Origin of the sequence: Halomonas sp. C22, from assembly GCF_007655045.1 — a bacterium.
In the GTDB taxonomy this organism is placed as follows: Bacteria; Pseudomonadota; Gammaproteobacteria; order Pseudomonadales; family Halomonadaceae; genus Vreelandella; species Vreelandella hamiltonii.
Map to the genome: position 1 here is coordinate 1 of NZ_VBVC01000009.1, position 114,279 is coordinate 114,279.

The 114,279-nt window shown below is 59.0% G+C and carries 105 protein-coding genes, 4 tRNA genes and 1 rRNA gene (1 of these 110 only partly in view); 70 read left to right on the plus strand and 40 right to left on the minus strand.

Annotated elements, in window-relative coordinates:
- Window positions 1-87 (plus strand): 5S ribosomal RNA (rrf, locus tag FEU76_RS15020); the annotation flags it as partial.
- Window positions 88-176: 89 nt separating this feature from the next.
- Here the strand turns inward: rrf and FEU76_RS15025 are convergent.
- The 4 genes from FEU76_RS15025 to flgA all read right to left on the minus strand — a co-directional run bounded on the left by FEU76_RS15025 (window position 177) and on the right by flgA (window position 2,507).
- Complete coding sequence (locus FEU76_RS15025) at window positions 177-917, minus strand: SDR family NAD(P)-dependent oxidoreductase (RefSeq protein WP_144984056.1); 741 nt, start codon at window positions 915-917, stop codon at window positions 177-179.
- Between the two features lie 67 nt (window positions 918-984).
- Window positions 985-1,434 carry a flagella synthesis protein FlgN gene (locus FEU76_RS15030; RefSeq protein ID WP_039180909.1) on the minus strand — a complete coding sequence of 150 codons (450 nt, stop codon included), beginning with the start codon at window positions 1,432-1,434 and terminating at the stop codon, window positions 985-987.
- Window positions 1,435-1,442: 8 nt separating this feature from the next.
- Window positions 1,443-1,709, minus strand: a complete 267-nt coding sequence (flgM, locus tag FEU76_RS15035; RefSeq protein ID WP_096921695.1) for a flagellar biosynthesis anti-sigma factor FlgM — start codon at window positions 1,707-1,709, stop codon at window positions 1,443-1,445.
- Window positions 1,710-1,793: 84 nt separating this feature from the next.
- Window positions 1,794-2,507 carry a flagellar basal body P-ring formation chaperone FlgA gene (gene flgA / locus FEU76_RS15040; RefSeq protein WP_144984059.1) on the minus strand — a complete coding sequence of 238 codons (714 nt, stop codon included), beginning with the start codon at window positions 2,505-2,507 and terminating at the stop codon, window positions 1,794-1,796.
- A 210-nt stretch (window positions 2,508-2,717) separates the two neighbouring features.
- Here flgA and flgB point away from each other — a divergent pair, with 210 nt between their 5' ends.
- The 11 genes from flgB (at window position 2,718) to flgL (ending at window position 13,355) form a co-directional block, all read left to right on the plus strand.
- Window positions 2,718-3,149 (plus strand): flagellar basal body rod protein FlgB, encoded by a 432-nt coding sequence (gene flgB / locus FEU76_RS15045; protein WP_039180902.1) that lies wholly within the window; start codon window positions 2,718-2,720, stop codon window positions 3,147-3,149.
- A 25-nt stretch (window positions 3,150-3,174) separates the two neighbouring features.
- Window positions 3,175-3,585: a flagellar basal body rod protein FlgC gene (gene flgC, locus FEU76_RS15050; RefSeq protein WP_016915683.1), complete on the plus strand. Its 411-nt coding sequence runs from the start codon at window positions 3,175-3,177 to the stop codon at window positions 3,583-3,585.
- The gene (locus FEU76_RS15055) at window positions 3,585-4,277 is read left to right on the plus strand and encodes a flagellar hook assembly protein FlgD (RefSeq protein ID WP_096921694.1); all 693 of its coding nucleotides are present in this window, start codon (window positions 3,585-3,587) and stop codon (window positions 4,275-4,277) included. The genes flgC and FEU76_RS15055 overlap by 1 nt, the downstream gene beginning before the upstream one ends.
- A gap of 35 nt (window positions 4,278-4,312) precedes the next feature.
- Window positions 4,313-5,857 carry a flagellar hook protein FlgE gene (locus FEU76_RS15060; protein WP_096921693.1) on the plus strand — a complete coding sequence of 515 codons (1,545 nt, stop codon included), beginning with the start codon at window positions 4,313-4,315 and terminating at the stop codon, window positions 5,855-5,857.
- 30 nt (window positions 5,858-5,887) lie between these two features.
- The gene (flgF, locus tag FEU76_RS15065) at window positions 5,888-6,646 is read left to right on the plus strand and encodes a flagellar basal-body rod protein FlgF (protein WP_039180892.1); all 759 of its coding nucleotides are present in this window, start codon (window positions 5,888-5,890) and stop codon (window positions 6,644-6,646) included.
- A gap of 30 nt (window positions 6,647-6,676) precedes the next feature.
- Window positions 6,677-7,459, plus strand: a complete 783-nt coding sequence (flgG, locus tag FEU76_RS15070) for a flagellar basal-body rod protein FlgG (RefSeq protein WP_039180890.1) — start codon at window positions 6,677-6,679, stop codon at window positions 7,457-7,459.
- 38 nt (window positions 7,460-7,497) lie between these two features.
- On the plus strand, window positions 7,498-8,187 hold the full coding sequence (locus tag FEU76_RS15075) for a flagellar basal body L-ring protein FlgH (RefSeq protein WP_039180887.1): 690 nt from the start codon (window positions 7,498-7,500) through the stop codon (window positions 8,185-8,187).
- An 89-nt stretch (window positions 8,188-8,276) separates the two neighbouring features.
- Window positions 8,277-9,359: a flagellar basal body P-ring protein FlgI gene (locus FEU76_RS15080; RefSeq protein WP_167385731.1), complete on the plus strand. Its 1,083-nt coding sequence runs from the start codon at window positions 8,277-8,279 to the stop codon at window positions 9,357-9,359.
- Complete coding sequence (flgJ, locus tag FEU76_RS15085; protein ID WP_039180883.1) at window positions 9,359-10,372, plus strand: flagellar assembly peptidoglycan hydrolase FlgJ; 1,014 nt, start codon at window positions 9,359-9,361, stop codon at window positions 10,370-10,372. The genes FEU76_RS15080 and flgJ overlap by 1 nt, the downstream gene beginning before the upstream one ends.
- Window positions 10,373-10,439: 67 nt before the next feature.
- Window positions 10,440-12,098: a flagellar hook-associated protein FlgK gene (flgK, locus tag FEU76_RS15090; RefSeq protein ID WP_096921692.1), complete on the plus strand. Its 1,659-nt coding sequence runs from the start codon at window positions 10,440-10,442 to the stop codon at window positions 12,096-12,098.
- 15 nt (window positions 12,099-12,113) lie between these two features.
- Window positions 12,114-13,355, plus strand: a complete 1,242-nt coding sequence (flgL, locus tag FEU76_RS15095) for a flagellar hook-associated protein FlgL (RefSeq protein WP_096921691.1) — start codon at window positions 12,114-12,116, stop codon at window positions 13,353-13,355.
- Between the two features lie 52 nt (window positions 13,356-13,407).
- Here the strand turns inward: flgL and fliR are convergent, their stop codons facing one another.
- From fliR to fliF, 13 genes are all read right to left on the minus strand, one after another.
- The gene (gene fliR, locus FEU76_RS15100; RefSeq protein ID WP_039180874.1) at window positions 13,408-14,199 is read right to left on the minus strand and encodes a flagellar biosynthetic protein FliR; all 792 of its coding nucleotides are present in this window, start codon (window positions 14,197-14,199) and stop codon (window positions 13,408-13,410) included.
- A 3-nt stretch (window positions 14,200-14,202) separates the two neighbouring features.
- A complete protein-coding gene (fliQ, locus tag FEU76_RS15105) occupies window positions 14,203-14,472 on the minus strand; it encodes a flagellar biosynthesis protein FliQ (RefSeq protein ID WP_039180870.1) in 270 nt (89 codons plus the stop codon).
- 27 nt (window positions 14,473-14,499) lie between these two features.
- Window positions 14,500-15,222 carry a flagellar type III secretion system pore protein FliP gene (gene fliP, locus FEU76_RS15110; RefSeq protein WP_422822518.1) on the minus strand — a complete coding sequence of 241 codons (723 nt, stop codon included), beginning with the start codon at window positions 15,220-15,222 and terminating at the stop codon, window positions 14,500-14,502.
- 62 nt (window positions 15,223-15,284) lie between these two features.
- Window positions 15,285-15,722, minus strand: a complete 438-nt coding sequence (gene fliO / locus FEU76_RS15115; RefSeq protein WP_039180865.1) for a flagellar biosynthetic protein FliO — start codon at window positions 15,720-15,722, stop codon at window positions 15,285-15,287.
- Complete coding sequence (gene fliN, locus FEU76_RS15120) at window positions 15,719-16,237, minus strand: flagellar motor switch protein FliN (protein ID WP_039180862.1); 519 nt, start codon at window positions 16,235-16,237, stop codon at window positions 15,719-15,721. Before fliN ends, fliO begins: the two co-directional genes overlap by 4 nt.
- Window positions 16,234-17,289: a flagellar motor switch protein FliM gene (gene fliM, locus FEU76_RS15125; protein WP_096921687.1), complete on the minus strand. Its 1,056-nt coding sequence runs from the start codon at window positions 17,287-17,289 to the stop codon at window positions 16,234-16,236. The genes fliN and fliM overlap by 4 nt, the downstream gene beginning before the upstream one ends.
- Window positions 17,290-17,310: 21 nt before the next feature.
- A complete protein-coding gene (gene fliL, locus FEU76_RS15130) occupies window positions 17,311-17,784 on the minus strand; it encodes a flagellar basal body-associated protein FliL (protein WP_096921686.1) in 474 nt (157 codons plus the stop codon).
- A 156-nt stretch (window positions 17,785-17,940) separates the two neighbouring features.
- Window positions 17,941-20,031, minus strand: coding sequence for a flagellar hook-length control protein FliK (locus tag FEU76_RS15135; RefSeq protein ID WP_186299158.1), 2,091 nt, complete (start codon window positions 20,029-20,031; stop codon window positions 17,941-17,943).
- 20 nt (window positions 20,032-20,051) lie between these two features.
- Window positions 20,052-20,504: a flagellar export protein FliJ gene (gene fliJ, locus FEU76_RS15140; protein ID WP_096921684.1), complete on the minus strand. Its 453-nt coding sequence runs from the start codon at window positions 20,502-20,504 to the stop codon at window positions 20,052-20,054.
- Window positions 20,505-21,893 carry a flagellar protein export ATPase FliI gene (fliI, locus tag FEU76_RS15145; RefSeq protein ID WP_144984065.1) on the minus strand — a complete coding sequence of 463 codons (1,389 nt, stop codon included), beginning with the start codon at window positions 21,891-21,893 and terminating at the stop codon, window positions 20,505-20,507. It lies immediately after the preceding gene.
- 4 nt (window positions 21,894-21,897) lie between these two features.
- A complete protein-coding gene (locus tag FEU76_RS15150; RefSeq protein WP_144984068.1) occupies window positions 21,898-22,653 on the minus strand; it encodes a flagellar assembly protein FliH in 756 nt (251 codons plus the stop codon).
- Window positions 22,646-23,653: a flagellar motor switch protein FliG gene (gene fliG, locus FEU76_RS15155; RefSeq protein WP_144984071.1), complete on the minus strand. Its 1,008-nt coding sequence runs from the start codon at window positions 23,651-23,653 to the stop codon at window positions 22,646-22,648. Before fliG ends, FEU76_RS15150 begins: the two co-directional genes overlap by 8 nt.
- Entirely contained in the window at window positions 23,646-25,397 is a 1,752-nt protein-coding gene (gene fliF, locus FEU76_RS15160) for a flagellar basal-body MS-ring/collar protein FliF (protein ID WP_144984074.1), read from the minus strand. The genes fliG and fliF overlap by 8 nt, the downstream gene beginning before the upstream one ends.
- Before the next feature lie 256 nt (window positions 25,398-25,653).
- On the opposite strand from fliF, the gene fliE reads away from it, so the two are divergent.
- Window positions 25,654-25,980, plus strand: a complete 327-nt coding sequence (gene fliE, locus FEU76_RS15165) for a flagellar hook-basal body complex protein FliE (RefSeq protein ID WP_144984077.1) — start codon at window positions 25,654-25,656, stop codon at window positions 25,978-25,980.
- Between the two features lie 158 nt (window positions 25,981-26,138).
- Here the strand turns inward: fliE and FEU76_RS15170 are convergent, their stop codons facing one another.
- Window positions 26,139-26,492 (minus strand): flagellar protein FlaG, encoded by a 354-nt coding sequence (locus FEU76_RS15170; protein ID WP_144984080.1) that lies wholly within the window; start codon window positions 26,490-26,492, stop codon window positions 26,139-26,141.
- Window positions 26,493-26,745: 253 nt separating this feature from the next.
- Between FEU76_RS15170 and FEU76_RS15175 the strand changes: the two genes are divergently transcribed.
- The 27 genes from FEU76_RS15175 (at window position 26,746) to FEU76_RS15305 (ending at window position 56,117) form a co-directional block, all read left to right on the plus strand.
- The gene (locus FEU76_RS15175; protein ID WP_144984083.1) at window positions 26,746-28,437 is read left to right on the plus strand and encodes an HD domain-containing phosphohydrolase; all 1,692 of its coding nucleotides are present in this window, start codon (window positions 26,746-26,748) and stop codon (window positions 28,435-28,437) included.
- Between the two features lie 179 nt (window positions 28,438-28,616).
- Window positions 28,617-29,033, plus strand: a complete 417-nt coding sequence (gene fliS / locus FEU76_RS15180; protein ID WP_144984086.1) for a flagellar export chaperone FliS — start codon at window positions 28,617-28,619, stop codon at window positions 29,031-29,033.
- Between the two features lie 6 nt (window positions 29,034-29,039).
- On the plus strand, window positions 29,040-29,447 hold the full coding sequence (gene fliT / locus FEU76_RS15185) for a flagellar protein FliT (protein ID WP_052196442.1): 408 nt from the start codon (window positions 29,040-29,042) through the stop codon (window positions 29,445-29,447).
- Entirely contained in the window at window positions 29,444-30,691 is a 1,248-nt protein-coding gene (gene fliK / locus FEU76_RS15190) for a flagellar hook-length control protein FliK (RefSeq protein ID WP_144984089.1), read from the plus strand. Before fliT ends, fliK begins: the two co-directional genes overlap by 4 nt.
- Window positions 30,678-30,968, plus strand: coding sequence for an EscU/YscU/HrcU family type III secretion system export apparatus switch protein (locus FEU76_RS15195; RefSeq protein WP_144984092.1), 291 nt, complete (start codon window positions 30,678-30,680; stop codon window positions 30,966-30,968). The genes fliK and FEU76_RS15195 overlap by 14 nt, the downstream gene beginning before the upstream one ends.
- Before the next feature lie 106 nt (window positions 30,969-31,074).
- Window positions 31,075-31,407 carry a flagellar transcriptional regulator FlhD gene (gene flhD / locus FEU76_RS15200; protein WP_039180823.1) on the plus strand — a complete coding sequence of 111 codons (333 nt, stop codon included), beginning with the start codon at window positions 31,075-31,077 and terminating at the stop codon, window positions 31,405-31,407.
- A complete protein-coding gene (flhC, locus tag FEU76_RS15205; protein WP_039180820.1) occupies window positions 31,404-31,928 on the plus strand; it encodes a flagellar transcriptional regulator FlhC in 525 nt (174 codons plus the stop codon). The genes flhD and flhC overlap by 4 nt, the downstream gene beginning before the upstream one ends.
- A 223-nt stretch (window positions 31,929-32,151) precedes the next feature.
- Entirely contained in the window at window positions 32,152-33,021 is an 870-nt protein-coding gene (gene motA / locus FEU76_RS15210; protein WP_144984095.1) for a flagellar motor stator protein MotA, read from the plus strand.
- Window positions 33,018-33,950, plus strand: a complete 933-nt coding sequence (gene motB, locus FEU76_RS15215; RefSeq protein WP_144984098.1) for a flagellar motor protein MotB — start codon at window positions 33,018-33,020, stop codon at window positions 33,948-33,950. Before motA ends, motB begins: the two co-directional genes overlap by 4 nt.
- 43 nt (window positions 33,951-33,993) lie before the next feature.
- Complete coding sequence (gene cheA / locus FEU76_RS15220; protein ID WP_144984101.1) at window positions 33,994-36,093, plus strand: chemotaxis protein CheA; 2,100 nt, start codon at window positions 33,994-33,996, stop codon at window positions 36,091-36,093.
- A complete protein-coding gene (cheW, locus tag FEU76_RS15225) occupies window positions 36,090-36,590 on the plus strand; it encodes a chemotaxis protein CheW (RefSeq protein ID WP_144984104.1) in 501 nt (166 codons plus the stop codon). Before cheA ends, cheW begins: the two co-directional genes overlap by 4 nt.
- 126 nt (window positions 36,591-36,716) lie before the next feature.
- Complete coding sequence (locus FEU76_RS15230) at window positions 36,717-37,988, plus strand: methyl-accepting chemotaxis protein (RefSeq protein WP_260851412.1); 1,272 nt, start codon at window positions 36,717-36,719, stop codon at window positions 37,986-37,988.
- A gap of 58 nt (window positions 37,989-38,046) precedes the next feature.
- On the plus strand, window positions 38,047-40,209 hold the full coding sequence (locus FEU76_RS15235; protein ID WP_144984110.1) for a PAS domain-containing methyl-accepting chemotaxis protein: 2,163 nt from the start codon (window positions 38,047-38,049) through the stop codon (window positions 40,207-40,209).
- Entirely contained in the window at window positions 40,206-41,078 is an 873-nt protein-coding gene (locus tag FEU76_RS15240; protein WP_144984113.1) for a CheR family methyltransferase, read from the plus strand. The genes FEU76_RS15235 and FEU76_RS15240 overlap by 4 nt, the downstream gene beginning before the upstream one ends.
- 79 nt (window positions 41,079-41,157) lie before the next feature.
- Window positions 41,158-42,219 (plus strand): protein-glutamate methylesterase/protein-glutamine glutaminase, encoded by a 1,062-nt coding sequence (locus tag FEU76_RS15245; RefSeq protein ID WP_144984116.1) that lies wholly within the window; start codon window positions 41,158-41,160, stop codon window positions 42,217-42,219.
- Between the two features lie 42 nt (window positions 42,220-42,261).
- Window positions 42,262-43,944 carry a methyl-accepting chemotaxis protein gene (locus FEU76_RS15250; RefSeq protein WP_144984119.1) on the plus strand — a complete coding sequence of 561 codons (1,683 nt, stop codon included), beginning with the start codon at window positions 42,262-42,264 and terminating at the stop codon, window positions 43,942-43,944.
- A gap of 54 nt (window positions 43,945-43,998) precedes the next feature.
- On the plus strand, window positions 43,999-44,388 hold the full coding sequence (gene cheY / locus FEU76_RS15255) for a chemotaxis response regulator CheY (protein WP_016915725.1): 390 nt from the start codon (window positions 43,999-44,001) through the stop codon (window positions 44,386-44,388).
- A 42-nt stretch (window positions 44,389-44,430) separates the two neighbouring features.
- Window positions 44,431-45,126 carry a protein phosphatase CheZ gene (gene cheZ / locus FEU76_RS15260; RefSeq protein WP_144984122.1) on the plus strand — a complete coding sequence of 232 codons (696 nt, stop codon included), beginning with the start codon at window positions 44,431-44,433 and terminating at the stop codon, window positions 45,124-45,126.
- A 132-nt stretch (window positions 45,127-45,258) separates the two neighbouring features.
- Window positions 45,259-46,425, plus strand: a complete 1,167-nt coding sequence (gene flhB / locus FEU76_RS15265; protein ID WP_144984125.1) for a flagellar biosynthesis protein FlhB — start codon at window positions 45,259-45,261, stop codon at window positions 46,423-46,425.
- The gene (gene flhA, locus FEU76_RS15270) at window positions 46,422-48,506 is read left to right on the plus strand and encodes a flagellar biosynthesis protein FlhA (RefSeq protein ID WP_144984128.1); all 2,085 of its coding nucleotides are present in this window, start codon (window positions 46,422-46,424) and stop codon (window positions 48,504-48,506) included. The genes flhB and flhA overlap by 4 nt, the downstream gene beginning before the upstream one ends.
- Window positions 48,507-48,556: 50 nt before the next feature.
- A complete protein-coding gene (flhF, locus tag FEU76_RS15275; protein WP_144984131.1) occupies window positions 48,557-50,731 on the plus strand; it encodes a flagellar biosynthesis protein FlhF in 2,175 nt (724 codons plus the stop codon).
- A complete protein-coding gene (locus FEU76_RS15280) occupies window positions 50,728-51,327 on the plus strand; it encodes a hypothetical protein (RefSeq protein ID WP_144984134.1) in 600 nt (199 codons plus the stop codon). The genes flhF and FEU76_RS15280 overlap by 4 nt, the downstream gene beginning before the upstream one ends.
- A gap of 183 nt (window positions 51,328-51,510) precedes the next feature.
- A complete protein-coding gene (locus FEU76_RS15285) occupies window positions 51,511-51,822 on the plus strand; it encodes a flagellar protein FlhE (protein WP_260851410.1) in 312 nt (103 codons plus the stop codon).
- A gap of 26 nt (window positions 51,823-51,848) precedes the next feature.
- Window positions 51,849-52,553 carry an RNA polymerase sigma factor FliA gene (locus FEU76_RS15290; RefSeq protein WP_144984137.1) on the plus strand — a complete coding sequence of 235 codons (705 nt, stop codon included), beginning with the start codon at window positions 51,849-51,851 and terminating at the stop codon, window positions 52,551-52,553.
- A 39-nt stretch (window positions 52,554-52,592) separates the two neighbouring features.
- Window positions 52,593-53,408 carry a motility protein A gene (locus FEU76_RS15295; RefSeq protein WP_039180782.1) on the plus strand — a complete coding sequence of 272 codons (816 nt, stop codon included), beginning with the start codon at window positions 52,593-52,595 and terminating at the stop codon, window positions 53,406-53,408.
- A 4-nt stretch (window positions 53,409-53,412) separates the two neighbouring features.
- Window positions 53,413-54,084, plus strand: a complete 672-nt coding sequence (locus FEU76_RS15300; RefSeq protein ID WP_144984140.1) for an OmpA family protein — start codon at window positions 53,413-53,415, stop codon at window positions 54,082-54,084.
- A 23-nt stretch (window positions 54,085-54,107) separates the two neighbouring features.
- Window positions 54,108-56,117 carry a sensor domain-containing diguanylate cyclase gene (locus FEU76_RS15305; RefSeq protein ID WP_144984143.1) on the plus strand — a complete coding sequence of 670 codons (2,010 nt, stop codon included), beginning with the start codon at window positions 54,108-54,110 and terminating at the stop codon, window positions 56,115-56,117.
- Here FEU76_RS15305 and FEU76_RS15310 read toward each other — a convergent pair.
- The 3 genes from FEU76_RS15310 to uvrA all read right to left on the minus strand — a co-directional run bounded on the left by FEU76_RS15310 (window position 56,114) and on the right by uvrA (window position 60,424).
- Entirely contained in the window at window positions 56,114-56,674 is a 561-nt protein-coding gene (locus FEU76_RS15310) for a hypothetical protein (protein ID WP_096921668.1), read from the minus strand. The two genes, FEU76_RS15305 and FEU76_RS15310, sit on opposite strands and share 4 nt — an antisense overlap.
- A gap of 39 nt (window positions 56,675-56,713) precedes the next feature.
- Window positions 56,714-57,451: a Crp/Fnr family transcriptional regulator gene (locus tag FEU76_RS15315; RefSeq protein WP_039180770.1), complete on the minus strand. Its 738-nt coding sequence runs from the start codon at window positions 57,449-57,451 to the stop codon at window positions 56,714-56,716.
- Between the two features lie 129 nt (window positions 57,452-57,580).
- A complete protein-coding gene (gene uvrA, locus FEU76_RS15320) occupies window positions 57,581-60,424 on the minus strand; it encodes an excinuclease ABC subunit UvrA (protein ID WP_144984146.1) in 2,844 nt (947 codons plus the stop codon).
- A 184-nt stretch (window positions 60,425-60,608) separates the two neighbouring features.
- Here uvrA and FEU76_RS15325 point away from each other — a divergent pair, with 184 nt between their 5' ends.
- From FEU76_RS15325 to FEU76_RS15340, 4 genes are read left to right on the plus strand one after another with little or no spacing between them, the layout of a single operon-like run.
- On the plus strand, window positions 60,609-61,988 hold the full coding sequence (locus FEU76_RS15325; protein WP_144984149.1) for an MFS transporter: 1,380 nt from the start codon (window positions 60,609-60,611) through the stop codon (window positions 61,986-61,988).
- Window positions 61,989-62,029: 41 nt separating this feature from the next.
- Window positions 62,030-62,629, plus strand: a complete 600-nt coding sequence (gene ssb, locus FEU76_RS15330; protein ID WP_039180763.1) for a single-stranded DNA-binding protein — start codon at window positions 62,030-62,032, stop codon at window positions 62,627-62,629.
- A 58-nt stretch (window positions 62,630-62,687) separates the two neighbouring features.
- A complete protein-coding gene (locus FEU76_RS15335) occupies window positions 62,688-63,584 on the plus strand; it encodes a sugar nucleotide-binding protein (protein ID WP_039180760.1) in 897 nt (298 codons plus the stop codon).
- Window positions 63,581-64,306, plus strand: a complete 726-nt coding sequence (locus tag FEU76_RS15340; protein ID WP_144984152.1) for a lysophospholipid acyltransferase family protein — start codon at window positions 63,581-63,583, stop codon at window positions 64,304-64,306. Before FEU76_RS15335 ends, FEU76_RS15340 begins: the two co-directional genes overlap by 4 nt.
- A gap of 103 nt (window positions 64,307-64,409) precedes the next feature.
- Here FEU76_RS15340 and fabB read toward each other — a convergent pair whose 3' ends face one another.
- Together fabB and fabA are read right to left on the minus strand one after the other, a co-directional pair.
- On the minus strand, window positions 64,410-65,627 hold the full coding sequence (gene fabB, locus FEU76_RS15345) for a beta-ketoacyl-ACP synthase I (RefSeq protein WP_039180755.1): 1,218 nt from the start codon (window positions 65,625-65,627) through the stop codon (window positions 64,410-64,412).
- A 12-nt stretch (window positions 65,628-65,639) separates the two neighbouring features.
- Window positions 65,640-66,155, minus strand: coding sequence for a 3-hydroxyacyl-[acyl-carrier-protein] dehydratase FabA (fabA, locus tag FEU76_RS15350; protein ID WP_039180752.1), 516 nt, complete (start codon window positions 66,153-66,155; stop codon window positions 65,640-65,642).
- A gap of 277 nt (window positions 66,156-66,432) precedes the next feature.
- Between fabA and FEU76_RS15355 the strand changes: the two genes are divergently transcribed.
- Window positions 66,433-68,271 carry a putative bifunctional diguanylate cyclase/phosphodiesterase gene (locus FEU76_RS15355; protein ID WP_144984155.1) on the plus strand — a complete coding sequence of 613 codons (1,839 nt, stop codon included), beginning with the start codon at window positions 66,433-66,435 and terminating at the stop codon, window positions 68,269-68,271.
- On the opposite strand, the gene FEU76_RS15360 is transcribed toward FEU76_RS15355, so the two are convergent.
- From FEU76_RS15360 to FEU76_RS15400, 9 genes are all read right to left on the minus strand, one after another.
- Window positions 68,272-68,763 carry a DUF2878 domain-containing protein gene (locus tag FEU76_RS15360; RefSeq protein ID WP_144984220.1) on the minus strand — a complete coding sequence of 164 codons (492 nt, stop codon included), beginning with the start codon at window positions 68,761-68,763 and terminating at the stop codon, window positions 68,272-68,274. It abuts the gene before it with no gap.
- A gap of 46 nt (window positions 68,764-68,809) precedes the next feature.
- Complete coding sequence (locus tag FEU76_RS15365) at window positions 68,810-70,078, minus strand: SAM-dependent methyltransferase (protein WP_144984158.1); 1,269 nt, start codon at window positions 70,076-70,078, stop codon at window positions 68,810-68,812.
- Window positions 70,075-70,839, minus strand: coding sequence for a DUF1365 domain-containing protein (locus FEU76_RS15370; protein ID WP_039180742.1), 765 nt, complete (start codon window positions 70,837-70,839; stop codon window positions 70,075-70,077). Before FEU76_RS15370 ends, FEU76_RS15365 begins: the two co-directional genes overlap by 4 nt.
- Window positions 70,836-72,185, minus strand: coding sequence for an NAD(P)/FAD-dependent oxidoreductase (locus FEU76_RS15375; RefSeq protein ID WP_039180739.1), 1,350 nt, complete (start codon window positions 72,183-72,185; stop codon window positions 70,836-70,838). The genes FEU76_RS15370 and FEU76_RS15375 overlap by 4 nt, the downstream gene beginning before the upstream one ends.
- Window positions 72,182-72,967, minus strand: a complete 786-nt coding sequence (locus tag FEU76_RS15380) for an SDR family NAD(P)-dependent oxidoreductase (protein ID WP_039180737.1) — start codon at window positions 72,965-72,967, stop codon at window positions 72,182-72,184. The genes FEU76_RS15375 and FEU76_RS15380 overlap by 4 nt, the downstream gene beginning before the upstream one ends.
- 58 nt (window positions 72,968-73,025) lie before the next feature.
- Entirely contained in the window at window positions 73,026-73,463 is a 438-nt protein-coding gene (locus FEU76_RS15385) for a nuclear transport factor 2 family protein (RefSeq protein WP_144984161.1), read from the minus strand.
- A gap of 89 nt (window positions 73,464-73,552) precedes the next feature.
- Window positions 73,553-74,965, minus strand: coding sequence for a deoxyribodipyrimidine photo-lyase (phrB, locus tag FEU76_RS15390; protein ID WP_144984164.1), 1,413 nt, complete (start codon window positions 74,963-74,965; stop codon window positions 73,553-73,555).
- A gap of 30 nt (window positions 74,966-74,995) precedes the next feature.
- Window positions 74,996-75,916, minus strand: a complete 921-nt coding sequence (locus FEU76_RS15395) for a MerR family transcriptional regulator (protein ID WP_186299159.1) — start codon at window positions 75,914-75,916, stop codon at window positions 74,996-74,998.
- Between the two features lie 239 nt (window positions 75,917-76,155).
- The gene (locus FEU76_RS15400) at window positions 76,156-77,226 is read right to left on the minus strand and encodes an NAD(P)/FAD-dependent oxidoreductase (protein ID WP_144984167.1); all 1,071 of its coding nucleotides are present in this window, start codon (window positions 77,224-77,226) and stop codon (window positions 76,156-76,158) included.
- Between the two features lie 200 nt (window positions 77,227-77,426).
- On the opposite strand from FEU76_RS15400, the gene FEU76_RS15405 reads away from it, so the two are divergent.
- A complete protein-coding gene (locus tag FEU76_RS15405; RefSeq protein ID WP_144984170.1) occupies window positions 77,427-78,329 on the plus strand; it encodes a TIGR01777 family oxidoreductase in 903 nt (300 codons plus the stop codon).
- A gap of 30 nt (window positions 78,330-78,359) precedes the next feature.
- Here FEU76_RS15405 and rapA read toward each other — a convergent pair whose 3' ends face one another.
- Together rapA and FEU76_RS15415 are read right to left on the minus strand one after the other, a co-directional pair.
- Window positions 78,360-81,305, minus strand: a complete 2,946-nt coding sequence (gene rapA / locus FEU76_RS15410) for an RNA polymerase-associated protein RapA (protein WP_144984173.1) — start codon at window positions 81,303-81,305, stop codon at window positions 78,360-78,362.
- Between the two features lie 115 nt (window positions 81,306-81,420).
- Complete coding sequence (locus tag FEU76_RS15415; RefSeq protein WP_096923355.1) at window positions 81,421-82,224, minus strand: TlpA disulfide reductase family protein; 804 nt, start codon at window positions 82,222-82,224, stop codon at window positions 81,421-81,423.
- A gap of 67 nt (window positions 82,225-82,291) precedes the next feature.
- Here FEU76_RS15415 and FEU76_RS15420 point away from each other — a divergent pair, with 67 nt between their 5' ends.
- The 3 genes from FEU76_RS15420 to FEU76_RS15430 all read left to right on the plus strand — a co-directional run bounded on the left by FEU76_RS15420 (window position 82,292) and on the right by FEU76_RS15430 (window position 85,402).
- Window positions 82,292-82,528, plus strand: coding sequence for a hypothetical protein (locus FEU76_RS15420; RefSeq protein WP_144984176.1), 237 nt, complete (start codon window positions 82,292-82,294; stop codon window positions 82,526-82,528).
- Window positions 82,509-84,074, plus strand: a complete 1,566-nt coding sequence (locus tag FEU76_RS15425) for a phospholipase D family protein (RefSeq protein ID WP_260851411.1) — start codon at window positions 82,509-82,511, stop codon at window positions 84,072-84,074. Before FEU76_RS15420 ends, FEU76_RS15425 begins: the two co-directional genes overlap by 20 nt.
- Window positions 84,075-84,193: 119 nt before the next feature.
- The gene (locus FEU76_RS15430; protein ID WP_039180708.1) at window positions 84,194-85,402 is read left to right on the plus strand and encodes an ABC transporter substrate-binding protein; all 1,209 of its coding nucleotides are present in this window, start codon (window positions 84,194-84,196) and stop codon (window positions 85,400-85,402) included.
- Between the two features lie 111 nt (window positions 85,403-85,513).
- Here FEU76_RS15430 and FEU76_RS15435 read toward each other — a convergent pair whose 3' ends face one another.
- From FEU76_RS15435 to typA, 6 genes are all read right to left on the minus strand, one after another.
- Complete coding sequence (locus tag FEU76_RS15435; RefSeq protein ID WP_144984179.1) at window positions 85,514-86,839, minus strand: branched-chain amino acid ABC transporter permease; 1,326 nt, start codon at window positions 86,837-86,839, stop codon at window positions 85,514-85,516.
- A complete protein-coding gene (locus tag FEU76_RS15440) occupies window positions 86,836-87,843 on the minus strand; it encodes a branched-chain amino acid ABC transporter permease (protein WP_144984182.1) in 1,008 nt (335 codons plus the stop codon). The genes FEU76_RS15435 and FEU76_RS15440 overlap by 4 nt, the downstream gene beginning before the upstream one ends.
- A 16-nt stretch (window positions 87,844-87,859) precedes the next feature.
- Window positions 87,860-88,588: an ABC transporter ATP-binding protein gene (locus FEU76_RS15445; protein WP_039180702.1), complete on the minus strand. Its 729-nt coding sequence runs from the start codon at window positions 88,586-88,588 to the stop codon at window positions 87,860-87,862.
- A 100-nt stretch (window positions 88,589-88,688) separates the two neighbouring features.
- Window positions 88,689-89,459: an ABC transporter ATP-binding protein gene (locus tag FEU76_RS15450; protein WP_096923354.1), complete on the minus strand. Its 771-nt coding sequence runs from the start codon at window positions 89,457-89,459 to the stop codon at window positions 88,689-88,691.
- Window positions 89,460-89,541: 82 nt separating this feature from the next.
- Window positions 89,542-90,978 (minus strand): sodium-dependent transporter, encoded by a 1,437-nt coding sequence (locus FEU76_RS15455; RefSeq protein ID WP_144984185.1) that lies wholly within the window; start codon window positions 90,976-90,978, stop codon window positions 89,542-89,544.
- Between the two features lie 250 nt (window positions 90,979-91,228).
- Complete coding sequence (gene typA / locus FEU76_RS15460) at window positions 91,229-93,055, minus strand: translational GTPase TypA (RefSeq protein ID WP_039180695.1); 1,827 nt, start codon at window positions 93,053-93,055, stop codon at window positions 91,229-91,231.
- A 163-nt stretch (window positions 93,056-93,218) separates the two neighbouring features.
- On the opposite strand from typA, the gene FEU76_RS15465 reads away from it, so the two are divergent.
- From FEU76_RS15465 to rplD, 21 genes are all read left to right on the plus strand, one after another.
- Window positions 93,219-94,202, plus strand: a complete 984-nt coding sequence (locus FEU76_RS15465) for a biotin--[acetyl-CoA-carboxylase] ligase (protein ID WP_144984188.1) — start codon at window positions 93,219-93,221, stop codon at window positions 94,200-94,202.
- Complete coding sequence (locus FEU76_RS15470) at window positions 94,199-95,038, plus strand: type III pantothenate kinase (protein WP_039180687.1); 840 nt, start codon at window positions 94,199-94,201, stop codon at window positions 95,036-95,038. The genes FEU76_RS15465 and FEU76_RS15470 overlap by 4 nt, the downstream gene beginning before the upstream one ends.
- Before the next feature lie 150 nt (window positions 95,039-95,188).
- Window positions 95,189-95,272: transfer RNA gene (locus tag FEU76_RS15475), tRNA-Tyr, on the plus strand.
- Between the two features lie 105 nt (window positions 95,273-95,377).
- A tRNA-Gly gene (locus FEU76_RS15480) sits at window positions 95,378-95,451 on the plus strand.
- Window positions 95,452-95,465: 14 nt separating this feature from the next.
- A tRNA-Thr gene (locus FEU76_RS15485) sits at window positions 95,466-95,540 on the plus strand.
- Between the two features lie 143 nt (window positions 95,541-95,683).
- A tRNA-Trp gene (locus FEU76_RS15490) sits at window positions 95,684-95,759 on the plus strand.
- A 71-nt stretch (window positions 95,760-95,830) separates the two neighbouring features.
- A complete protein-coding gene (gene secE / locus FEU76_RS15495) occupies window positions 95,831-96,214 on the plus strand; it encodes a preprotein translocase subunit SecE (protein WP_039180685.1) in 384 nt (127 codons plus the stop codon).
- A gap of 8 nt (window positions 96,215-96,222) precedes the next feature.
- Complete coding sequence (gene nusG / locus FEU76_RS15500; RefSeq protein WP_016915764.1) at window positions 96,223-96,756, plus strand: transcription termination/antitermination protein NusG; 534 nt, start codon at window positions 96,223-96,225, stop codon at window positions 96,754-96,756.
- Between the two features lie 120 nt (window positions 96,757-96,876).
- The gene (gene rplK, locus FEU76_RS15505) at window positions 96,877-97,308 is read left to right on the plus strand and encodes a 50S ribosomal protein L11 (protein WP_016915765.1); all 432 of its coding nucleotides are present in this window, start codon (window positions 96,877-96,879) and stop codon (window positions 97,306-97,308) included.
- 2 nt (window positions 97,309-97,310) lie between these two features.
- A complete protein-coding gene (gene rplA / locus FEU76_RS15510) occupies window positions 97,311-98,003 on the plus strand; it encodes a 50S ribosomal protein L1 (RefSeq protein WP_144984191.1) in 693 nt (230 codons plus the stop codon).
- Between the two features lie 326 nt (window positions 98,004-98,329).
- Window positions 98,330-98,836, plus strand: a complete 507-nt coding sequence (gene rplJ, locus FEU76_RS15515) for a 50S ribosomal protein L10 (RefSeq protein WP_016915767.1) — start codon at window positions 98,330-98,332, stop codon at window positions 98,834-98,836.
- A gap of 102 nt (window positions 98,837-98,938) precedes the next feature.
- Window positions 98,939-99,307, plus strand: coding sequence for a 50S ribosomal protein L7/L12 (gene rplL / locus FEU76_RS15520; RefSeq protein ID WP_016915768.1), 369 nt, complete (start codon window positions 98,939-98,941; stop codon window positions 99,305-99,307).
- A 364-nt stretch (window positions 99,308-99,671) separates the two neighbouring features.
- The gene (rpoB, locus tag FEU76_RS15525; RefSeq protein ID WP_039180679.1) at window positions 99,672-103,748 is read left to right on the plus strand and encodes a DNA-directed RNA polymerase subunit beta; all 4,077 of its coding nucleotides are present in this window, start codon (window positions 99,672-99,674) and stop codon (window positions 103,746-103,748) included.
- Between the two features lie 10 nt (window positions 103,749-103,758).
- Window positions 103,759-107,973: a DNA-directed RNA polymerase subunit beta' gene (gene rpoC / locus FEU76_RS15530; RefSeq protein WP_039180677.1), complete on the plus strand. Its 4,215-nt coding sequence runs from the start codon at window positions 103,759-103,761 to the stop codon at window positions 107,971-107,973.
- 197 nt (window positions 107,974-108,170) lie between these two features.
- A complete protein-coding gene (gene rpsL, locus FEU76_RS15535; protein ID WP_009098973.1) occupies window positions 108,171-108,545 on the plus strand; it encodes a 30S ribosomal protein S12 in 375 nt (124 codons plus the stop codon).
- Between the two features lie 141 nt (window positions 108,546-108,686).
- Window positions 108,687-109,157 (plus strand): 30S ribosomal protein S7, encoded by a 471-nt coding sequence (gene rpsG, locus FEU76_RS15540; RefSeq protein ID WP_016915771.1) that lies wholly within the window; start codon window positions 108,687-108,689, stop codon window positions 109,155-109,157.
- Between the two features lie 167 nt (window positions 109,158-109,324).
- On the plus strand, window positions 109,325-111,448 hold the full coding sequence (fusA, locus tag FEU76_RS15545; protein WP_039180673.1) for an elongation factor G: 2,124 nt from the start codon (window positions 109,325-109,327) through the stop codon (window positions 111,446-111,448).
- A gap of 29 nt (window positions 111,449-111,477) precedes the next feature.
- On the plus strand, window positions 111,478-112,671 hold the full coding sequence (gene tuf / locus FEU76_RS15550; RefSeq protein WP_039180669.1) for an elongation factor Tu: 1,194 nt from the start codon (window positions 111,478-111,480) through the stop codon (window positions 112,669-112,671).
- A gap of 159 nt (window positions 112,672-112,830) precedes the next feature.
- Complete coding sequence (rpsJ, locus tag FEU76_RS15555) at window positions 112,831-113,142, plus strand: 30S ribosomal protein S10 (RefSeq protein ID WP_009098983.1); 312 nt, start codon at window positions 112,831-112,833, stop codon at window positions 113,140-113,142.
- Between the two features lie 150 nt (window positions 113,143-113,292).
- Window positions 113,293-113,931, plus strand: coding sequence for a 50S ribosomal protein L3 (rplC, locus tag FEU76_RS15560; protein ID WP_016915774.1), 639 nt, complete (start codon window positions 113,293-113,295; stop codon window positions 113,929-113,931).
- 15 nt (window positions 113,932-113,946) lie between these two features.
- Window positions 113,947-114,279, plus strand: partial view of a 50S ribosomal protein L4 gene (rplD, locus tag FEU76_RS15565; protein WP_096921646.1) — the 5' portion only. The gene runs 273 nt beyond the window's last position; only the first 333 of its 606 coding nucleotides appear in the window; the start codon lies at window positions 113,947-113,949; the stop codon falls past the right edge of the window.

Here is a 114,279-nt window from a genome sequence, read left to right on the forward strand (position 1 = left end):
TGATCCCATGCCGAACTCAGAAGTGAAACCGCTTAGCGCCGATGGTAGTGTGGGGTCTCCCCATGTGAGAGTAGGTCATCGTCAGGCACTTATATCGTAGAAAGCCCCGAGCACATTGTGTTCGGGGCTTTTTGCTGTGTGCTGATATTCAAAACCTTGATATTCAAAAACCTTAGTTACCACTCGATGGGCTCTCCTGCCCAATCCCAGAAGCTGCCGGTCTCTTCGGGCGTGCGTTGCGCCATGACTTCGAGAAGTCGATCAGCGACATACTCCGCTGTGAACAGCTTATCGCTGGGCACCCTGGCCTGAAAGGGCTTGGAGAGTAATGTGTCCGTCGTGCCCGGATGAAGACATAGTACGATGGCTTGCTTGTTGAGACGAGCAATCTCGATGGCCGCCGTTTTCATCAGCATGTTATGAGCTGCCTTGCTGGCTCGATAGCTATACCAGCCACCGTAACCGTTATCGGTAATAGACCCGACACGCGCCGAAAGGCTGGCGATGATGCAGGGGTGCTTCCCTTGCAAGCAAGGCTTGAGTGCTGCAAGCAGCATAACGGGCGTCATTGCATTGACCTGCATGACGCGCATGAACGCTTCTTCACTTAGCTGTTCGAGGCGTTTTTCGGGCTGGATATGCAGATCTGAGCCGTGGAACATGCCAATGGTGTTGACCAGCAAGTGAACTGGCCGGTCTCCTGCGGCTTCTGCCAAAGTGTGACGGCCGATGCTGGTCGTTAGATCCGCTACCACGGAGGTGATTTTGTCATGCTGCAGCCCCAGCGGTGAGCGGCTGACGGCGATGATGTGGCCAGGCTGAGAGGACGAGAGTAGACGCTGCAAGATGGCGTTGCCAATGCCGCCGTTGGCCCCTGTGACCACTGCATTGAACTGTTTGGGAAGATGAGGCAGCATGACGACTCCAGAGTTAGACGATATTGCCTAATTGAAGCGTCTTGTATAAAGGTTGTCCAGGTATGTTTTAAGCAGAGGCGTTGATTCGCCCAGGTTGAGCGCTATTACGCCCATCAGGCTTGTAGAGGGTTTTTTCAGCGATTTGCCGAATATAATCAAGCATTTCCTGGTTGTGCTTCATGCGCACAGACAACATTTGTCCGGTGAGGGCGTTCATGCGAGCCACTCGCTCACCTTTTTCCAGCATGTTTTCCCAAACAGGTAAACACTCGGCATCATGGGCTGCCTGGCGAGCACCTAGAGAGCCTTCCGGGTAGCCAAGCTTGTTCTGTACACCACGCCTCAGCACTTCGACGCGCTCCAACTCGACCAGCAGCACCTGCTTTTTATGGGCAAGTTCAGCGAGTGCATCGCCATCGATGCTGCCCTTGGTCAGCTCTTCTTGCTCATGTGTCAGCAATCCAATCAAATCGTCAAGGCGTTGGAGTTGGCTGGAAAGAAGGCGAGATAAGCTCATGACCGGGACTATAGTTCTTTCAAGTTTGCAATGAGGCCATCGGCAATGCGATCAGCACGAATTTCCATGCGCCCTTCACGAATGGCATCACGGATTTCCTGCACTTTGGCCATGTCAATGTCTTGGCTACTATCCGCGCTGAACTGACTCAGTTGCGTCGATTCGCGGGCGGAGTTGGCACTGTCCGGCGTCTTGGGGCCGGTGATTTTTTGAGTGTCTTCACGCTGCTGTGCTTGGTTGGTGCGCACCAGCGGATTAAGGTTGTCGATTTTCACGTTGTGGGCCTCATCGTCAACGTCTGGGCATCTCGGGCTGTGTAGTAACTATCGGCCTGGGCAATGAAGACTTTAGGTGCTGAATCAAAAATCCACCACTAAAATGCCTTGATCAATGACGCGTGCCGTCGCGATTTCGCGACTCCCAAAGCGTACTCGGATGATGTCGCCTCGTGCGCCGTTGGCCATGGCTTCTCCTTCACGAGAAACACGAAAACCAGACCCTTGTGCTATGACCGTGACACGCTGGCCCCGTTCAACCAGATGCGGCGCCTGTAGAAAGTGTGCCTGAAAAGAGCTACCGCTACGAATCGGTCGCTGGGCTACCTTGCCGATGATATCGGCTTGATCTGTCAGTGTCTGTGGTGCCAGATTGCTCAAGTTGCCATCCCTCTGGCTCAGCATGTCGGCAGTGATGAGTGTGCCTCGCTCGATGTCGCGTAGCGCGACAACATAGCTACCTACGACGTCGACCTGGGCTTGCATGTACCTGACTTGGCGACCATTGGTGCCACAGCGCACGCCCACCGAAACTCTGCCCACTGGTGGTTGTGCGGTATTGGCTAGAAAAGGGTCCGGCTGAACGCAAGCAGGCAGGTGTGGGGATGGTGGCGTGACGGTAATGACCGCCTCCTGCCCCAGTGCCTGGGTATGCTGATAAAGGAACATATGCACGCTCTCTTCCAACGAGAGGTCACTCGCCTGTGCCCCATGAGGAAGAGCAATGACTATTAATGCTAAGAGTGTTAATAGCTTGCGCATGGCAGCGGCAGAAACGAGAGACAGCGCATGGAGCATGAAGAGGGCCACTCAGTGTGAAAGCTCAGAGTCTACGCAGGCCGGATGCTGCATAGACTCGGCAGTGTAATGCAAAAGTACCCACCGTATCATGGGAAATGCTGGTGGAAACGCTACCTGTTCCATGCTTTAAGATGAAAGCCTCGCCTCTATTATCCATGATCAAGAATTTCCGATTTATTTTTTGCCTCACGGCGAGCGAGGGTCGGCATGATTGATCAGCTTGAATCTGCCTTTAATTTTCACCAGCAGGCACTTGGCTTGCGCCAGGCGCGGCACCAGGTCCTGGCCGCGAACATTGCCAATGCGGACACGCCGAATTACAAAGCGCGCGACATCGACTTTGCCAGCGAATTGCAGAAGGCGGTCGATAATGGCCAGGCCCAGTTGCGTCAAGGCGGAGGATTGGCACTGTCACGCACGGCGGATCGCCATTTGGCTGGCCAAGGGCCTGCTTGGCAGGGAAGTGCGAGCACTGATCTGCTCTACCGCATTCCAGATCAACCGAGTCTGGATGGCAATACGGTGGACATGGATCGTGAGCGTACACAGTTCGCTGACAATGCCGTTCGCTATCAAGCGGCTCTCACCATCATTAACAGTCGTATTCAAGGCCTGAAAAATGCGATGCAGCCTGAATAACCTGGTGATAGGAGAATACTAAGCCATGTCCATGTTTTCAGCGTTTGACATCGCTGGTTCAGCGATGAGCGCACAGGCGCAGCGCATGAACGTCACGGCCAGCAATATGGCCAATGCCGACAGCGTCGCAGGCCCGGATGGTGAGACTTACCGTGCCAAGCACGTCTTGTTCGAGACGCAGCTGCAGAGCAACCGCTACGGTATGGGCGGTGTTCGCGTGCGTGACATTGTCGAGGACGACTCACCGTTGCGTCTCGAATATCAACCCAACCATCCCGCTGCAGATGAAGACGGCTATGTGGCCAAGCCCAACGTCGAGCCGGTACACGAGATGGTCAACATGATCTCTGCATCGCGCTCCTATCAGGCGAATATTGAAGTCTTCAACACCACCAAGCAAATGATGATTCAGACACTGTCGCTGGGCGAGGGCTGATGATGAATATTGATACCAGTGTCATGAGCAGCGTGAATGGAATAGGCTCCAGCGGGCTGTCAACGCGACAGTCGCAAGAGCTGCGTGAAAGCTTTCTAACATTGCTGATCACACAGTTACAGAATCAGGACCCGCTTAACCCGTTGGAAAATGCGGAGATGACTTCACAGCTAGCGCAAATCAATACCGTGAGTGGAATAGAAGAGCTGAATTCCACACTCAACGGTATTACCGAGCAAATGGATGCTGCCAAATCTCTTCAGGCCGCCGGATTGATTGATAAAGCCGTTCTGGTCCCGGGAAATAATGTCATGGTGAGTTCTGATGCCGAAAATGGTTCTTTTGCTACCCCGTTTGGTATCGAGCTTGCCGTGCCTGCTGAAAGAGTCGAAGTGACGGTCACTAGCCAGTCAGGTGAAGTGGTTTACACCAATAATTTGGGCCGTGTGTCAGCAGGCGTGGAATCGTTCAGTTGGGGAGGTACCACCAACGCGGGTGAAGCCGTGCCAGCAGGTGCCTATCGGGTCAACTTCAGAGCCACCGATGCTGAAGGGGAGCTGCTGGATGCCAAACCGCTGAATTATGCGCTGGTTCAAGGCGTCACGCCCGGCAAGGGGGGCAGTGATGTGCGCCTGGATCTGGGAGCGATTTTTGGTCAGGTTTCCATTGATCAAGTGAAACAAATCCTCTAACCACTTTTTCTTTAACGAATTTCGAGGGATCAACAATGTCTTTTACTACCGCCGTCTCGGGGATTAACGCCCAGGCAGAAAGACTGAACGTGGCAGGTAACAATATCGCCAACTCACAAACCGTGGGTTACAAAAGCTCAAGCGTGCGCTTTGCCGACGTGTTCGCGGCTTCACAGGGGATTGGGGTGCGCGTGTCTGATTCACGCCAGGACTTCACCCAGGGCAGCATCGAGAATACCGGTCGTAACCTAGATTTGGCGGTGGCGGGAGACGGTTTCTATCGCCTGGAGCGTCCATCAGGTGAAGTGGGCTACTCGCGCAATGGCGAGTTCAGCTTGACATCCAATGGTTTCATTGTAAACGCTCAAGGCGATCGCCTGACGGGTTATGGTCTGGATCAAAACGTTGATCAAGAGGCCGTCAGAGCTGGCACCGCACTGCCGTTTCCTTTTACTGATATCCTCGTTGGCGGCGCCCCACAGGCACTGCAAGTACCTGCTGATGACCTGCCTGCGCGCCAAACATCAGAAGTTAACGGTATTTACAACTTGGATTCGCGGGCTCAGCCAGGTGAAGATCTGGTCACCAATCGGTTCCGTATTCAAGCTGGCGAGGATCAGGCTGACCTGAGCCTTAATTATCACTTTAGCAACAACTACACGACTTACGACTCGCTTGGCAACCCTCGTCAGGTTACCACTTACTACGAAAAAGTTGCGGATAATACTTGGCTTGCAACGATCGCAGTCGACGGCCAGCTTCAAAGCGCTAACGGTGGCCCATTTGACCCTGAAAGTGATACTCCGCAAGCCTTTTTGCTCAACTTCAACCAAAACGGTCAGCTTTTAACCAAAGCCGATGTCGTGGCTGTTGACGGTTTTGCAACCGAGCCCAACAGCGCATTCGATGCGTTAGCCAATTCTGCCGTGGTGGGTGTTACTGCCGTATCCGGTAGTTTCAACTATACACAAGACGGCAACGGCCCTTATATTCGTAACTCCAGTTTCTACGCTGAAGGCGATGCCGGGCGCATAACTGCCAGCTTGGATCGGATAGAAAACTTTATCTCTAATGGCAGCAACGTGCAAAGTGGTAGCGCCATCGATATCACGATTCCCGGTGTTCAGGGTGCCAATAACCCGTTCACCTTCGCTTTCAATTTTGCCGGTAGTTCGCAGTTTGCCAACACTTCCCAGCAAAATGAGCTGAATCAGGATGGTTATACCTCGGGTGCATTAGCGGGTATCACCGTGACGGAAGATGGCACTATTGTACGTAACTTTACCAATGATCAGTCGCGCCCGGCCGGGCAGATTGCCTTGGCGAGTTTCCGTAACAACGAAGGTCTCGAACCTCTGGGTAACAACCTGTGGGCGGCCACGAATAGCTCCGGCTTGGCTAACCTTGGGGTGCCTGGCTCAGGCCGTTTTGGTGCCATTCAGGCGGGTGCCGTAGAAGCGTCTAACGTCGAGCTGGCCAAGGAGCTGGTGGATACCATTATTGCGCAGCGTGCTTATCAGGCTAACTCCAACACGATCAGCACCCAGGACGAGCTCCTGCAGACCATTATTAACCTCTAATAGTGGCGTCATCGCGCTAAGGAGCACGCTGTGGATCGTATGCTTTACACCGCCATGAGTGGCGCAAAACACACCATGGACCAGCAGGCAGTGGTCAGCAACAACCTGTCTAACGTTTCCACGGCAGGGTTTCGCGCCCAGCTGCAGGCGGTACGCTCAGTGCCCGTGCAAGGCGATGGCGTGTTGCCGACCCGTGTGTCGGCCGTTACCACGACGCCGGGAACCGACTTCTCGCAAGGCCCCATCGAGCGTACCGGCCGAATGTTGGATGTCGCCATGCAAGGCAATGCCTGGATGGCGGTGTTGGCGGAGGATGGCACCGAGACGTATACCCGGCGCGGCGACCTGCAGTTGGATAGTGATGGCGTGCTGCTAAGCGTCGGCCGCCCTGTGATGGGGGATGCGGGCCCCATTGCGGTGCCTCAAGGCGCGCAGATCTCCTTTGGCGCAGATGGGACCATCAGCGCCATTCCTCAAGGCGAGGGCCCCGCAGCGATGGTGGACGTTGGTCGCATCAAGCTGGTCACGCCAGATCAACAGGCACTGATACGTGGCGACGATGGCTTGTTCAGAGCGCCGCCCAACGAGGATGGAGAGCCTGGCACCTTGCCGGCTGACGAAGACGCCCGGTTGGTCAGTGGCGCATTGGAAGGGAGTAATGTCAGTGCCGTCGATGCCATGGTGTCCATGATCGACGTTGCGCGGCGTTATGACATGCAAATGAAAATGCTGAGCACGGCCGATGAGAATGCGCAGCGTGCCAACAGCATCCTATCGATTCAAGGCTAATCGCAGCCACTCAGCCAAGGGAACAATGCCATGATCAAGTCTTTGTGGACTGCCAAAACCGGGTTGGAGTCACAGCAAACCAAGCTCGATGTCATCGCCAACAACCTGGCGAACGTCAGCACCAACGGTTTCAAGCGCTCTCGTCCGGTATTTGAAGATTTGCTGTATCAAAACATGCGCCAACCCGGTGCGCAGAACAACATTCAGGACCGACTGCCCTCGGGCATGCAGATAGGGACCGGTGTGCGTGCTGTTGCCACAGAGCGCTTGCACACACAGGGTGGCCTTGAAGAGACCGGCAATTCTCGTGACCTGGCCATCAATGGCGAGGGCTTTTTCCAGGTGTTATTGCCCGATGGCACCATTGGCTATACTCGCGACGGTAACTTTCAGTTGAATGAAAATGGCCAGATGGTCACGGCGAATGGTTACCCCCTCGAACCCGCCATCTTTATCCCTGCCAATGCACTGGCAATCACGATTGGTGAAGACGGAACCGTGAGCGTCCGTCAGCCGGGTATTGCTCAGGATGCAGACATCGGCCAGATCAACGTCGCTTCGTTCATCAACCCGACGGGTCTGGAAAGCATCGGTGGCAACCTGTATCTGGAAACCGGTGCGTCAGGTGCGCCCAACCAGAATGTACCGGGTAACAATGGCGCTGGCCGTCTGTTCCAGGGGTATGTCGAAACGTCTAACGTCAATGTCGTTGAAGAGATGGTCAATATGATTCAGACGCAGCGCGCGTATGAAATCAATAGCCGCGCCATTTCCACCAGCGATGAGATGTTGGCGCGCTTGAGCCAGCTCTAATGCTGCCGATTCGTAGAGCATAGAGATAGGGTCGCGTTATGTTAGAACTTCATGGCAGTTTGCGCCGTTTGGCGCTCGTTGGAATGGCAGTGTTCATTCTGATGGCGGCAGGGTGTGCGCAGATACCACGCGCCTCGGTAGTCGGCGAGCAAGAGCAGATCAATATCGTCGATCGTCCGCCTCCCGTTCCTAATGGCTCTATTTATCAAGCCAGACGTGGTTATCAGCCGCTGTTCGAAGATCGGCGCCCACGTACGATTGGCGACATCCTGACCATCGTGCTGGACGAGGAAGTCAGTGCCAGCAAGAGTGCGCAGTCGAATGCCAATCGTAGCGGGTCGGCTAGCCTGGATATCGCACAAATACCGGAAATCATCGATTTTCTGGAAGACTTCGGGTTCGATGTTTCGTCAGACAATATCTTTGCGGGTGGCGGTGGTTCCCAGGCCACGAACTCGTTTACCGGCACCATCACCGTTTCCGTTCTGGAAGTGATGAACAACGGTAACCTGCGGGTGCGTGGTGAGAAGCAGATCGCCATCAATCAAGGAACGGAGTTCATTCGCTTCTCTGGCGTTGTGAATCCCCGCACGATCACTGCCCAAAATACGGTGCCATCCACTCAAGTGGCGGATGCCAGAATCGAGTACGTCGGTGATGGCTACATTAATGAAGCGCAGCATATGGGTTGGCTACAGCGCTTCTTCCTCAATGTATCGCCTTTCTAGGCGTGTTGATCCGTTCGACAAAAGAGGCCTGCTGCAATATGGCGAATCTGTGGAAGGTGAGTAGTCCCATTAAAGCCCTGTCGTGCGTAATGGTATGGGTGTCTTGTTGCCTTTTGGCGCTACCCGCTCAGGCTGAGCGGGTTCGTGAGCTGGCCAACTTTGCTGGCGTTCGCGACAACCAGCTGGTGGGGTATGGCCTGGTCGTAGGCTTGGATGGCAGCGGTGACCAGACCACGCAAGCACCTTTCACTAGCCAGAGCTTGACGAACATGCTTTCCCAGCTGGGTGTCACCGTGCCTCCGGGTACCAACCTGCAGCTGCGTAATGTCGCGGCCGTCATGGTGACCGCCGACTTGCCGCCGTTCTCCAGGCCTGGCCAACGACTCGATGTCGTGGTGTCGTCCATCGCCAATGCCAGCAGCTTGCGTGGCGGTACGCTGTTGATGACGCCTTTGAAGGGTGCCGATGGCGATACCTATGCCATTGCTCAGGGCAATATGCTGGTGGGTGGGGCCGGCGCTCAGGCGGGTGGCAGTAGCGTACAGATCAATCAGCAATCTTCTGGCCGGATCCCCAATGGTGCTCTGGTCGAGCGTGAAGTGCCGCTCAACCTGGGTGGCAATGGTGGCGCGCTGGAACTGCAGCTCAACGACGCTGATTTTGGCACCGTGCAACGCATGGTCTCTGCGATCAACAGCGAGTTTGGACGTTCGGTGGCATATGCCAGAAATGGCCGGGTGATTGCGCTGGATGGCCCCATGGACGCCAACGAGCGGGTCAACTTCATGGCGCGTGTCGAAAATGTGCAAGTGACACCTACGGAAGCACCTGCCCGCGTGGTCCTGAATGCGCGGACCGGCTCTGTGGTGATGAACAGTGCGGTGACTTTGCGTCGTGCAGCGGTCGCCCATGGCAACCTCTCCATCATGATCGATACCCAGTTTGGGGTAAGCCAGCCCAATCCACTGGGCCAGGGTGAAACGGTGGTCGTGCCCGATGCGGATATCAACATCGAGCAGCAGGAGGCGTATTTGCAGATCGTCGAAGGCGCGCAGCTCAATGAAGTGGTCAATGCGCTGAATGCTCTCGGGGCGACACCACAAGACTTGATGTCGATTCTCGAGGCGCTCAAGGCCTCTGGCTCATTACGCGCCGAGCTGGAGATCATTTGATGAGCATGGGAGACATGACGAGCCAATTCGCATTGGACATGAATGGCTTTCAGCGCCTTCAGCATAACGCTCGGGTCGACCCCGAGGCGGGTGTGCAAGGTGCTGCGCAGCAGTTTGAAGCGCTGTTCATTCAAATGATGGTCAAAAGCATGCGCGATGCCACGCCAACGTCAGGCCTGATGAACAGCCGTGACATGAGTTTTTATCAGTCGATGATGGATCAGCAGTGGTCGCAGGTCATGGCGTCTCGCGGCATTGGGCTGGCGGATGCCTTGATCGACCAGTTGCAGCGTCAAGGTGCTATTGGCCAAGCGTCGGATGCCGACCAGGAGCTTCAAGCACTGATCGCTGGCATACCTCGTGGGACACCCAGAGTGCTGGATAATCCGCTTCAGCCACCAGAAGCATGGCGTGATGACAACACCGGCAATGGTCGTTTCTATCACGAGCTGGATATCGTTCGTCAGCGCGAGTCTCGTCAGGTCGAGAGCCAGGCCGCCACCCCGCGAGCGGCTCATCCGCATGAACACGTCGAGCGTTTCATGAACACGCTGGCGATGCCTGCGAAAGCGGCGAGTGCGGCCACGGGTGTCCCTGCTGAGTTGATTCTTGCCCAGGCGGCGCTGGAAACCGGTTGGGGAAGGCATGAGATAGCCACCCAGCAAGGGCGTAACAGCTTCAATGTGTTCGGCATCAAGGCGGGTAGTCACTGGCAGGGGAACACGACCAATATCGTGACCCACGAATATATCAACGGTCGACGCACACAGGTCGTCGATGCTTTTCGTGTCTATGACTCATTCGAGCATGCGTTTACCGATTATGCCCGGTTGATTGGCAATAACCCTCGGTATGCGGGTGTCGTGCAGGCAGGCTCACCAGAGCAGGCCGCACATGCACTTCAGCGCGGTGGGTATGCGACCGACCCACGTTATGCCGAGAAGTTGATCGCGGTAATGAACACCATGGGTCCCCTCGGCACATCCAGCAACTTGTTGGCGGATGCTCGCTAGCATGGCGGGGTATTCAAGTTTTTCTGCGCATTGCCGATAACCAGATATCGGCCTAAGGAATTGAACCATGAGCATGTTTTCGATCGGCTTGAGCGGCCTGAATGCTGCGCAGAATGCCTTGAATACGACCAGTAACAATATCAGTAACGTATATACACCCGGCTATAATCGAGAGTTGACCTTGTTAGGTGAGGGTCGCGTTGGCGGTGGTGTGCGCGTTAATGATATTGAGCGGCAGTTCAATACTTATGTTGCCAACCAGCTCAATGATGCGAAGACCCAGTCGAGCGCGTTGGCTACTTACTATAATCAGGTTTCCCAAATTGATAATCTGCTGGCTGACCGGGCGGCAGGTCTATCGCCCTTGATGCAGAACTTTTTCTCTTCTCTTGAGGATTTGGCCAGCTCACCTTCCGACCCAGCTGCGCGACAAGGCGTCCTGGGGGCTGCGAACACACTCAGTGCTCAGTTCCGCTCTTTTGACGGTTACTTGCAGGACATGCAGACCAACATTAATAGCCAGATACGTGATGAGGTCGTTCAAATTAATAATACGGTTGAGCAGGTGGCTTCCTTGAATCGAGAAATTTCTCTAGCTCGAGCCAGGACGGGAGAGGCTCCCAACAGCTTGCTCAATCAGCGGGACTTTCTGGTTTCAGAGTTGAATGATCGCTTGGATATTAAGCTAAATGTCCAGGACGGGAAGACGTACAACCTGAGCCTGCCCAATGGCCAACCCTTGGTGAGCGGTGTCAATGCCTTCAAACTCGAGGCTATACAAGCCGACAATGACCCTCAGCGTATCGTTGTGGGCTATCGGAATAGCAGTAATAATGTTATTCAACTGGATGAGTCTGCCATCAAGGGCGGCGCGTTGGGCGGCCTGATGGCCTTTCGCTCAGAAAGTCTGGACAAAACTCAAAATCAGATAGGGCAATTGGCTGTCTCTCTATCGGTAGCTTTCAATGAGCAGCACAAGCAAGGTCTGGATCTCGATGGCCAGCAAGGCGGCGACTTCTTTCAAGTCCGCTCCCCCCAGGTATACAGCTATTCATCCAATAGCTCGCTCGCTACTGTCAGCATCCGCTTCGATGCAGCCAATATGGATCAGCTCCGCGCGACAGATTACACCGTCAGCTTTGAGGGCGGAGAGCCAACGGTAATACGTAAAGATAGTGGCTCAATTGTAGATATTGGCAATGGTTGGGATGCCGATAGTAATACGCTCTCCTTCGGAGGCTTGTCCATGACGTTTAGTACGGTTCCACCTGATGGTGACCGCTACGAGGTGCAGCCCTTGCGTCGTGCGGCCAGTGACATGGTCGTTGGTATTACGGATCTGGATAAAATTGCTGCGGGCCAGCCTATCAATCCTGAAGCCCCTTCTGAAGACTGGGTAGCGGCAGGTTCGGGGGATAACCGTAATGCGTTAGCCTTACAGAATTTGCAGAACGACAGGATCGTGGGTGGCACGGCAACCGTTAGCGGTGCTTACGGTGTGCTGGTCAGTGATGTTGGCAACAGAACAAATATCACTCAGGTGAACCTCGATGCACGTCAAGGTTTGACAGACCAGCTACGCGCTGTGCAGCAGTCGGAGTCAGGCGTTAATCTGGATGAAGAAGCTGCCAACCTGATTCGTTTCCAGCAATTTTATCAGGCAAATGCACGCGTGATCGATACAGCAAGCACGATCATGGACACCATTTTGAACTTGCGGAACTAATAAGAGGCTTAGGCGATGCGTGTTAGTACGGTCACCATGTTCGAGCAGAGTACGGCTTCTATAAACCGTCAGCAGAACGAGTTCCTGAAAACGAGCCAGCAAATTGCCAGTGGCCGGCGTGTAGTCAATCCATCTGATGACCCGCAGGCCGCATCACGTGCCGTTGGAGTAGACCAGTCGAAGGCAATGACTCAACAGTATGCTGATGCTCGTGTGTCGGCGCGAAATGCGTTGTCGCAGACGGAAAGCATTCTAAACAGTATCAGCGATGCCGTCATAAGCGCTAAAACATTATTGGTTCAAGCATCCAGCGACACATTGAGCGATGTCGACCGAGAGTCTATTGCCAGTGAGCTAAAAGGCATCTATGAAACGCTGATTGGTCAGGCCAACGCGACGGACGGCAATGGACGCTATATTTTTGGCGGCTACAAGGATAACGCCCCGCCCTTCGTGAAGTCCGCTGATGGCAGTGTCGAATATACAGGTGACAATAACGGTCGTGAGCAGCGGGTCGATGCATCGCGGTTAATGCCGGTCACTGAAAATGGTGTGACCATTTTCCAGCAAGTGCCCAGTGGTGCCGGCTACATCGCCGAGGCCAACGTGGCGAACCAGGGTAGCGTAACCATCAATGGCCCTCAGGTGATCAACGTCAACGACCCTGATTACGGCGATAGCTTCCGTGTCAGGTTCGCAGAAAATGGCGCCGGTGAGTCTATTTACACCTTGCAGCAGTTCGATGGCGCGGCCTGGCTGGACGTTGCTGGACAGGTGGGGCAGCCCTACGATGCCAGTGGTCAACAGTTGAGCTTTGGCGGTGTCAACGTAACGCTGCGCGGTCCTTCCGAAGCAGGCGATGAAATTCTTGTCGCGCGTTCAGGGAGCGAGCAACGACCAGCAGACCTGTTCCGTACCATGGAAGCGGCCATTCGTGTTCTGGAGACGCCTGCAGAAAGCAGTAGCCAGAAGGCTGCGCTGCGCAACACGCTCAATACCTCGATGCGTGACTTGGACAATGCGTTGGACAATGTGTTGACGGTACGGGCCTCTGCAGGCGCCAGGCTGAATGAGCTGGATGTCATCGACGCGGTCGGCAGCAACCGGATGCTCAACTACGAGCAGACGCTTTCTGATCTTGTGGATCTGGACTATGCCGCGGCGATCTCCGAATATAGCCTGCGTCAGGTAGGTTTGCAGGCGGCACAGCGTGCGTTCGTCGATATCAAGGGCATGTCGCTGTTCGATTTTATGTGACCTTGTCTCGCCATGCTGCGAAACGCCCTGCCACTTGCCCAGTGGCAGGGCGTCAATTTATGGGGGCCATGGCTTCGATCAGCCCTTGAGTAAACATCACGCCTTGACTGAACAGCTGTTGTAGAAAGCTGCCTAGGTCGGTCATCAGTACCATCAGCAGCGTCAGGCCCACCAGGATAGACGTGGGGAAGCCGATGTTGAACACCGTCAGCTGTGGTGCTGAACGGTTCAGGATGCCCAACGACAAGCTAATGATGAGCAGTGGGCCTGCTAGTGGCAGTGCCAGCAGCATGCCTGACGCAAAGATGGTACCTCCATAGCGGGCAAGCAGCTCGAAGGCGCCAGGGTTCAAGGTCCCGATGCCTATGGGCAGCGTGACAAAGCTCATGATCAGAGCCTCCAGCACCATCAAGTGGCCATTGAAAGCCAGAAACATCAACAGCGTCACCGTATAGAGAATGCGCGACAACACCATGATGTTGGTGCCGCTGGAGGGGTCAAAGAAACTGGCAAAGGCCAACCCCATCTGCAAACCGATGAACTCGCCCGCCGCCTGCACCACGGCAAATATGATATGCATGACCAAGCCAATGGCCAGCCCTATCAACATCTGCTCGATGATGATGCCGACGCCTGCCCATGACATGAGCGCTACATCCGGCATCGGGGGGAGTAAAGGGGCTATCACGATGGCAATGACGGCAGCGAGTGCCACCTTGACCTGATTAGGCACGCTGGAGTGGCCCCACAGTGGGGAGGCGGTCATGAAGGCCGTAATGCGCACGAAGGGCCAGAAAAACGCGACCAGCCAGCCCTGTAGCTGGGCAAAGGTGACCTCGACCACAGGCTACATCACCATCGCGGGAATATTACTGAACAGGCGATGTGTAAAATCGGTAATCAAGCCAATGAGCCAGGGGCCTGCTACGACCAGTACGGTGAACACGGCAAGAATTTTAGGAATGAAGGTCAGCGTCATCTCGTTGATCTGCGTGGCAGCCTGAAAAAGACTGATCAGCAGGCCGACGAAGAGCGCTGCCAGCAATATTGGGCCCGCCAGGAATAACATTACCCGCATTCCTTGATAGGCAAGGCTCATTACCATCTCTGGCGTCATGCTCGTTCTCCTTACCGTCCCGCGGTGCTAAATCATGTAGAAGCTTTCTGCCAGTGAGCCGATGATCAGTTGCCAACCATCCACCAGCACGAACAGCATGAGCTTGAAGGGTAGTGAAATCGTGACCGGGGGAACCATCATCATCCCCAGCGACATGAGCGTACTGGCAACCACCAGATCAATGATCAAGAAGGGAATGAAGATCGTAAAACCAATCTGAAATGCGGTTTTCAGTTCGCTGGTCACGAAGGCGGGTAGCAAGACGCGCATGGGAAGCTCTTCGGGGCCTTGCAAGGGGCCTATGTCAGCCAAGCGTACGAACAGAGCCAGGTCAGGTTCCCGCGTTTGTGCCAGCATGAATTCTCTGAACGGAATTTGGGCCTGAAGCAAGAACTCTTCGAAATTGATGGCTTCCTGTGTCAAGGGCACCCAGGCCGTGTCGTATACCTGGCTGATGACCGGTGACATGACAAAAAAAGTCAGGAACAGGGCAATGCCCAGCAATACCTGATTCGGAGGCGTGGCCTGGGTGCCCATGGCCGTTCTCAACAGGCTCAGCACGATGATGATGCGCGTGAAGCTGGTCATCATCAATAGCATGGCAGGTAGAAATGCCAGCGAACTCAGGAAGAGCAGCGTTTGCAGCGATAGAGACCACTGTTGGCCTCCATCATCTGTCGGCTGGGAGACCAAGCCTGGCAACTGCTGTGCCTCCACGCCAGGGGAGAGCAAAGACAGCAGGCAGCCCATCAAAAGCAGGCTGAACAGCCACCCGCGTGGTGCTATGGAGCGAAACAAAGGCAGAGCATGGGTCATGGCTTGGGCTGAGAGTCGGTGGTGTGCTGAGCGCCGGAGCGCTTGAGACGATGGTTGGCCAAGGCGCTGCTGAAGCGTTGTGAAAAAGGAGAGGGCGAACTCTCGGCTATGGGGGCCGCGCGGTCTTCAGGAGCAGGCCGCTCGTGGAGCATGGATACTTTTCCACCGCTGACGGCGAGCACGAGCCAGGTATCCTCTATCTCGACGACCACCACCCGTTCGCGGCTCCCAATGGCGGTGCTACCCACCACGCGCAGATGGGCACCATGATCGTAACGGTGCTGCTGCCAGCGTTTGAGCAGCGCAGTGCACACCAGAATGATTGCCACCACCAGTGCCAGCGCTGCAGCGGTTTTTCCAAGGACCGCCATGCCGATCAGGGCATCACCGCCGCTTAACGCATCCACGGAAGTCGAAGTCGTCGCGACACTCATCGATTTAGTTTATGAATACGCTCTGACGGCGTAATGATCTCGGTAATACGGATGCCGTACTTATCCTCGATGACGACCACTTCGCCCTGCGCAATCAGATATCCGTTGATCAAAATATCCATCGGCTCACCTGCCAAACCTTCCAGCTCGATGACCGAGCCTTGGGCGAGCTCCAGCAATTGTTTGATCGTCAGCTTGGTACGGCCTAGCTCGACGGTGAGTTTGACGGGGATGTCCATGATCATTTCCAGATCACGGGTCGCGCCACTGCTGGGTTCACCGCTCAGAGGACGGAAGACATCGTCACTGGCAGGCTTTGCCTTGGGGGCTTCGGGGGCAGGCTCTTCCGTGGCCTCCGATTGCTCGGCAGCTTCTTGTTCCGCCATCGCGGCAGCCCAGGGGTCGTCATCGTCACTGGCGGCATCGGCGCTGGACGATGACTCATCTTGTGCAGACATGGCTTCCGCCCAATCGTCATCAGATACTTTTTGATCGGGTTTGTTTGGGTCTGTCATGCTTTGGGTTCCTTGGCTTTCTGTCGCGTTGAACCTTTGATAAAGTCCTTGGACGATACGTTATTCATGGCCGCATGGTCGATCATGCGCAGCACGCGCAAAGCGCGCTGCTGTCGCTGGCTACCGTATTCACACTCCATCACAGGTACACCATCGACCCGTGCTGTAATCGTGGAGGGGATGTCCATAGGCAGTACATCGCCTTTTTTCAAACCCATCACGTGAGCAATACGGCTGGGGATCTGAGCGAACTCTGCAATGAGCTCGACTTCAGATTGGCGCAGTTCGCTGGCCATGCGCCGTGACCAGGTGCCATCGCTGTCGTGGTTACTGTCATTGATCGGGTTGACTAGCAGGTCCCTGAGCGGCTCGATCATGGCGTAGGGCATGCAAATCTGGAAACTGCTCGACAAATTGCCTACTTCGATATTGAACTTGGTATTGACGACTATCTCGTTAGGCGAATTGGTAATATTGGCAAACTTGGACTGTACTTCCGAGCGCAGAAAATGCACATCCAGCGGGTAGACGACCTTCCACGCTTCTTGATAAGCATCTATGGCCAGATTCAACAACCGCTGAATGATGCGCTGCTCGGTATTGGTAAATTCACGGCCATCCGACTTCGTGACGAAACGCCCGTCGCCGCCAAACAGGTTGTCCACCACCATGAAGACCAGGTTGGGAGGGAAAACCACCAGCGCAGAACCTCGCAGTGGCTTCATCGACACGATGTTCAGGTTGGTAGGTACCGGAACGTTACGCGAGAAGTCGCTGAAGCTTTGATAGCGCACTGATTCGACCGTGATATCCGAACTGCGGCGGATCAGGTTGAAGAGCCCATTGCGGAAATAGCGAGCAAAGCGTTCGTTGATGAAGTCCAGTGCGTGCAAACGCTCCCTGATGACCCGGTGCTGGGTCGACGGGTCATAGGGGCGTATGCGCGTTTCAGCTTGCGAGTGAGATGACGTGGCCGCTGGCTCGTCATCACCGCTGACGCCTTTCAACAGGGCATCGATTTCTTCCTGGGACAGTAGATCGTCCTGCGACATGAACGGCTCCAGTACCCGGGATTATTGAACGATGAATTCGGTGAACAGCACTTCCCTGAGATCTAGGGGAGGCTGGTTCTCGGTCAAGGGCACAGACAAACGACTGATGATAGCCTGAGCAAGCGCTTCTTTACCTTCTGTAGAGGTCAGCTCACTCGCTTGCTTGCCAGACAGCAGAATCAGCAGCCGGCTGCGTACTTGCGGCATGTGCTCTTCGATGATGGCTTTGCTCTGTTCGTTGCCTACCCGCAGTGTGATGCCGGTATAGAGCAGGCGTGACCCGAAGCGATCATCGGCCAGGTTGACCGTGAAAGGTTCGATACGCGTGAAGACGGGTGGCGTCGGCGCTAGCGTTTGCTGTTGGGGCTCCCCCTCCGTTCCTCCACGCTGGTCAAGAACGAGATAGATCGCTGCAGCTGCACCCGCCGAAGAGAGCAGTACCAGTATGATCATTACCAGAAGCAGTTTTTTAGATCCGCCGCTTGATTCAGCCATTGATTTTCCCATCATGATCCCGGAAGACGCTCACTGAGCATTATGCCTGACACGAGTAATTATGAAGAAATGAACAGGCTCATCGGAGGAGCCTATCTCTTGGTTTTGCTAACTGTTGATTCACACACCATGCATTAATTTCGTGATGATATACAGCTATGCGTATAGGTCTACCCGCCCATCCGAGTATACGTTTACCAGGTTAGAAGAGCTGTTGTGGTGGTTGTGTTCGTTAGGCATGTCGCCTTCCTCAACAAGCTGCCCAGGCCTATTCTGATGTTCAAACCTCTCATCCCCAGCGCCCTGGTCACCTACGAAAGTATCACTTAAGGTAATGCCTTGCTCTGCAAGCATTTCCCTTAGCTGTGGGATAGCTTGCTCAAGGGTTTGTCGTACATGCGCATGAGCGGAAAGGAACTGGGCCTGTGTCCCTTGCTCTGTCATTCTTAGGGAGATAGAGAGTGGCCCTAGGTCAGAAGGATTTAATTTCATTTCGATACGCTGCTCCCCGCCCCGCTTGACGAAATGTAATAGTTGCTGCCCAAGCTGTGCTGCCCAGCCGGGACTTGAAATCAGAGCGGGTGACGATGCAAATTGCGCAGCCGTTGAAGGCGAAGGTAGGCTGCCTAATGTGGATGTACCTATGGGCAGTAAAGTGGTTGTTTCGCCTGATACTGCTATTGGTTTCTGGGGTTGGTCGCCCTGCGCGTAACTAGTCGAAGTTGCCATAACATGGCTATCGGAAAGCGGAACATTTTGCAGCATTGACCATGTGTTTGTGGACTCCACTGAAAGTGAGTTGGGCTGGTTTGGCGCCGTTATAAGCATTGCGGGCGAGGACGGTACGATCTGTTGCGTGTTACCTTGAGTAGCAAATAGCACATCAACGGTGTTTGTTATCGAAGGAGTTGTCTGGGCGCTGGGCCATGCATGACCAGCATAGCTTGATACTAATGATATGCGCTGGGCAATTTCATCTAGCTCAGTCAATGTATGGGTTGGCTGGGTAGAGGTATGGCCGCCCGCGGTCTGTGTTAGCAGCGTATGTGTTAATTGGCTGATCTGTTTCAGGTGCTCTGCTAGAGGATATGGGGATTGCTTACCATCGGAGATGTGTCGAGAATCCGATTCCCATAGTTGGTGCAAAGTTTGTAAGCCGGAAGTGATCTTTACCAACTCGATTGTTAGTGTTTCGTTTGTATTGCTTGATGATGGCGATAGTGCTGAAGCAGTGGGTACGATAGCAAACGCTTCATGAGTGTCTGCAGCGCCGGGAGAGCTATCGGGAAATAGACTCAGCTGGCTAAAAAGTGACACAGTAACATCTTGCGCACTTGCTGTTTTTACTGCCTCAGTATTTTCAAGTGCACCTTGAATTTGCTGGTGGGTTGGCAATGTACGGGGAGTGTGACGACTCAAAATCTCTAGGCTAGAGGTGATCGCAGTGATTGTCTCCTCTAGTGTTAGGTCGTGCGTTGTTGAGGTAGCCGTTGTCAGAGAGCTTGAAGAATCACTTTTTGGTGGTTGTGTTGATTGCCCGGATGCCGAGAAAAAAATAGTGGGCGATGATAAAAAAGCTTGGGCATTGAAAGAGTCAGGAGTATCAATGATGCCGAGAGCTTCTGGGGCGTGGTGCTCTGGCATTGTGCCGGTAGCTAGCTTGTCGACTGCTTGAAGAACAGCAGTTGCAATAGTCTCGACTGATAGGAGCATCGTACCTACCGAGACCGTATTCGCAGCTGCTTGTGTAGGCATAACAATTTGACTATGAACTTGTTTAGCTACTGTATCTTGGGCAGCAGAAAATGCCGTCGCTATATGAACCTGTCCTTTGGCGAGCGTACGTAAGCTGACAATGGAGTGTGCCAGTCTTTCTTCTGTCGATACCGAAGGAGTACTAGCCGTATAGAGGGTTGTTTCTGGTAGTACTTGATATATATTCATATCATTAAAGAGCGCAGCGTCAGAGCGACCAGATTCGCTGATGGCAGGCTCAGTAGGCTTGCTTGATTCAGTGATAGCTGTTTGTGCCTTCGAGATAACGTGGCCCAGACTTGGGTGTGGCGCTCCTCTATCGGCAAGTGCTGCTATGTCGTCAGGCGTTGGCAAACGCCCCATGCGCGACACCTCGAGCATGGTTTGATGAAACACGCCACGTTCGGTCTCTCCCGCGTTCTGCCTAATTAGGGAGGCCGAGCCAATAGTCTGGCCATTACTGGGTAAAAATAACTGAGTGATAGAATGCATGTTGGTTACCCAGGGCAGCATCAAAGTAGCTTATCAGGGCTCTGGCGAGCCATTCGGTTGGTGACCAACTCATCGTTGGCTTTTTGTTCGTGCCTGGCCTGACGGCGATGCTCTTCCAGCAAGCGGCGTGAAGCCAGTGTATCGTAAGAAGAGAGCCGACGCTGCTCTTGCTGCCAGTGTTGCTGACTTTGCTGTACCCGTTTCTGTTGTGCTGCCAGGGCTTGACGTGCTCGACTCAGTGCCGCGTCAAGAGAGGCTAGAAACTGTTGGTAATTGTACATGGTGGCCGGGTCGATGCCCTCTCTCATCGCCTGCTGCAGACGCTCGGCATACTCCACACGATAACGGCTCAGTGACGCCAGCTGCGCCTCCGTTTGCTGTTCCGTCTGGCGCTCTTGGGCCAGCAGCTTGCCTGCCTGATCGCGGGCATCGCGAGCCAGGCCGGTCAGCATGTCGATCTGATGGTTACTCATTTAGCCTCCCACCACCGTGTGCAGCGCTTGACGCGACTCTGAAAGCGTTGCGCACTCATCAATGTTCTGTTGTAAAAAACGTTCCAGGCTTGGGAAGCGGTTGACCGCTTCGTCCAGCCTGGGGTCATGCCCTGGGCTGTAGGCGCCTACGCTGATCAAGTCGCGATTGCGTTGATAGCGTGAGAAAATTTGCTTGAAGGTGCGCGCTTCCTGCTGTTGCTCGGGCGTGACGATCGCTGTCATGGCGCGGCTGATGGATGCTTCGATATCGATAGCGGGATAATGGCCTGCTTCTGCCAAGGTGCGCGACAAAACGATATGGCCATCCAGAATGGCGCGGGCAGAATCGGCAATGGGATCCTGCTGGTCGTCGCCTTCCGTCAGTACGGTGTAGAAAGCAGTAATGGAGCCGCCTCCGCGCTCTGCATTGCCTGCGCGCTCAACCAGTCCCGGGAGCTTGGCAAATACGGACGGCGGATACCCCTTGGTGGCAGGAGGTTCACCAATGGCCAGCGCGATTTCGCGTTGGGCCATGGCGTAGCGGGTGAGCGAATCCATGATCAACAGCACATTGCGGCCCGCATCGCGGAAGCTTTCGGCGATGCGGGTGGCGTAGGCAGCGCCTTGCAGGCGTTGCAGCGGGGAGGTATCCGCAGGCGCAGCGACGACGACCGCACGCCGACGGCCCTCGGGGCCCAATATGTTGTCAATGAAGTCCTGTACTTCGCGCCCACGTTCGCCAATCAGACCGACCACGATCACATCGGCCTCGGTATAGCGTGCCATCATGCCCAGCAAGACGGATTTGCCCACCCCCGAGCCCGCAAATAGCCCCATGCGCTGCCCCCTGCCGACACTCAATAGCGCGTTGATGGCGCGAATGCCTACGTCGATTTGTGCTTCAATGGGGGCTCTTGAAAGTGGGTTCAAAGGCCTGGAGCTGAGCGTCGTGCGTGGAGCTTCTTCGATATTCTCTCGGTCATCGAGGGGATTGCCATTGCCATCGAGCACCCGCCCAAGCAGCTCTTCTCCCATCGGAAAGCGTCGCGCGCTATGGCCGTTGCCATCGACCAGTGGGGTGACGCGCGCGCCAGGCATCAAGCCGGAAACTTCTTCAAGCGGCATCAGAAAGAGCTTGTCGCCTGAAAAGCCGACGACTTCTGCTTCGGCAAATTTATCGCTGTCGTTCAAGCGTCCATCGACACCGGGCAATTCGATATGACAGGCGCTGCCCACGGCGACACGTAGCCCAACGACTTCGATGACCATGCCCGTGGCCCTGACGACTCTGCCGCTGGTGCGGTAGCGAGGCAAGCGGCTGACGCGCTGAGTGGTGCGTTGAAGGGCTTTGCGCCAGCGGTGCTGATGCGGGCAGGAGAGCGTGTTCATCGTATCAACCTGACGGTGGCGCGCTGTGGCGCTTGCGTAGCTGCGCTTGAACGCTTTGCCAGCGACTTTCAAAGGTGGCGTCCAGCTCCCCTTGCGCACTGGTGACACGGCAGCCGCCACGGGCGAGCTGATCGTCAGGCTGCAGCACCCACTGGGCAGCTTCAAGTTCGCTACCCAGGTGCGTTTCAACGAGAGTGTGATCCGTGGGATTCAGCCACAGACGTTGCTTGCCCACCAAAGGGGGCTCGGTATGCAGAAGCTCGCGCACGACCTGAAGAATGTGCTCTGGGTGTTCATCGAGAGCATCGGCGGCCAGCTGCTTGCCGGTCGCCAGCGCCAGGTCGGCAAGGTCGTGAGCGATGGTGTCGTCCAGCCGTTCAAGCGCCTCGGAAAACTGCTTGGCCAAGGATGCCAGTGGCGCCAGCGTTTTCTGAAGCTGTACATCCAGCTCCTTTTCCGCCTGCGCGCGGCCTTCCTCCAGTCCTTTGGTCAGGCCCTCTTCATGACCACGTGCCAGGCCAGCCTGATAACCCTCTTCTTCGGCCGCTTCGCGAATCTGGTCATAGATTTTTTGACGCTCGCGTTCTTCTCGTACGCGTGCTTCCGCAGCGGCTCGCTGAGCAGCCTCGACTTTGCGCTGGTGAGCGCTCGGCCCTTGCAGGCTATCGGCATCAGCGGTTGGTGAAGTGAGTAACTCCTCCATCTGCCAGCGTCGCCACTGGCCGTGGCGGTCGAATTCAGGTGAGTGAGTATCAGACATACTCATCATCTCCACCCGCTAGTACAATTTCACCTGAGTCTGCCAAGCGCCGCACGATCTGCAGGATGGCTTTTTGCTCGGTTTCCACCTGGGAAACACGGATGGGCCCACGGGCCTCCATATCTTCGCGCACCAGATCGGCAGCACGCTGCGACATGTTGCGCAGGAACTTGTCCACCAGTGCGTCCTGGGCGCCTTTGAGTGCCACCACCAGCGAGTTGGTTTCCACTTCCTGAAGCACCATCTGAATCGCACGATTGTCCAGGTCGAGCAGATTTTCGAACAGGAACATTTCGTCGATGATCTTCTGAGCCAGGTCCTCGCTGTGAGAGCGCACCGTCTCGATGGCAACTTCTTCCTGGGCCGAGTTCATCAGGTTGAGGATCTCGGCAGCGGTCCTCACGCCGCCCATCTTGCTGCGCTTGAGATTCTGGCCGTCCAGCATGCTGGTGAGCACTTCGGTCAGCTCTTGCAGCGCGGCAGGCTGCACACCGCTGAACGTCGCGATCCGCAGTACCACATCATTACGCAGTTTCTCTTCGAACAGCTCGAGGATGTCGGCCGCCTGATGGCGATCCAGGTGCACCAGAATCGTCGCGATGATCTGCGGGTGCTCGTCACGAATCAGCTCGGACACCATGGAGGCTTCCATGAGGTTGAGCGAATCGATACCAGAGTTTGCCCCAGTCGACTCAAGAATATCCTCGATCAGGCTGGTGGCGCGTTCACTGCCCAGTGCCTTGGTCAAGACGGAGCGGATATGCTCGCTGGAGTTCAGGTTCAGCGCGACGAACTCTTCGGTTTCTCGGTGGAACGCCTCCAGCACGGCCTTCATGTCTTCATGGGAGACCTGATGCAGCCGCGCCATCTCGGTGCTGATTTCCTGCACTTCGCTGGCGCTGAGGAATTTGAATACCTCGGCGGCACTGTCCTCATCCAGGGCCAGCAGCAGAATGGCGCTTTTGCGCGCGCCGGTCATTTCGGCAAACGTGCTAGTCATTGGCGTTCATCCAGCTGCGGATAATCATGGCGACCATGCGTGGGTCTTCTTGGGCCATTTCCCGCAGGTCGTTGAGGTTGTGTTCGTAAAGTGATGTTCTGCGACGACGCTTGGGTTTGCCGCTGTAGGTATCATCCTCATCGGTGTCTCCCTCGCGCTCTTCATCGTCATCTTCACTGCCGATGCTGGTGTTCAAGATGCCTCCAGGCATGGCAGCTGCCACTACGGGCGTTTGCGTATAGCGCTTGATCAACGGGCGCAAAATCAGCCAGTAGAGCAGAAGGGCAACCAATGCTACCAAGAGGTAGCGGCCAAAGTTTGCCGCCATGGCAAGCGTGTCAGGCTGCTGCCACCAGACTGGCTCCAGGCGGCCATCGTCATCGCTGGCAAACGGCGTGTTGACAATTTCCACCTGATCGCCGCGCAGGTCAGAGAACCCCATGGCTTGCTGCACGAGGCGCTCTAGCTGTGCCACTTCTTCTTCGCTGAGGGCGACTTGTTCGGCTTCTCCCTCTTCATTGATGACCGTACGGAAGTTCACGACCACGGCCGCTGTCAGGCGCTCGATCTGCCCCAGGCGATGCTGAATGTGCTCGATGCTGCGATCGACTTCGTAATTGACGACGTCTTCTTGGCGCAAGTTGCGTAAGGCGCCAGGTTCAGTTGTCGTATCCTCGGCGTTGTCATCGGGCTGGTTGATCGGAGAGGGAGCGACGCCTGGTGGCGTATTGCTCAGCGCGCCGGGAATGCCTGATGCCAAGGGGTCGTCGCCATCGTAGGACAGGCTCAGCTGGCGGCTACGAACGGCAGATTCGTTGGGCGTCTGGTTGGGGCGATAGCGCTCCGACGTCTCTTCGCGACGAGAAAAATCGATTTGCGCGGCGACCTGGGCGCGAACGTTGTCGCGTCCCACGATAGGCAGCAGGATGTTCTCGATACGCTGCTGGTATGACCGCTCGACTTCGGTGATGTAGGCAAGTTGAGTGCCGTCCAGATCATTGCCTTGTTGGGAGTTGGCGGTCAACAGACGACCGTTTTGATCCACCACGGTCACGTTCTCGGTGGAAAGCTCCGGAACGCTACTGGACACCATATGGACGATGGCGCTGACTTGGCCTTCGCCCAGGACCCGTCCAGGCAGCAGCGTCAATACGACGGAGGCCTTGGCGGGTTCACGGTCACGAACGAAAACGGATGGCTTTGCCATCGAAATATGAACGCGGACACGCTCGACGGGGCCCAGGGATTCAATCGAGCGTGACAGTTCGCCTTCCAGGCCGCGCTGAAAGTTGACCTGCTCCGCAAACTGGCTAATGCCGAAGGCCTGATTGTCCATCAGCTCAAGCCCTAGATTGCCGCCTCTGGGAAGCCCTTGCTCGGCTAGCTGGAGCCTGAGAGGGTGGACCTGTGCGCTGGGGACAAGCAAGGCTTGGCCCCCCTGGCTGAACTGATAGGGAACGCCACGGCTGTCCAACTCGGCAATGATCCGTCCACCGTCTGCCTCGTTCAGGTTGCTGTAAAGCACGCGATACTCTGGGCTGCTGGCCCACATGAAAAGTGCTGCCACCACTGCAATGGAGGCCGCTGCAGCCACCAGGACAACCACGAGCGGATTGCCGCGCAGTTGCTTCATGGTGCGCTCGAAGGTTGAGGGGGAGGCTGATTCGCTCGCCGCCACTCCGCTTTGCGAAGCGCTTGCTGTCGTGCTGTTTTGACGGCCTGCCGTAGCACCGGTTTCGCTCATGCATCCCTCCAACAGGGTTGGCAAAACGGGTGTCGGCCCAGGCGCATCACCAAAGAAGGCATAGGCTATTTCCGTCAATCGCGGTGATCCGCCAAGCAATAAGGGCGGAATTGTGATGAACGCCATTATGATGAGGTGCGTCCACCATAAATGAACGAAAAGCTTGGCTTTTCACGCGCATTTGTTCGTATGAGGGGGGCTGTGTCGATGGTAGGCTCCTGCTAACACTTTAACCTCTGCGATATGAGGAGTTGGTATGAGTTCGCCCTCCATACACTCTGCGTTACAGCAAATGCATAGTCTGGCCGCGCAAGCTGCCCAGCCAGTACGTGGCGAGCAGATCTCGACCGTCGTAGGGCAGGCGGGATTTGGCAGTGAGCTGCAGGCATCTATTCAAAGAATCAATCGTTTGCAGCAGTCTGCCAATGCCAAAGCCATGGCCTTCCAGGCAGGAGAGCCGAACATTGAGCTCAACGATGTGATGGTGGACATGCAAAAAGCCAGCGTGGCATTTCAGATGGGGCTGCAGGTGCGCAATCGCCTGGTGACGGCCTACCGCGACGTCATGAACATGCAGGTGTGAGGACGTGGTTGCTCTGGCAGAACGCGACGCTCTGGCGTCGCGGCACTAGGCTGGGCCTCTGGGCAGAAGCTAAATGTGGAGGCAGGGCCGTCGCCTCGATGCCGCGGATCTCGACCATCCCGCTCAAGTGGCTGGCCAGCGAATGGAGCCTGTCAGTCTCATGCATTCAAAGAAATCAAGTTCCCTTGAAGTTCCTCCAGTCGTTCGGCCATCACGATGATTTCCTCGGCAGGAATCTGACGGATGACATCGCCGGTTTCACTGTCAATGACGCGGGTGATGATGCGCGAAGACTCCTCGCTGATATCGAACTCGAGTCCGCGTGGTCTCATCGCTTCATTGATGCGTTGTATCGGTTCCAGAAGGGCATCTCGCGTGGCGCTCAACGCCGATGGCGTGCGCTCCTCCGGTTGAGAGGGCGAGGCAACCTCAGGGGGTGTGCGTTGAGCGCGCTCCTGGGGTGCGGGAGTGTTGGTAATAGAGACCATCGGGTCGATTGGCAGTGGGCCCATAAACAACGTTCCTCTTTTAAAAGCCGTCTAAGGCTGGGTAACGTAAACTTAGAGGCCGATGCAGGTGTTGGCTAGCCTCCAACAATGTTATCGGCGAGATTTTCACAAACTTTATCTTTTCCAGTATAGACAAAAAGAAAAGTCTGATACGCAGCAATCGGCATGCGGAGCCATTGGGGCTTCTGTTATGCTCAGTTCCCTTATTTCAAGGGTGGGTTCACCTGACCACCACGGCTGTGAAAGCGAGGCACGCATGGCAGTCCAGCAAGATGAGTATGAACGCATTTCGAACCCATCCGCCATCAGTTCTCTGCTGAATACCATGATAGAGAGCGCTGGGGTGTCGCTTTGCCTTGATGCCCCTGAGGCGCGTCCCGAGCCCATTGTGTTGATGGAGCAGCACGAGGGTGAGACGCTCGTGATGGACTTGTCTTCCGTCGACTATCTGCTGTATCGCCTGGAGCAGGGCGAACGCTTCTTTCTGCGTGGGCAATCTCAGGGCAAGGTGATACGGACGCCTCTGCTCGTCCTGACGGAAACGCGTCGCTCTGGTGGGCGCTATTTATGCTGCAGCGACTACCCGGAGTCGGTAGACGTCCTCCAGCGCCGTGAGTCATACCGTGCTGAGCTGCGTATGGGCATGGTGGTGTCGGCGACCGTTTACGGCGATGGCGAAGAAGGGGCGCAGGGTGAGTTGCGAGACCTCTCCCAGGAAGGGTGTCAGTTGGAGCTGCCGTTGGCAGCGAGTGGCGTGCTGACCGAGACCTCGGAACCCATGCGTTTGGTGTTTGCCTTTCCGGATGGCACTCAGTTCGAAGTGCATGCCGTCGCTCGCCATCAAAAAACAGACGCAGAGCGCCACCTGCTGCGTGTGGGGTTCCGCTTTGCTGGCTGCACCTCCGAGCAAGAGCGACAGATCTGGTACTTCGTCTGTGAAATCGAGCGTGAGGCCTCGCGTTACAAGAAAGAGTCCCAGGATGAGCGTCAGCCCTCGCCGCTGTTCGAGCAGCCCGGCAAGCGCACACCTGACAGCGAGCATGTTGGCAGGCGGGACATTCGCCGATATGCCACCCCAACCGCCAGGCGTCTGGTCAAGGTGGCCGCCTATCTGGACGCTCAGCTGCTGATGCTGCAGCAAGGTCACGATGTCGACTCGCGACAGCTGTCTCGTAATGCCGACCGTATCCTGCAGCTTCATGAAGAGGATCGCGAGGCGCTCTTGTTCGCATCTCGGTGCCTCTCCATGGAGCCCTTGCTGGTGCGGCATGGGATCGCTGTGGCTATTCACTTGCTCGACCTGGTGGGTGGCAATATGCCCCGCGACGTGCGCAAGGCCATCGTTGCCAGTGGCCTGGTCCATGACCTCGGCAAAGCCCTGATCCCTCAGGTGGTTTTCAAGGCGCCCAATTTCGAGCCCAATCATCGTCACGTGTTGAGCGAGCATGTGTCGCTGTTGCTGGCTCGCTTGAATACTTGCCAGTGGTTGTCGGCCACGGTGGCGGAGGCGGTCATTGGTGGAATCAACGAGCGCCTCGATGGTAGCGGTTACCCGGATGGCTTGACGGGAGAGGACATTACCGAGCTGGCCAAGGCGAGCGCCGTGGTCGACGTGGTGGAGGCCATGAGACGGGATCGGCCGGATCGACCAGCACGCACTGCTCAGCAGATCTATCGGCATTTGCTGAGCCATCCCCATCAGTTCGATGCACGATGGATCAAGCGCTATATCGAGCATTTCAGGACGTTGCCCATTGGCTCGCTCGTGTTCTTTGCCAGTGAGCAGATGGGATGGATCGTGCGCCTGGATGACAACGGGGTGCCTTTTGAAGTGGTGTTGACCCAGCAGGCCGAACCGCCTGTGCGTGAGAGCCTGCTGAGCGTCGTGCGCGGAGATGTGTTGGAGCGGCTTGGTAAACCGATGAGAGAAGTGGCGGTTTCTACTTGAGTTCTTTTGATCTGGATCATTCGTAGCGATCGCACGGCAAATAAAGCCTGCGCTCATTAAAGTCCGCTGTTGCGGCGCCGATATATCAGATAGCGAGCAATTATGCCGAATCTCAATTATCCAGCAGTGTATGGCCACCTTTTGGCTACTGCCTTTACCTTTACAAGGAGAGCCCACTAATGACTTACACTCGCAGCGGTGCGGCCTACGGTCGAGGGGCAAGCGCTTACGCCCGCGTTGGCGTTGAAAGTGGCGTCATGTCGGCAGACCCTCATCAACTGATCGTCATGCTGTTCGATGGCGCGCAGGCGGCGATCCGTGCGGCGCGTATTCATATGCAGGCGGGCAATACCGTGGAGAAGGGCAAATCCATCTCCAAGGCGCTGGATATTGTCAATAACGGTTTGGCTGCGGCGCTGGATCAGGAGAAAGGGGGCGAGATTGCCGAGCAATTGGCATCGCTCTATGACTACATTGCCCGTTTGCTGCTGACTGCCAATCTGCGTAACGATGAAGAGAGCCTCAATCAGGCGGATCGTCTGCTTGAGGACATTGCCTCTGCATGGCGTGAAATTGGTCAACAGCAAAGTGCGTGAGGCAACATGACAGCTTCCGAAACAGCAGCCCAGGGTAACTCCCAGCAAGCGCTCATCGATGCCTATGCAAGGCTGCTGGTGAGCGTGAATCATATGCATGAGCTTGCAGATAAAGAGCAGTGGGCCGAGCTGATAGAGCAACGCAGCAACTATGTGGTGTTGGTGGAAAAGTTGCGCGAACTGGACAGCCTGGTCTTGCTGGATGACGATGGCAAGCGTCGCAAGTCCGAACTGCTCGAGCATATCCTGGAGCATGACGTGGAAATTAGGCGTCGTCTCGTAGCCAGGCGAGACGAGCTGGGTAAATTGATCAGCGTGACCCAGCGTCAGCGAGACTTGCATCGCGCTTATGCTCCCCAGCAAGGTGGAAGTGCCTTTGCTGCGGATATCGCCAAGGATGAGGGGGCCTCGTGAGTGGCATCACGCCACTCATTGATACGCTGTTACATCAGGTGCTGGGCCGCCAGGCTGAGGCCTCTTCTCTTCGCGCCTTGAACTCGCCAGTCCAGCCAGTTTCCCCGGGCGAGGGGCCAAGAGCCTTGCAGGGGGATGCCAGCCTCGACGGGCGGCCTCTCAATCCGCTGCTGGGCGACCTGCGGCGTTTGTCTGGCACGGCAGAAGGGCTTCGACAGCCTCCTGCCGGGAATGCCACGCCCAACGCCACGCCAAGTTCGACCCAAACGCATTTCAGTCCTGCGGCGCGCACCATTGCCGACGTGCTGCTACGGTTTCCGGCACCTCCCGCCGTCATCAGGCCGGCTGCCCCGCTGTTGTCACCTCAGGAGCCGCTGTCGACGACACAGGTGGCGAACCGTCTGGAGGGCAGTATTCGTGATAGCGGGCTATTTTACGAATCTCACCTCAAGCGCTGGTTTCAGGGCGACATGTCTCGTCAACAGCTTCTGCGTGAGCCACAGATGCAGCCAGGGCCTCGCCCTGCGCCCCTGCCCATGTCGGCCATGATGCCTCTGGCTGCTACCGGGATACCCACGGGTGCGTCGTCTCAGGGCAGTGCCATGACCATCTTGCCCAATCTTCCCCTGATACCCGTCAAAGGGGGCGATGCTTTGCTGGAGCGGCCTTTGCCTCTCCCCGTTGCGTCTTCGTCCTCGGGAGCGCCCTCGGCGCCTGCTGTCGTGACACCCAATCAGCCCTTCGCTCCCTTCATGGCCGAGCGTAGGGATGTTCCTGTCGTACAACCTGCAGCGGTGGTGGCAGAACAGGACATGGCGACTCGGGGTGTGAGAGAAGTGGTGCATGACAGTCTGCAGGGCGTAGTGCGTCAACAGTTGGAAATGTTGGTCACGCCTACGCTACGTTGGGAAGGGGACGTATGGGCTGGCATTTTCATGGCGCTGGTGATCAATCTGCCAGGTCGTGACCCTCAGGATGAAAAAGCGCAGACAGAAGATTCCCAGCCAGGGTGGCGTTCAGAAATGCAGCTCGATGTGCCTGGACTGGGCGCCTTCCGCATTGCGCTATGGCTGCACCATCAGGTGCTCAGTATCGATCTGACGGCTGATAACCCTGATACCTACCAGCGGCTCGATAGTGAGCTGGATCGCCTGGAGCAGCGTTTGAGTGCGCTCGATTTCGCTAAAGTGCAGGTAAAAGCCCGCTATATTCCATCCGAGGAGGCTGTGGATGATGTCCAGTGAGCGTCGGCGACAGGCCGTTGCGCTGGCCTATAAAGAGGGTGAACAGGCGCCGCGAGTAGTGGCAAAAGGGTACGGTGAGCTGGCCGACAGGATCATGGCCGAAGCCCAGCGCCAGGGCATCTATGTCCATGATGCACCCGAGCTCGTCGCGTTGCTCATGCAGTTGGAGCTGGATGCTGAAATACCCGCCAGCTTGTATCAAGTGGTGGCGGAGCTATTGGTATGGGTATTTGAATTGTCAGACGGTGAGCTGAATCAGCGTGAAAGGCGCAAGTAGCCAATGCAATCGTTGTATGCAACCATGATGCTAGGTAAAGAAAAAGTCATCAATGGCGCCACTATAACGGTCACAACGGCGCGCCTGGGTCGTTCGATGGGACACTATGAGTCAAACAAGCTTTCTTGATGAAATACAAGAGATAAACCTCGCTTACCTTCTGCTCGCTCAGCGTCTGTTGAGCGAAGATCGGGAGGCTGCCATGTTTCGTCTCAAAATTGACGGTGAGCTGGCAGATCTGTTGGTCTCACTGAATGCTTGGCAACTCACCAAGCTCGCGCGTAGCAACCAGCTGGTCTGTCGTTTCAGTCACTCCAGTGGTCAGCGCCTGCGCCAGATTCTGGACAATCCACGAGATCAAGGCTTGTCAGGGCTGCATGCGTCGCTGTTGTCCGCCTGTGAGCCTCTTTCCTCGCTTTCGTCAGGAGAGTCGAAGTGAGTCAAAAGAGCCTTGTGGATGAAATGCATCAGGTGCAATTGGCCATTGAGCTGATCGAGTTGGGTGCACGTCTGCAGGTATTGGAGACCGAAACGGAGTTGAGTCGCACCCGACTGATCAAGCTCTACAAAGAAGTGCGCGGAATGTCTCCGCCTAAAGGTATGCTGCCTTTTTCGGCCGACTGGTTCGTGACTTGGCTGCCTAACGTGCATTCGTCACTGTTTTACAACATTTATCTCGGCTTGCTCGAGGGGGCGGAGTGTGAGCGTATCGACGCTTTCGTCAAAGCGTATCGGCTGTACGAGGAGCAGGTTTCGCTTGAGGGGGCAGAGTCGGTGCTGGGGCTGACGAGAGCGTGGACCCTGGTGCGCTTTTTTGAAAGCGACCTGCTGCAGCTGACCACGTGTACGCGCTGTGAGGGCCACTTCGTGGCACATGCCCATAGCCCGATTCATGATTATGTCTGCGGTATCTGTCAGCCCCCCTCTCGGGCAGGCAAGACGCGTAAGCCCGCGCGTTGAACGTATAAAATTGTCAAACCTCTGGCGGCAGACCATTAAAGCAATAAACTGCGCTTTAACGCATAGATAGCGGCAAAAGTCGTTGATGCTTTCTCATTAAACCGTGCTGTCACCTGAGTATGATAGATATAAGCTTCACCTTAGATGGGGCCGTTTGCCACTGCCGATAAGGCATTGCGTATGGCGCTGTTGATAAACCACTCATATCGCAAGGAAACTGCTTGTGCTGATTCTCCTAGGTTATGTCGTCGTCTTGTTCTGCGTCTTTGGCGGCTATGTGATGGCTGGTGGTAGCCTGGGGCCGCTCTATCAGCCCCTGGAGCTGCTGATCATCGGTGGCGCTGGCGTTGGGGCTTTCCTGGCTGCCAACAATGGCAAGGCGATCAAGGCCACGTTCAAGATCCTGCCCCGGCTCAAGCGAACCAAGAAGTACAACAAGGCGCTGTACATGGATCTCATGGCCTTGCAGTACAAGATTCTTTCCAAGGTTCGCCGAGAGGGCATGCTCGGGATCGAGCGCGATATAGACAATCCCAAGGAGAGCCCGCTATTTCAAGAGCATCCCGACGTTCTGGCCGACTCTCATATCATGGACTTCCTGACGGATTACCTGCGCTTGATGGTCAGCGGCGGTATGGAGCCCATGGAAATCGACGAGCTGATGCTCCACGAAATAGAGGTTTTCGAGCAAGAGGCTCACATTCCCGTCGACGCGATTGCCAAAGTGGGGGATGCCATGCCCGCCTTCGGTATCGTGGCGGCGGTCATGGGGGTTATCAAAGCCTTGACCTATGCGGACGCAACGGCAGAACAGATGGGGCAGATGATCGCCATGGCGTTGGTAGGCACCTTCCTCGGTATTTTGATGGGCTATGGCTTCATCAGCCCGATTGCCAGCTATGCCGACCGCCAAGCCAAGGAAGCCGAAAAAATGCTTCAGTGCATTCGCGTGACGCTGCTGGCCAGCTTGCACGGCTATGCCCCGCAGTTGGCGGTCGAGTTTGGACGCAAGGCGCTGCACAGTACAGAACGCCCGAGCTTCGCTGAACTGGAGGAGTACGTACGCGATGCCAAAAAGGGCGGTAATGCATGAGTAAGGGGGGGGATAAGCGCCCGATCGTCATCCGGCGCAAAAAGGTGGTCCATGCCCACCATGGGGGGGCATGGAAAATCGCGCTGGCAGATTTCATGACGGCATTGATGGCGCTGTTCCTCGTCATGTGGATTCTCAGCGTTTCCAGTGAGGAGACCCGCAGAGGAGTAGCCGAGTATTTCAGCACGCCGCTGGTCACGGCAATGACAGGCGGCGATCGTTCCGGCAGTACCCGTGTCATCCCTGGCGGTGGCCCTGACCCTACGCACAGCGACGGCGAACGTGCACGGATTGATGTTTTGCAGCACACGCGGCCGAGTGCTCAGGAGCGGCGCTTTTTCGAAGATTTGCAGGAGCGCATCGAGCGAGCCATCGAGCGTGATCCCGATCTGCGTGAGTATCGTAACCAGATGCGCTTCGATCTGACGCGTGAAGGCCTACGTATCCAGTTGCTGGATACCGCGCAGCGGCCCATGTTCGAGCTGGGTAGCGATCAGGTAGCGCCTTACATGCGCAGCCTACTGCGCACCATGGCTCCGTTGCTGAATGACCTGCCGAATGACCTGAGCATCAGCGGTCATACGGACAGCGTTCCGTATGCAGGTGGGTATCGCGGTTACAGCAACTGGGAACTCTCCAACGATCGAGCCAATGCATCGCGTCGTGAGCTGGTGGCGGGCGGACTTGACCCTGATCAGCTACTGCGGGTATCGGGCTTCGCCGACCGTGTACTACTCTCGGACACGACGCCGACGGATCCCATCAATCGACGTATCGAACTCGTGGTTTTGCTGCCAGAAATCGCCGAAGCCATACGGAATCCGGGAATTTTGACGCCTAGCTCACCGCAGCCAGCAGAGCCGGCAGAGAGCGTGCCCGAAGAAGACCTTTTGCCACAAAACATACCGCAAGCCAGCGACAACCAATGAGCCTGGCTTGCCACATAATGATGACGTTCAAGTGGAGCGGTGCATGGACATAGCGGATTTTTTTGACACCTTCTTTGAAGAGGCCGAGGAGCTGCTGGCGGATATGGAGCAGCACTTGTTGGAACTGGATGTCGATAATCCGGATAGCGAACAGCTAAACGCTATTTTCCGCGCGGCCCACTCCATCAAAGGTGGGGCGGGGACCTTTGGCTTCAGCGTGTTGCAAAAAACCACGCATATCTTCGAAAACCTGCTGGATCATGCGCGCAAGGGAGAGCTAGCACTGCGCGCTGACCTCGTCGATACCTTCCTGGAGGCCAAAGACATCATGCATGAGCAACTCAATGCCTACCGCAATGAGGAAGAGCCGAATCAGGAAGCCTACGAGCGGATATGCGAGACGCTCCAGCAGATCGCTTTGGAAGAGATTGGCAAGTCTCTGGATGCGCCAGCCGCACCCAAGGTAGAAGAAGCGCCTGTCAAAGCGGCCAGCGCGTCTTCCACCCGTGAGCCAGACAGCGATCAGGAAGGGGAGCACCGACTCAAGGTGGCGCTGCTCAATGTGAGCGAAACAGATCGTCTGCTGCTGGTAGAAGAGTTGGAGCAGTTGGGCGATGTCGAGTCACAGTCGGGTGATGAGAAGCGCTACGAAGTCATCCTGTCGGGAGGCGTCAGCGCCGACGACATCGAGGCCGTGATGTGCTTTATCATCGAGTCGGATCAGATCGACATCACGGCATTGGCTGCCAGTGCTCCTGCGGCTGCCGATGAACCGCCAGCATCTGTGGGCAAGCCCGCTCAGCAGGACAGCGCTACCGTCACCAAGGCGCCTGCGCCCGCCAAGCCAGCGGCTGCCAAGGCAGCGACCAAGAAACCTGCCGATCAGGCGCCCAAAAAGGCAGCTGCCGAAACCTCGTCGATCCGCGTGTCGGTCGACAAGGTGGATCAGATCATCAACCTCGTGGGCGAGCTGATCATCACTCAATCGATGCTCGATCAGACGGTGAGCGACCTCGAAGGCCAATCGGTCAGCAACAGCTCCCTGCAAAATGGCATGAGCCTGCTGCAGCGTAATGCCCGTGACCTCCAGGAAGCCGTCATGTCGATCCGCATGATTCCCATGGAGTTCGTATTCAGCCGCTTCCCAAGAGTTGTGCGTGATACGGCCAGCAAGCTGGGCAAAGAGATCGAGCTGATCACCGAAGGCAAGTCCACCGAGCTGGACAAGAGCCTGGTAGAACGCATCACCGACCCGCTGACACACCTGGTACGCAACAGCCTGGATCATGGCGTGGAAATGCCGGAAGTGCGTGAGTCCCTGGGCAAGCCGCGTGTGGGCAAGTTGGTGCTCTCGGCACGCCACCAGGGCGGCAACATTCTGATCGAAGTCCGCGATGACGGGGCTGGCATGGACCGTGATCGGCTGTTGGCCAAGGCGCGTGAAAATGGCCTCAACGTGTCCGACACGATGTCCGATGAAGAGGTGTTTCAGCTCATCTTCGCCCCCGGCTTCTCCACCGCCAAGGAAGTAACCGATGTCTCTGGGCGTGGGGTTGGCATGGACGTGGTGAAGCGTAACATCCAGGGGATGGGCGGGCGTGTCGAAATCCAGTCGAAAAAAGGCGAGGGTACCAATACCCGCATCGTGTTGCCGCTGACGCTCGCCATCCTGGATGGCATGTCCATCAAAGTGGGCAACGAGACGTTCATCCTGCCGTTGTCTACCGTGCTGGAGTCGCTACAGCCTGCTAAAGGGGATATGTACGCCATGGCGGGAGATGACGTGGTACTCAAGGTGCGCGACGAGTATCTGCCGGTCATCGCCATTCATGAAGTACTGGATGTCGAAAATGCCATTACCGACCCCACCCAAAGCATTGCGGTCATCGTGCAAGGGGAGGGGCGTCGCTATGCCATGCTGGTAGACGAACTGATCGGTCAGCAGCAGGTCGTCGTCAAGAATCTTGAAGACAATTATCGCAAAGTGCCGGGCGTATCGGCCGCTACCATCCTGGGGGACGGTAGCGTTGCGCTGATTCTCGATATTACCGGCTTGCACCGTTTGAGCCGGGTGAAAAAAGAAGCAAGGAAAACCGCTAATCAACCCCATCTCTCTTATTACAAAGAGGCTGAGCCGTCATGAGTCATTCATCCAACGAAGCAGTGTTAGCCGCTGCCGAAGCAGAAAACCGCGAATTCCTGGTGTTTTCCCTCGGGGATGAAGAGTACGCCATCGATATCCTGAAGGTTCAGGAGATTCGTGGTTATGAAAACGTCACCCGCATCGCGAATGCGCCTGATTTCATCAAGGGTGTCACGAATCTGCGTGGGGTGATCGTGCCGATCGTGGACCTGCGCATCAAGTTCCACCTCGAGAATGTCGAGTACGGTGGTCAAACAGTCGTGATCGTGGTCAATGTTGCCGATCGTATTGTTGGTATTGTGGTAGACGGTGTTTCCGATGTGATGACGCTCGTGCCTGATCAGATCAAACCCGCACCTGAGTTCGGTGTCACGCTCTCCTCCGACTTCCTGAGCGGCCTGGGCAGCCTGGATGACCGTATGTTGGTGCTGGTCGATATCGATAAGCTGTTGTCCAGTGAAGAGATGGCGCTGGTGGACAGCACGAGTCATCACTGATACCTGCCATGGGCACAAGGAACGTGCCCAGTCTGATCCACTTAACCCGCCTTGGTGCTAAGGACAGCGCTAGTCAGTACGGTTGCGTTTGGAGTAATGCGTGTGACACAGCTAGTGCGTCAACTGATGAGTAACATGACGGTGCGTCTTAGTTGGGGGCTGGTGCTGGCCACCTTTTCACTCCTGGTAGTGATTGCCTGTGGTATCGGCCTTTACGCGCTTCATCATGGCGCCACGCTGGTGCAGGCCACGGCAGATGCCCAAGCCCAGCAGCAGGCATTCACTGCTTTTGCCGAGCGCATCCGTTGGGCGCTGATCGCTATCGTGCTGATGACCATCGTCACTGTCGTGATCGTGGTATGGGGCGTCACGGTCAACGTGTTGCGCCCGCTGGATCGGTTGGTGGGTTATTTCGAACGCATGGCTCAGGGTGATCTGAACCAGCAGATCAGCTCGCCCGGCAAAAGTGAAATTGGCAAGCTCTACAGTGCCATGGCGCACATGCAGGCTGCGCTTTCGGATACGGTGGGGATCGTTCGGCGCAGTGGAACCACGATCTTCGAACGCTCCCAGCACATTGCCAACGGCAATAACGACCTCTCGTCGCGCACGGAACAGCAGGCTTCTTCGCTCGAAGAGACCGCCTCCAGCATGGAACAGCTCGCCTCTACCGTCAGCCATAATGCCGATAACGCTCGCCAGGCGAGCCAGTTGGCGGGCGATGCGACCCTGACCGCTCGGCGCAGCGGTGAAGAAGTAGGGCAAATCGTCGAGACCATGCAGGATATCAGTGCCAGCTCTCACCAAGTGGCGGATATCATTACCGTTATCGATAACATTGCTTTCCAGACCAATATTCTTGCGTTGAATGCATCGGTAGAGGCGGCCCGTGCGGGTGAACACGGCAAGGGGTTTGCCGTCGTGGCTCAGGAGGTGCGTAGCCTGGCCAGCCGCAGTGCCAACGCAGCCAAAGAGATCCGTACGCTGATCGATACGTCCCTAGGCAAGGTGGATGCGGGTACCCAGCGCGTCAACCAGGCTGGGCAGACCATGCAAGACCTGGTCACTGCCGTACAGCGGGTCAGTGACATCATGGATGACATTGCGGCGGCTTCCGAAGAGCAAAGCAACGGCATCGGGCAAGTGAACCAGGCGGTTGCCCAGATGGATCAAGTCGTTCAGCAAAATGCTCAGCTGGTGCAGCAAGCCGCCCGCAGTGCCAATGAATTGGAAAGCGAGGCAGCCCGTCTGCGTGAAGCGGTGGAGCGCTTTCGTGTGGCAGGAGGGGCGGTAGCCGTCCCTTCCGCCGCTACGCATTCCCCACCGATGAAACGGCCTGCTACCCCGCCGCCAACGCTGACCAAAAAAGCGTCAGAAGAAGAGTGGGAAACGTTTTAAGTACCGATAACGCCCTGAACCAGCGCCAAGCGCATAAAATTAATAATAAGGCAGCAAGATGCGTAACAACCAGCCCATTACCCAGCGCGAAGTCGCTCTGAACCAAGATGACTTTCTCGTTTCTCGTACGGATCTCAAGGGGTGTATCACCTACGCCAATCCGGCTTTTATCGCGATCAGTGGCTATCGCCATGAAGAGTTGATAGGTGCTCCTCACAACCTGATTCGCCACCCCGACATGCCCGCGGCCGCCTTCGAGAATCTGTGGAGTACGCTGAAACGTGGCGATACTTGGCGGGGGCTGGTCAAGAACCGCTGCAAGAGTGGCGACCATTATTGGGTCGATGCCAGCGTCACGCCGATCGTGGAAAACGATCAGGTGGTGGGTTACACCTCCGTGCGTGTGCAGGCGACGCGCGAAGCCATTCAGCAAGCGGAGCAGCACTACAGCGATATTCGTGAAGGGCGCAACAAGCGCCTGTATCTGGATAAAGGGCGTGTTCGCCAGCGTGGGCTCGTTGCCAGAGTCAGGCGTATGCGTCTGGATACCATTCGCGCCAAGCTGATAGGAATGGTGTGCATTGCGGCTCTTCTGCTGGTCGCCAGCGGTGGATTGGGGCTATACGGTTTGAATGTGGCGGGTGAGCGCCTGGAGGGCCTGAACAACGACGGCCTGCGTGACGTCATTCGGCTGCAACAGATCGATCAGACCATCGCTCAGACGCGCCAGTCGATGATCGAACCCGAGCGTATGCAGCTCATCGCTCAGCGTTTCGACATGGGGGATACCGTGGCCGCCAGTGCTGCCCAGGTGGCGGATGTGTGGCAGGCCTATTACAGCCGTGAGGTGAATGCCACGCCACTGGCCAGCCAGTTCGATGAACAGCTGCAGGCCTTTCTGGATAATGGCATGCGCCAGGCAGTGGGTGTGCTCCAAGCGGAAGAGACCTACCAAGCATTTACCGGCCTGGACGCCGTGATCCGTGTCATGAACGAGGATGGCCGGGCGCTCTCTTCCCTGGTCAATGAACTGATTGCCCAAAAGCAGGCAACCGCGGAAGTGATGGCCTCCGAGGCCGAGCGGGGACAAACCGTCATGCTGAGCGCTCAGGTCGGTGTGCTAGCCACCGGATTGGCGCTGTTGATCGTGATCAGCCTGCTGACGCTGCGCTCCATTACACGACCGCTGAAGCAAGCCTCGCGGTTTACCTTGCAGATTGCCGGCGGCAATCTTGCCGCCAGAGTACCGCCCAGACGGCGTGATGAAATAGGCCAGCTCATGGATGCCCTCGACACCATGCGCAAGAGCTTGAGCAGCATCATTGGCGAGGTCAAGACAGGCATCGATGTCGTCACGCCAGCGGCCAAGGATATTGCCAGCGGTAACGAGGCGCTTTCATCACGCACGGAGCAGCAGGCGGCATCGCTGCAACAGACGGCGTCCAGCATGGAGGAAATGACCATTACCGTTCGTCAAAACAGTGATAACGCTCAAGAAGCACGGCGTCTGGCCGATAATAATGCAACAAGGGTGTCACAAACGGGTGAGTTGATGACGCAGTTGGTCGATAACATGCAGCGAATCACGCAAAGTTCGCAGAAGATGACCGACATCATCAACGTCATTGACTCCATTGCCTTCCAGACCAACATTCTGGCCCTCAACGCGTCAGTCGAAGCCGCACGAGCGGGAGAGCATGGGCGTGGGTTTGCCGTCGTGGCCGAAGAGGTACGTAAGCTGGCGGGACGTAGTTCCGATGCGGCTCAGGAAATTCGCAGCCTGATTGATGACTCGAGTCAGCAAGTGGGCGAAGGGGCGGGTCTGGTTGAAAGGGCCGAAGTCGCGATCAGCGAAGTGGCTGAGGCTGCCCGTAGCGTCACGCAAATCATGCACGACATTTCGGCAGCCTCCCAAGAACAGAGCAGCGGTATCGCCGAGGTCAATCAGGCGGTGGCCGAAATGGATCAAGCGACACAGCAGAACGCTCTGCGTGTTCAGGAAACGGCACAGGCAGCGCTGGCCCTGGAGCAGCAGGCCGAGCTTCTTGCGTTATCGGTCGAGGCCTTTCGCTTGTCAGGCCATCGTCAGGTGCCGCCGCAACGTGAGCAGCCGCAGGCAGCCGCGCTGCCGAAGGTGACTGCGCAACCTCGCAGCGCCACACCGCCTGTGCCGGTCAAGAAACGGCCAATGGCTTCTGTAGAGGAGTGGGAAGCATTTTGACAGACCAACGCGAACGGGGAGTCGACGCTGGACAGTGGGCAACCAGCGGACAGATTGAACGTGATCTGGTGCTCACCGATGCGGATTTCACACGCATCCGTGAACTGATTTATCAGCGTGCTGGAATCGTGCTGGCAGAGCACAAACGCGAAATGGTGTATAGCCGCTTGGCCAAGCGGCTGCGGCACCATGGCATGACGCGTTTTACCGACTACCTTTCGCGGCTGGAGCGGCAACCCGATGCCAAGGAGTGGGAGGCGTTCACCAATGCGCTGACCACCAACCTCACGGCTTTTTTCCGAGAGTCGCACCACTTTCCGCTGCTGGCAGAGCATATCAAGCACAAGCAGGAGCCGGTCACTATCTGGTGCTCAGCAGCATCGACGGGGGAAGAACCCTACTCGATTGCGATGACGCTGCTGGAGAGTCTGGGAGCCCGCGCGTCACAGGCCAAAGTGATTGCCACCGATATCGACACCGATGCCTTGGCCAAAGCGCGCCGCGGTATTTATCCCCAGGAGCAGGTACGCAAGCTGGATGAAGCACGCGTGAAGCGATTTTTCCAGAAAGGCACGGGTAACCACATCGGGCTGGCGCGGGTACGGCCAGAAGTGTCTGCGCTGGTAGAGTTCATGCCGCTCAACCTGCTGGCGCCACAGTGGCCTGTCAAAGGCCCCTTTGATGCCATTTTTTGTCGTAATGTCATGATTTATTTCGATAAAGATACACAAGCGAAAATACTCAAGCGGTTTGCACCACTGATGAAGCCTGATGGCCTGCTCTTTGCTGGACACTCGGAAAACTTCTCTTACATCAGTGATGCTTTCAAGCTTCGTGGACAAACCGTCTACACCCTTGCCAATCGATGATCGTTGTGTGTGACGCTGCTGATGAGGCCACGGCCCACAGGAGTAATGCCGAAATGGCGACTGTTAAAGGAGGCGTGCTTTGAGCGCAGCCAAGATCAGAGTGTTGTGCGTCGATGACTCGGCGCTGATTCGTGACCTGTTGACCGAAATCATCAACTCGCAGCCTGATATGGAAGTGGTCGCGGTGGCTCCCGACCCCATTGCGGCCCGTGACCTTATCAAACAGCACAATCCGGATGTCTTGACGCTGGATGTCGAGATGCCGCGCATGGACGGCCTGGATTTTCTCGAGCGGCTGATGCGTTTGCGCCCCATGCCGGTGCTGATGGTTTCCTCATTGACGCAAAGCGGTTCCGAGATCACCTTGCGGGCACTGGAGCTGGGCGCGTTGGACTTCGTGGCCAAGCCGAGCCTGGGTATTCGTAGTGGCATGATGGAGTACGCCAACGAAATCGCTGAAAAATTGCGCGCGGCGGCACGCTCTCGTCCGCGCCAGGCGCGTCACAAGAACACCCCCCCTCCCAGCCAGCTCAAGGCGCCGATGATCTCCAGTGAAAAACTGATCATCATTGGCGCGTCGACGGGGGGCACCGAAGCGATTCGCGCCGTGCTGGAGCCGTTGCCAGCCAACGCGCCTGCGATTCTGATCACTCAGCACATGCCCGGCGGTTTCACCCGCTCGTTTGCCGAGCGGTTGGACAGGCTGTGTCGCATCACTGTCAAGGAAGCCACCGATGGTGAGCGCGTACTGCCAGGCCATGCCTATATCGCCCCTGGTGACCAGCATCTAGAGTTGGTACGCAGTGGCGCCAACTATGTGGCGCGGCTCAATGATGGCCCGCCGGTGAACCGTCATCGTCCGTCGGTCGATGTCTTGTTCCACTCCGCAGCCAAGCATGCAGGGAAAAACGCGGTCGGCGTGATTCTGACCGGCATGGGCAAGGACGGAGCTGCCGGGCTTCTGGAAATGCGTCAGGCCGGTGCCCCGACCATTGCCCAGAACGAAGAGACCTGCGTGGTGTTCGGCATGCCTCGGGAGGCCATTGCCGTGGGCGGCGCAGTGGAAGTACTGCCGCTGGACGAAATTCCATCGAAAATGATGGCGCTGGTAGCCGCCTCAGGACGCGCTCAGCGCGTCTAGGGCCCCAGAGACAAGACACACAAGCCAAGGGAATTCATAACAATGACACGTTTGTTACGCAATCTTAGTATTCATCTTGCCGTTATTTTTGCGTTGGTCTGCTTTGTGGCGTTGATTCTGCTGATCGCAGGTTTGAGCATTGCGTCGGATCGCAATGCTCAGAGCAACCTAGCCACGTTGGACCGCATCGGCAATCAGCAGCTCAATGAGCTGAATCGCGCTGACTCGCTGCTCAACCAGGCCATGCTGGCGCTGGAAACGGCTTCGAATCTGCTGATGGTGGGGCAGACCCGTCAATCCAATGAGCAGGTGGATATCGCTGCCAACCGTCTGGAGCGTGCCGAGCGTCGTTACACGAATTTCATGGCCACGCCGCGTAGCACTGAGGGCGAGTTGCTAGGGGGCGCAGTGGATGAAAGCTTCATGCGGGTATTGGCGTTGGTCAAGGAGCAGCATGCCAGCTTCGACACCATGGACATCAATACCTTCAACCGTCTGCGCGGCGAGTTGATCGAGCCCTTAGGTGAACTAGCTGCCAATACCACGGCGTTTACCGAGTATGCTTTTGGCCGCGTGGGCACCATACGTGAAGACGCTCAGGCGCAAGGCAATCTCTTTACCACGATCAGTATCGCTGCCGTTGGACTCGCGCTGCTGGTCACACTGGCCATCTACCTTGGCCTGCGCCGTACGGTGATCAGGCCGCTGAGCGATGCCGCTGCGCGCCTTGGTCGCATTGCGGAAGCCGATTTGACCCAGCCGCTCCCCCAGGCGGGCAAGAACGAGATAGGTCGACTGTTCGCTGCCATGGCCACCATGCAGCAGAACTTGAGTGCTACCGTGGCAAGGGTGCGCGAGGGCAGTCAGGCAATCCATCGCGGCACTCGAGAAATTGCCAGCGGTAATGCAGACCTGTCCTCCCGCACCGAGCAGCAGGCCGCCTCCATCGAGCAAACCGCGGCCAGCATGGAACAGATGACGGCCACCGTGAAGCAGAATGCCGACAATGCCCGCCAGGCAAGCACGTTGGCAGCAGATGCATCCACTACCGCCGAGCAGGGAGGGCAAGTCGTTGAACAAGTGGTGCAAACCATGCACGGTATTTCGACCAGCTCGCAAAAAGTGGCTGATATTACCAGTGTGATCGACTCGATTGCTTTCCAGACCAACATATTGGCGTTGAACGCTTCCGTGGAAGCTGCGCGGGCGGGCGAGCAGGGCCGTGGTTTCGCGGTGGTGGCTGGCGAAGTACGTAATCTGGCCAGCCGCAGTGCGGACGCCGCCAAGGAGATCAAGTCCCTCATCGAGGCCTCGGTCAGCCAGATTCAGCAAGGCTCCTCGCTGGTTGAGCAGGCAGGGCAGACCATGACGGAAGTGGTCACGGCAGTGCGGCGTGTCACGGATATCATGGATGAGATATCGGCGGCCTCGCAAGAGCAGAGTGATGGCATCGAGCAGGTCAGTCAGGCCGTTGGCCAGATGGATCAAGTGACTCAACAAAATGCCGCGCTCGTTCAGCAGGCGTCCGCAGCGGCAGCCTCGCTGGAAGAGCAGGCCAATCGCCTTGAAGAGACCGTTGCGGTCTTTCAGGTGCTCAATGCGCGGGCTGAGCGCACTCACGCGCCAGCGTCCGTGGCAACGTCGGTGCTGCCCAAGGCAGCCGCCAACCCGCCAGCTCGTCGTGTTGCTGCTCAACAGCACCACGATGAGTGGGAAGAGTTTTAACCCTGACTGAATCAGCAGTCCCCCTGTAAATATTGTGATGTGAGAGGATGACCAATGGCCGATAAGAACATGAGTTTCCTGGTGGTAGACGATTTCCCCACGATGCGTCGTATCGTACGTAGCCTGCTGAAAGAGCTGGGCTTTACCAACGTGGACGAAGCGGAAGATGGCCAGGACGCGCTCAACAAGCTGCGTGCAGGCAATTTCGAGTTCGTGGTGTCCGACTGGAACATGCCCAACCTCGATGGCCTGGAGATGCTCAAAGAGATCCGTCAGGATGAAGCGTTGAAAGACCTGCCGGTACTGATGGTGACGGCCGAAGCCAAAAAAGAGAACATCATCGCTGCCGCTCAAGCGGGTGCCAATGGTTACGTCGTCAAGCCGTTTACTGCGGCCACTCTGGAAGAGAAGCTGAATAAAATCTTCGAGAAGATGGGTAAATGACGCAGCCGGGTTTTGGTGCTCGGTCAACGAGGAGACAACATAATGAGTCAGAATGAGCAGGGCAGTTCTGCCCAACTCTCTGAAGAGGCTGCTGAAGACCTGATTGTTCGAATTGGCAAGCTCACCCGCATGCTGCGCGACAACATGCGCGAACTGGGGTTGGACAAGGAGATCGAGAAGGCTGCGGAGGCGATTCCTGACGCTCGTGACCGTCTGCACTACGTGGCCACCATGACCGAGCAGGCGGCAGACAAGGCGCTGAACGCCATTGATCGTGCTCAGCCGTTGCAGGATCAGCTCTCCGAGCGTGCCGAAGCCCTGGACAAGCGTTGGGCCGAGTGGTTCGAGGCACCCAAAGAGCTGGATGATGCCAAGTCGTTGGTCAAAGAGACGCGAACTTACCTGAGTGATGTGCCCGAGATCACCGCAGCGACCAATAAAGAGCTGCTGGATATCATGATGGCACAGGACTTCCAGGATCTGACGGGGCAGGTCATCAAGAAGATGATGGACGTGATCCGTGAGATCGAGCATCAGCTGGTGCAGGTGCTGATCGACAACGTCCAGGGTGTCGAAGCCCGTGAAACCATGCAGCGCAAGGCGAACGATCAGTGGAAAAACGAGAATGCGCGGCGCAATGAAGATCTGCTGAACGGTCCTCAAGTAAAAGAAAACGCGCCTGACATCGTGACCGGCCAGGATCAGGTAGACGACTTATTGGATGAATTAGGCTTTTAATGCTGGGTTATTGACACATTGTAAGTGGTCGCATCTGGCACAATAGCTACCTGCTCAGCCGTCCTTTGGGGCGGCTGAGTGCATCGTATGGTGTAGTTTGATTCATCGTCCCCTCGTCAGCCGGATGACCGCATGGCAGATAACGACAGCGATCAGGAAAAGACCGAAGAGGCGACGCCCCGACGACGGGACAAGGCCCGTGAAGAAGGGCAGGTGCCGCGGTCTCGAGAGCTGACGACTTTCATGATGTTGTTGGGAGGGGTGGTTGGTCTCTGGAGCATGGGGCAGATGCTCTATGATCAGTTGGGTACCGTGATGGAACAGGCGTTTCTGTTCGAGCGTCGTCAGGCCATGGAAACCACCCCCATGCTGGTCAACGCGCTGGACCTGGGCCAGCGGACGCTCTTCGCGATGCTTCCCCTCTTTCTGCTGTTGACGGTGATTGCGTTGATGGCACCCGCGCTGCTGGGAGGTTGGTTGATTTCATCCAAATCACTGCAACCAAAATTCTCCAAGCTGAATCCTGTCAAAGGTATCAAGCGCCTGTTTTCGATGCAGTCGTTGAGCGAGCTTGCCAAGGCGATCGCCAAGTCCATTCTGGTGGGCAGCGTTGCGTTCAGCTTTTTATATTTTAATATTGGCAGATATCTGGGGCTGATGGATCAGCCGGTTCAGCAAGCCCTGGCCACGGCACTCAATATGGCGGCCCTGGCGGCCGGCCTGATCGTGCTTTCCCTGATCGTGGTCATCCTGATCGATGTCCCCTTCCAGCTATGGAACAACGCCAAGCAGCTCAGGATGACCAAGGAAGAGGTCAAGCGAGAGCACAAGGACTCGGAAGGCGACCCCCACGTCAAAGGGCGCATTCGTCAACAGCAGCAGGCCATGGCGCGTGGGCGCATGATGAGCAAGGTGCCCGAAGCGGACGTGATCATCACCAACCCGACCCACTACGCCGTGGCCTTGAGGTATCAGGAAGGGAAAATGGGCGCGCCCAGGCTAGTGGCCAAGGGTACCGATGCCGTGGCTGCCAAAATCCGTGAGATCGGCGCCGAGGCTGGCGTACCGCGATTGGAGGCAGCGCCGCTGGCGCGTGCCCTGTATCATCATGTGGATCTGGAGGCGGAAGTGCCGGCCGAGCTGTATACCGCAGTGGCCGAAGTCATGGCCTGGGCCTACCGTCTCAAGCACGTAGCACAACAAGGAGGCGAGGTGCCCCCCACCCCCGATAATCTGCCGGTCCCACCGGAAATGGATACGCCCGGCCGTCGTGCCGATGGCCATGAGGCGCAGCCATGAAAAGTTTGAGTCAGCTACTCAATCAGCGTAACTGGTCCAACGATGTCAGCATGAAACTGCTGGCCGGACCGCTGCTGGTCCTGATGATCCTGGGCATGATGATCCTGCCCTTGCCACCGTTCGCGCTCGATCTGCTCTTCACCTTCAATATTGCCTTGGCCATCATGGTGCTGCTGGTCAGCATGTTTGCCGAGCGACCGCTGGATTTTGCCGCGTTTCCTGCCGTGCTGCTGTTCACCACGCTGCTGCGCCTTTCGCTCAACGTTGCCTCTACGCGCGTAGTGTTGATGGAAGGGCACCAGGGGGGCGATTCGGCGGGCAAGGTCATCGAAGCGTTTGGCACCTTCCTGGTGGGGGGCAATTTTGCCGTTGGCCTGGTGGTCTTCCTGATTCTCGTGATCATCAACTTCATGGTCATCACCAAAGGTGCGGGCCGTATTGCCGAAGTGGGGGCGCGCTTTGTGCTCGACGCCATGCCGGGCAAGCAGATGGCCATCGATGCGGACTTGAACGCAGGCCTGATTGGCGAAGACGAGGCCAAGAAACGTCGCGCAGAAGTGGCACAGGAAGCCGATTTTTACGGCTCCATGGATGGTGCCAGCAAGTTCGTGCGTGGCGATGCAGTCGCCGGTCTGGTCATCATGGTGGTCAACATCATCGGTGGTCTGCTGATTGGCATGATGCAGCACGACATGGGCTTTGCCGATGCGGCGCGGACCTACACGCTGTTGACCATTGGCGACGGTCTGGTCGCCCAGATTCCCGCGCTGGTCATCTCCACGGCGGCGGGCGTGACCGTGTCTCGGGTGAATACCGAACAGGACGTTGGTCAGCAGATGATCAGCCAGCTGTTCGTGAACCCACAAGTCATGATTCTGGCGGCCATGGTGATGGGGCTATTGGGCCTTGTGCCAGGCATGCCAAACTTTGTATTTCTGCTGTTCACCAGCCTGTTGGCCGGTCTGGCCTGGTACCTGATTCGCCGCAATAACCAGACGCTGGTCAATCAAGAGCTGACCGCTGCCCCGCCACCCATGCTGCAGGAGACCCCTGAGGCGAGCTGGGAGGATGTCCAGCTCGTCGATACGCTGGGACTCGAGGTTGGGCACCGCTTGATTCCCCTGGTGGACTCGCGCCAGAAAGGCGAGCTGCTGGGGCGCATCAAGAGCGTGCGCAAGAAATTCGCCCAGGAAGTGGGCTTTCTGCCGCCCGTGGTGCATATCCGCGACAACCTGGAGCTACCGCCTAACACCTACGTATTATCCATGAAAGGCGCCGAAATCGGGCGTGCCGAGGCTCAGCCGGGCAAGTGGCTGGCCATTGATCCTGGTCAGGTCTCGGGGGAGCTTCAGGGTACACCGACCCAAGACCCTGCCTTTGGCTTGCCAGCAGTATGGATTGACGCTAACCAACGGGAGCATGCTCAGGTATACGGGTATACGGTCGTGGATGCCAGTACGGTCATCGCCACGCACCTTAACCATCTGCTGCACCGTCACTCGCCTGAACTGCTGGGCCGCCAGGAGGTTCAAAAGCTGCTGGACAAGTTGGGCGAAGATCAAAAATCGCTGGTCGAAGAAGTAGTGCCGAAGTCCATCTCCCTCACCGTGCTGCAGCGCATTTTGCAGAACCTGCTGGATGAGGATGTCTCGATTCGTGATATGCGTACCGTGCTGGACACCTTGGCAGAGCATGCGGGTCAGCAGAAAGATCCCAACGAGCTGACGGCTCTGGTGCGTATTGCGCTGGGCAGGGCCATTACCCAGCAGTGGTTCGCGGGCCAAGATACGCTGCATGTGATGGGGCTGGATGCGCAGTTAGAACAAGTGTTGTTGCAAGCAATGAACGGCAATGGTGCGATGGAGCCAGGGCTGGCGGATACCTTGATGAATCAAGCGCAGCAAGCGCTAGAGAAGCATGAAGGCAGTGGTGAAGCGCCTGTGCTGGTGGTTCAGCACTCGCTACGGGCCGTGTTGTCGCGCTTCCTGCGCCGCCGCATGCGCCACTTAGTGGTGATGTCTCAAGCGGAAATTCCCGACGACCGCACGCTGCGTGTGACCACGCTGGTGGGTGGTCGCTGATGCCGCTCGTGATGGCTATCCGTCTTTCGTACATAGGTAACAGGTGATACATGAGCGTTAGGCGTTTTGTCGGAGCCAACAGCCGCGATGTCATGCGCCAGGTGCGAGACGTACTTGGCGATGATGCCCTGATCGTGGCCAACCGGCGCACCGAAGGCGGGGTCGAGATTCTCGCCATGGCGGACGATGCGGTCGATCAGTTCGATCCTGCTCCCAGTCCGGCCACCCAGGAAAAGCCCGCTGTGCCGGTGTTTTCATTGCCCAAGCAGCCAGATCCGCTGGAAGCCATGAGCGAGCGTCTGCTGCGTGAAATGCAAGAGATGCGCGAGCTGCTGTCGCGACGACAGCCCGACCCCGCGCCAGGGGTGGCCAGCGCGTCAGAGCACTTGCAGCAGGTGATGCTGCGCGTTGGCTTCAGCCATGAGCTGAGCCAGGAAGTGGTCGAGGCCTTGCCCGATGAGCTGGCATCGTTACCGGCTTCCAGCGACAGCTTGATGACCTGGCTACGCGAACAGCTCATGGCGCGGTTGCGTGTACTGCGTCAGGAAGAGGCGTTTTTCGACCAGACCGGCATCGTGGCTCTGGTAGGCCCTACCGGGGTCGGCAAGACGACCACCACGGCCAAGCTGGCGGCGCGTTTTGTGATGCGCCATGGCACACGCCCGGTGGCGTTGGTGACTACCGACAGCTTCCGAATTGGTGCCCATGAGCAGCTGCGGATCTATGCGCGACTGCTGGATACCCCCATGTATGCGCTGGATGTCGAGCAACCCATTGACGAGCTGGTGGGACGGCTTCAGGGCAAGCAGTGGGTGGTCATCGATACCGTCGGCATGAGCCAGCGCGATCAGCGGGTAATCGAGCAGATTGCACACCTTCAGGGGGGGCAATCCACCGTGCGTCTGGTGCTGATGTTGAATGCCGCCAGTCAGCCCGAAACGCTGGAGGAGGTCGTGTTGCGCTATCGCCAGGCAGCCTGGGCGGCTGGGGCGACGCTGGACGACTGCATCATCACCAAGCAGGATGAAGCGGGGCGCTTGGCCCCGGCGTTGGATATCGTCATGCGCCATGGCATGCGTGTGCTGTTTGGCTCCCATGGCCAGCAGGTGCCGGAAGACATGTCCGTGGCCGACCCTCAGGCGCTGATCGCTCAGGCGTTGGGCGCACAGCCCCGCGCCGTGCACCAGACCGAACCCTCGGCGCCGCTCAGCTTGCCACGCTGGTCGCGGGATGTGCTGGGGCAAGGGCGCAGGCTCTCATCGGTGCTGGCTCGACTGCGCAAACGGGTGGATGACTTTTACCTGCTGGAAGCCGCCTGGGATATCGGCGCACTGCCTGGGGTCATTCAGGATCAGCGGCTGGATGAGCTGTTGTCCGGGGCAGATGCCAATAGCCGCGCCATGGGGCTGGCCTGGTCGCCACGCAGCCAAGGGCGTGGCTGTGACTGGACGATGCCGGATGTTCGGCTGGATGAGCAGGGCCGTTGGTTGGCCCTGACGCGGCTTCAGCACCGTCAGCCTGCCGGCTGGCAGCCGCGTCTGGAAGAGTGTGGAGAAGATATGGCAGTTCACCTGCTGCCCGCTCTGCCAGAACCCGACGTGCTCACCTGGCTGCACGACCAACGTTTGACCTGGGTCAGCGCGGTGCATGCCAGCCAGCGAGTAGACTATCAGGGCGAGCGCTACGCCCTGAAGAATCTGTTTCAAGAGAGTACGCTGACCCACAGCGTCACGGTGCGTTTTCGCGGCCAGCGCATGCAGCTGTGGAATGCCTATGTCGAGGTGCAGGCCGCCTCGGGTCACGCCCTGCTGGCCTGGGCGGGCGACATCCGTGACCCTGAAAGTGACAAGCGCGTCGCGCGTCGCTATTGGTTGACACCCGCCCGGTTGGGTAGCGATGTACTGTCACTGCTGGTCACCCAGCTCGAAAGCGATGGGCTGGCCGCACTGACCAAGCGAGCGTGGCAACAGCTCAAGGAAAGCGACAGTGGCGAAGTGAGTCGTGAGCTGCGCCTGTTGATGGCCAGCGGTGCAGCGGCCGTGGCAGGCCACCTCGACCTGGCCGATGATGAACCAGGCCAGGCGCTGAGAACGGATCTGGTGCGGCTGTTGGGTAGCCAGCGCAAGCGCCGGGATACGGCCCTGCTGGACGCGCTGCTGCATGTGTTGATGGCCCGAGATGCCATTCGGCAACTGGGCAGTGTCAGCCTCGAGGATGTGCTATGAATGGCCAGGATCAGGCTGCCGGGCTGAGAAAATGGGCAGATTTGCAGCGCCAGCAGCGAGGCGAGCAACCTGACGAGCCTGCGGCCGACGCGCCGAGTGTCGATACTTCCACTTCAGACAAGGAAGTGGCGCAAACGAACGTTGGCGCGGACGCTTCGGAAACCGCTCCCAAGGAGGTCGCAAGTGCGGCAGCGAACGTAACGGCCCCCCGCCCGACACGCACACTGGTCATTGTGGGGTTGAGCTCAGCGGGTGCCGTGCACGTCGACAAGGTCAAAGGTCGCTTGGCGCAGTGGGCATCGCTGGGGCGCCAGTGGGCGGGCGATCCTCAGGAGTGGGACGTCAAGGTGGCAAGCCCCGAGGCAGGGTCGATGGCTGCCTTGGCGCATCACCCTCACTGGGCGCTATGGGTGAGCAGTGACGCCGAGGCCTTCGCGAGCATGTACCGTGCCCTACGCCAGATGCGTGAGCAAGGGGGGCCGCGCCGCCTGCTGGCCCTGCACGAGCCGCACCTTCCGCGTCAGGGCTTACTGGACAACCTGCGTGATGCCGCTGCGCACTATTTGCAAATAGAGCTGTTGCTACTGGCTCGTTGATGACCCCATGACAAGGGACCGGCAATGCCTCTACAGACGATGTTGCTACGAACATTGATCAACACCGCAAAGTGGTCAACAGTGACATGGAGCGTGTTTCTCTCCAGCGCCGCGTGGGTGTTGGTGTTATCGCTGGTTGTGGGTGAATCGGCGCGGGCAGCGACAGGTAGCTGGAGCAGTCAAATGCCCGCGGTGGTGGTGGCCATGAGCGATCGGGCGAGCAGCAGCCAGGCCATCAGGCCTCCGGCGGGCATACCGCTGGGCGAAGCGACATTGGCGAGGGTGCAATGGCGTTTCGAGGCGCCTGCCCATGCGCCTGTCAACGCCTGGCTATGCCATCCTGCACAATGCGTGCCTCTGAGTGGCATGCGTGGCAGCACCATGGCACTGGCAGGTCTGGATGCCAACGCGCCGCTTCATTTGCGCTTTGCGCTGTCACCGGGGCAACGGCCCGTGCGCGTACAGGGGCTGCAGGTCATCGTGAATTATCAGTAAAGATCGTTTAGCCGTGAGGCAATAGGATGTATACAGCACAAGGCAGGATCAAGCAGAGTGAGCTGTTAACTCAATACATGCCACTGGTGAGACGTCAGGCCTTGACACTGCAGGTCAGGTTGCCCGCCAGTATCGAGCTGGATGATTTGATTCAAGCGGGCATGGTGGGCTTGCTGGAGGCGCTAGGACGCTTTGATGCCGCACAGGGCGCGACGTTTGCCACGTTCGCCAGCCAACGCATTCGGGGCGCCATGATGGATGAACTGCGCACTCGGGACTGGCTGCCGCGCAGCGTGCGCCGCTCTGCCCGCGCAGTCGATGAAACCGTACGCCGTTTGGAGCAGATGCTGGGCAGGCCCCCTGAAGAGGTGGAAATTGCCCGTGAGCTGGAGATGCCGCTGAGCGACTATCAACAGCTGCTCAACGACACCAATAGCGGGCAGCTACTGCCCTTCGAGGAACTGGTGGCCGATGGCGGTGAGCCAGCCGGGGACGAAGGCAGCGCCAATCGCCCTTTCGAACAACTGCTCGACGAGCAGCAGCGGCACACTCTGATCGAAGCGATCGAGGCGTTGCCCGAGCGTGAAAAACTGCTGATGGCCCTGTATTACCAGGAAGAGATGAACCTCAAAGAGGTGGGGGCGGTACTGGGCGTCACCGAATCGCGGGTATCGCAACTGCATAGCCAGGCCGTCAGCCGCCTTCGTGCCCGCTTGAGCGACCACGATTGACCTTCTTATTCTCTCACGTTAACCGGCAAGGAGCCGTTGATGAACCCCTCTACGTTGATCGGCATATTTGCCAGCATGCTGTTGTTGATAAGCGTGCTGTTCTTTACCGCAGAGTCGCCAGAAAGCTTTATCAACTTGCCTGGTCTGGCCATCGTCATTACCGGTACTCTGGCGGCGACGTTCATCAGCTACCCCTTGAAGGAGGTACTGCGGGTAGTGCGCCTGGTAGGCCTGGTATTCCGCCGCGAGAACACCTATGTGCGCGATGATATCGGCGAGCTGGTGGCCATGTCGCGGTTATGGTTCAAGGGCGATGTCCGAGCGGTAGAGCGGGAGCTGGAGCATACGCGCAACCCGTTTCTGCGCACCGGTATTCAACTAGTGATTGCCAACACCAAGGAAGATGAAATTTTCGACATGCTGCGCTGGCGGATCGCACGGCTGAAGGCGCGTGAGCATGCCGAAGCGCAGATTTTCCGTACCATGGCCACCTATGCGCCGGCCTTTGGCATGATTGGTACGCTGGTGGGGCTGGTCAACATGCTGGAAGTCATGGATGCGGGCGATCTGCAGGTGATCGGTCCACGTATGGCCGTGGCGCTGCTCACCACGTTTTACGGTATTCTGCTGGCCAATCTGGTCTTCAAGCCCATTGCCGTCAAACTGGAGCGGCGGACCGAAGAGCGCCTGATCACCATGAACATGGTACTGGAAGGCATTTCTCTCATTACCAAGCGTCGCTTGCCGTCGTTCATCGAAGAGACGTTGAACTCGTTCGTGGCCAACTACCACGACGAAATCCGTGATGCGAGCGTCAAGCCGCGTCCAGGCGTCGATTCGGCGCTGAAAGGGTAGCGCCATGCTCAATCACGAGGCACGGTTTGCGCTGGAACTGCCAGCGGCAGCGGGCGAGAGCGACGAAGGGTGGCTGACCAGTTACCTGGACGTCTTGACGCTGCTGATTACCCTGTTCGTGCTCTTGCTGGCGCTGACGCCTCCTGGCGGTGGGGACGGGAGGGAGAGCGATGCCATGGGGCCGGCCAGTGCCATCATGGCCATGCCGTTGGCCTCATTGGCCACCGGCATTCACCCACGTCACGACGGTGTGCAGCCGCAGATGGCCGGGCTGGATATTCCGGGGGTCAGTGTCTCGCAGGGCCGTGAAGGCATCACCCTGCGCATCGACGACAGTCTTTTGTTTCCCAGCGGCAATGATGTGCTAACGCCTCAGGGGCAAGTTGTGTTAGAAGGGCTCACATCGGTACTCCAAACGTTCGAAGGCCAAATCTCGGTGGAAGGGCATACGGATAATCTGCCCATTGCCACCCCGCGTTTCCCCTCCAACTGGGAGCTTTCAACGGGTCGCGCCATTGCCGTGGTGCGCCAGTTGGAGCGTCAGGGTATCGCCATTTCTCGTATGCGGGCGGTTGGCTACGCCGACACCCAACCCATGGAAAGTAACGCTACCCCGGAAGGGCGAGCTGCCAACCGACGTGTTGAACTGCTGCTCAAACAGCAGGTCGAGGGGTAAAGCACTATCTCGAGGCTATCTTCGTGTCGACGCATCATTCTCGACTGCAGTCCTTTGGCGCTGTCTTGGTACTGGATACCGACGTGCGGCAGATTCAGGCCGTCAGCCGCAACCTGGCGGCATTGCTGGGGTTACCCACCAACGAGCAGCCGCCCCCTAGGCTGACGTCTCTGCTGGGCAAGCGGCTCAGCCAGCGGCTGCGCCATGAACTGCAAGGGCAGCCCCGCCTACCCGGCCCGCTCACTTTTCGCCGAGCCACCGTCGATACGCGCTTTCAACTCCAGGCCTATCGAACAGACCGACACGTCGTCGTCGAAATAGAGCCATTGCCCCCGATGGGTAAGCAGCGCTTGCTGGGAACCCTCAATGAGCGCCTGGTGCGCCTGGCCGAAGCCACGCACCAGGAGGAACTGCTGGACTACCTGGTCGGTGCCGTTCAGGAGTTGACCGGGCATGAGCGCGTCTCGGTGTGCCATTTCGACGGCGATTGGCATGGGCTCATCGTGGCCGAAAAGTGTACGGGGCGCTTGGCAGGGCTGCGCGGGCAACGGTTTCCGGCCAGCGATTTCCCACTGGCCTTGCGGCATGCCTACGAACGTCATCCGGTGCGCTTGATTCAAGACGTCACCGCCGACACCGAGCCCCTGGTGCCCGCAGACGTCACGGCCAACCTGCGCAACTGCTTCTTGCGTGCGCCGGCTGCCGAGCGGCGCGTCTATCTGCAGCGGCTGGGGGCACACAGTGCTTTCAGTGTGGCCATGCAAAGTGATGCTGGCCTGTGGGGGCTGCTGTTCTGTCATTCGGCCCATGCCCACCCCGTGGCACCTCCCTTGCGCGATGCGGTGCGGACACTGGTGCAAATGGCGACGCAGCGGTTGTTGTTGCTGCGTGCTCGCCAGGAGGCACGTTACCTGCAGCGCGTGCAGGATAGCCTGGTGCTGTCGGTCTCTGCCCAGCAAGAACCCAAAAGCCCCCAGCAGATTCTTCACGAGCAGGCTGCGTCCTGGTGCGCGTTGTTCCGTGCTCAGGGGGTTGCCCTGTGGCTCAATGGCAGCGTGTGTTCTGCCGGTGTGGTGCCGCTCTCCACGGTGGTGTGCCAACTGGTGAAGCGTATCGACAGGGGGCATCGCCATGGGGGGCCGTGGTGTACCCGTGAGGTAGCGGTGGAGCCGCTGACGGCGTCACTCGACATGTCAGAGCAGTGTGGGATTCTGGCCGTGCCGCTCTCCATCAGCCCGGCACAGCGAGGCTGGCTGTTGTTCTTTCGGCCCGAGCAGGTGGAAACCCTCTATTGGGCCATGGGCCCTGCCTCGGCTGCCGTGACCTCATCCACGCAGCCGACGCCCCCCTCGGCTGCGTGGAGTGAAGACGTGGTCGGCAAAAGCGAAGCATGGCAGCGTGTCGAACGCCTGGCGGCCATCGACCTGGGGGAAGATTTGACGCTGGCTATTTCTGCCTATGAGATCAGTACGCTCAACATGCACCTTGAGCAAGAGCGCAAGGCACTGGCCACCGCCAACCAGCGGCTCGAGCAGTTGGCCCACTTTGACCCATTGACTCAGGTCTGGAATCGCTATCGTATCGAGCAGGCCATCGATGCCGAGTTAGTCGCGGCCAAGCGCTACGGCGCCGCATTCGCGTTGCTGCTGTTTGACGTGGATCACTTCAAGCAGATCAACGACGCCTATGGGCATGGCGTGGGGGATGACGTGCTGGTCTCGCTGGCTCGTCTGGTGGAAACGTCGCTGCGGGGGTGCGACCATCTTGGCCGCTGGGGCGGCGAAGAGTTCGTGGTGCTGGCGACACACTCCGATGAGGAAGCGGCCATGGGCCTGGCTGAGCGGCTGCGCAGCCTGGTGGCCACGCTGCATGTCAACGGGTTGGACCAGCCCATCACCGTCAGTATCGGCGTGGCGATATGGCAGCCGGGCGACAGCTGCAAGACGCTGATGTCGCGGGCCGATGTGGCCATGTACCGAGCCAAACGCGGTGGTCGCAATCGTGTGGAAATCGCCGAGCAGCGAACCGGTTAATCTTCTGTCGTGCTCTCCTCGCACAGCTGCTGCATGCGCGCGATGGCGCTGTCTGCACCGGCAAGGCTGAAGGTCATGTACCACGGCTCCTGCTCGTTTTGGTCGAAGCCCAGGAACAGCTGCTCGCCGGTGCGCATCTGGGCCATCAGTGTGTCGAGATCGCTCAGGTAAAAGTGTGCGTAGAAGCCATCGTCGCCGCGCTCGGTGATGAACTCGGCCATGGTATCCACGATGGGCTGGTCATCGATGCGCAGCCGTGTGGGCACCAGATTGACAGCGCGGCTCTCGCCTTGCTGCTGTTCCAGCGTCACGCGCATTTCCAGCCAGGGGAGGTCGCATACCCCCTGGCTGGTATTGAGGCTCAGGGTGGCATCGGAGTAGCTGTGGGTCTCCACTGCGCGAAAATGGCGCTCTTCGCCCAGTGCCAGCGTCATGGACGACCAGTGCTGGTGAGGTTCGGCGTGCTCCACGTTGAACGTGGCTGCCAGGGCGAACGGGGCGTTGCCCAGCAGGCTCCCCCCCAGTACCGCCAGCAGTGTACGGGTGTTGATGGGCATAAACGGTATCATCGTCGTCGGTCTAAAAGGCAAGGTCGCTCAGGCTTCCAGCAGCGGCCTGACGTTGTCGGTCAGGTAGCAGTCGTCGAACTCTCCTTCGGTGGCCAGCGCTTCGAGATCCGGTATGGTGACATGGTGTCGGTCACGAAATACCAGGCCGTCTTCGCTGAGTGCGGTGAAGGTACGGCTGACATGAACCGGGCTCAAGCCCAGGATATCGGCCAACTGCTCTTGTGACAGCGGGAGGCGGAACTGCCCGCTGATATCGTCGTTGGTCTGGCGCAGGCGCAGATACATTTCATGTAGGAAATGGGCCATTTTCTTGCGCGCGCTGCGCCGTGCCAGGTTGACCAGCCGTTCGGTCAGCAGCGCTTGCTGTCGGCTGGCAATGGCAAACATCACCGACGTGAGCGACAGTGACTCGCGAAAGACCTCCAGCATACGCTTGTGGGGAAAGTGACAGATCACGCCGTCACTGATCATGCGGACGTTTTCAAGGCGCTGGGAAAAAGCAAACTCCCGCAGACCGATGATGTCGCCGGGCAGAAAAACTTCCAGGATCTGGCGGTCGCCGTTTTCGAGGTGGCGGTAGGAGTAGGCCCAGCCGCTGCGCAGCGTGCAAAACTCATTGGCCGGTGCCCCCATCTCCCAGAGTACCGTGCCCGCCTTGATGGACGTGGGGCTCTCTTCCAACGAGGCCAGCAGCTCTTTCTCGTCATCGGTGAGCGAGCAGTAGTGGCTAAAGTGGCGGATAATACAGCTTTTGTCCTGTTCCACAGCGTGTGTCTCCTCGCAGAAAACAACCATTGTTAAGCAGTCTCGCTGCTTACTATAAGCAGTCAGGGCCGTCTTTTCCTGAACTTTTTGGCCGCTGCTCCAACGCTTGAGCAGCGGCCCATGAGACGCCTAGCGAGTGGCGCGGTTGCCACGCTCGAGTAACGGCGCCAGGAAGCGGCCCGTATGCGATAACGTCTGTTTGGCCAACTGCTCCGGCGTGCCTTCGGCGATGATCTGCCCGCCCCCGGAACCGCCTTCCGGCCCCAGGTCGATCAACCAGTCGGCCGTCTTGATGACATCCAGGTTATGCTCGATCACCACGATGGTATTGCCGTGGTCGCGCAGTCGGTGCAGCACCGTCAGCAGCTGGCGGATATCCTCGAAGTGCAGGCCGGTGGTGGGTTCATCCAGAATGTAGAGGGTTTTGCCGGTGTCACGCTTGGCCAGCTCGCGCGCCAGCTTGACCCGCTGAGCCTCGCCCCCGGAAAGCGTCGTGGCGCTTTGCCCCAAGCGGATGTAGGAAAGCCCCACATCCATGAGCGTTTGCAGGCGTCGGGCGATGGCGGGCACGGGGCTGAAGAAGGCCAGCGCATCTTCCACCGTCATCTCCAATACCTCGTGGATGGTCTTGCCTTTGTAGTGGATATCCAGGGTTTCGCGATTGTAGCGCTTGCCCTTGCACACGTCACAAGGGACGTAGATATCCGGCAGAAAGTGCATCTCCACCTTGATCATGCCTTCGCCCTGACAGGCTTCGCAGCGGCCGCCCTTGACGTTGAAGCTGAAGCGCCCGGGTTTGTAGCCTCGGGAGCGAGCCTCCTGGGTACCGGCGAACAGCTCACGAATAGGCGTGAAAATGCCGGTATAGGTGGCCGGGTTGGAGCGCGGGGTGCGGCCGATCGGGCTCTGGTCGATGTCGATGACCTTGTCGAGCTGGTCCAGGCCCTCCACCTTCTCGTAGGGAGCCGGTGTCAGGGTGGTGGCCCGGTTGAGTTCACGGGCGGCAATCGGCATCAGCGTGCCGTTGATCAGCGTCGACTTGCCGGAGCCGGAGACGCCCGTCACGGCAATGAACAGCCCCAGTGGCAGGCTGAGGGTGACATTTTGCAGGTTGTTTCCCGTGGCACCGCGCACCACCAGTTGCTTCTCGGGATTGCCCGGGATCCGGTAAGGCGGGACGGCAATTTCGCGGCTGCCGGAGAGATACTGGCCGGTCAGCGAATTCGGGTTGTCCATCACCTGCTGCGGCGTGCCCTGGGCGACGATCTCGCCCCCATGGACACCTGCACCGGGGCCGATGTCCAGCACGTGGTCTGCCGCGCGTATGGCATCTTCGTCGTGCTCGACGACGATCACAGTGTTGCCCAGGTCGCGCAGGCGCTCCAGCGTCTTGAGCAGACGGTCGTTGTCCCGCTGGTGCAGCCCGATGGAGGGTTCGTCCAGGATGTACATGACGCCCACCAGGCCAGCGCCGATCTGGCTAGCCAAGCGGATACGCTGGGCCTCGCCCCCGGAGAGCGTGTCGGCGCTGCGTTCGAGGTTCAGGTAATCAAGCCCCACGTTGACCAGGAACTCCAGGCGAGCGTGGATCTCGTTGACGATCTTGTCGGCAATTTCTCCCTTGCGCCCGGGAAGCGCCAGCGCGCCGAAGTAGCGCCACGCCTCGCCAATCGGCAGGTGGACGATATCCGCGATGTTGCGGTCATCGACATACACATGGCGGGACTCCTTGCGGAGCCGTGAACCATGACAGGCGGTACAGGGCTGAACCGCAATGTACTTGGCCAGGTCGTCGCGCACCATGCTGGACTCGGTCTCCCGATAGCGGCGCTGCATGTTGGGCAGCACCCCTTCGAAGGCATGTTCACGGGTGACTTTGCGGCCACGGTCGCCCACGTAAACGAAGGGGACCAGCTCGCCACCACTGCCGTTGAGGATGATGTCCCGCTCGTGGCGGGCCAGCTCCTGCCAGGGTGTTTCCAGCTCGAAACGGTAATGCTTGGCCAGCGCCTGCAGCTGAGTAAAGTAATATATGTTGCGTCGGTCCCAGCCCTTGATCACGCCTTCCGCCAGGGAAAGCTCGGGGTGGCTGATCAGTTTCTCCGGGTCGAAGTACTGCTGGATGCCCAGGCCGTCGCAGGTAGGACACGCCCCTGCCGGGTTGTTGAACGAAAACATGCGCGGCTCCAGCTCGGAGAGCGAATAGCCGCAAACGGGGCAGGCAAAGCGGGACGAGAAGACCAGGTCGTCCTGCTCGCCGTCCATGAAATGCACCATGGCGGTGCCGTCGGCCAGGTTCAGGGCCGTCTCGAAGGATTCCGCCAGGCGCTGGGCGATATCGTCACGTACCTTGAAACGGTCCACGACCACGCTGATATCGTGCTTCTTGCGCTTGTCCAGCGGCGCGATGTCGTCCAGTTCCAGCACCTGGCCATCAATCTGGACGCGCACGAACCCTTGAGCACGCAGTTCGGACAGCAGCTGCAAATGCTCACCTTTGCGGCCCTTGACGACCGGCGCCAGCAGCATCAAGCGGGTGCCTTCCGCCAGGTTCATGACCTGATCGACCATCTGGGAGATCGTCTGGGCTTCCAGGTCCTCGCCATGCTCTGGGCAGCGAGGGGTGCCGGCACGGGCAAACAGCAGGCGCAGGTAGTCGTAGATTTCGGTAATCGTGCCAACCGTCGACCGGGGGTTGTGAGAGGTGGATTTTTGCTCGATGGAGATGGCCGGAGAGAGCCCTTCGATGTGATCCACATCGGGCTTTTCCATCATCGAGAGGAACTGACGCGCATAGGTGGAGAGCGACTCCACATAGCGCCGCTGGCCCTCGGCGTAGAGCGTATCGAACGCCAGGGACGACTTGCCGGAGCCTGACAGGCCGGTAATCACGATCAGCTTGTCGCGGGGCAGCTCCACATCGATCTGCTTGAGGTTGTGGGTGCGGGCACCCCTGACCAGAATGCTGTCCATCAACACCTCGAATCGCGTGGCAAAAGCGTAATTATACGATTGCTGTACCCCTTCCGGCAAAATTGTCTCGCGCGGATGCGCCAAGGTGGGCATTTCATGGTTGGCGTTTCCAGCGTGCCGACAAAGCGCTAGAATGGGCGGTTATCTCAGGCCGTTCGGCCCACTTATCGTACACAAGGGTTCTATGCGCAAGGTTTCTGCACTGTTGCTGGCCACTGAGCGCCGAGCCATCAGCGGCTTGGCCGGTCTCTATGCATCACGCATGCTGGGACTCTTCATGGTACTGCCGGTGCTGGCCCTTTATGCCGACACCCTGGAAGGGGCGACGCCGCTTCTGGTTGGCCTGGCGCTCGGTGTGTATGGCCTGACTCAGGCGGTTCTGCAGATTCCGTTCGGGTTGCTGTCGGATCGGATCGGCCGGAAACGCGTGATCGCCATTGGCCTGCTGATCTTTGCCGCAGGCAGTATCGTGGCCGCCATGGCGGACACCATTGGTGGCGTGATCGTCGGGCGGGCGCTGCAGGGGAGTGGAGCCATTGCGGCGGCGATCATGGCGCTGCTGGCCGACCAGACCCGTGAGCAGGTGCGTACCGCTGCCATGGCCACCATCGGCCTCTCCATCGGTGTGTCCTTTGCCATTGCCATGGTGCTGGGGCCCTGGTTGGCATCATGGGGAGGACTGTCGAGCCTGTTCTGGTTCACGGCGCTGCTCACCCTGGTGGGCCTGCTGGTGCTGTGGCGCTGGGTGCCGCCAGCTCCCAGGCGTTTGCGACATCGCGATGTCGGGCTGGATCGCCAGCAATTCAAACGCGTCATTACCCGCCCAGACCTGTGGCGCCTGGACGTGTCGATCTTTGCCCTGCATCTGGTCCTCATGGCCATTTTTGTGGCCGTGCCGTTCAGGTTGCTGAACGCTGGAGTGGCGGTGGAGTACCATGGGCTGGCCTATCTGGCCATCATGGGACTGTCGTTTGTCGCCATGGTGCCGCTGGTGATCGTGGCCGAGAAACGCCAACGCATGAAGCTGATGTGCCTGCTGGCCATTGGTGCCATCGTGCTCAGCTTGGCGGCGCTTGGTCTACCGCTCTCCCAGGGGCAGGGGCTGTTTGTATGGCTGCTGGTGTTTTTTACCGGCTTCAATTTGCTGGAGGCCACCCTGCCGTCCATGCTGAGTAAACTGGCACCAGCCGGGGCAAAAGGCACCGCCATGGGCGTCTACTCCACCAGCCAGTTTCTGGGTGCGTTTCTAGGCGGTACTCTGGGCGGTTGGCTGGCGCACACCTGGGGGCTGGACGCGGTGTTCATCGGCTGCGCAGCGCTGGCGCTTGTCTGGTGGCTGGCCATGTGCGGCATGCCGTCACCGCCGCCGCTCTCCAGTGAGGTGGTGGCGCTGCATGATACCCAGCCCGATGCCATGGACCTGCTCATGGAGCACCTTGCCGATGTGGCCGGTGTCGAAGACGTCATGGTCGTGCCGGAAGAGCGCCTGGTGTATTTGAAAGTGAATCGCAAAGAGCTTGATCAGGCGGCACTCGCCCGATTGATTCCGCCACCGCGGTCCTGATCAATGAGAGACCATCACCGTATACGACAAGGAGCGACCTTATGGCGCGCGGTATTAACAAAGTCATTTTAATTGGTAATTTGGGCCAGGATCCGGAAGTGCGTTTCACTCCGTCCGGTACCGCAGTGGCCAACCTGAATCTGGCCACCTCCGACACCTGGATGGATCGCCAGAGCGGTCAGCGTCAGGAACGTACCGAATGGCATCGCGTGGTGCTGTTCAACAAAACGGCGGAAATTGCGCAGCAGTACCTGAAAAAAGGCTCCAAAGTCTATATCGAAGGTCGCCTGCAGACGCGCAAATGGCAGGATCAGAACGGTCAGGAACGCTACAGCACCGAAATCGTCGCCAACGACATGCAGATGCTGGATGGCCGCAGTGGTGACTACCAGGGGGGCGGTGCTCCGCAAGGTGGCTATGCCCAGCAAGCGCCGGCCCAGTCTGCGCCACCGCAGCAGCATTATCAGCAGCCACCGCAGCAGGCTCCTCAACAGGGTGGCTACGCTCCGCAACAGAATGCCGCGCCTCAGCGTGGCGGCGCGGCGCCTCAGCAGCAGCCTCCCGCGCATCAGCAAAACAGCAGCTACGGCGCTCCGGATCCGGGTAACTTCGACGACTTTGACGACGAAATTCCGTTCTGATCGTCATGCCCCGCGGGGTGCTGCCGCGATGCTATCGGGTTGAGAAAGAGGGTCTGTCTTGAAGCTGCTAATACTGAACGCAGGGCACTGCTTGAGCCTGGCGCTGGCCCGTGAGGCGAGTCGGCGCACGGACACCGAGCTGGTGATTGAACAGGGCTTGAGTGTTTCTCCGGATCAGCTCGCGGCCATCGCGCCCGATGCGGTGATCATTCCACCGCTGTCGCACCCGTTAAGCATGACGCCAGCGGATGTCTATGCCCATGCGGATGCGGTGGACCAGTGTGTCGATGCCTGCCAGGTGGCAGGCATCGCGCTGGTCTGGTGTGTGTCCGACCAGCTCTACGAAGAGGGATTCGAGATCCCGATCGACGAGCATGTCGTGCCCGCCCCGCGCGATGAGTGCTTGCGTCGCCTGGTGCAGACCGGTGACCGTATCCGCGCGGAGTATCACCGCCACCTGATCGTGCGGCTAGGGCCGCTGTTCGCCCTGGAAGGCAGCCATGCCTGGCTCAATGAAGTGATCGACAGCTTTGTGGCAGGCCAGCCCGTGCGTGCGGCAGAAGACGTGATTTTTTGTCCTACCTCGGCCGATGCCGTGGCCATGGCGCTGGTGGGGATGCTCCAGCAGCAAGCCTGCGGGGCCGATGCCTGGGGGGCGTATCACCTGGCAGGCACCGAGCCGGTCAGCGCTTTCACGTTTGCTTCCATGGTGCGTACCCAGTTGGCCACCCATCTCGAAGGGCGTGGCGAGGAGGTCGCATTGGGTGAGGTGCAAGCGTTGAACCACCATCACGATGCCAAGCTGCGGCGGGTACTGAACTGCCGCCGTGTCCTGGACGTCTTTGGGGTGCACCAGAAGCCCTGGCGATTGGAAGTCGGGCGAATGCTGGATGCCTGGTGCCTGACGCGCACCCAGCCGGAGGACGCAGGACCAGGAACAGGAGAGTCCGCTTGATGAATGTGGTACGCAGCCTGGTGTTCTATCTGGGCTATTTTTCAGCCATGCTGCTGATTGGTGTGCTGTTCTTGCCCGTGGCGCCGTTTCTTCCCCTGGCGGCGCGCTATCGTCTGTTGAACCTCTACAACTACTTCCTGATGGTCTGGTTTCGGCTGGCCTGTGGCGTACGATACGATATTCAAGGGCGTGACCATATTCCCGCGGGGCCCTGCGTCATTCAGGCCAACCATCAGTGTGAGTGGGAAACGCTGTTCCTGCAGGTCATGAAGCCGCCGGTCTGCACCGTGCTCAAACGAGAGCTGCTGCGCATTCCCGTATTTGGCTGGGGGCTGCGTTTGCTGCGTCCCATCAGCCTGGATCGCTCCAAGCCGGCACGGGCCATGAAGCAGGTGCTGACGCAGGGGGTGGAGCGTTTGAACAGTGGGCTCTCAGTGCTGATCTTTCCGGAAGGGACCCGTGTCGACCCAGGCGTTCGCAAGCGCTACAACAAAAGCGGTAGCGTGGTGGCCTGTCGTGCCGGTGTGCCGGTGCTGCCCGTTGCTCACAATGCCGGTGAGCGTTGGCCGGGGCGGCAGTGGGTCAAGCGTCCGGGTATCCTGCGTGTACGCATTGGTCCACCCATCGAGACCGCAGGGCGTACCCCGGATGAAGTATTGGCCGATGTGGAAGCCTGGATCGAAGGCCAGCTGAGTGAGATCTCCGAGGTGCCCAGGCCCTGAACGCCGGTGCCCTGAAGCCAGTGCCCTGGCAACCGGGGCACACACGCTGCACCAACACAAACGGCGCCCTTGGGCGCCGTTTGTGTTGGTCGTCGAGACCGGCTCAGCCGTTATAGCGCTGGAATACCAGGCAGGCGTTGGTGCCGCCAAAACCAAAGCTGTTGGACAGCACGCGGTCGATGGTGGCGTCATCGCGACGCTGTGTCACGATATCGAAGCCATCGGCTTGCTCGTCCAGGTGCTCGACATTGGCAGAGGCCGCCACGAAACGGTGCTGCATCATGAGCAGCGAGTAGATGGCCTCTTGCACGCCGGTGGCGCCCAGCGAGTGACCCGTCAGCGACTTGGTAGAGCTCATGGCGGGTGTCGTGTCGCCAAAGACGCTGCGAATCGCTTTCAATTCGGCAACATCACCCACGGGAGTCGACGTGCCGTGGGTGTTGATGTAGTCGATGCTGCCATCGACGGTCGCCATGGCCTGACGCATGCAGCGCATAGCGCCTTCGCCAGAAGGGGCGACCATGTCATGGCCATCGGAGGTGGCGCCGTAGCCGACCAGCTCGCCATAGATCTTGGCGCCGCGTGCCTTGGCATGCTCCAGCTCTTCCAGCACCAGCATGCCGCCGCCGCCCGCGATGACGAAGCCATCACGTGCCTGATCATAGGGGCGAGAAGCGTGCTCAGGAGTGTCGTTATAGTGCGTCGACAAGGCCCCCATGGCATCGAAAAGGCACGATAACGTCCAGTGTTCTTCTTCACCGCCGCCCGCAAACACGACGTCCTGCTTGCCTAGCTGAATCTGCTCCATGGCGCTGCCGATACAGTGAGCCGAGGTGGCGCAGGCAGAGGAGATGGAGTAGTTGATGCCCTTGATCTTGAACGGCGTGGCCAGACACGCCGAGACCGTGCTGCCCATGGTACGGGTGACCCGGTAAGGACCGACGCGACGCAGGCCTTTTTCGCGCATGACGTCGGCGGCTTCTACCTGGTTGGCGCTGGAGGCACCGCCCGAGCCTGCGATGAGGCCGGTTCGCTCGTTGGAAACCTGCGCTTCGGTCAGGCCTGAATCTTCGATGGCTTGTGCCATGGAGACATAGGCATAGGCCGCTGCATCACCCATGAAGCGGCGCAGCTTGCGGTCGATCAATGCGTCCAGGTCGATATCGACGCTGCCGGCCACGTGGCTTCTGAAGCCGCGCTCGGCATACTCTTCCTTGAAACGAATACCGCTACGCCCGCTCTTGAGCGCGTCCAGGACCTGTTGCTGGTCGTTGCCCAGGCATGACACGATGCCAAGGCCGGTGACTACCACTCGTCGCATGGAAGCCTCCTGTTAAAAATTCGCAGTGGAGGTGAATAGGCCAACGCGCAGGTCATTAGCCTGGTAGATGTCGCGCCCGTCAACGGATACGGTGCCATCGGCAATACCCAGAATGAGCCGACGGGTAATGATGCGCTTCACGTTGATCCGGTACGTTACCTTTTTCGCATCGGGCAGAATTTGCCCGCTGAACTTGACTTCGCCACAGCCCAGGGCACGGCCCCGGCCAGGGTGACCCAGCCAACCGAGGTAGAAACCGACCAGCTGCCACATGGCATCCAGGCCCAGGCAGCCGGGCATGACCGGGTCGCCGGGGAAGTGGCAGTCAAAGAACCACAGGTCAGGGGTGATATCCAGCTCGGCGATCAGTTCGCCCTTGCCGTGCTCACCGCCCTCTTCATGGATGTGAATGATGCGGTCAAGCATCAGCATGTTGGGGGCAGGCAGCTGTGCGTTGCCAGGGCCAAACAGCTCGCCGCGTGAGCAGGCCAGCAGTTCTTCGCGATCAAAGGAATGTTGCTTGGTCACTGAATCGTTCCGAAAGTCAAAAATGGTGGTTGCGCCTAGTCTACTTCCCGAAACCGCTGAATGCACGCCGCAGGCGTCTTATCCTGTGTTTTTAAGGCGCATGGTGACTGCCAATGACGACCATGGTCGCGTACGGATGCGGCACTCCATGCGCGAAATTGTCTAATCAACGGATGATTCACGTAATATGATCTACCCAAGCGTGGGGTAAGGCGGCATGATGTCATGCATACCGTTGCCGACGTAGTGACTGCTGAATAGGACAACAAAAAACGCCATGTGGCTGCCTGTCTCGATGAATCGTCCTTTGGTCTGGGTGGCGCTGACTGCGCTGCCTGCCTGTGTCTGGATCCCGGATGCCGCGCTGCGCATGGTCGCGGCCAGCCTGGTCTCGCTGGGCTTGTGGGATGCCTGGAATCAGGTGCGTCAGCAGCGCCTTCGTTTGCGTCTTTCCCTGGATGCCATGGGATTGGCGGGAGACGCGATCGTGATTAGCGATGTTCAGAATCGCGTGTTGATGGTCAATCCCGCCTTTACCGACATTACTGGCTACGAAAGCCAGGAAATGGTCGGTCGCAAGCTGGAAACCCTCGCCGCACCGCGCCACGACAAAGCCTTCTATCAGAATTTCTGGAGTACGCTGAAGGCCACTGGACGTTGGGAAGGCGAAATGTGGAACCGCCGCAAGCATGGCGACGAATACCCCGAATGGCTGAAGGTGCGTGCCGTCACCGACCGCCGCGGCAGCATCACCCATTTCATCAGTCTGTTTACCGATATTTCGGCGCAGAAGGCCCGCGAGCGCGACCTGCGCCGCATCGGTTATGAAGACCCCCTGACCGGACTGCCCAATCGCCGCCGCCTGCATGACCTGATGGCCTCTCGGTTGCGTCACCTGCGCGCCGGAGAGAGCCTGGATATTGCGCTGATCGATATAGACGGTTTGAAGTCGGTCAACGACAGCCTGGGCGTAGAGCAGGGAGACCGCCTGCTGGCACGCTTTGCGCAACGGTTGACCAGTTACATGGCGGGCAGTGTCGTGGGTCGGCTGGGCGGCGATGAGTTCATGGTCATCCGGACCACCACCTTCGATGACCATGACAAGTGGGTCATGACGTTGCGCGACCATATGGGTCGCCCCTTTGAAATCAACGACCAGTCGCTGCGCCTGGGGCTCACCATCGGTAGCTGCCGGGCACCCGAAGATGGCCGTGATTCTGGCGTATTGTTCCAGCGTCTGGAGTCCGCGCTGTATAGCGCCAAACGGCTGGGGCGTAACCATAGCCAGCGTTTCCGACCGGCGCTCGACAAGCAGGACAACCCTCAACTGGCGTTGGTGAGTGACCTGCGCGCGGCGCTGATCTCGGGAGACCAGCTGGAGCTGCACTACCAGACCCAGCATCATCCCGGTACCGGCGAGCTGATGGGCATGGAAGCGCTGCTGCGTTGGCGCCACCCGCAAGACGGCATGATTTCACCAGGAGACTTCATCCCGTTGGCCGAGCGCCACGGCCTGATGGCTGAGCTGGGTAGTTGGGTCATCGAGAAAGCCTGCGCGCAGCAGGCCCATTGGCAGAACAGCGGCATGCCCAAGGTCACGGTGTGGATCAATATTTCGGCGTTGCAGCTGTTTCAGGGCGACCTGGAAACGCAGCTGGCAACCTGTCTGGAGCGTTATAAGCTGAAGCCTTCCCAGATCGGCCTGGAGCTGACCGAGTCGGTGCTGCTCGACGAGCGGGCCGGTGACATGGGGCCGCGTTTGCAGACGCTACGCGACCAAGGGTATGCCATTGCCATCGATGATTTCGGTACGGGCTATTCGTCGCTGGGTTACCTGAAGCGGCTGCCGGTAGACAAGATCAAACTGGATCGTGCCTTCATTCGCGAGCTGCCGCATGATCAGGCCGATGCCGCCATCGTCACGGCAGTCCTGGCCATGGCGGCGGGGATGAAGCTCGAAGTCGTCGCCGAAGGCGTCGAAACGCAAGAGCAGTGCCAGTTCCTGATCAAGGCGGGCTGCACCTTGGTGCAAGGGTTCTATTTTGCCAAACCACTCTCTGCCGCTGAGCTGGAGCAGCGCTGGGTACCGCTGCCTTTGGCGGAAGGGGCCAACTGATCAGCCCACGATATCGGCACGATAGCGGCGCATGTAAGTGCTGATGCCCCAGCAGAGCGCCCCCCAGGCAACCGCCTGAGCAGGCAGTAGCCAGGGAGCCAGGGTGACGCCTGCCAAGGCCGCCCCGCCCAAGTAGGAAAGTGGCCCGCTGACGGCGCCGCAGGCCGCTGCTATCAGCGGATAGCGCCATAGCCAGGCCAGCGAATGAAAGACCAGCGTGGCAAACATCGGCCACAGCATCCATAGCCATACAGGCAAGAGTCCGGCGATCAGCGTATCGTCATGAAAGTCGAAGCCGCCCGCCAAGTGAAAACCGCCATCCAGTATTAGCCCCAGCAGCGCAAATACGGCAATGAAGCGCCACTCTCCAGGGCGCGCACAGCGCCATGCGTGCCAGCTCAGCAATGCGGCACCCGTCGCGGCGGCCACCCACGAGCCACCCAGCACGCAGAGTAGCCAACCCGCTTCGAAACGCAGGGCGTTGAACAGCATGCCACGCAGCGAGCCCGAAGGCTTGAAAGGCCGTTTGGTCGCCAACTTAGAGCGCTCCGGTCAGCGGCAGCGGTTTGGCGGCGGGCTTGGCGAGCAGCAAATGGCACGTGCCGATGGAGCGCTCGATGAAACCGCCTTCGCAGTAGCAAAGATAGTAGCGCCACATGCGGATGAAGTGTTCGTCATAGCCTTGCAGTCTTACCTGGTCCAGGTGGGCTTCAAAGCGGTGCCGCCATTCGCGCAAGGTGCGCGCGTAATGGGGGCCAATCTCGTCCAGTGCGATGACGTTCAGCGAGGTCTTGCGCGTCAGGCTGGAGAGCATGGCATGGTGAGAGGGCAGGAAACCGCCCGGAAAGATGTAGCGTTTGATGAAGTCCATGTCGCGCTTGGCCTCCTCGAAGCGCTGGTCGCGAATGGTGATGGCCTGCAGCATGGCCTGGCCGGTGTCGGTCAGCAGACTGTCGATCTTGGCGAGGTAAGTATCCAGATACTGATGGCCGACGGCTTCGATCATTTCCACGGAAATCAGCCGATCAAAGCGCCCCGTCAGTTCGCGGTAGTCCTGCTTCAGCAGGGTGATACGGTCTTCCAGCCCCTCTTCCTGGATGCGGCGGGCCGTATGGGCATGCTGCTCTTCGGAGATGGTGGTGGTGGTGACTCGGCAGCCGCGTGTCTTGGCGGCATGGATCGCCAGCCCGCCCCAGCCAGTGCCGATTTCCAGCAGATGGTGCTCTGGCTGCACGTCCAGCTTTTCGAGCATCAGGTCGAGCTTGTAGGTAGAGGCCTCTTCCAGGCTGGCTTCCGGGTAGGGGAAGACGGCACTGGAGTACATCCAGTGGCGTTGGTCCAGAAAAGTGGCAAACAGATCATTGCCAATATCGTAATGCGCGGCAATGTTGCGTTTGGAGCCGGTCACGCTATTGCGCTGGAAGCGATAGGCCAGGCCCAGCACCCAGCGGGTAAAGCGTGCGCTGCCATTTTCCATCTTGCCGTTGACCTGCTCCAGGTTGGCAGCAAACAGACGTACCAGCGCCACCAGGTCGTCGGCATCCCAGTCGCCATCCATATAGGATTCGGCCGCGCCGACGGTGCCACCAAAGGCAAGCCGCTTCCAGGCGCGGGAGTGGCGAATCACCACGGTGACCTGCAAGGGCCCCGCCTGCCCCAGATGGTGGCACTCACTGCCCTCGATGAGCGTGATTCGACCGCCTTGAAAGGCATCCAGCTGTGCCATCAGCCGCGGCTTCAGCCAGCGCGTGAAGCGGTCCTGCTGGGTGGGTTGGCTATTGGGTGGTGTCGTACGCAGGGTCGTCATTTTGAAGTCTCCTTGCGCTTAGGGTGGTTATAAACGGGGACGCGCTTCAGCCACAGGCGTAGCGCTTCAAAATGGATTCCCGCGACCGTTTTCAGACTCATCCAAGGCTGCCTTGCCAACGTGGACAGCAGTACGCCGCGGGTAGCGGGCGCTGCCTCGAGCGTGAGCGTTGCGTCAAAATGGCGCTGCTCCTGCTGCCAGTTCTCCATGTGTAAATACAGTTGCTGCTCTGGCGTATTGAATTTCCAGCGGTACGTCATCTCCATGGGGTTGAAGGGAGAGACGTGCATGGCCTTGTCGAATTGGGCGTGATGACTGTGTCGCTCTGGCATGACCTGGCAGGCATAGCGGATACGCTCACGCCAGGGCATGTTGGTGACCTCCCCCAAGACGGCGCTCAGGCGCTCCTGCAGGTCGTAGACGTAATAGACGGAAATGGGGTTGAAGGAGGTCCCCAGCGTGCGCAGCTGTGTCAGCATGCAGATACGTCCCTGTGGCGCACTGCCCAGCTGGCGGGTCAGCTCCTCGCGTACGGCGGTTTTCAATGGCAGGTGAACAGGCTCCAGATAGTCCTCCCGGCGAAAGCGCGCCAGAGCGGGGCCTCGGGCACTGAAGCCAGGCACGCCGTCAAACAGGGTGGGCAGCTCGTCCAGATCCAGCCATGCCATCCATACCTGATAGCTGAAGGCGTGGTGCTTGGGCGTGAAACGGCGATGCCGCAACGTGCCACGATAAATGCGCGAGCGAGGTGCGGCGATCATCCCAGCCCATCTCCGGTGCTGCCAGGGGTCAGTTCGTGGGCAGGCAGGGCGGCAGGCGCGGTGGGCGGCGGCAGGGCTTCGTCACAGCCCAGCGCTTGAGCGACACGCAGTGCGCTCCATACCCCATCCTCGTGGAAACCGTTGCGCCAGTAGGCGCCGCAAAAGTGGGTGCGGCGGGCGACGGAGGAAATCTCGTCGTGGCGCATCTGGGCTGCTTGTCCGGCCAGGGTGAACTGCGGGTGGGCATAGGTATAGCGCCCGAGCACCTTGCCGGGGTCGATGCTGTCGCTATCGTTCAGCGTGACGCAAAACGTGGTGTCTGCCTGTAACCGCTGCAGGATATTCATGTTGTAGGTGACCGAGACGCGCTCATCGGCGCCGCGGCCATCCAGCCGATAGTTCCAGCTGGCCCAGGCGCGCTGACGCCGGGGCAGTAACCGAGTGTCGGTATGCAGCACCACCTCGTTGTCCTGATACGGCATGGCGGACAGAATCTCGCGCTCTTCCGGGGTCGGGTCGGCCAGCATGGCCAGCGCCTGGTCGGCGTGACAGGCAATCACCACCTGGTCGAAATGTTCCTCACCAGCTGCCGTGGTCAAGGTGACGCCTGCGCCGCTGCGGGTGATCTGCCGTACCGGTGTGTTGAGGCGAATGCGCGATGCATAAGGGGCGGTCAGCCGTGGAATGTACTGCCGAGAGCCGCCCACCAGCGTGTACCACTGGGGGCGATGGTTCACCGACAGCAAGCCATGGTTACGGAAAAAACGCACGAAAAAGGTCAGCGGAAAGGCCCGCAGGTCGCCAATGCTGGCGGACCAGATGGCCGCTCCCATCGGCAGCAGGTAACGACGTTGAAACGCACTGCCGTAACCATGGCTGTCCAGATACTCCCCCAGCGTCATGTCGGCAGGCAGGCGTTTGCTTTCCAGGTCAGCGGTGGCCTGTTTGTTGAAGCGCAGAATATCGCGGAGCAGGCGATAAAAAGAGGGGTTGAGCAGGTTGCGTCGCTGGGCAAACAGGGAGGCCAGCGTGTGCCCGTTGTATTCGAAATCCACCGCCGTCTCATGCACCGAAAAACTCATCTCGGTGGCTTGGCTGGCGACGCCCAGGGTCTCCAGCAAGCGTTGAAAATGCGGGTAGGTCCAATCGTTGAACACGATGAATCCCGTGTCGATGGCGTAAGGCGTGCCCTCGACGTCGACATCCATGGTGGCCGTGTGGCCCCCCAGGCGGCTATCGGCTTCGAAGAGCGTCACCTCGTGCTGAGCCGAGAGATACCAGCCCGCGGCCATGCCGCTGATACCGCTGCCGATCACGGCAATGCGCTGTGATGCCATACCGCTCATGGTTGCTCCTCGGTTTGCCGCGTCATGCGCAGGCCGATCGTTCGTCGTAGTGCCGGTGGCAGAATGCCCAGCAGTTTCACCAGATAGGTAAAGCGGCGAGGGAAATGGATGTCCAGCCGCCCCTTGACCAGCCCATCGATGATGGCACTGGCCGCCTCTTCCGCGCTGACCTGCATGGGCATGGGGAAGTCGTTGCGATCCGTGAGAGGGGTCTTCACGAACCCTGGGTGGATGATGCTGACATCGATGCCTTCCTGATGCAGATCCAGACGCAGCGATTCCAGAAAATAGCTGACGGCCGCCTTGGAAGCACCGTAAGCCTCGGCACGTGGCAGCGGCAGGTAGGCCGATGCGCTCGACGTGGCGGCCAGCCTGGCGGGTTTGCCCTCATGCCGAGCCGCACGCAGCAGTGGCAAGGCCGCTTCGATGCCATACAGCGTGCCGAACAGATTGGGTTTGAATACCCGCTCGATCAGCGCCATGTCGAAGTGGCGAGCGTCCACATATTCACAGGTGCCGGCATTGAACAGGGCGAGATCCAGCGCGCCCAGCCATTCGCCTATCTGCTTGCCCGCCGCGAGAACGGCCTGCTGGTCGCTGATATCCAGCGCCAAGGGGTAGGCGTGTGGCGCGCCTTGGCAGAGCGCTTCCAGCGCCTGCTGATTGCGGGCACTGACGACCACATGATGGCCTTCGCCGATCAAGCGTTTGGCCAGCGCTTCACCAATGCCGGACGTGGCGCCGGTCAGCCAGATACGTTGGGGCGTTTTCCATGTGCTCATCCTGCTACTCCTTTGGCCCAGTGAGCACGCCATGTGCGTGCGGCTTGGCAACCTTGTGTCAATCCTGCTCCAGACGCCTCTTCAGCCAGCGGATGACGCGTCCCATGAGCGGCAGATGTTCATACAGCATGGCACCAGCATCGAAGTAGTCACGGTGGCGTAACACTTTTCCACGATTGTCGAAGGTCAGGGCGCTACACCCATCGACCTGAATGGGTCGGCCGCCGGCAAGGCGAGGGTGAACGAACTCCATGGTCCATGTGACAAACGCCTGGTCACCTTGAATCTGCTGCGTGTGATAAGTGAACTGGCAACGCGATACGTTCTCGTACATGGTGGCGAAGTAGCGTTCCAGTGCTTGCCTGCCCTCAATGTGATGGAGCGGATCGTTGAAAACAACTTCTTCAGTATATACCTCGTATAGTTTTTCTGTACAGGTATTGTCTAGCTTATTGAAGAAGGCGCAAAAATGCGCCAAGGCCTGTTCGTTGTGCATGACGAATTCCTTGTTGAGTAACGGTGCCACGTGAGGGAACAGAGATGTCGGCGGCGAGAGCCGCCGACAGAGGCAAGTGTTTATCTAGCCTACTTCGACAAGGCCTTGAAGGCGTCCAGGGCACGTTGACGGGCTGCCTTGTGGTCGACGATGGGGGAGGGGTAGTCCACCGGGTTCAGCATGTCCTGTGGTGGCGCATGACGCGCCTTGGCGGGCAAGGAAGCCAGTTCTGGTAGCCAGTGGGCGATGAAGGCGCCTTCAGGGTCGAAACGCGTCGACTGGGTGGTAGGATTGAAGATGCGAAAGTACGGGGCTGCGTCCGTACCCGTGGAGGCCGCCCACTGCCAGCCACCGTTGTTGGCGCAAAATTCGCCATCGACCAGATGGCGCATGAAGAACGCTTCTCCCCGCCGCCAGTCGATCAGCAGATGCTTGCTCAAGAACATGGCGGTGATCATGCGCAGTCGGTTGTGCATCCAGCCGGTCGTCACCAATTGGCGCATGGCCGCATCCACGATGGGGTAGCCGGTACGCCCTTCGCACCATGCCGCAAACCCCTCATCGTCATCACGCCAGGCCAGATCGCGCGTGTGCTCCTGAAAGGGTTGATAGCGGCATACCTGCGGAAAGCCCACCGCGACATGCTGGTAGAACTCCCGCCAGATCAGTTCGTTCACCCAGGTCGTGAGTCCGGCATCCCCGTCTGCCAGGTGGCCGTCGTTTTCGCTCATCACGGCTTGCAGGCACTGGCGATGAGAGATCATGCCCAGCGCCAGATAAGGGGAAAGTCCACTGGTGCCACTGACGCCAGGGAAGTCGCGCTGTTGCTGGTAGTAGCGGCCCCGGAAGCGCAAAAAGCGCTCCAGGTGATCGCTGGCCGCGTTTTCGCCCGCAGGCCATTGGCGGCCATCCACGGGGGAGTCCTCGAACTCGGGGAGGGCGGGCAGTGGGTCGCTGGGCAGATCCAGAGGCGACTGCGCCTGAGGCGTATCGCGTAGTGCCAGCTGCTCCTGAGTTACCTGCTTGTGCCACGCCTTGGCGAAGGGGGTGAAGACGCCATAGTAATCGCCCTTGCCGGTCAGCAGGCTGCCTGGGGCAAAGGCAATGGCATCGTGGTGGCCCTGTGCCGTCATGCCCGCGTGTTTGAAGGCTTCCAGAACGGCCTGGTCGCGGCGCTGTTCGTTCAGCGGGTACTCGTAATTGAAGTGCAGCTGCTGAACGCCGTGTTCCTGAGCCAGCGCGAGCAGTACGCTGGGTGCGTCATCGAAACTGTCGATATCCCGATGCAGCAGCGGGATATTGAGGCCGGTCAAGGACTCCTTGAAGGCGCGAACACCGCGTGCCCAGAAGTCGAGCTTGTTGGCGCCATGCCCATGGGCACGCCACTGTTCGATACTGCGCAGGAAGACGGCGACCACCGGGCCTTTGGCGGCGGCCGCCGCCAGGGCGGAGTTATCGTGAACACGCAGGTCGCTGCGTAGCCAAACCAACTGCAGATCCATGAACACTCCTGTTGCGTGGCCTGTCGGGCGCTAGAGAATGCCTGATTCGCGTAGCAGCGGTCGCAAACGCGCCACGGCTTGAGGCAGGTCATCGCCCAGCATGTGGACCGGGCCGTCGCGCAGCTCTGTTTCACGCAGTCGGGCGACTTCGCCGCACACGCCGATCGGTACGCCCAAACGCTCGGCCGCCTTGGGCAGGTCGACCCGAATGTAGTGGTCGTTTTCGCGCTGACCGCTGGAGAGCAGCACCATGGAAGAGTGCAAGCGCGACACCGCCTGGGGCAGGTCTTCCAGCGCCAGCGAATGGTCGAGCAGCTGTACACGGTAGCCCTGTTCGCTGGCCATCAGCGCACACATCAACACCCACAAGGGGCCTGGGTCGTCGGGCATGGCGGTCAGCAGCAGCAGCGGGCCGCGGGTAGCCTGGTTGGCATAGTGCAGGCGAATGCCCACCTGGCTGCGCAGGAAGGACTCGAAGGTGCGCCGCACCAGGTCGTCCGGCTGAGCGGCCCATTTGGCTTCCAGGCTCAAGATGACCGGTTGCCAGAGCTCGTTGATGGCCACGCTGAGCGGGTAGAGCGCCAGACTTTGGTGGTACAGCGCCTCGAGCCGCGGCAGGTCGACCGCCTCGATGATGGCTTGCAGCTGCTGCCGCTGGCTGGCCCAGTCGCCGGCATCCGGCGCGGGGGTTTCCACGGTTTCCGGCTGGTCCAGCAGGTCGGCGACCTGACTGACCGGCACGCCACGGTTCAGCCATTGCAGAATACGCTCGATGCGACTGATGTCATCCTGTGCGTAAAGCCGGTGTCCTTTGGGAGTACGTTGCGGACGAATCAAGCCGTAGCGTCGCTCCCAGGCGCGCAGGGTGACCGAGTTCACACCCGTCAGACGGGAAACTTCCCGAATCGGATAGAGCGGAGTATCGGGTGGGTGGGTCGCCTTGTTGCTCATGGGCGCCATTGCCTCTTGGTTGCCTGCAATGGGTATTGCAGGGGTCTGTCTGTAATTGCCGTGGCGGTAGTTCGGTGCCGGGTCGGCGGTATGCCACTCATTCGGGGCGTGTCGCTACGTCGATGAGCCGATAATCGCTGAGATAGCGTCACGCTATTATAGGCACCTTTGTACAACTTGTGGCGGCTAGGTACAACCTCTGTGGCTTCCATGCTCCTGTACTCCTGTCGTGGTATTCATTAGACCGACCGGCCTATTAAGGCCCTGCCCAGCCCATTGCCGGATAACCAGGCATCCTCGACGCGGCTGCCTTTCCAGCTGTCGCCGCATAGTGCGATACCCTGCTGGCTGTACAGGTATTCCTGTCCGTTTGGCTTGGCGGGTTGGGCGTATCGCCAGCGATGGGCGCCCAGCTCTATCAATTCGGGAATCGATGCCGCAGGAACGGGCAAGCATTCCAGAAAGGCCTCTAGCAGTTGCTGGGCCGCGTCCTCTGGCGTCAGCTCGATATGCGCGTCGCTCCAGTCCAGTTGAGCAAGGAGGCTCAGGCTTTCGGGCTGTTCTTCACGCCCCGGCTTGGTGTGGTTTCGGGAGACGAGGCGTAGTTTGGGGTGCTGCGCATGCAGGCTTTGCCAGTGTTCGGCAATGCCCGAAGGCGCGGGTAGCGGCGCCGCAAAAATGGCCCAGGCGGCCCAGCAAGCGCGCTGTGGGAGAGCCTCGCAGGCGGTGCTCAGCTCGGGAGCCCATTGGCCGATCAGCTCGCTGGCCTGGGGCGGTGGCGCCGTGATCACGACGCGGCTGAAGGGCCCATGATGGTTTCCTGCAGCGTCTTTCAAATGCCATTCGCCATCCGTCACCCGCTCGAGCGCGACGATACGCGTTTCCGAATGGAAGTCCGTGTGTGCATGAAGAGTGATGGCATCTATCAGATAGCGAGTCAGCGCACTCATGCGCGGAGCCCCGGCATAGCGCAACTGACCGTCATCGTGTGTTTGCCAACCGGATGCACTAGCCTGATAGGTACACGTCGGCCAAGGGGCCACGCAGCCTGCGTGCTGCCACTGGGTGAGCTGTCGAGCGAATTCGGCATCGCGCACGGTAAAAGCCTGAGCGCCCAGATCAAGCGTCGCCGCTGGGCGGCCCTTGCTGGACATGCGGCCGCCCGGCCCTCGCGCCTTGTCGAACAGGCTGACCGTCACGCCGTGCTGTGCCAACAGATGAGCACAGGCGAGCCCTGCCATGCCTGCGCCGATGATGGCCACGGCGTCACGCGAGGTAAGAGCAGGGGGAGCGGAAATGGATTCAGGCATGGCGGCTCACGGAAGCGATGACGTGTCGAAAGATAATTCTATTGTAGCAGTTGTGTATAGATATCGTACAATTTAAAAAGTTGCAATACGGATGGTCGACTCGCCCGCTGCGCACAGCGACGGCGTTTTGCCATAGGTGATGGATAGATCATGGATAGGTGATGGAGTGCAGGGACTATCCAGCTTCAGGAGGGAATACCATGCGAGTACTGATTACCGGCGGTAGCGGGTTCGTGGGACAGCGTCTGTGCCCACAGCTGATTGCCCAAGGGCACGACGTGCAGGTGGTGTCGCGCACGCCCCACAAGGTACGCGGAAAGCTGCCCCCCGAGTGTGATATCCGTGACAGCGCGCAGGCATTTATCGATACGCCCCCCGATGCGCTGGTGAACCTGGCAGGGGAGTCGATAGCCGCCAAACGTTGGAGCGCCGAGCAAAAGGAGCGGCTGATTCGCTCGCGGGTCGACAGCACCCAGCAGCTGGTGGCGCTGTGCGAGCAGTTGGCGGCCAACGGTCAGCCGCTGCCTGCGGTCCTGGTCAGTGGCTCGGCCATGGGGTATTACGGCGATCAGGGCAGCAAGGTCGTGGATGAGGCTACTCAGCCCCACGATGAGTTTGCCCATCGGCTGTGTGCCCAGTGGGAAGCCGCTGCCAAGCCGGTGGAGGCTTTGGGGGTTCGGTTGGCCATTCTGCGCATAGGCCTGGTGCTGGAGGCAGGCGGCGGCACCCTGCAAAAAATGGTGCCGCCTTTCAAGCTAGGGCTGGGTGGGCGGTTCGGCGATGGTCAGCAGTTCATGCCCTGGGTCCATCGAGACGACCTGGTAGCCGCCATCATCTTCTTGATCAACGGGTCTGGTTTGTCGGGTGCTTTCAACGGCAGCGCACCGCATCCGGTGACCAATGCCGAGTTCACCCAGACGCTGGCCAGGCAGCTGCATCGTCCCGCCATTTTCCCGGTACCTGCCTTCGTGTTGAAGGCAGGCTTTGGCGAGATGTCACAGCTGCTGTTGAGCGGCGCGGACATGCGACCGGCACGACTGCTCGAGGAGGGATTCAGCTTTCAGTACCCGACGCTATCGAAAGCGCTGGCGGCCATTTTCTAGCCGCCAGCAAGCCGCTGGGCTAGGCGTTCGCTAGGCGTGCGGGTCCACGGTGATGATGACCCGCACCGAGTCGAGCCGCAGGCGAGTGTTTTCGATGGCATCGCTGAGCGCCTGACGCTCCTGCTTGAGGGCTTCCAGCTCCTCGCTGCGCACCGCCGGGTTGTGCTCTGCCAGCGCCGTCAGGCGGGCCAGCTCGGCATCCAGCTGAGCACGCATGCGCGTTTCGGCGGCTTCCACGATGCTGGGCAGCTCCCGCTCGGCCTCGCTCTCCCCCTGGGTCAGCAGGTCACGCAGCTGGTCATGACGGCTCTTGATCAGGTCACGGGCCAGCGACTTGTTGACCTTCTGCAGATTTTTGCCCAGCCCGGTAAAGGAGATCTTGCTGGTCAGATTGGCCCCTGACTCATCCAGCAGTACCCGGACGGCCGTGGGGGGCAAAAAGCGGTTCAGGTGCAGCGCTTTAGGCGCCGGGCAGTGGGTGCGGAAGATCAGCTCGGCCATCAGTCGTCCGCTGGGAATGGCCGGATGGCGCAGCAGCGCCAGGGCAGTATTGCCCATGGTGCCATCCAGAATGCGTCCCATCATCTCGCGCAGCAGCGGGTGCTCCCAGGAGAGGCGTTGCACGTCATCCCGCGCCAGGGCCTGGGCACGGCTGTAGGTGGCAGAGAAGCCCTCTTCCCCTTTGACCAGACCCGGCAGCCCGTCCAGCATGTGCTGGCTGGGCTGCAGGTGCAGCAGGCCATTGCCAATTTCCTGGCTATCGACTCCGAAGATATCCAGCGCACGCTCCACGTAGCGGGGCAGCGCCGGGTCTTCATCCAACTCACGTACCGCATCAATGACCTGTTGCGCCTGGGCCGGGCGGCAGGCGTTCAGCTCCAGCAACCGGTTGCGGCCCGCGTCGCGCTCGGCCAGTTTGGCGGTGAACATTGCGTGGGTTTCGTCGATGATCTCGGTGAGCGCTTCATCGTCGAGCAGCGCATCGGCCAGCGCGTCGCCAAAGGCGTCGAACAGGTCGCTGCCAATACCGTGGGGGGCGCTGAAAGCGGCCATGCCTTCGTCGTACCAGCGCTGCAGCCGCTCCCCCGGGCTGCCGATGAAGCTGGGCACGTGCAGCTCGATGGCGTGGCGTTGGCCAATCCGGTCGAGGCGGCCAATCCGCTGCTCCAGCTGGTCCGGGTGTTGGGGCATGTCGAACATCACCAGATGACGACAGAACTGGAAGTTGCGGCCTTCGGAGCCGATTTCGGAGCACACCAGCACTTGGCAGCCATCTTCCTCGTCGGCGAAGGCGGCGGCGGCGCGGTCGCGCTCCACCAGCGACAGCCCTTCGTGGAAGACCGGTGCCTGGTAGCCGCCCAGCACACGCAGGCCTTCGGCCAGCCCTTCGGCGGTCTCGCGGTGGTGGGCAATGACCAGCACCTTGTCGTTGGCAAAACCGTCTTCGCTGTCGTCGCTGAGCTTTTCCAGCAGCCAGTTGACCCGGGGGTCGATATGCCACCAGGGTTCACCGTTCAGCGGATCATTGCTCAGCTCGCGGTACATGGCATCCGGGTAGATCAGTACGTCCGGGTGGTCCATTCCGGTTTCGATCAGCAGCTCGTCCAGATAGTCCTCGTCACGCTCCAGGCGGCGCAGCACTCGGCGATAGGCGGAGGGCAGCTCCAGCTTGGTCAGGTGCAGCCGCCGCTCCGGGAAGCCGCCCACGTGGCGTCGGCTGTTGCGGAACATGACGCGCCCGGTGCCGTGACGGTCGAGCAGCGCATCGCGCAGTTGGGCACGGGCCGCGTCCTGCTGTTCAGAGCTGGCCTCGGCGTTGCACAGCGTCGCCAGCAGGGCCTGGCTGTCGCGGTCGTCGGCGATGGTGGCCACGCGCTCGCGGGCGCTGGGTGTCTGGGGAAGTTCTTCCAGCGCATCGATGGCGCTGGCCACGGCGACGTAGTGCTGCTCTTCGTCCTTGAAGCGCTCGATGTCGTGGTAGCGCTCCGGGTCCAGCAGGCGTAGCCGCGCAAAGTGGCTCTCCTGGCCCATCTGCTCGGGGGTGGCGGTGAGCAGCAGCAGGCCGGGGATCTCGGCGGCCAGCTGCTCCACGCACAGGTAGCCGGGGCCGCTGGTCTCCGGGTGCCAATCCAGGTGATGCGCCTCGTCGACGATCAGCAGGTCGAAACGGCTGGCCAGGGCCTGTTCCTGACGGTGACGATTGGCAAACAGCCAGCCCTGGCTGGCCAGCACCAGCTGGGCGCTCTCGAACGGATTGGCGCTGCCGTGGGCCTGGCTCTGATGCTCGTCGAGCAGCGTGACGGTCAGCGAGAAGCGGCGCAACAGCTCCACCAGCCACTGGTGGGTCAGGCTGTCGGGTACCAGAATCAGCGCGCGCTCTACGCGGCCTGCTAACAGCAGGCGGTGGAGGATCAAGCCTGCTTCAATGGTCTTGCCAAGTCCCACTTCATCGGCCAGCAGCACCCTGGGGGCGTGGCGGCGTGCGACTTCGTCGGCGATATAGAGCTGGTGGGGAATCAGGTCGATGCGCGGCCCGGCAAACCCCAGGGCGCTGTGCTGTTCGATACGCTGAAAGTGATGCAGGGTACGAAAACGCAGGTCGAACCAGTCGTTGCGATCGACCTGGCCGGTCAGCAGGCGGTCACGGGCCTGGTCGAACTGCATGGTGTCGGCCAGGCGTGCTTCGGGCAGTTCGCGCAGGTTGCCGTCGCTGTCTTCACCGATATAGGTGATCAGGCCACGGCTCTCTTTGCTGTCGTCCACGATCATCTGCCAGCCGTCGGCTGACAGGACCCGGTCACCGCTGCCGAACATGACTCGGGTGAGGGGCGCCTGGCGGGTGTTGTAGGTGCGGGTTTCCTGGCTGGCACTGAACAAGATGGTAACGCTACGGGCGTCGCAGTTAAGCACGGTGCCAAGCCCAAGCTCGGCCTCACCGTCGCTAATCCAGCGCTGGCCGGGAGAAAAATCGCTCATGATGCCTCGAGGAAGTCGTCAAAATCGGGTCGCTCGCCACCGGGAATGGGCCTCGGTGGCAGACAGGGCGGGGGATTCTAACGCAAAGCAGCGAGGGGATTAAGGGCTATCATGGTCAATCGTTCAGCCAGCGCTCCAGGTGAGCGCGGGTGAGTTCACCGACGTGCACGTCCAGTGTTTGCCCCTGGGCGTCGAACAATACGGTCGTGGGCAGGCCGGGGGCTGCGAATTCGGCCATCAGCAGCTGCCGAGGGTCGCGCAGTGCATGACGAAACACCAGCTGCTGTTCATCCAGGTAGCGCACGATGGGCAACAGGTCTTCGCCCTGGTTGACCACCACCACGCTGACCCCCTCCATCTGGTCTGCGGCTTCCAGCAACGGCATTTCGCGGAGGCAGGGCGGGCACCAGGTGGCCCACAGGTTGACCATCAGCAGGTCACCTTGCGCATCGAGGGAGGCCAAATTCACCGGGTTGCCGTCCAGGTCTTCCAGGGTGATGTCCGGCACGGACGCCACCGCAAAGGAGGGTCCCAGCGGCGCCAGGGTGACCAGAACCAGCCAGAGGCTGGCGGCACCTACGGTCATGGCCAGGCCGCCGAGCATGGCCAGCAGCCGTTCACGCAGTGCCCAGGCGGTCCATACAAGGCCCGCCACCATGCCACCAAGGGCATTGAAACCTGGCTGCCACAGCTTGAGGGCATCCAGCGGCGCCTGACTGTAGCTCTCCCAGTGTAGAATGACGAACACGGCACGAGCGCCGACCAGCCATACCAGCAGCAAGCCGTTGAACCAGCGCGTGTGCTGCTGGGCACTCAGCCCCAGCAGGTAGCGGCTGCTCACCAGCAGCATGAGCGCCACACCCAGGGCGTAGAGGCGTGGCGTCGAGATCAGCAGTGGGCCAAGTGCAATGGCATTCATCAGTTTGTCCGTTAAGCAGTTACACTGATTCACCATATCATGCATGCAACACATCACGGAGAGGTCGATGTCGCAAACTTCCTTTGACCGCCTGCGCGCCCTGGCAATTGGCTCTCAGGCGCTGGGGCTAACGCTCATTATCACCCTGGAGACCGTGATGGGTGACGCCGCGCGGCCCTGGCAGGGGGGCGTGCTGGCGGCCATGGTGGGCGTGGCGCTGACCATTGCCACGCTGCGCTGGTATCGGGCCAAGCGCCGTCAGAAGCAGCACGCGGAAGCTGCGCGTGACCGCCAAGATGGTTAACGCCGGGTGGGACATGCGCAATGCGTGGCTGTTACTGCTCTGCAGCCTGCTGGTGGGGTGCACCCACGCCGTGGTGCGTGACCACCATAGTGCGCTTTCGCTCAGCGACGCCCGCGAGACCTGGCTGGGCCTCCAGGTGGCGCAGGCCATGGCGGAACAGACGGCACCAGACGGTTTTGCGCTGCTGGCCAATGGCCAGGAGGCCTTCGCCGTGCGGGCAGGGCTGATCAGCCAGGCGCAGCGGGAGTTGAACATTCAGACCTACCTGCTGGGCGATGGGCAAACCACGCGGCTGGTGCTGTCGCGCCTGATGGAGGCCGCCGAACAGGGCGTGCGTGTACGCCTGCTGGTCGATGATATCGGGGCGGTGGGGCAAGGCGACCGCCTGGCGGCCTTGGCCAGCCATCCCAATATCCATGTGCGGGTATACAACCCGCTGCCGATGGGGCGCGGCCATCTGGTCACCCGGGTGCTCGCATCGGCGGTCAATCCCGGCCAGCAGCATCGGCGCATGCACAACAAGCTGTGGATTGCCGATAACAGCGTGGCTATCGTCGGCGGGCGTAATCTGGGCGATGAGTACTTCGATGCCAATGACGCGCGCAACTTTGCCGACCTGGATGTGGTGACGATAGGTGATGTGGTGCCTGCGCTGTCGGAAAGCTTCGATCTTTACTGGAACCATGGCCTGTCCCAACCCATCGAGCGCTATCACCAGGCTGACGCCTCTGCCTGGCAAGCGCTGAAGGTGTCGCTGGACGAGTGGCTGGAGGAGCATGCCGACTCCTCTTACTTCACCGGTTTGCGTCAGCAGCCTCGCCAGGCGCCGCCGTGGGAAACCCTGCACTGGGGGGAAGGGCTGGCGCTATGGGATGCCCCTGGCAAACTGGCTCAGGCTGGCGCACCAGACTGGCAGGACACCCTGTTGGGCGATCTGACCCAGGCCACCCATCTCGATGAGCGACTGGTACTGATCTCGGCCTATTTCGTGCCCACCGAGCGGGGGGTGAGGCGCCTGGTCGAGCTGTCGGAGCAGGGGGTCGAGGTCGATATCATCACCAACTCTCTGGAATCCACCGACGCGGCCGTGGTGCATGGCCCTTATGCGCCATGGCGGGCGACCCTGCTGGAGAGCGGTGTCAGCCTCTATGAAATGCGGCCTGAACAGGAGGGCGGTGCAGGCGCGGAGCGCGAGGAGATGCGCGTGCCAGGGGCCTCTGCCTCGGCGCTGCATATCAAGGCCATCCTGTTTGATGATCAGCTGTTCGTCGGTTCGTTCAACGTGGACCCGCGTTCGGTGCTGTGGAATACCGAAGTCGGCGTGCTGATGCGCAGTGCGTCGCTGGTGGATGCTTTCGACACGTTGGTGAGCGTGGGTCAGGACCCGGCGATCAGCTATCAGGTGCGGCTGGATGAGCAAGGGCAGCTGGTCTGGCAGTGGCAGCAGGAAGGGCAGCTGGCGGTGCTGAGCGAAGAGCCCGGAGGCTGGTGGCGACACTTCAATGCCTGGATCAGTCGTGTGCTGCGCCTGGAAAAGTGGTTATAAGCACTTCATCATGAAGCGTTGGAAAGCGTTGCTTGTGTTTTTGGCGTTCCGGTTCCAGATTAAGGGGAGCCTCGTGCCGGAGAGTCGAGGCACTCAACACACTGGGAGCGACCAATAACATGATCAACAAGCGCGCATTAGCCACCGCCATTGCGGCCTCTACCATGGCCCTGACAGGGGTGGCCCAGGCGGAAGTCAAAGTGGGCTTCCTGGGCGGCTTTACCGGGGGGATCGAAAGCCTGACGCCGCCTATTTTCGAGGGGGCCAAGCTCGCCGTTGCCCAGATCAACGAACAGGGGGGCGTGCTGGGCGGCCAGACGCTGGTCATGCCGTCAGGGGATACGACCTGTTCGGATGCATCGGCCGCGTCCAACGCCGCCGACCGTATGGTCAATACTGAAAACGTCACCGCCATCGTCGGCGCGCTGTGCACCGGGGCCACGATTGCTGCGGCCAATAACGCGGCCATCCCCGGCGGCGTGATGATGGTGTCTCCGGCCTCCACCGCGCCTGCGGTGTCCGAGCTGAACGATAACGACCTGGTGTTCCGTACCGTGCCGTCCGACGCCTTCCAGGGCGAAATGCTGGCCAAACTGCTGCTGGACAAGGGCATCGACTACGTCGCCGTCACGTTCGTGAACAACGACTATGGCCGTGGCCTTTCTGACGCCTTCAGCGCGGCCTTCACGGCGGGCGGTGGCGAAGTGGCCGAAAATCTGGCCCACGAAGACAACCGTGCCGACTACCGCTCCGAACTGGGCTCCCTCTCCGCCAGTGGCGCCGACACCCTGGTCGTGCTGGCCTATGCCGACACCTCTGGCCAGACCGTGCTGCGTCAAGCCTATGAGAGTGGCATGTTCACCCAGTACGTGGGTGCCGACGGCATGGTAGGAGACAGCCTGGTGCAGGCGATTGGTGCCGATGTCCTCGATGGCATGATCGCCACGCGCCCCGGTAGCCCGGAGCTGCCCGGCACGGAACTGTTCAATAGCGCCGCCGAAGCCGCGGGCATCGACCCCAGCGCGGTGTTTGCCGCCCAGGCGTACGATGCGGCTTTCCTGATTGCCCTGGCCATCGAGCAGAACGGCAGCGCCGAGCGTGAAGGATTGTCGGAAGCGCTGCGCAGCGTTTCCAGCGCGCCGGGTGAAGTGATTCTGCCGGGCGAATGGGAAAAAGCGGTGGCGCTGATTGCCGAAGGCACCGAGATCAACTACGAAGGCGCTTCCGGCTCTCATGAGTTCGACGAGAACGGCGATGTGCCCGGCGTGGTGGTCGAGATGGTGGTCGAGAACGGCACCTTCACCACCAAGGGGTTGGTAGAGCCATAACCCTGGACGCAGTACTGGTCCACTGACCGCCCACAAACGAATGCCCGGCCATGATTGGCCGGGCATTTTGCATTGTGGTGAGTGTTATTGGGGTAAGCGTTACGGGGCGTGTTATCCGTGGGTCTTGATCTTCTCGGGCAGCAGCCCCTTGGGAGCAAAGCGCAGTACCAGGGTGATCAGCATGCCAATCACCAGCACCCTGGCCTGGAGGGCTCGGCTGTCCATGTTGCCCGGTGCCTCCCAGCCAAAGGTGCTTTCGCCCAGCGAGACGAACAGCTGCATCAAGAACAGTGCCAGCGGTTCCGACATGATCCAGATGATATAGACCGCCACGGCACCAAAGATCGTGCCCAGGTTATTGCCGGGGCCGCCCAGGATCACCATCACCAGCACCAGGAAGGTGTGGTTGAGGGGCAGGTAGCCTTGCGGATCGAACAGGCTGTTGAAGGTGCCCAGCATGCCGCCCCCCAGGCCCATCAGGATGCAGCCCAGCACGAAAATCTCCAGGCGGCGCTTGTTGATGTCCTTGCCCATGGCCGATGACGAGACTTCGTTGTCACGGATGGCGCGAATCATGCGCCCCCAGGGCGCGTGGTAGGCGCGATGGAGTAGGAAGAAGATGACCGCGATGACCACCGCCGTGAGCGATAGATACACCGCGCGTGCCAGCGTAAAGCCCAGCTCGGCGGGGCCAGGGGTTGGCCAGGGGAGCGGAGACACCGTGGCCGTGCCCCGGGTGAGCCAGTCGGAGTTCTTCAGAAACGCCTTGATGATTTCTGCAATGCCCAGCGTGGCAATGGCAAGGTAGTCGCTGCGCAGGCCCAGGCAGACATGGCCGATCAGGTAGCCCACGCCGCCTGCCAGGGCACCGCCGACGATCCAGCCGACCCAGGCTGGCAGGCCGAAACCGCCGACGAAACCTGCCTGGGATTGAATCTGGCTGGTGACATCGCGCAGCAGGCTGATGACCACCAGGTAGAGCACCACGGCCAGCACCACGGCCACCACGGTACGCAGTTTTTTCGGCACGCCCAGGCGGTCGAGACGCGTGGCGCCCAGCACCACCACGAAAGCCGCCAGGCCGTAGAGCAATACGCGACCGAGTTCGCCAGGCAGCTCGCTGCCCCAGAAAGCATCGTTGACCGGCACACTGAACAGCATGGCGCAGAAGCCACCCAGCGCCACGAAGCCCATGACGCCCGCATTGAACTGGCCCGCGTACCCCCACTGAATGGTCAGGCCCAGCGCCAGGATGGCATAGCAGGCGGCTTCGACCAGCATGCGGGTGCTGTAAGCCGATCCCATGATGGCATAGACCGCCAGAATGGCTGCAAACAGCGCGCCGAACAGCACCAGCTCACGAATCGGGAACCGGCGTTTGGGCGTAGCATCCTGTGGCGTGTAGTCGGGGTTGCGCAGCTTCGATGAAGAGTTCATTGGATCACCTTGCCTTTAAACAGACCGGTGGGACGCCATACGAGAATGGCCACCAGGATAAAGAAGGGCACCACGATCTTGTACTCCGTGCTGACGAACGCCAGGTTCGACGGCAGCTCCAGCCAGGCGGGCAAGCTGTCGCGGAAGGGGCGTAACAGCACGTTCCAGTTGAAGACGGCCAGGGTCTCGGCAAAGCCCACCACGAACCCGCCGGCAATGGCGCCGTAAGGGTGCCCCACGCCGCCCACGATGGCCGCTGCAAAGATCGGCAGCAGCAGGAAGAAGCTCAGATCAGGCTTGAAGGTGACATCCAGCGACAGCAGCGTACCGGCGATGGCCGCCAGGCCCCCTGCAATCACCCAGGTCACCGCCACGATGGTGTTGGTATTGATGCCCGACGCCTGGGCCAGCTCCGGGTTGTCCGACATGGCGCGCATGGCCTTGCCCAACCGTGAGCGATTCAGAAAGACGTGCAGCGCAATGACGGCTACCAGGGTGATCACGAACAGGTAAATCTGCGGTTCAGTGATCACGATGGGCGCACGGACCCCTTCGAAGGGCAGGGCAATGCGGAAGATTTCCTTGCGGTCATCCACGTAAAGGCTTTGCCCGCCGGTACCGGCAAACAGACGAATCAGGCCCTGCAGCATCAGGGTGACACCGAGGGAGCCAATCACCATGACGATGGGCTTGACGCCGTGGGCACGCAGCGGCTTGTAGAAAGCCTTGTCGATGCCCACCGCCAGCAGCGCGGTCAAGAGCATGGCCAGGGGCAGCATGACCAGTGCGGTCGGCACGCCTATGCTGGAGCCGACCGCCGGGAAGGCGGTGGTCAGCAGCAGCACCATGAAGGCGCCGAAGGTCATCATGTCGGCGTGGGCAAAGTGCGCAAAGCGCATGATGCTGAAGATCAGCGTGACGCCAATTGCCCCGATGGCATAGATCGAGCCTGTCACGCTGCCCGCGATCACCACGTTATTGATAAAAAAGACCAGTTCGTTCACAGGTTTCTCCCCCGGGCTAGCCGCCCAAAAAGCTTTTTGCGACATCCGGGTCGGCCAGCAGCGCAGCCCCTGTGTCCGTGAAGCGATTCTGCCCGGCGGCCAGCACAAAGCCCTTGTCGGCAATGGCCAGTGCCTGCTTGGCGTTCTGTTCGACCATCAAGATGCCAACGCCTGCGGCATTGATCTTTTTCACGCGGTCAAAGATTTCGTTCATGTAGAGTGGCGACAACCCTGCCGTGGGTTCGTCCAGCAGCAGCAGGCTGGGCTCTGCCATCAGGGCACGGCCCATGGCCACCATCTGACGCTGGCCGCCCGACAGCTCCCCCGCCGGCTGATGGCGTTTCTCCACCAGCGGCGGGAAGAAGTCGTATACCTGCTCCAGCATGCGCTTGACGTTGTTGGGCTTCAGGTAGGCCCCCATCTCCAGGTTTTCCTTCACCGTCAGGCTGGGAAAGACGTTCTTCTCCTGAGGCACGAAGCCCATGCCACGCTCCACCAGCTGATTCGGTGGCAGATTGTGGATCGGCTGACCGTTGAGCAGTATTTCGCCCTGATTGACGTTGAGCAGGCCAAACACCGCCTTGAGCATGGTCGATTTGCCTGCGCCGTTGGGGCCGACGATCACGCCGACCTCATCGGCGTACAGGGTCATGTCGACCCCGTTGAGGATATTCATGCTGCCATAGCCGCCGTGCACATGGCGCGCTTCGAGCAGCGGCTGGGGAGTTGCGGGGGTAGATGACATAAGGTGTCTCAGCAAACGTCGCGCAGTGTTTCTGTCACGATCATGTTGTTATCTCCATGCGCTGCCAGGCAGTGACATGGCGGTAGTGGGCTGCCGTGCGCTACGCGGCATCGGTCCCGAAATAAGCCTCGATCACGGCAGGGTTGTTCTGTATGTCCTTGATATGACCCTCGACCATGACGCTGCCTTGCGCCAGGACGATGACCGGGTCACACAGGCGAGAGATCATGTCCATATCATGCTCGATGACCAGGAAGGTGTAGCCCATCTCACGGTTGAGGCGCTCGATGTTGCCCATCAGGTCGCCCAGCAGGGTGCGGTTGACGCCGGCGGCAATCTCGTCGAGCAGCACTACCTTGGCATCGGTCATCATGGTGCGGCCCAGTTCCAGCAGTTTCTTCTGGCCACCAGAGAGGTTGCCCGCCAGCTCATTACGCACGTGGTGCAGGCCCACGAAGTCGATGACTTCCAGCGCTCGCTGGCGCACCTCGGCCTCCTGCTGGCGCACCAGGCCCGGCTTGAACCAGGTGTTGAACAGGCTTTCCCCTGCCTGATGGGGGGGCACCATCATGAGATTTTCCAGCGCGCTCATCTGGCTGAATTCGTGGGCGATCTGAAAGGTGCGCAGCAGTCCCTTGTGAAAGCGCTGGTCGGCGCTGAGGGAGGTAATGTCTTCACCTTCCAGCAGGATGCGGCCGCTGTCCGGCGTGAGCGCCCCGGCAATCAGGTTGAACAGGGTCGATTTGCCTGCCCCGTTGGGGCCAATCATGCCGGTGATCGAGCCCTTCTCCACGCGTATGGAGCAGTCGTTGATGACGTGTAACCCACCGAATGCCTTGTTGACATGTTGTACTTCGATAAGGGGGTGCATGGTGTCCTCGGCAGGCAGGCGGCCAGGGCCGCCTGCCATCGCATGTTATTGTTGAAACCCATGATGTTGCGTTGGTCGGTATCTAGCCTCTGGCTTGGCGAAGCCGCTGGCTGGCGGCAAAGGCTCCGACGATGACCAGCGCGCCCAGTGCGGGAATGGCATAGCCTTCCACCTGGGGGAGCGTGCGCAAAAAGACGAACGAGACCGCGGCAGGGCCGACATAGCGCACCAGGAAGCGCCATGTCTTGAACCACGTCTGGTGGGTGCCCAGCTCTTTCATCACTTCGCTCTGGGTCAGGGCCCAGCCGGCGAACAGCGCGATCAGCAGGCCGCCCAGCGGCATGAAGATGTTGGTCAACAGCTCGATGAAATCGAAGGCGCTGCGGCCAAACAGGGTGTGGAAAATCGTGCCCTCGGCCCAGACGTTGAAGCTGACCACCGTGAGCAGGCCCATGGCCCAGGCCGCCACGACCATGATGGTGACCGCCTGAGGGCGCGTCATGTTGAAGCGCTCGACCAGAAACGCCGCGACCGGCTCGATCAGGGAGATGGACGAGCTGATGGCAGCGCCCAGCACCAGAATGAAGAATACGCCACCTACCAGCGCACCAAAGGGCATGTCGGCGAACGCCAGCGGCAGGGTCACGAACATCAGCCCCGGCCCCTGGCCGGTTTCCAGGCCTGCGCCGAACACCAGCGAGAAGATGGCCAGGCCCGCGACCATGGCCACGGCGGTGTCCACGAACGCCACGGCAATCGCCGTGCGGGTCAGCGATGCCTCGCTGGACATGTAAGCGCCATAGGCCATGATGGCGCCCATCCCCAGGCTCAGCGTGAAGAAGGATTGCCCCATCGCCTGCAGCCAGCCTTCCAGGCTCAGATCACCGATGTTGAACGTGAACAGGAAGCTGGCCGCCGCACCCACGTCGCCGTTGATGATGCCGTAGATCAGCACCACGATCAGGATGACGAACAGGGCGGGCATCATGATGCGCAGCCCCGATTCGATGCCCTTGTGGATGCCCATGCCCACGATCAAGGCCGACGCGGCGATGAACAGCGTGTGATAGAGCGTCATCAGCCCTGGCGAGGCCAGCAGCGCATTGAAGCCCTCGCCAATGGTCTGGGCATCGGCCCCGACCAGCGAGCCGGTCAGCATGAGCCAAGTGTAATGCAGAGCCCAGCCCGCGATCACCGAGTAGAAACTCAGGATCAGAAAGGCCGAGGCGGCCCCCAGCCAGCCGATCGACTCCCAGGCGCGCGAGGTCTTGTGGGTGCGGGTCAAGTGGCGCATGCCCATGATCGGGCTTTGGCGGCTGGTGCGGCCCAGCATGGTCTCGGCAATCAGAATGGGAATGCCCACGGCAAAGATGGTCAGCGCATAGATCAGAATGAAAGCGCCACCGCCGTTTTCACCGGTGAGATAGGGAAAGCGCCAAAGGTTGCCCAGGCCAACGGCAGAGCCCACCGCTGCCAACAAGAAGGTGCCCTTGTGCGTCCAGACGTTATGACCGCTCATGTGAAGGAGTGTCCATGGTAGTGGTGTCGGATGGGGGTAGGTATCCAAACACTTGTATGAATTGTAGCGTGATAGCGCCCCGAGGGCGTCAACGATTGCGTTACTGTGCGATAGAATGGCGACGCTTTCCAGCACGCTAGCGTTTAGGTTGCGTTAATGATGATATTTGTGGCCCGCTCAGCGCAGTCGACCATGGGCTGAGGTAGCAAAAAGCCCGCACAGTGGCGGGCTTTCCATGGCAGCGATCCGTTTACTTCTTGCTGGAACGCTTGCGCTCGTTCTCTTTCAGCAGCTTCTTGCGCAGGCGGATGAAGGTCGGCGTCACTTCGACCAGCTCGTCGGAGTCGAGGAACTCGATGGCCTGTTCCAGCGTGAACTTCACCGGCGGTGTCAGCACGATGTTTTCATCGTTGCCTGACGCGCGCATGTTATCCAGCTTCTTACCCTTGGTGGGGTTGACCACCAGGTCGTTGGCGCGGCTGTGGATACCGACCAGCATGCCTTCGTACACTTCGGTACCGTGGTCGATGATCAGCTTGCCGCGGTCTTGCAGGGTATACAGAGCGTAGGCCAGCGCCTTGCCATCCACCATGGAGACCATGACGCCGTTACGACGCTCGATGGCGGCATCGGGCTTCAGCGGGCCGTAGTGGTCGAAGCGGCTGGTCAGGATGCCGGTGCCCGACGTCAAGGTCAGGAACTGGCCACGGAAACCGATCAAACCACGTGCCGGGATCATGAAGTCGAGACGCACACGGCCCTTGCCATCCGGGTTCATGTTGGTCAGCTCGCCCTTGCGGTAGCCCAGCTCTTCCATGATCGAGCCCTGATGCTGCTCTTCACAGTCGATGATGACCTCTTCGTAGGGCTCCTGCTTGATGCCGTCGATCTCCTTGATGATGACCTCGGGACGGCCAACGGCCAGCTCGAAGCCTTCACGACGCATGGTTTCGATCAGCACCGACAGGTGCAGCTCGCCACGCCCGGAGACCTTGAACTTCTCGGGCGTTTCGCCCTGCTCGACGCGCAGCGCCACGTTGTGGATCAGCTCCTGGTCCAGGCGATCCTTGATGTTGCGGCTGGTGACGAACTTGCCATCCTTGCCTGCGAACGGCGAATCGTTGACTTGGAAGGTCATCGAGACGGTGGGCTCGTCTACGGACAGCGGCGGCAGCGCATCGACGGCGCTCGGGTCACACAGGGTGTCCGAGATGGACAGCTCTTCGATACCGGTGATGCACACGATATCGCCAGCGGTGGCTTCGGTGGTCTGCACGCGCTCGAGGCCCATGTGAGTCATGACCTGACCGATCTTGCCCTTGCGCACCTTGCCATCCACGCCGATCACCGAGATCTGCTGGTTGGGCTTCACGGAACCGCGCTTGATGCGGCCCAGGCCGATGACGCCGACGTAGCTGTTATAGTCCAGGGCAGAAATCTGCATCTGGAAGGGGCCGTCCACTTCGACTTTCGGCGGCTCGACGATATCGACGATAGCCTGGAACATCGGGTCCATGTTCTCGGCCAGCTCTTCCGGGTCCATGCCCGCAATGCCGTTCAGGGCCGAGCAGTAGATGATCGGGAAGTCGAGCTGGTCGTCGGTGGCGCCCAGGTTGTCGAACAGATCGAAGATCTGGTCGATGACCCAGTCGGGACGCGCGCCGGGGCGGTCGATCTTGTTGACCACCACGATAGGCTTGAGGCCCTGTGAGAAAGCCTTCTGGGTCACGAAGCGGGTCTGTGGCATCGGGCCATCGACGGCGTCGACCAGCAGCAGCACAGAGTCCACCATGGACATGACGCGCTCTACTTCACCACCGAAGTCGGCGTGCCCAGGGGTGTCCACGATGTTGATGTGGTAATCCTTGCCATTGCCATCTTGCCACTGAATAGCAGTGTTCTTGGCCAGGATGGTGATACCACGCTCCTTCTCCTGGTCATTGGAGTCCATGATACGCTCTTGGCCTTCGGCCTTGCGGTCGAGCGTTCCAGACTGGCTTAACAGTTTGTCTACCAAGGTAGTTTTACCGTGGTCAACGTGGGCAATAATGGCAATGTTGCGAAGATTCTCGATCACGACGCGATCCTGCTGGAAAAATAGGGCGGCATTATAGGGTCTGGGTACGGTCCACTACCAGCGCTGTCTTAAATAAAGCACCAAGTCAATAACCTAAACGCGGCAGTTTTCGCCTTCATGACGGTTCCGTTAAGATAGGCGTTTTCCCAGTTGGGGCAGGCACATGACCATCGGTAACCTGATGCGTTTGTTGAGCGATGGCGAGGTTCATTCCGGTGAACAGTTAGGGGAGGCGTTAGGCGTTTCCCGAGCCGCCGTGTGGAAACAGTTGAAGAAACTCGAAGCGCTGGGCGTCGAGCTGGTCGCCGTCAAAGGGCGAGGCTATCGCCTGGCTTACCCGCTCGAGCCGTTGGATGGCGCGCGTATCGTCGAACGGCTACCTGCGGATGCCCGCCACCTGCTGGCGCGCCTGTTCGTCGAAGACCAGCTGCCTTCCAGCAACGAATACTTGCGTGAGCGGTTTTCACAGGGCGCAGGCCACGGTGAAGTGTGTTTCGTCGAGCTGCAGACGGCAGGGCGAGGCCGACGAGGTCGCGCCTGGTCGACGCCTTGGGGGCAGAGCCTGATGGTATCCATGGGCTGGCGCTTCGAGTCCGGCGTCAATGCTCTGGAGGGGCTGAGTCTGGCGGTGGGCGTCGTGGTCTCTCAAGTGCTCGAACAGTATGGCGTGGCGCCCAAGCTGAAGTGGCCCAACGACGTGCTGCTGGCCGAACAAGGGGACGAGCTTGGCAAGCTCGCGGGTATTCTGATCGAAGTGACGGGGGATGCCGCAGGCCCCTGTGAAGTAGTGATCGGCATTGGCATGAACTTGATGCTGCCCGATAGCCTGCGAGCGACCATCGACCAGCCGGTGGCCGCATTGCTCGATGCGCAGCCCGGAATCTCGCGCAACCAGCTGGCGGCGGACATGGTGTCGGGGTTGCTGAGCATGCTGGCGGGGTTCGAAGCCAGCGGATTTGCACCCTGGCTCGATGCCTGGAACCAGCGCCATGCCTATTCTGGGCTGCCCATCCGGGTCATTCAGGGGGAGCGCACCAGCGACGCCGTTGCAGGCGATGTCGATGAAAGTGGTAACCTGTGGGTTACTGAAAACGGTCACTCGCGACGCCTGTCGGGCGGTGAGATCAGCGTACGTAGGCGTCTATGATTCTGGATTTGGATATCGGCAACACGCTGTCGAAGTGGCGTCTCAAGGATTCCGAAAGCAGCGAGATCCGTTCCCGTGGGGCCGTATGGACCCGGGAGGAGTGGCGTCCAGGGGCAGACATTCCTGACCTGGGCGTCGTGGAAGCCGTACGTATTTCCAGCGTGGCCAGGGCTGCCGTGCTGGAAGAAACCGTCGCCCTGCTGCGCCGTCAGGTGCGGCAGGTTCATGTGGCGCGCTCGACGCCCGAAGCGCTGGGCGTCGTCAATGGGTATGAGGAGCCTGGCCGCCTGGGCGTAGACCGTTGGATGGGGGCGTTGGCAGGTTACCAGCTGGCCGGTGGCTGCTGTGCGGTGGATTGCGGCAGTGCCATTACCATCGACTTCGTGTTGCCGGGCGGCGTGCATCTGGGGGGCTTCATCATTCCAGGTTTGCGATTGATGAAAGAGAGCCTCAAGCTGGGCACTCGCAATGTGGCCATCGACCCCGACAGCGAGGCCGACGCGCTGCTGGAGCCGGGCAGGCGTACGGTGGATGCCGTCAACCATGGTATCTACATGGCGGCGGTCAGTGCCATCAATCGTATTTACAGTGAAGTATGCGACCAGCAGGGGGTGGCGCTGCCCATGCTGCTGACCGGGGGAGATGCGCGCGTGGTGTCGCGCGGGGTCCAGGTGCCCCATGCCGTCTGGCCCGACATGGTATATGGCGGCCTCGAAGCCACATTTCCGCTGACCTTTGCCGAGCGCGCAGGCAAGATGTCGGGGGCGCCGCGGGTGCCGGAGCCGGTTTCGTTGGAAAAAATTCGCGCGGGGCTTGCATTCTCCATGCTGCTTTGACAGAATGCAGCGCGTTCCAAAGCAGATGCAGTCAAGACGAATGGCTTGCAAAGCTGATTGATTCAATCAGCAAGCAAGTGAAAGCCTCGAAAATAAAGAGCTTTTGGCTTGACACTGTTTTGAAGGCTGGCATAATATGCCGCCACAGATGGAGAGGTTCCCGAGTGGCCAAAGGGAGCAGACTGTAAATCTGCCGCGAAAGCTTCGAAGGTTCGAATCCTTCCCTCTCCACCAGATTGTATGGGCACTGAGCTGTCAGTGTCTGTGAATGAAAAGCCGGTAAGCGGGCATTAGCTACTGTTTCTCGTGCAGCGGATTGTCATTCTTTAGGCAAGTTCGGCGGGCGTAGTTCAATGGTAGAACCTCAGCCTTCCAAGCTGATGGTGCGGGTTCGATTCCCGCCGCCCGCTCCAGTTTGATGTGTTTGGCTCATGTAGCTCAGGGGTAGAGCACACCCTTGGTAAGGGTGAGGTCGACGGTTCAATTCCGTCCATGAGCTCCATATTGCGAAGAAAGCGAGCGATGCTCGCTTTTTTTGTCTTCGCCCACGGCAGTGGGTGTGGTGTAAGGGTTGTCAGGCGGAAAAATCTCCGCTATCATGGCGCCCGCTCTTGCGCAGGTAATAAATTGCGCATTTGACGATACAGGCCAGTAGCTCAATTGGCAGAGCAGCGGTCTCCAAAACCGCAGGTTGGGGGTTCGATTCCCTCCTGGCCTGCCAATCTTCCCCAGGTTGGCAAGTCTTTCTAGAATTCCTTTGTCGCTCGCTGCACCCTTAGGAGTCTCGTTTTTATGAAGCCTAGTTCCGTAAAACATGGCGATGAGGTGCAACAGACGCGCCATGACGGGCTCAAGTGGGCGGCGGTTGTGGCGCTGCTTGTTGTTGCAGTCGTTGGTAATACCTATTTCACCGATATTGGCCTGCTCTATCGTGTCCTGGGTGTCGTTGTGCTGTGTGCGTTGGCAGGATTGATTGCGCTGACCACCGCCAAGGGTCGCGACCTGATCGAGCTTGCTGTCAGCGCCAAGAAAGAGATTCAGCGCGTTGTATGGCCAACCCGTCCTGAAACCATTCAAACGACCGCCATCGTGCTGGTGGCTGTGCTGGTGGTAGGGTTGATGCTGTGGTTGATTGACACTCTTCTTGGCTGGGCGATGTCCGGCGTTATTGGTTAGGAGTTTTCATGTCCAAACGTTGGTACGTCGTCCACGCTTATTCCGGCTTTGAAAAGCATGTCATGCGCTCGCTGATCGAGCGTGTGAAAATGTATGGCATGGAAGATCGCTTTGGCGAAATCCTGGTGCCGACGGAAGAAGTGGTCGAGATGCGCGACGGCAAGCGCCGCAAGAGTGAGCGCAAGTTTTATCCTGGCTATGTGCTGGTCGAGATGGAGATGGTCGACGAAACCTGGCATCTGGTGAACGAAACGCCGCGTGTCATGGGGTTCATCGGTGGTACCAAAGAGAAGCCGGCGCCCATCACCAGTCGCGAAGCCGAAGCCATCCTTCGTCGTGTGAAGGACGGCACCGACAAGCCGCGTCCCAAGACCATGTTCGAGCCGGGTCAGTCCGTGCGTGTCATCGATGGTCCGTTTGCCGATTTCAACGGTGTCGTTGAAGAAGTGAACTACGACAAGAGCCGTCTGCAGGTCAGCGTGCTGATCTTCGGTCGCGCGACGCCTGTAGAGCTAGAGTTCTCTCAGGTAGAAAAAGAGTAATTTCAAATTGTTGCAGGATGGTGCCTAGGGTGCCGTCCTGGATTCATGTAAAGCAGCCCCGCGCTGCTTTACGCGTACCGGGGAGCCGCCAGGCGTTATCACCCAATTGGAGTAATTATCATGGCCAAGAAAGTACAGGCTTATATCAAACTGCAGGTTGCTGCAGGTAAAGCCAACCCGAGTCCGCCCGTAGGCCCCGCGCTGGGTCAGCACGGCGTGAACATCATGGAATTCTGTAAGGCGTTCAACGCCGCGACTCAAGAGATTGAGCCGGGCCTGCCGACGCCTGTCGTGATTACCGTCTACTCAGACCGTAGCTTCACGTTCGTCACCAAGACGCCGCCTGCTGCCGTACTGCTGAAAAAAGCAGCGGGCATCAAGTCCGGTTCTGGTGAGCCGAACAAGAAGAAAGTTGGCACCGTGACGCGTGCACAGCTGGAAGAGATCGCCAAGACCAAAGAGCCTGACATGACGGCTGCTGATCTTGAAGCCGCAGTGCGTACCATCGCTGGTAGCGCTCGCAGCATGGGCTTAAACGTGGAGGGTCTCTAATCATGGCTAAACTGTCCAAGCGCGCCAAGATGATTCGCGAGAAAGTAGACAGCAACAAGGCTTACTCTCTGGAAGAAGCCGTTGCCCTGCTTTCTGAGCTGTCAACCGTGAAGTTCAAAGAGTCTCTGGACGTTGCGATCAACCTGGGTGTCGATCCGCGTAAATCCGACCAGGTCGTTCGTGGCGCTACCGTCATGCCTAACGGCACCGGTAAAGACGTTCGTGTGGCTGTGTTCACTCAGGGTGCCAACGCCGATGCGGCTAAAGAAGCCGGCGCTGACATCGTGGGCATGGAAGAGCTGGCCGAGCAGGTCAAGAAAGGCGTGATGGATTTCGACGTCGTCATCGCTTCTCCGGATGCCATGCGCGTTGTCGGTCAGTTGGGCCAGATCCTCGGTCCGCGCGGCCTGATGCCGAACCCGAAGGTCGGTACCGTGACGCCTGACGTGGCCACTGCGGTCAAGAATGCCAAAGCGGGTCAGGTGCGTTTCCGTACCGACAAGAACGGCATCATCCACACCACGCTGGGCAAGGTCGATTTTGACGTGGCCGCCGTTCAGGGTAACCTGGAAGCACTGGTAGCTGACCTGAAGAAACTCAAGCCGAGCTCTTCCAAAGGCATCTACTTCAAGAAATTCACCCTGTCCACTACCATGGGCCCGGGTTTGACTATCGACCACTCCTCGCTGGTATAAGCGAGTCGAGGATAGTCCCGCTGGCGGCACGAGCGAAATCTCGTGTTGCCGGTGGTTGGAACCGAGCAAGAACTTTGCGGTCCCTCGCTGAGCTGTATGCCAGATGAGGCACCGTCAAAGACCGCAGGTGCCGCCGCTTTTCTGAAGTGGCGGCTTAATCGCCCTAAAGCGCCTGCGCAGATGGTGTGGCCGCCAGTTGGTTAACGCTTTTAGCAACCGCTTTCTGGTGAGCACCATCCCCTAAGGCTTCCTGTGCCGCTGTTGGGCCTGGAAGAGATGGTAACCTCCGGAACCTTGACGGGTTTCGGCACGAAGGAGTGATCACTGTGCCACTAGCACTTGAAGGCAAGAAAGCGATTGTTGCCGAGGTCAGTGAAGCGGCCAAGGGCGCACTCTCCGTCGTAGTTGCCGATTCTCGCGGCGTCACGGTCGGTAAAATGACCGATCTGCGCAAGCAGGCGCGTGAGAATGGTGTAGAGCTGCGTGTTGTTCGTAACACGCTGGCTCGCCGCGCACTCGAAGGCACCCAGTGGGAGTGTCTGAACGAGAGCTTCGTTGGTCCTACTCTGCTGGCTTTCTCCACTGAGCATCCGGGCGCTGCCGCTCGTCTGTTCAAGGAGTTTGCCAAAACCGAGCAGAACTTCGAAGTCAAAGCGTTGGCCTACGAAGGTGAGCTGATTCCGGCTGCTGACATCGATCGTCTGGCAACCCTGCCGACTTACGACGAGGCAATTGCCAAGTTGATGTCGGTCATGAAAGAAGCCTCCGCTGGCAAGCTGGTTCGTACCCTGGCCGCTCTGCGCGACCAGAAGCAAGAAGCCGAAGCTGCCTAAGCAGCGTTTCTTGCGGGCCGCGTTATCGACACGCAGCCTGAACCTGCAATAAATCCCGAGTTCTCGGTTGTCCGAGACTCCCGCAAAGTTAGGAATGGAACAATGGCACTGACCAAAGACGATATCATCAATGCTGTAGCCGACATGTCCGTAATGGAAGTTGTCGAGCTGATCGAAGCGATGGAAGAGAAATTCGGCGTTTCTGCTGCCGCAGCCGTTATGGCTGGTCCGGCTGCTGCTGGCGAAGCTGCTGAAGAGCAGACCGAATTCGACCTGGTACTGGCGTCTGCTGGTGACAAGAAAGTTAACGTCATCAAAGCCGTTCGTGAAATCACCGGTCTTGGCCTGAAAGAAGCCAAAGGCGCTGTTGACGGCGCTCCGGCGACCATCAAAGAAGCGATGTCCAAGGACGACGCTGAAGCTGCCAAGAAGAAGCTGGAAGAAGCTGGCGCAACCGTCGAGCTCAAGTAATCCTTGTGCTGATGGCTTTACGCGCTGCGTAAGCTTCCACGGCTGGCGGCGGGCTATCCCGCTGCCGGCCTTTTTCTGTTGTAATATGCTGCCGTGCAGCGAAACGACAGAGCCGCTGCGGTAAAAAGCAGCACAATAGCAGGACCGTTGTTGTGAAGCGTACGTTGTTGTAATGCGTCAGTTGTAAAGCGTGAGCGTGTCGGCAGGCAACAACGAAGCGCGGACAGCACTACCGTAACACTGTTATCTATCAAGATTTTTGACGGCGAGCTACCGATTGAGGAGCTTGCTGTCTGCGTCTGAAACGCCCGCGGGCAGATGACCACGCATCGGTCACCCATGGTGAACAAGCTGGGGAATACAGATGGCTTACTCATATACTGAGAAAAAACGCATCCGCAAGGATTTCGGCAAACTGCCCCAAGTGATGGATGTGCCTTACTTGCTGGCCATCCAGCTTGATTCCTACTACGACTTTCTCCAGCAGGATCGTTCGCCTGATGAGCGGCACGAAGTGGGTCTGCACGCGGCATTCAAGTCCGTGTTCCCGATCGAGAGCTTCTCGGGTAACGCCGCGCTGGAATATGTCAGCTATCGCTTCGGTACGCCGGCGTTCGATGTGAAGGAGTGTCAGCTGCGTGGCGTGACCTACTCCGCCCCGCTGCGCGTCAAGGTTCGCTTGATCATCTATGATCGCGACTCCTCGAACAAGGCTATCAAGGATATCAAAGAGCAGGAAGTCTACATGGGGGAAATCCCCCTGATGACCGAGAACGGTACCTTCGTCATCAACGGTACCGAGCGGGTAATCGTTTCCCAGCTCCACCGCTCACCCGGTGTGTTCTTCGATCATGACAAGGGCAAGAGCCACTCTTCCGGCAAGCTGCTCTACTCTGCTCGCGTGATTCCTTACCGTGGCTCATGGCTCGACTTCGAGTTCGACCCGAAAGACAACGTCTTCGTGCGTATCGACCGTCGTCGCAAGCTGCCGGCTTCCGTGCTGATGCGCGCGCTGGGCATGAGCACCGAAGAGATCCTCGACGAGTTCTTCGAAACCAGTACCTTCCATATCGAAAAGTCTGGCTTCTCCGTGGAGCTGGTTCCGTCGCGCCTGCGCGGTGAAACCGCCACCTTCGACATCAAGGATGCCGATGGTGAGCTGATCGTCGAAGAAGGCCGTCGGATCACCCAGAAGCACATCCGCCAGTTGGAAAAAGCGGGTCTGGAGCGTCTGGAAGTGCCGATGGAGTATCTGTTCGGCAAGACGCTGGCCAAAGACCAGATCGACACCAAGACGGGCGAGCTGATCTGCCCGTGCAACACCGAAATTACCCCAGAAGTGCTGGAGCGCATGGCTCAGGGCGGCATTACCCTGATCGAAACGCTCTACACCAATGACCTGGACTGCGGTTCCTTCGTTTCCGACACGCTGAAGCTGGACACCACCAGCTCGCAGCTGGAAGCGCTGGTCGAAATCTACCGCATGATGCGTCCTGGCGAGCCGCCCACCAAGGAAGCCGCCGAAACGCTGTTCCACAACCTGTTCTTCACCGAAGACCGCTACGACCTGTCGGGCGTGGGCCGGATGAAGTTCAACCGTCGTCTGCGTCGTGACTCCGACGTGGGCTCCGGTGTATTGGACCGCAAGGACATCCTCGATGTGCTGCGCGAGCTGATCAACATCCGTAACGGCTTTGGTGACGTCGACGATATCGACCACCTGGGCAACCGTCGTATCCGCTGCGTTGGCGAAATGGCCGAGAACCAGTTCCGTGTAGGTCTGGTGCGTGTCGAGCGTGCGGTGAAAGAGCGTCTGTCCATGGCGGAGAGCGAAGGCTTGATGCCCCAGGACTTGATCAACGCCAAGCCCGTGGCGGCGGCGGTGAAAGAGTTCTTCGGTTCCAGCCAGCTGTCCCAGTTCATGGACCAGAACAACCCGCTTTCCGAGGTGACTCACAAGCGTCGTGTGTCGGCACTCGGCCCGGGCGGTCTGACCCGTGAGCGTGCAGGCTTCGAAGTACGTGACGTACACGCCACGCACTACGGTCGTCTGTGCCCGATCGAAACGCCGGAAGGCCCGAACATCGGTCTGATCAACTCGCTGGCCACCTACAGCCATACCAACAGCTATGGCTTCCTGGAAACGCCGTACCGCAAAGTGAATGCCTGTCAGGTCACCGACGACATCGTTCACCTGTCGGCGATCGAGGAGGGCGACTTCGTTATCGCCCAGGCGTCGGCGGCGGTAGACGAGTCCGGCAAGCTGATCGATGACCTGGTGCAGGTACGCCACCGCGGCGAAACCACCTTCATGCGTCCTGAGCAAGTGACGCTGATGGACGTGTCTCCGCGTCAGGTGGTATCGGTCGCAGCGGCCCTGATCCCGTTCCTGGAGCACGATGACGCCAACCGCGCCTTGATGGGTGCGAACATGCAGCGTCAGGCCGTTCCGACCCTGCGTGCCGACAAGCCGCTGGTCGGTACCGGCATGGAGCGTTTCGTTGCCCGTGACTCCGGCGTTTGTGCCGTGGCGCGCCGTGGCGGCGTCATCGACTCCGTGGATGCGCGTCGTGTGGTGGTGCGGGTCAACGAAGATGAAATCATCGGCGGTGAAGCCGGCGTCGACATCTACAACCTGACCAAGTACACCCGCTCCAACCAGAACACCTGTATGAACCAGCGCCCCATCGTGCGGCCTGGCGACAGCGTGGCACGCGGCGATATTCTGGCCGACGGTCCGTCTGTCGACATGGGGGATCTGGCCCTGGGCCAGAACATGCGCATCGCGTTCATGCCCTGGAACGGTTACAACTTCGAAGACTCCATCCTGCTCTCCGAGCGTGTCGTTCAGGAAGATCGCTTCACCACGATTCACATTCAGGAACTGACCTGTGTGTCGCGTGACACCAAGCTGGGGCCGGAAGAGATCACTTCCGATATTCCCAACGTCGGTGAATCGGCGCTGGGCAAGCTGGACGAAGCGGGCGTTGTGTACATCGGTGCTGAAGTCGGCCCCGGCGACATTCTGGTGGGTAAGGTAACGCCGAAAGGTGAAACCCAGCTGACGCCGGAAGAGAAGCTGCTGCGCGCCATCTTCGGTGAGAAAGCCTCTGACGTGAAAGACACCTCCCTGCGCGCCCCCACCGGCATGAAGGGTACGGTCATCGACGTTCAGGTGTTCACCCGTGATGGCGTCGAGAAGGACTCCCGTGCCCTGTCCATCGAGCAGATGCAGCTGGACGAAGTACGCAAGGACCTGCAGGAGACCTACCGGATCGCCGAAGACGCGACGTTCGAGCGTCTGAAGCGCACCCTGGAAGGTCAGGCCGTCAACGGTGGCCCGAACCTGAAAAAAGGCGACGTGCTGAGCGAGACGTACCTGGACGAACTGCCCCGTCAGCAGTGGTTCAAGCTGCGCATGCAGGACGAAGCCTACAACGAACTGCTGGCCCAGGCCGATGAGCAGCTCGAAAACCGCCGTAAAGAGATGGACGAGCGTTTCGAAGACAAGAAACGCAAGCTGACCCAGGGCGACGACCTCGCGCCGGGCGTGCTGAAAATCGTCAAGGTCTACATGGCGGTCAAGCGTCGCATCCAGCCAGGCGACAAGATGGCCGGTCGTCACGGTAACAAGGGTGTTATCTCTGCGATCATGCCCATCGAAGACATGCCGTTCGACGAGAAGGGCGAGCCGGTGGACGTGGTACTGAACCCGCTGGGTGTACCGTCGCGCATGAACGTCGGTCAGATCCTGGAAACCCACCTGGGCATGGCGGCACGTGGCCTGGGCGTCAAGATCGAGGCCATGCTGCGTGATGCGCGTGGCCAGCAGGTTGCGGAAATTCGTGACTTCCTGGGGCAGGTCTACAACACGCCTGGCACCCGCATGGAGGACATCGATTCGCTGACCGACGAGGAAATCATCGCGCTGGCGAAAAACCTCAAAGGCGGTGTGCCCATGGCCACGCCGGTGTTTGACGGTGCCAAAGAGCACGAGATCAAGCACCTGCTGAAGCTGGCAGACATTCCGGAATCCGGTCAGATGGCGCTGTACGATGGTCGTACCGGCGATGCCTTCGACCGCCCGGTCACCGTTGGCTACATGTACATGCTGAAGCTCAACCACTTGGTAGACGACAAGATGCACGCGCGTTCTACCGGTTCTTACTCGCTGGTGACTCAGCAGCCCTTGGGTGGTAAGGCACAGTTCGGTGGTCAGCGCTTCGGTGAGATGGAAGTGTGGGCGTTGGAAGCCTACGGCGCTGCGTACACGCTACAAGAGATGCTCACCGTCAAGTCGGACGACGTCGAAGGCCGCACCAAGATGTACAAGAACATCGTGGATGGCGACCACACCATGCAGGCAGGCATGCCGGAATCCTTCAACGTACTCGTGAAGGAAATCCGCTCGCTGGGCATCGATATCGAGTTAGAGAGCTAGGAGCCGTCATATGAAAGATTTGGTGAAAGTACTCAAATCGCAGTCTCAGTCCGAAGAGTTCGACGCGATCAAGATTACCCTCGCGTCGCCGGACATGATTCGCTCCTGGTCGTTTGGCGAGGTGAAGAAGCCCGAGACCATCAACTACCGTACCTTCAAGCCGGAACGGGATGGTCTGTTCTGCGCCAAGATCTTTGGCCCGGTCAAGGACTACGAGTGTCTGTGCGGCAAGTACAAGCGCATGAAGCACCGTGGCATCATTTGTGAGAAGTGTGGCGTCGAAGTCACCAAGGCTGCCGTGCGCCGTGAGCGCATGGGCCACATCGAGCTGGCCTCGCCGGTCGCTCACATCTGGTTTTTGAAATCACTGCCGTCGCGTATCGGCATGTTCCTCGATATGACCCTGCGTGATATCGAGCGCGTGCTGTACTTCGAAAGCTTCGTGGTCATCGACCCGGGCATGACCACCCTGGAGCGTGGTCAGCTGCTCAACGACGAGCAGTACTTCGAAGCCTTGGAAGAGTTCGGCGATGACTTCGACGCCCGCATGGGTGCCGAAGCCGTTCAGGAACTGCTCAAGGACATCGATCTGGAAGAAGAGATCAACACGCTGCGCGAAGAGATTCCGCAGACCAACTCTGAAACCAAGATCAAGAAGCTCTCCAAGCGCCTGAAGCTGCTCGAAGCGTTCTACCACTCCGGCAATGCGCCGGCGTGGATGGTCATGGAAGTGCTGCCCGTGCTGCCGCCGGATTTGCGTCCGCTGGTGCCGCTGGACGGTGGCCGCTTCGCGACCTCCGATCTCAACGACCTCTACCGTCGTGTGATCAACCGTAACAACCGCCTGAAGCGTCTGCTGGACCTCAATGCGCCGGACATCATCGTGCGCAACGAGAAGCGTATGCTGCAGGAAGCGGTGGATGCGCTGCTGGACAACGGCCGTCGCGGCCGTGCCATCACTGGCTCCAACAAGCGTCCGCTGAAATCCCTTGCCGACATGATCAAGGGTAAGCAGGGCCGTTTCCGTCAGAACCTTCTGGGTAAGCGTGTCGACTACTCCGGCCGTTCGGTCATCACCGTGGGCCCGACGCTGCGTCTGCATCAGTGTGGTCTGCCGAAGAAGATGGCCCTCGAGCTGTTCAAGCCGTTCATCTACTCCAAGCTGCAGTCGCTGGGCCATGCGTCCACGATCAAAGCCGCGAAGAAGATGGTCGAGCGTGAACTGCCGGAAGTGTGGGATATTCTGGCCGACGTCATCCGCGAACACCCGGTACTGCTCAACCGTGCACCGACCCTGCACCGTCTGGGTATCCAGGCGTTCGAACCGCTGCTGATCGAAGGCAAGGCGATCCAGCTGCACCCGCTGGTGTGTGCGGCTTACAACGCCGACTTCGACGGTGACCAGATGGCGGTCCACGTACCGCTGACCCTGGAAGCCCAGCTCGAAGCGCGTGCGCTGATGATGGCCACCAACAACGTGCTGTCGCCCGCCAACGGCGAGCCGATCATCGTGCCGTCGCAGGACGTTGTTCTGGGTCTGTACTACATGACCCGCGAAAAGATCAACGCCAAGGGCGAAGGCATGGTGTTCTCTGACCTCAACGAGGTAGAGCGTGCCTTCGGTACTCAGTCCGTCTCGCTGCATGCCCGCGTCAAAGTGCGCCTGGATGAAGTGGACGTCGACGAAGAGACCGGCGAGCGCTCCGAGCATCGTCGCCTGTACGACACCACCGTGGGTCGTGCCCTGCTGTTCCGCATTCTGCCGGAAGGCGTACCGTTCGCGCTGATCGATCAGCCGATGAAGAAGAAGGCGATCTCCAGCCTGATCAACGAGGTGTATCGTCGTGCGGGCCTCAAGCCCACGGTCATCTTCGCTGACCAGCTGATGTACACCGGCTTCCGTCTGGCGACCTGGTCCGGCGCCTCGATCGGTGTCAACGACTTCGTCATTCCCGACGCCAAGACCGATATCGTCGAAGCGGCCGAAGCCGAAGTCAAAGAGATCGAAGACCAGTTCTCGTCCGGTCTGGTGACCGCAGGCGAGAAGTACAACAAGGTTATCGACATCTGGTCCAAGGCCAACGACAAGGTGGCCAAGGCGATGATGGTAGGTATCTCCAAGGAGACCGTCGTCGACCGTGAAGGCAATGAAGTGGAGCAGGACTCCTTCAACAGCGTCTTCATCATGGCCGATTCCGGTGCCCGTGGTAGCGCCGCCCAGATCCGTCAGCTGGCGGGTATGCGTGGTCTGATGGCCAAGCCGGATGGCTCGATCATCGAAACCCCCATCGTGGCCAACTTCCGTGAAGGTCTGAACGTACTGCAGTACTTCATCTCGACCCACGGTGCGCGTAAAGGTCTGGCGGATACGGCCCTGAAAACGGCCAACTCCGGTTACCTGACTCGCCGTCTGGTCGACGTGGCCCAGGATCTGGTGATCACCGAAATCGACTGTGGCACCGAGAACGGTCTGACGCTGCACCCGATCATCGAGGGTGGCGACATCATCGTACCGCTGTCACAGCGTGTACTGGGCCGAGTGGTGGCGCAGGACGTCATCGATCCGAGCACCGAAGAAGTGCTGATCCCGCGCAACACTCTGCTCGACGAGAAGTGGTGTGCGTCGCTGGACACCATGGGTGTGGACGAGATCATCGTGCGCTCCACCATCACCTGTGACACCGCACACGGCGTTTGTTCGTCCTGCTACGGTCGTGACCTGGCGCGTGGCCATCAGGTCAACATCGGTGAGTCGGTGGGGGTCATCGCTGCCCAGTCCATCGGTGAGCCGGGTACCCAGCTGACCATGCGTACGTTCCACATCGGTGGTGCGGCATCGCGTTCTTCGGCGGTCGACAGCGTACAGGTGAAGCACGGCGGTAAAGTACGCCTGCACAACATCAAGCACGTTGAGCGTGCCGACGGCAAACTGGTGGTGGTGTCTCGTTCAAGCGCCCTGGCCGTCGCCGACGATCATGGTCGTGAGCGTGAGTACTACAAGCTGCCTTACGGTGCCGAGCTGTCGGTTCGCGACGGTGACGTCGTCGACGCTGGCACGGTCGTGGCCAAGTGGGACCCGCACACCCATCCGATCATTGCGGAAGTGGAAGGTAAGGCCCAGTTCATCGATCTCGACGAAGGTGTCACCATGCACCGCAGCGTCGATGAAATGACCGGTCTCTCCTCCATCGAGGTCATCGAGTCGGCTGCCCGCCCGATGGCCGGCCGCGACAAGCGCCCGATGGTGATGCTGCAGGACGCCGCAGGCGAGTACGTGTCCGTGTCCGGTTCCAACACGCCGGTACAGTACCTGCTGCCCGGCAACTCGATCATCTCCGTGGACGACGGCTCGACCATCGGTGTGGGTGAAGTCGTTGCCCGTATCCCGGTAGAAGCCTCGGGTAACAAGGACATCACCGGTGGTCTGCCGCGCGTAGCCGACCTGTTCGAAGCGCGTAAGCCGAAAGAGTCGGCCATCCTGGCGGAAATTAGCGGTGTGGTGAGCTTCGGTAAAGAGACCAAGGGCAAGCGTCGTCTGACGATCACCCCGGAATCTGGCGATCCGTTCGAAGCGCTGATTCCGAAATGGCGTCAAATCGCCGTCTTCGAAGGCGAAGCCGTCGAGAAGGGCGAAGTGATTTCCGATGGCCCGAGCAACCCGCACGACATCCTGCGCCTGCTGGGTGTGGCGGAGCTGGCCAAGTACATCACTGCCGAAGTACAGGACGTATACCGTCTGCAAGGCGTAGGCATCAACGACAAGCACATCGAAGTCATCGTGCGTCAGATGCTGCGCAAGGTAGAGATCACCGATTCCGGCGACTCTGACTTCATTACCGGCGACCAGGCAGAACTGGTGCGCGTGCTGGAGCAGAACGAGCGTCTGGAGAAAGAAGGCAAGTTCCCGGCCAAGTACCAACGCTTGCTGCTGGGTATCACCAAGGCCAGCCTGGCCACCGAGTCGTTCATTTCGGCGGCGTCGTTCCAGGAAACGACCCGCGTATTGACCGAAGCGGCGGTAACCGGCAAGCGCGATTACCTGCGTGGCCTGAAAGAAAACGTGGTAGTTGGACGTCTGATTCCGGCAGGTACCGGTCTGACTCACCACGCAGAGCGTCGTCGCAAGCGCGAAGACGTAGAGCGTCTGTTCAACCCCTCGGCTACCGAGGTTGAGCAGGAGCTGGGTGCTCAGTTGACCGCCCTGGATTCAGACGACGATCTGTAACCCAGGACAGGCCAAGAGCAGCCAAGAGCGGCTGGCCCTGAATGGCAGGAACCTGGCGGTAAACCACCGCCAGGGCTTGACGCCAGGCAGGGTCAGCCTTTAGAATGCGCAGCCTTTAACAGTGGGGTGGGTGCGCCCGCATCCGCTGCTTGTATTTGTTAATAGGCCAAGGCAACCATTGGAGTCAGCTAAACACCATGGCAACGATTAATCAGCTAGTGCGCAAGCCGCGCAAGCGCCCCGTCACCAAGAGTGACGTGCCTGCGCTTCAGGCATGCCCGCAAAAGCGCGGCGTTTGTACGCGCGTTTACACCACCACCCCCAAGAAGCCGAACTCGGCCCTGCGTAAGGTTTGCCGTGTGCGCCTGACCAACGGTTTCGAAGTCTCTTCTTACATCGGTGGTGAAGGTCACAACCTCCAGGAGCACTCTGTTGTTCTGATTCGCGGCGGTCGTGTAAAGGATTTGCCAGGTGTGCGTTATCACACCGTTCGTGGCGCCCTTGACACCTCTGGCGTACAGAACCGTAAGCAGGGTCGTTCCAAGTACGGTACCAAGCGTCCGAAGTCCTAAGGCGCTGAACGCAGCCTCATGGAGCGCTGCGGTGTTACCTTTTAACCGAATATGATGGTCTGATAAGAGTAAGGTCGGGCGGCGCCAAAGGCGCAAGCAGGTTCCGAGTTTACCTGAAGGATCCTTAATTGAGGGCTTATCATGCCTAGAAGAAGAGTTGTAGCTAAACGCGAAATCCTGCCGGATCCCAAGTTCGGAAGTGAGCGTCTGGCGAAGTTCATGAACCACCTGATGGTCAGCGGCAAGAAGTCCGTAGCTGAGCGCATCGTCTATGGTGCGTTGGACAAGGTTGCCGAGCGTAGTAAAGAAGAGCCGCTGGAAATCTTCGACAAGGCGCTGGAAACCATCCAGCCGATGGTCGAAGTAAAGTCGCGCCGCGTGGGTGGTGCTACTTATCAGGTGCCGGTTGAAGTTCGTCCGTCACGCCGCCAAGCGCTGGCAATGCGCTGGCTGGTAGACGCTGCGCGTCGTCGCGGTGAGAAAACGATGGTTCAGCGCCTGGCAGGTGAAATGCTGGATGCCGCTGAGGGCAAGGGCTCTGCTGTCAAGAAGCGTGAAGACGTGCACCGTATGGCAGAAGCCAACAAGGCCTTCTCTCACTATCGTTTCTAAGCTCGACGTTTCTGGGCTCGTGTCTTTTTCTGTCGGTTGCAGTGCGTTAAAGCTTTTTATCGTCATGTTGCAACACGCCGCCGCTATCGTTGTCGATGGCGGCGGTGGCATAAGCAGAAATGGCACCGCTGGATTAACGAGCATCGCCAACTAACGGGAGTTTCACCGTGGCACGCAAAACACCGCTTAATCGCTACCGTAACCTGGGGATTGTGGCTCACGTCGACGCAGGTAAAACTACCACCACTGAGCGTGTACTGTTTTACACTGGCGTAAACCACAAGCTGGGCGAAACGCATGAGGGTGCGTCTACGACCGACTGGATGGAGCAGGAGCAGGAGCGTGGTATCACTATCACCTCTGCTGCTGTAACCACCTTTTGGAAGGGGATGAATCATCAGTTTGATGAGCACCGTATCAACATCATCGACACCCCCGGGCACGTTGACTTCACTATCGAAGTTGAGCGTTCTCTGCGTGTTCTCGATGGTGCGGTCGTTGTACTGTGCGGTTCCTCCGGCGTTCAGCCGCAGACCGAAACCGTATGGCGTCAGGCCAACAAGTACGAAGTTCCGCGCATGGTGTTCGTCAACAAGATGGACCGTACCGGCGCTGATTTCTTTATGGTTGTCGACCAGCTGAAAGAGCGCCTGGGTGCCAACGCCGTGCCGATCCAGATTAACTGGGGCACGGAAGAAGACTTCAAGGGCGTTATCGACCTGATCGAGATGAAGGCTATCCTCTGGAACGAGGAAGACCTTGGAACGAGCTATGAGCTTGTAGATATCCCTGCAGAGTTGGTCGAAACCGCTGAAGAGTACCGTGAGCAGATGGTCGAAGCCGCTGCCGAGGCCTCTGAAGAGCTGATGGACAAGTACCTTGAACAAGGCGAGCTGAGCGTCGCTGAGATCAAGGCAGGCCTGCGCGCCCGTACATTGGCAAGCGAAGTCGTTCTAGTCACCTGTGGTTCTGCCTTCAAGAACAAAGGTGTTCAGGCGGTTCTGGACGCAGTAGTTGAATATCTGCCGTCACCAACGGAAGTCAAGGCCATTGAAGGTGAGCTGGACGACAAGGATGGTACTGTCGCAACTCGTGAAGCTGACGATAATGCTCCGTTTGCTGCACTGGCGTTCAAGATTGCTACCGACCCCTTCGTTGGTACTCTGACCTTCATTCGCGTCTACTCGGGCGTTCTGAAGTCTGGTGACGGCGTCTACAACTCCGTCAAGCAGAAGAAAGAGCGCGTTGGTCGTATCGTTCAGATGCACGCTAATACACGCGAAGAGATCAAGGAAGTACTGGCGGGCGACATCGCGGCCTGTATCGGCCTGAAAGACGTCACCACCGGTGACACCCTGTGCGATATCGATGACAAGATCGTTCTCGAGCGTATGGAGTTCCCGGATCCGGTGATCTCGGTTGCTGTTGAGCCGAAATCTAAAGCTGATCAAGAGAAAATGGGCGTTGCGCTTGGCAAGCTGGCCCAGGAAGATCCTTCGTTCCAGGTCAAGACCGACGAAGAGACCGGTCAAACCATTATCTCCGGTATGGGTGAGCTGCACCTGGACATCATCGTCGACCGCATGCGTCGCGAGTTCAAGGTAGAAGCCAATATCGGTAAGCCGCAGGTCGCCTACCGCGAAACCATTCGCGGCAGCGTCGAGCAGGAAGGCAAGTTCGTTCGTCAGTCTGGTGGTCGTGGTCAGTTCGGTCACGTCTGGCTGCGCATCGAGCCGCTGACTGCAGAAGAGAAGGGTGAAGGCGAAGAAGAAATCTTCTTCAAGTTCAACTCTGAAATCGTGGGTGGTGTGGTTCCCAAGGAATACGTCCCTGCGGTTGAAAAGGGTGCTTTCGAGCAGCTGAAAAACGGTGTCATCGCCGGTTACCCGATGATCGACGTCAAAGTCACGCTGTTTGATGGTTCCTACCATGACGTGGACTCGAACGAGACTGCGTTCAAGATTGCTTCTTCCATGGCAGTGAAAGAAGGTGCCCGGAAGGCCAAGGCCGTGCTGCTGGAGCCGGTGATGAAGGTCGAAGTCGTGACCCCCGAAGATTTTATGGGTGACGTCATGGGCGACCTGAACCGTCGTCGCGGCCTGGTGCAGGGCATGGATGACTCTTCCTCTGGTAAAGTCATTCGTGCAACGGTGCCACTGGGTGAGATGTTCGGTTACGCAACCGATCTGCGCTCACAGACCCAGGGCCGTGCGAGCTACTCTATGGAGTTCGCGAAGTACGAGGAGGCGCCCTCCAGCGTCGTTGAAGCCGTCATCAACCAAAACGGTTAACCGTTAGCTAACGTAAAGAGGTTATAGCAGTGGCTAAGGAAAAATTTGAACGTTCCAAACCGCACGTCAACGTCGGCACCATCGGTCACGTCGACCACGGTAAAACGACTCTGACAGCGGCCCTGACCCGCGTGTCTGCTGAGGTTTTCGGCGGCGACTGGCGTGCATTCGATACTATCGATAACGCACCGGAAGAGCGTGAGCGTGGTATAACCATCGCGACTTCTCACGTTGAGTACCAGTCCGAGCAGCGTCACTACGCGCACGTTGACTGCCCGGGACACGCTGACTACGTCAAGAACATGATCACTGGTGCTGCTCAGATGGACGGCGCTATTCTGGTATGTTCTGCCGCTGACGGCCCCATGCCGCAGACTCGCGAGCACATCCTGCTGTCTCGTCAGGTTGGCGTTCCGTTCATCGTTGTGTTCCTGAACAAAGCGGACATGGTCGATGACGAGGAGCTGCTCGAGCTGGTCGAAATGGAAGTTCGTGAACTTCTGAACGAGTACGACTTCCCGGGTGACGACACGCCGATCATCACTGGTTCTGCGCTGATGGCTCTGAACGGTGAAGACGAGAACGGCATGGGTACCACCGCCGTTACCAACCTGATCAAAGCTCTGGATGACTACATCCCTGAGCCGGAGCGTGCTATCGACCAGCCGTTCCTGATGCCGATCGAAGACGTATTCTCTATCTCTGGCCGTGGTACTGTTGTTACCGGTCGTGTAGAGCGCGGTATCGTTAAAGCCGGTGAGGAAGTGGAAATCGTGGGTATCCGCGACACCACCAAAACCACCGTTACTGGCGTTGAAATGTTCCGTAAGCTGCTCGACGAAGGTCGTGCAGGTGAGAACGTTGGCGCGCTGCTGCGTGGCACCAAGCGTGATGACGTCGAGCGTGGCCAGGTTCTGGCCAAGCCGGGCACCATCAACCCGCACACCACGTTCGAAGCCGAAGTATACGTACTGTCCAAGGAAGAAGGTGGTCGTCACACGCCTTTCTTCAAGGGCTACCGTCCGCAGTTCTACTTCCGTACCACCGACGTAACCGGTACTTGTGAACTGCCGGAAGGCGTTGAAATGGTAATGCCGGGCGATAACATCAAAATGGTTATCACCCTGATCGCTCCGATCGCCATGGACGAAGGTCTGCGCTTCGCTATCCGCGAAGGTGGCCGTACCGTAGGTGCTGGCGTCGTAGCCAAGATCGTCAAGTAAGCTGTTGACTTGATGATGCAAGGGGGCTCGCAAGAGCCCCCTTTTCTGCGCACCAATCGCAAATGTTTGACATGGCCGATTGGCGTGCCTATAATGCGCATCCTTTGAATGCGTGGGTAGACGGCTCGCGCCGTCGACATCCATTGGAGTTTAGGGCAAATGCAGAACCAAAAGATTCGCATTCGGTTGAAAGCGTTCGACCATCGCCTGATCGATCAGTCCACTGCGGAAATCGTTGAAACCGCTAAGCGTACTGGTGCTCAGGTTCGTGGTCCGATCCCGCTGCCGACCAACCGCGAGCGCTATACCATCCTGATTTCTCCGCACGTCAACAAGGACGCGCGTGATCAGTATGAGATTCGCACTCACAAGCGTGTGCTCGACATCGTTGAGCCGACCGAGAAAACCGTTGATGCGCTGATGAAGCTCGACCTCGCCGCTGGCGTAGACGTGCAAATCAAGCTCGACTAATACACTAGACACTTTGCGGCCCAGCGCTCATCGCCATCTGTCGAGAGCAGCAGCCGCCGCGCCGTGAGGCGCCACACAATGTGCTAGTGGAATGCTCTGGAAAGGGCAGCCATAGCGGGTGATAGCCCCGTACACTATAGGAGACTGAGCATGACTATCGGTTTAGTCGGTATCAAGGCCGGGATGACCCGCGTCTTTACCGAAGACGGCGCATCCGTGCCCGTGACCGTTATTGAAGTTGATCCTAACCGTGTAACGCGCGTCAAGACGCTTGAGTCTGACGGCTACGCAGCGGTTCAGGTCACTACTGGTTCTCGTAAAGCCAAGCACCTCACCAAAGCGCAAGCGGGTCAGTTTGCCAAGGCGGGTGTCGAGGCTGGTCGTTCGCTGATGGAATTCCGCCTTGCAGAAGGCGAAGAAGCTCCTGAAGTGGGTGGCGAACTCACCGTATCCCTCTTCGAAGCTGGTCAAAAGATCGACGTGACCGGCACCTCTAAGGGTAAAGGCTTCCAGGGTGCTGTTAAGCGCTGGAACTTCCGTACCCAAGACAACAGCCATGGTAACTCCCTGTCGCATCGTGCGCCGGGTTCTATCGGCATGTGTCAGACACCTGGTCGCGTATTCAAGGGCAAGAAAATGGCCGGTCAAATGGGTAACACCCGTTGCACCGTACAGAGCCTTGAGATCGTCCGTGTCGACGCCGAGCGTAACCTGCTGCTGATCAAGGGCGCTGTACCGGGAGCGACCGGTAGCAACGTTATCGTTCGCAGCGCCGTGAAAGCTGGCTGAAGGGGATAATTACCAATGAATCTGAATCTTGCTGCAGGCACGGGTACCGTTGAAGTAGCCGACGCCACTTTTGGCAAAGAATTCAACGAAGCGCTGGTGCACCAGGTCGTCACTGCCTATCTGGCAGCTGGTCGTCAGGGTACACGCGCTCAAAAGAGCCGTTCCGACGTGCGTGGCGGTGGTAAGAAGCCGTGGCGTCAGAAGGGTACCGGTCGTGCACGCGCTGGTACTATCCGCTCTCCGCTGTGGCGCAGCGGTGGTGTTACTTTCGCGGCGCGTCCTCAGGACTACACCCAGAAAGTAAACCGCAAGATGTACCGCGCGGCGATGCGCTCCATCCTGTCTGAG

Excerpts from the sequence above, each read along its gene's own strand:
- FEU76_RS15025 (WP_144984056.1), bottom strand. The coding sequence starts at position 917 with ATGCTGCCTCATCTTCCCAAACAGTTCAATGCAGTGGTCACAGGGGCC.
- FEU76_RS15030 (WP_039180909.1), bottom strand. The coding sequence starts at position 1,434 with ATGAGCTTATCTCGCCTTCTTTCCAGCCAACTCCAACGCCTTGACGAT.
- flgA (WP_144984059.1), bottom strand. The coding sequence starts at position 2,507 with ATGCTCCATGCGCTGTCTCTCGTTTCTGCCGCTGCCATGCGCAAGCTA.
- flgB (WP_039180902.1), top strand. The coding sequence starts at position 2,718 with ATGATTGATCAGCTTGAATCTGCCTTTAATTTTCACCAGCAGGCACTT.
- flgC (WP_016915683.1), top strand. The coding sequence starts at position 3,175 with ATGTCCATGTTTTCAGCGTTTGACATCGCTGGTTCAGCGATGAGCGCA.
- FEU76_RS15055 (WP_096921694.1), top strand. The coding sequence starts at position 3,585 with ATGATGAATATTGATACCAGTGTCATGAGCAGCGTGAATGGAATAGGC.
- FEU76_RS15060 (WP_096921693.1), top strand. The coding sequence starts at position 4,313 with ATGTCTTTTACTACCGCCGTCTCGGGGATTAACGCCCAGGCAGAAAGA.
- flgG (WP_039180890.1), top strand. The coding sequence starts at position 6,677 with ATGATCAAGTCTTTGTGGACTGCCAAAACCGGGTTGGAGTCACAGCAA.
- FEU76_RS15075 (WP_039180887.1), top strand. The coding sequence starts at position 7,498 with ATGTTAGAACTTCATGGCAGTTTGCGCCGTTTGGCGCTCGTTGGAATG.
- FEU76_RS15080 (WP_167385731.1), top strand. The coding sequence starts at position 8,277 with ATGGTATGGGTGTCTTGTTGCCTTTTGGCGCTACCCGCTCAGGCTGAG.
- flgJ (WP_039180883.1), top strand. The coding sequence starts at position 9,359 with ATGAGCATGGGAGACATGACGAGCCAATTCGCATTGGACATGAATGGC.
- flgK (WP_096921692.1), top strand. The coding sequence starts at position 10,440 with ATGAGCATGTTTTCGATCGGCTTGAGCGGCCTGAATGCTGCGCAGAAT.
- flgL (WP_096921691.1), top strand. The coding sequence starts at position 12,114 with ATGCGTGTTAGTACGGTCACCATGTTCGAGCAGAGTACGGCTTCTATA.
- fliQ (WP_039180870.1), bottom strand. The coding sequence starts at position 14,472 with ATGACGCCAGAGATGGTAATGAGCCTTGCCTATCAAGGAATGCGGGTA.
- fliP (WP_422822518.1), bottom strand. The coding sequence starts at position 15,222 with ATGGGCTGCCTGCTGTCTTTGCTCTCCCCTGGCGTGGAGGCACAGCAG.
- fliO (WP_039180865.1), bottom strand. The coding sequence starts at position 15,722 with ATGAGTGTCGCGACGACTTCGACTTCCGTGGATGCGTTAAGCGGCGGT.
- fliN (WP_039180862.1), bottom strand. The coding sequence starts at position 16,237 with ATGACAGACCCAAACAAACCCGATCAAAAAGTATCTGATGACGATTGG.
- fliM (WP_096921687.1), bottom strand. The coding sequence starts at position 17,289 with ATGTCGCAGGACGATCTACTGTCCCAGGAAGAAATCGATGCCCTGTTG.
- fliL (WP_096921686.1), bottom strand. The coding sequence starts at position 17,784 with ATGGCTGAATCAAGCGGCGGATCTAAAAAACTGCTTCTGGTAATGATC.
- FEU76_RS15135 (WP_186299158.1), bottom strand. The coding sequence starts at position 20,031 with ATGCATTCTATCACTCAGTTATTTTTACCCAGTAATGGCCAGACTATT.
- fliJ (WP_096921684.1), bottom strand. The coding sequence starts at position 20,504 with ATGAGTAACCATCAGATCGACATGCTGACCGGCCTGGCTCGCGATGCC.
- fliI (WP_144984065.1), bottom strand. The coding sequence starts at position 21,893 with ATGAACACGCTCTCCTGCCCGCATCAGCACCGCTGGCGCAAAGCCCTT.
- FEU76_RS15150 (WP_144984068.1), bottom strand. The coding sequence starts at position 22,653 with ATGTCTGATACTCACTCACCTGAATTCGACCGCCACGGCCAGTGGCGA.
- fliG (WP_144984071.1), bottom strand. The coding sequence starts at position 23,653 with ATGACTAGCACGTTTGCCGAAATGACCGGCGCGCGCAAAAGCGCCATT.
- fliF (WP_144984074.1), bottom strand. The coding sequence starts at position 25,397 with ATGAGCGAAACCGGTGCTACGGCAGGCCGTCAAAACAGCACGACAGCA.
- fliE (WP_144984077.1), top strand. The coding sequence starts at position 25,654 with ATGAGTTCGCCCTCCATACACTCTGCGTTACAGCAAATGCATAGTCTG.
- FEU76_RS15170 (WP_144984080.1), bottom strand. The coding sequence starts at position 26,492 with ATGGGCCCACTGCCAATCGACCCGATGGTCTCTATTACCAACACTCCC.
- FEU76_RS15175 (WP_144984083.1), top strand. The coding sequence starts at position 26,746 with ATGGCAGTCCAGCAAGATGAGTATGAACGCATTTCGAACCCATCCGCC.
- fliS (WP_144984086.1), top strand. The coding sequence starts at position 28,617 with ATGACTTACACTCGCAGCGGTGCGGCCTACGGTCGAGGGGCAAGCGCT.
- fliT (WP_052196442.1), top strand. The coding sequence starts at position 29,040 with ATGACAGCTTCCGAAACAGCAGCCCAGGGTAACTCCCAGCAAGCGCTC.
- FEU76_RS15195 (WP_144984092.1), top strand. The coding sequence starts at position 30,678 with ATGATGTCCAGTGAGCGTCGGCGACAGGCCGTTGCGCTGGCCTATAAA.
- flhD (WP_039180823.1), top strand. The coding sequence starts at position 31,075 with ATGAGTCAAACAAGCTTTCTTGATGAAATACAAGAGATAAACCTCGCT.
- motB (WP_144984098.1), top strand. The coding sequence starts at position 33,018 with ATGAGTAAGGGGGGGGATAAGCGCCCGATCGTCATCCGGCGCAAAAAG.
- cheA (WP_144984101.1), top strand. The coding sequence starts at position 33,994 with ATGGACATAGCGGATTTTTTTGACACCTTCTTTGAAGAGGCCGAGGAG.
- cheW (WP_144984104.1), top strand. The coding sequence starts at position 36,090 with ATGAGTCATTCATCCAACGAAGCAGTGTTAGCCGCTGCCGAAGCAGAA.
- FEU76_RS15230 (WP_260851412.1), top strand. The coding sequence starts at position 36,717 with ATGAGTAACATGACGGTGCGTCTTAGTTGGGGGCTGGTGCTGGCCACC.
- FEU76_RS15235 (WP_144984110.1), top strand. The coding sequence starts at position 38,047 with ATGCGTAACAACCAGCCCATTACCCAGCGCGAAGTCGCTCTGAACCAA.
- FEU76_RS15250 (WP_144984119.1), top strand. The coding sequence starts at position 42,262 with ATGACACGTTTGTTACGCAATCTTAGTATTCATCTTGCCGTTATTTTT.
- cheY (WP_016915725.1), top strand. The coding sequence starts at position 43,999 with ATGGCCGATAAGAACATGAGTTTCCTGGTGGTAGACGATTTCCCCACG.
- cheZ (WP_144984122.1), top strand. The coding sequence starts at position 44,431 with ATGAGTCAGAATGAGCAGGGCAGTTCTGCCCAACTCTCTGAAGAGGCT.
- flhB (WP_144984125.1), top strand. The coding sequence starts at position 45,259 with ATGGCAGATAACGACAGCGATCAGGAAAAGACCGAAGAGGCGACGCCC.
- flhA (WP_144984128.1), top strand. The coding sequence starts at position 46,422 with ATGAAAAGTTTGAGTCAGCTACTCAATCAGCGTAACTGGTCCAACGAT.
- flhF (WP_144984131.1), top strand. The coding sequence starts at position 48,557 with ATGAGCGTTAGGCGTTTTGTCGGAGCCAACAGCCGCGATGTCATGCGC.
- FEU76_RS15280 (WP_144984134.1), top strand. The coding sequence starts at position 50,728 with ATGAATGGCCAGGATCAGGCTGCCGGGCTGAGAAAATGGGCAGATTTG.
- FEU76_RS15285 (WP_260851410.1), top strand. The coding sequence starts at position 51,511 with ATGCCCGCGGTGGTGGTGGCCATGAGCGATCGGGCGAGCAGCAGCCAG.
- FEU76_RS15290 (WP_144984137.1), top strand. The coding sequence starts at position 51,849 with ATGTATACAGCACAAGGCAGGATCAAGCAGAGTGAGCTGTTAACTCAA.
- FEU76_RS15295 (WP_039180782.1), top strand. The coding sequence starts at position 52,593 with ATGAACCCCTCTACGTTGATCGGCATATTTGCCAGCATGCTGTTGTTG.
- FEU76_RS15300 (WP_144984140.1), top strand. The coding sequence starts at position 53,413 with ATGCTCAATCACGAGGCACGGTTTGCGCTGGAACTGCCAGCGGCAGCG.
- FEU76_RS15310 (WP_096921668.1), bottom strand. The coding sequence starts at position 56,674 with ATGCCCATCAACACCCGTACACTGCTGGCGGTACTGGGGGGGAGCCTG.
- uvrA (WP_144984146.1), bottom strand. The coding sequence starts at position 60,424 with ATGGACAGCATTCTGGTCAGGGGTGCCCGCACCCACAACCTCAAGCAG.
- FEU76_RS15325 (WP_144984149.1), top strand. The coding sequence starts at position 60,609 with ATGCGCAAGGTTTCTGCACTGTTGCTGGCCACTGAGCGCCGAGCCATC.
- ssb (WP_039180763.1), top strand. The coding sequence starts at position 62,030 with ATGGCGCGCGGTATTAACAAAGTCATTTTAATTGGTAATTTGGGCCAG.
- fabB (WP_039180755.1), bottom strand. The coding sequence starts at position 65,627 with ATGCGACGAGTGGTAGTCACCGGCCTTGGCATCGTGTCATGCCTGGGC.
- FEU76_RS15355 (WP_144984155.1), top strand. The coding sequence starts at position 66,433 with ATGTGGCTGCCTGTCTCGATGAATCGTCCTTTGGTCTGGGTGGCGCTG.
- FEU76_RS15360 (WP_144984220.1), bottom strand. The coding sequence starts at position 68,763 with ATGCTGTTCAACGCCCTGCGTTTCGAAGCGGGTTGGCTACTCTGCGTG.
- FEU76_RS15365 (WP_144984158.1), bottom strand. The coding sequence starts at position 70,078 with ATGACGACCCTGCGTACGACACCACCCAATAGCCAACCCACCCAGCAG.
- FEU76_RS15370 (WP_039180742.1), bottom strand. The coding sequence starts at position 70,839 with ATGATCGCCGCACCTCGCTCGCGCATTTATCGTGGCACGTTGCGGCAT.
- FEU76_RS15375 (WP_039180739.1), bottom strand. The coding sequence starts at position 72,185 with ATGAGCGGTATGGCATCACAGCGCATTGCCGTGATCGGCAGCGGTATC.
- FEU76_RS15380 (WP_039180737.1), bottom strand. The coding sequence starts at position 72,967 with ATGAGCACATGGAAAACGCCCCAACGTATCTGGCTGACCGGCGCCACG.
- FEU76_RS15385 (WP_144984161.1), bottom strand. The coding sequence starts at position 73,463 with ATGCACAACGAACAGGCCTTGGCGCATTTTTGCGCCTTCTTCAATAAG.
- phrB (WP_144984164.1), bottom strand. The coding sequence starts at position 74,965 with ATGGATCTGCAGTTGGTTTGGCTACGCAGCGACCTGCGTGTTCACGAT.
- FEU76_RS15395 (WP_186299159.1), bottom strand. The coding sequence starts at position 75,916 with ATGAGCAACAAGGCGACCCACCCACCCGATACTCCGCTCTATCCGATT.
- FEU76_RS15400 (WP_144984167.1), bottom strand. The coding sequence starts at position 77,226 with ATGCCTGAATCCATTTCCGCTCCCCCTGCTCTTACCTCGCGTGACGCC.
- FEU76_RS15405 (WP_144984170.1), top strand. The coding sequence starts at position 77,427 with ATGCGAGTACTGATTACCGGCGGTAGCGGGTTCGTGGGACAGCGTCTG.
- rapA (WP_144984173.1), bottom strand. The coding sequence starts at position 81,305 with ATGAGCGATTTTTCTCCCGGCCAGCGCTGGATTAGCGACGGTGAGGCC.
- FEU76_RS15415 (WP_096923355.1), bottom strand. The coding sequence starts at position 82,224 with ATGAATGCCATTGCACTTGGCCCACTGCTGATCTCGACGCCACGCCTC.
- FEU76_RS15420 (WP_144984176.1), top strand. The coding sequence starts at position 82,292 with ATGTCGCAAACTTCCTTTGACCGCCTGCGCGCCCTGGCAATTGGCTCT.
- FEU76_RS15430 (WP_039180708.1), top strand. The coding sequence starts at position 84,194 with ATGATCAACAAGCGCGCATTAGCCACCGCCATTGCGGCCTCTACCATG.
- FEU76_RS15435 (WP_144984179.1), bottom strand. The coding sequence starts at position 86,839 with ATGAACTCTTCATCGAAGCTGCGCAACCCCGACTACACGCCACAGGAT.
- FEU76_RS15445 (WP_039180702.1), bottom strand. The coding sequence starts at position 88,588 with ATGTCATCTACCCCCGCAACTCCCCAGCCGCTGCTCGAAGCGCGCCAT.
- FEU76_RS15450 (WP_096923354.1), bottom strand. The coding sequence starts at position 89,459 with ATGCACCCCCTTATCGAAGTACAACATGTCAACAAGGCATTCGGTGGG.
- FEU76_RS15455 (WP_144984185.1), bottom strand. The coding sequence starts at position 90,978 with ATGAGCGGTCATAACGTCTGGACGCACAAGGGCACCTTCTTGTTGGCA.
- FEU76_RS15465 (WP_144984188.1), top strand. The coding sequence starts at position 93,219 with ATGACCATCGGTAACCTGATGCGTTTGTTGAGCGATGGCGAGGTTCAT.
- FEU76_RS15470 (WP_039180687.1), top strand. The coding sequence starts at position 94,199 with ATGATTCTGGATTTGGATATCGGCAACACGCTGTCGAAGTGGCGTCTC.
- secE (WP_039180685.1), top strand. The coding sequence starts at position 95,831 with ATGAAGCCTAGTTCCGTAAAACATGGCGATGAGGTGCAACAGACGCGC.
- nusG (WP_016915764.1), top strand. The coding sequence starts at position 96,223 with ATGTCCAAACGTTGGTACGTCGTCCACGCTTATTCCGGCTTTGAAAAG.
- rplK (WP_016915765.1), top strand. The coding sequence starts at position 96,877 with ATGGCCAAGAAAGTACAGGCTTATATCAAACTGCAGGTTGCTGCAGGT.
- rplA (WP_144984191.1), top strand. The coding sequence starts at position 97,311 with ATGGCTAAACTGTCCAAGCGCGCCAAGATGATTCGCGAGAAAGTAGAC.
- rplL (WP_016915768.1), top strand. The coding sequence starts at position 98,939 with ATGGCACTGACCAAAGACGATATCATCAATGCTGTAGCCGACATGTCC.
- rpoB (WP_039180679.1), top strand. The coding sequence starts at position 99,672 with ATGGCTTACTCATATACTGAGAAAAAACGCATCCGCAAGGATTTCGGC.
- rpoC (WP_039180677.1), top strand. The coding sequence starts at position 103,759 with ATGAAAGATTTGGTGAAAGTACTCAAATCGCAGTCTCAGTCCGAAGAG.
- rpsL (WP_009098973.1), top strand. The coding sequence starts at position 108,171 with ATGGCAACGATTAATCAGCTAGTGCGCAAGCCGCGCAAGCGCCCCGTC.
- rpsG (WP_016915771.1), top strand. The coding sequence starts at position 108,687 with ATGCCTAGAAGAAGAGTTGTAGCTAAACGCGAAATCCTGCCGGATCCC.
- rpsJ (WP_009098983.1), top strand. The coding sequence starts at position 112,831 with ATGCAGAACCAAAAGATTCGCATTCGGTTGAAAGCGTTCGACCATCGC.
- rplC (WP_016915774.1), top strand. The coding sequence starts at position 113,293 with ATGACTATCGGTTTAGTCGGTATCAAGGCCGGGATGACCCGCGTCTTT.